The organism is Allobrachymonas sp., assembly GCF_041912815.1.
In the GTDB taxonomy this organism is placed as follows: Bacteria; Pseudomonadota; Gammaproteobacteria; order Burkholderiales; family Burkholderiaceae_C; genus Brachymonas.
In genome coordinates, this window is the sequence record NZ_JAYRLV010000004.1 from 1 (window position 1) to 113277 (window position 113277).

A 113277-nucleotide genomic window follows, 5' to 3' on the forward strand; every position below is an offset into this window, starting at 1 on the left:
TGGCGGTGTCGGAGTCGGCGTCGGAGTCGGAGTCGGAGTCGGAGTCGGAGTCGGAGTCGGAGTCGGAGTCGGAGTCGGAGTCGGAGTCGGAGTCGGAGTCGGAGTCGGAGTCGGAGCGAGCAGTACCTTCAACAGGGCATCGAGGCCCTCGGTAGCCTCCGGCATGGGGATGACGGGCGGCTTGGCAGGCGCAACCGGCGATGCGGGGGGCCGAGGCACCTCTGCTGCAGCCGGTGCGATCGAAGGCGCTGGCTCCATGACCGGCTCGTCTGTGGGAGCAGGGCGGTCGGTCGCAGGGAGAGGCGCAGCGGTGAGCACCGGCGTCCGTTCTGCCGCGGCGGCTGCAGCTGGCGTGGCATGCACGTCCGGCAGCGCTGTTTTCAGGGCTTCAGGCGCTGCGTCGATGGCGGGGGCAGGAGCGGGAACTGCTTCGACAGTGTGTGTGAGCTGCGCTGGCGGCGGCGGAGCTGTCTGTGCCGAAGGGGAGGGCACCGTGGTCGGGGCCGGACTTTCTCCTTCGTCCGCGTCGTCCGGGAGGGCATGCAGGGTGGTGTAGGCCATGTACACATGGCTGCACTTGCCGCATCTCACCCAGCCGTTGGCGATGTGCAGCTGGTCCGGGACAATCCGGAAGGAAGTACCGCAGTGGGGGCAGTGGGAGACAAATCGCATCGTGTTGCCGATTGTAGGTCAGCAGCGTGTCTGCCCGGGCCGCTGGATGCGGGGCTCAGGCGCGGGTGGGCTTGGGCGCGGTAGCCGTCATGAGGATCCAGCCGTCTTCGCGGTCTGTCACCTGCAGGGACACGTAGGGCGCGTAGGCCTGCTGGAGCTCCTCGGCCTGGCGTTCCAGAATGCCGGCCAGCACCAGGTGGCCACCGGCCTGCAGGTGGCTGCACAGCAGGGGAGCGAGCACCTTGAGCGGGGTGGCCAGAATGTTGGCGATCACGGTCTGGTAGGCCGCAGCCGGCGGATCCACCAGGTCGGGCAGCCCGGCACGCAGGGTCACATGGTTGGCCGCAGCATTGGCCAGGGTGGATTCGACGGCAGCAGGGTCGATGTCCACCGCATCGATGGGATGGGCGCCGAAGAGGGCCGCCCCGATGGCCAGAATGCCGGAGCCGCAGCCATAGTCCAGCACATGGCCGAGCTCGGCGGCATGGTGGGCGATCCAGCGCAGGCACATGCGCGTGGTGGGATGGGTGCCGGTGCCGAAGGCGAGTCCGGGATCGAGCCGCATGATCTGGCGGGCTTCGGCCGGAGCTTCATGCCAGCTCGGCACGATCCAGAAGGTGGGCGTGATGTCGACCGGAGCAAACTGCGATTGCGTCAGCCGCACCCAGTCCTGATCGGGCACGGCACGCACGTCGACCACCTGGCTGCCGGCAAAGAAGTCCTGCAGCTGCAGCAGCCGGGCCGCCTCGCGGGCCGCCTCTTCCTGGCGGAACAGGGCCACCAGGACGGAGCGGTCCCAGCTCTCCCGGGGTGCGGGCATGCCAGGCTCCCCGAACAGGGGCTGCTCGGACTCGGTCTGGGCGTCGGCATCTTCCACCGACACGCTCAGGGCGTCCAGGGCATCCAGGGCATCGCAGAGCGTCTCGACTTGGGCTTCGGGGCTGAGCAGGCGGAGTTCAAACATGGCAGAAACGTGCAGAACCTCCCGGGGGAGGCAGGGGCAGAAAGGAAAAGACCCTGGCGCGTCGCCGGACACCTGCCCAGGGGGGGCAGCGTCCTGCAGCCGCGCAGGGTCACGGAGCATCAGCGGTCGCGGTGCTGCAGCCACTCTTCGAGATAGTGGATGTTGGTGCCGCCTTCCAGGAAGCGCGCATCCACCATCAGCTCGCGGTGCAGGGGGATGTTGGTGTTGATGCCCTCGATCACGGTCTCGCTCAGGGCCGTGCGCATGCGTGCAATGGCCTGTTCGCGGGTGTCGCCATGGGCAATGATCTTGCCGATCATGGAGTCGTAGTTGGAGGGGACGAAATAATTGTTGTAGACATGGCTGTCGACCCGGATGCCGGGGCCGCCCGGGGCATGCCACTGCGTGATCCGCCCGGGAGAGGGCAGGCACTTGTAGGGGTCCTCGGCGTTGATGCGGCATTCGATGGCATGGCCGCGCAGCTGGATGTGCCGCTGGGCAAAGGGCAGCTTCTCGCCGGCCGCCACCAGGATCTGGGTGCGTACGATGTCGATGCCGGTGATTTTCTCGGTCACGGGATGTTCCACCTGCACGCGGGTGTTCATCTCGATGAAGTAGAACTCGCCGTTCTCGTACAGGAATTCGAAGGTACCCGCTCCCCGGTAGCCGATCTTCTTGCAGGCTGCGACGCAGCGTTCGCCAATGCGCTCGATGAGGCGGCGGGGAATGCCGTGTGCCGGTGCTTCCTCGATCACCTTCTGGTGGCGGCGCTGCATCGAGCAGTCGCGCTCGCCGAGGTAGACCGCGTTGCGGTGCGTGTCGGCCATCACCTGGATCTCGATGTGACGGGGGTTCTGGAGGAACTTCTCCATGTAGACCGAGGGGTTGCCGAAGGCCGTGCCGGCCTCTGCCTTGGTCATGGCCACCGCGTTGACCAGGGCTGCTTCGGTGTGCACCACGCGCATGCCGCGTCCACCGCCGCCGCCCGATGCCTTGATGATGACGGGATAGCCGATCTGGCGGGCAATGCGCTTGATGGCGGCCGGATCATCGGGCAATTCGCCGTCGGAGCCCGGCACGCAAGGCACACCGGCCTTGATCATGGCCTGCTTGGCAGACACCTTGTCGCCCATCAGACGGATGGATTCGGCAGTGGGGCCGATGAAGGTGAAGCCGCTTTTCTCGACCCGCTCGGCAAAGTCGGCGTTCTCGCTCAGGAAGCCGTAGCCGGGGTGAATGGCCTCGGCGTCCGTGACTTCGGCCGCAGAGATCAGGGCAGGCATGTTCAGGTAGCTCTGCGAGGACGGCGCCGGGCCGATGCAGATGGCTTCATCGGCCAGCTTGATGTACTTGGCGTCGCGATCGGCCTCGGAATAGACCATGACGGCCTTGATGCCCATTTCCTTGCAGGCGCGCTGGACGCGCAGGGCGATTTCGCCGCGATTGGCGATCAGGATTTTCTTGAACATAGGGAGGATTTCCTCGGAACGAGTCCTTCGGGGGCGTCCGGCATGGAATGCCGGAATACCGGGAAAACGGCACCAGGCAGAGGGTGGGGGCGCTGTATGTCTGCTGCGGTCCGCGAAATGTCCCGGCAGACCCTGGCCCCGAGCCTGGCGCTCTTTTCTCGCGGCACGTCCGAAGGCAGGAGTGTCGCGCATGTCGACCGCGAGGCCCGATCACAGACCGGCAGGCGGAGAGGGAGCGAACGGGGCGGGCGCATGGAGAATGCCTGCCGGAAGGACGGTGGGCCCGTCTTATTCGATGATGAACAGGGTCTGGCCGAATTCCACCGTGTCCCCGTTCTCGCACAGGATCTGCTTGACCACACCGGACTTGTCGGCTTCGATCTCGTTGAGGATCTTCATGGCCTCGACGATGCACAGCGGGTCGCCTTCCTTCACCGTGCTGCCCACTTCCACGAACGGGTCGGAGCCGGGGCTGCTGGCACGGTAGAACGTACCCACCATCGGAGACTTGACCTGATGGCCACTGGGCTGTTCGGGCTCAGCGGCGGCTGGAGCCGCTGCGGGGGCCGCAGCAGGAGCTGCAGCGGCCGGAAGAGCTGCCGGCACCGGCATCATGGCCGGCATGACGGCCTGTACGGCACCGCCGCCCTTGACGATGCGGACCTTGCCTTCGGCTTCGGTGATTTCGAGTTCGGAGACGTTGGATTCAGACACCAGGTCGATGAGTGTCTTGAGTTTGCGTAGATCCATGATGAGGATGTTCCAGACAAAAGAGGAGGGTGAACCAATGGGGTGAATGTAACGCAAATCAGGAAATTTGCGTCTTTTGTGGGCTACTTTCCCTTATTTTTCATCTATCTTCCATCGTGCATGGCCGGGGTGGAGAGGGTGATGGACAGGAATCTTGCGTGGAGTTCGCGCCTTTTGGAGCGGATTTGGTGCCTTGAATCGCGTGATTTCAGGATTTTTCGGTGGTGACCCAGTGATTGAGCTGCTTTGGGTGGAGCTGCCCCAGATGGCGGTCCGCCATGGCACCGCTCGCGTCGAAAAGCACGCTGAAGGGCAGGGAGCCCTGGGCATCTCCCAGAGCGCGCGCCAGGTCCAGCCCTTCGTTGCCCGCCAGTGCGATGGGGAACGGCATGGGGTGGCGCGCCAGAAAACGCCGGACGGCATCGGGCCGATCCACGGCCAGTCCCAGAACTTGCCAGCCGTTGGCCTGATGATGCCGGTAGAACTCGGCAAGCAGGGGCATTTCCTGTACGCAGGGCGGGCACCAGCTGGCCCAGAAGTTGAGCAGCAGGGGGCGACCCTTGAAGGTGCGCACAGCCAGGGGCGTGCCGTCGGGGGTGGGGAATGAGCGCTCCCACCAGTCGGCCTTGGGAATCGGAGCCAGGCCTGCGGCAGGAGAGGGCGGATCACGTCGGAGCCATGCCACAGAGCCTGCGGCGGCGAGGGCCGCCACGGCCACGCCGGCACCCAGCATCGTTCGCCGTGAAGGGCGGGGGAGAGGGCGTTCGTCTGTCATGCAGCATCCTCCTGCAGTCGGGCTGCCAGCTGGGCGGCTGTGCCGCGGGGTTTGCGGCGGGCCTGGTCGGGCTGGAGGGCGCCGCGCTGCGCTCTGCCGTCGTTGACCAGCAGGTGCACGCCCACATCTTCCCCGAGTTCGGGGCACCAGGCGTGCAGGCTCAGTGCATCCACGTCCGTCCCGTGCAGACCGGTGACGCGGGTCACCTCGTAGTCCATATTCTGGTTGATGAGGGTGAGTTCGACGGCCTTGGGGTCGTCCGAGAAGAGCTGGAGATAGATGTCGTTGAGCCGCGTGGCGGTGCCGTGCCAGATGGCGCCGCCGATGAGGGGGGCGTATTCGGCGAGCCGTTCCATCCACTGCAGTGCCAGGTGCCTCAGGGCTGCCAGCTCGGTGGGCTGCGTATCGGCGCAGAAGACGGCCAGATACTCGCGGACAGCGGCTTCGAGGAGCAGGTTGTCCGGCAGCGGGGTGCGGGGCGACAGCTTGAGCTGCCGAATCGCGCGCTGCTTGGCGGCGCCGTAATCGAGCCCTTCCTCGACCACCAGTCGGGCTGCGGTGGCGGTCAGGGTGTCCAGGGAGATGTCATGCATGATGCAGGCCTCCCGTGACGGGGAAATGGGCACAGGGAGCCTGCTGGGGCACCTGTGCCGGGAGGAGATCAGCCCGCGAGTCGGGCCAGCAGTTTGTCATGGATGCCTCCGAAGCCTCCATTGCTCATGCAGAGGATGTGGTCTCCCGGACGGGCGGCGGCGGCCACCTGCTCGACCAGTGCGGCAATGTCGCCGGCTACCTGGGCACGGGAACCCATGGGGGCCAGCGCTTCGGCAGCGTCCCAGTCGAGCCCGCCTGCGTGGCAGAACGCCAGGTCTGCCTCTTCCAGGCTCCAGGGCAGTTGCGACTTCATGGTGCCGAGCTTCATGGTGTTGCTGCGAGGCTCGAAGACGGCCAGGATGCGGTCCTGGCGACGGCCTTCGGCGTCGAGGCGGCGGCGCAGACCATCGACCGTGGTGCGGATGGCCGTGGGATGGTGGGCGAAGTCGTCGTAGACGGTGATGGTGCCGCCGGCGCGTGCCACGGTGCCGCGCACTTCCATGCGGCGGCGGGCATTGGCGAACTGCCCCAGGGCGGCTGCGGCCGTGTGCGGATCGACCCCCACGTGGGCAGCGGCAGCGATGGCGGCGAGCGCATTGCGCTGGTTGTGCATGCCGGTCATGCCCCATTGCACATGGCCGACGATCTGTCCCCGGTGGAGCACGTCGAAGTCGTGGGGTTCGCCCTGGGCGGTGTAGTCGCTGTCGGGTGCGCCGAAGCGGCTCACTTCGCTCCAGCAGCCCATGTCGAGCACGCGGGCCAGGGAGGCTTCGAGGCCATTGACCACGACGCGGCCGGTAGAGGGGACGGTGCGCACAAGGTGGTGAAACTGGCGCTCGATGGCAGCCAGATCGTCGAAGATGTCGGCGTGGTCGAATTCCAGGTTGTTGAGCACGGCGGTGCGCGGCCGGTAGTGCACGAACTTGCTGCGCTTGTCGAAGAAGGCGGTGTCGTACTCGTCGGCCTCGATGACGAAGTAGCTGCGGGCATGTCCCGGGGCCAGATGTCCGAGGCGGGCGGAGAGCCCGAAGTTGAGAGGGACGCCGCCGACGAGGAAGCCGGGGGTGAGGCCGGCCGATTCCAGAATCCAGGCCAGCATGGAGGTGGTGGTGGTCTTGCCGTGCGTGCCTGCCACGGCCAGCACATGGCGGCCTTGCAGGACGTTTTCGGCCAGCCACTGCGGGCCGCTGGTGTAGGGCAGGCCCTGATCGAGGATGGCTTCCATGAGCGGAAACCTGGGGCTGCCGTCGGCATGGTGCACGCGGCTCACGACGTTGCCGATCACGTAGATGTCGGGCTGCAGGGCGGTCTGGCTGGCGTCGAACCCTTCGATGAGGTCGATGCCGAGCGCCCGCAGCTGGTCGCTCATGGGGGGATAGACACCGGCATCGCAGCCGGTGACCGTGTGTCCGGCCTCACGGGCCAGCGCCGCGACACCTCCCATGAAGGTGCCGCAAATGCCAAGAATGTGGATATGCATGGTTGGGCATTGTAGGCGCTGGCCGTGCCGGACGCGGGATGACGGCGGCGGTCTTCCCGCGGTCGGTGTGCGCTCAGCGCGGACCGAAGGCCGCTTCGAAGATGCCGACGATTTCGGTGTGTCCAGCCTGTACCGGGTTGGTCAGGCCACAGACGTCCTTGAGCGCATTGGCGGCCAGCGTGTCGAAGTCGTCGCGCTTGACGCCGAGTTCTTCCAGCGACTTGGGAATGCCGACGATGTCAGCCAGTTTCTTGATGGCAGGGATGGTGTCGAGTCCGGCCAGGTCGGGATTGTTGTCCTGCAGCAGGGTGCCGATTTCTCCGAGCTTGCCACCGGCAGCCTGAAGGTTGAAGGCCTGCACATGGGGCAGCAGCAGGGCGTTGCACACGCCGTGGGGCAGGTTGTAGAAGCCGCCGAGCTGGTGGGCCATGGCATGCACATAGCCGAGGGAGGCATTGTTGAAGGCCATGCCGGCGAGGAACTGGGCGTAGGCCATCTGTTCGCGGGCTTCCTTGTTGTGGGGTTCCTTGACGGCCACGGGCAGGTAGCGGGCAATCAGCGCCACGGCCTTGACGGCGCAGGCATCGGTGATGGGCGATGCGGCGGTGGAGACGTAGGCTTCGACGGCGTGGGTGAGGGCGTCCATGCCCGTGGCGGCGGTCAGGCCTGCGGGCATGCCTTCCATGAGCTCGGGGTCGTTGACCGACATGAAGGGCGTGACGTGCTTGTCGACGATGGCCATCTTCACGTGGCGGCTCTCGTCGGTGATGATGGTGAAGCGGGTCATCTCGGACGCGGTGCCGGCCGTGGTGTTGATGGCCAGCAGCGGCAGCTGCGGCTTGGCAGACTTGTCGAGCCCTTCGTAATCGGCGATGGCACCGCCGTTGCTGGCGACCAGGGCCACGCCCTTGGCGCAGTCATGGGCGGAACCGCCACCCAGGGAGATCACCAGGTCGCACTGGGCTTCGTGCAGCATGGCGAGGCCGGCATTGACGTTGCCGATGGTGGGGTTGGGCTGCACGCCGTCGAAGACGGTGCTGGCAATGCCCTTGGCGGTCAGCTTGTCGGCCAGGGCCTGGGCCAGGCCCATGCGGGCGAGCGCGGCATCGGTGACGATGAGCGCCTTGCGGAAGCCGCTTTCACCCAGCTGGCGGACGGCCTCGTCGAGGGCGCCTGCGCCGAGCAGGTTGTTGGAGGGCATGAAGAATTGCGACAGTGCCATGTTCAGTTCCTGTAGGGGTAAGTAGGAAGGAAAGAGGAAGGACACTTCGGAGGCATGGCTGACGCCGCACCGGCGCGGAAGCGCGAGGGATCACCTCGGTTCCGCGGCATGCGGCAGGATCGCTGAACTGCGCCAACCCTGGGTCCGGAGCGCCCGGGTCCACCCCTGTGCACCGGGTGGCGGGCAGGAGGGACGGAGGCCGCACGGAGCATATCGCCGCGCGGCACGGGAGCACCTGACGGAGATCAGGCGATCAGAAGAAGCCCAGCTTGTTTTCGCTGTAGCTCACCAGCAGGTTCTTGGTCTGCTGATAGTGGTCGAGCATCATCTTGTGGGTTTCGCGGCCCAGGCCCGATTCCTTGTAGCCACCGAACGCAGCGTGGGCGGGGTAGGCGTGGTAGCAGTTGGTCCACACGCGGCCGGCCTTGATGGAGCGGCCCATGCGGTAGGCCAGATTTCCGTTGCGGGTCCACACGCCGGCGCCCAGGCCATACTGGGTGTCGTTGGCGATCGACAGGGCTTCGGCCTCGTCGCGGAAGGTGGTCACGGCGAGCACGGGGCCGAAGATTTCCTCCTGGAAGATGCGCATCTTGTTGTGCCCCTTGAACAGGGTCGGCTGGATGTAGTAGCCGCCGGCCAGGTCACCGGGCAGCTGCGCCGGGGCGCCACCGCACAGGACCTGGGCGCCTTCTTCCTTGCCGAGCTCCAGGTAGGAGGAAATCTTGTCGAGCTGCATCTGGCTGGCCTGGGCACCGATCATGGTCTCGGTGTCGAGCGGGTTGCCCTGCTTGATGGCAGCCACGCGCGGCAGGCAGCGTTCCATGAATCGGTCGTAGATCGATTCCTGAATCAGGGCACGGGACGGGCAGGTGCACACTTCGCCCTGGTTGAAGGCGAACAGCACCAGTCCTTCGATGGCCTTGTCGAGGTAGGCGTCGTCGCGCGCCATGATGTCCTCGAAGAAGATGTTGGGCGACTTGCCTCCCAGTTCCAGCGTGGCAGGGATCAGGTTGCCGGCAGCGGCCTGTGCGATCACGCGGCCCGTGGCGGTGGAGCCGGTGAAGGCGATCTTGGCAATGCGCTTGCTGGTGGCCAGCGGCATGCCGGCTTCGCGCCCGAAGCCATTGACCACGTTGAGCACGCCCGGGGGCAGCAGGTCGGCGATGAGTTCGACCAGCACCAGGATGGAGGTGGGGGTCGATTCGGCGGGCTTGAGCACCACGCAGTTGCCGGCCCCAATGGCGGGGGCCAGTTTCCAGGCGGCCATCAGCAGCGGGAAGTTCCAGGGAATGATCTGGCCGACCACGCCCAGAGGTTCATGGTAGTGGTAGGCCACCGTGTTCTCGTCGATGTCCGACATGTTGCCTTCCTGTGCGCGCAGGCAGCCGGCAAAGTAGCGGAAATGGTCGGCAGAGAGGGGAACGTCGGCGTTGAGCGTTTCGCGGATCGGCTTGCCGTTGTCCACCGTTTCGGCGTAGGCCAGCTTCTCCAGGTTCTGTTCGATGCGGTCCGCAATCTTGAGCAGGATGTTGCTGCGGTCGGCGGCAGGGGTCTTGCCCCACTGGTCGGCAGCGGCATGGGCGGCATCCAGGGCCAGCTCGACGTCCTCGGCGGTGGAGCGTGCGGCCTGGCAGTAGACCTGTCCTGTCACCGGGGTGATGTTGTCGAAGTATTCGCCCTTGACCGGAGGTGTCCACTTGCCGCCGATGAAGTTGTCGTACTTGGCCTTGAACTGGACGGGCGCGCCGGGCTGGCCGGGGTAGGAATAGATCATGGATGTCTCCTGTTTGAGGTTGTGCTTGTCGCCGTCGGCGGACTGCGGGAGTCCGCTGCGGCTGCGGCCCATCGAGCAACAGGCGTGCCAGTTCGAGCAATCCAAGGGAAATTCCGGACACTCCTCTATAAGACTTGGTTTTCACATGGAGAATCTGGTTTTCACATCGACTTCGATGAACACCATTCTGTGCCATGAATGTCTTGAATGAGGACAGGTGTGTCATAAGTGAACATGACACGCCTGTGTCATGCACGGGCTGCGGCGCAGACAGTCCCATGGCGGGGGTTTACCCGTTTGGATGCGGCGCGGGCACATGCTAGGATGCCGCCGAAACGGCGCCCGACAGGGCGGACGAGGACCCTACCATGCCCATCATGACCTCCCGAGACGAAGCGAGCCTGCAGCAGGCCCGCCGGATGCTGCAGCAACGCGGGGCGCTGCCTGAGGGGGTGTTGCCCGACACCCTGGGATATGTGTCGCGTTCATGGAACCGCAGCGCTGCAGCGGGCCTGCACGCGGGGCTGGACCCCCAGCGTGGACTGCCCGTGAGCCGCTTCGAGCTGGCCCAGGCCACCGAGCGCCAGCACGAGCTCTTGGCGCATGCACGGCCGGTCATGGAATATCTGCACGGCCAGATGCGTGACAGCAGCAGCATGGTCATCCTTGCAGACGAGGCCGGACTCCTGCTGCATGCCCTGGGCGATGCCCGGTTTCTCGACCGTGCCCAGCGCGTGGCGCTGATGCCTGGCGCATCCTGGCATGAGACCCACCGCGGCACCAATGCCATCGGCACGGCGCTGGCCGAAGGGGTGCCCATCGCGGTCCATGGAGCCGAGCATTTTCTGGAGTGCAATGGCTTTCTCACCTGCGCGGCGGCGCCGGTCACCGGGCCTGATGGCCGCATTCTGGGGGTGCTCGACATTTCCGGCGAGCGCAGCAACCGCCATCCACATACCTTCAGCATGGTGCGGGCGGCAACCCAGATGATCGAGAACCGCCTGTTCGAGGCGCGTCACGGCAGCCATGTGCGGCTGCATTTCCATCCTCTGCCCGAAGGCATCGGCACCATCGCAGAAGGGGTCATTGCGCTCGATGAAACGCACCACATCGTGGGGGCCAACCAGGCGGCCCTGGCGTTTCTGGGACTCGATACCCACAAGCTGGGGCGGGTGTCGCTCGAACAGGTGTTCGACACCACGACCGAGCAGATGCTGGCCCGGGAGCGCCGGCAGCCTCAGGTGGTGTTTGCCCTGCATCTGCGGGGGCGGCAGCCCGCGGTACAGATTCTGCATGCGCGGGTGATGCTTCCAGCCCAGGGGGGGCTGCGTGGAGAGGTCGTGATCGACCAGTCCGTGCCGTCGTCTGCACCCCAGGATGAACTCGCCCGGCTCGACACCGGCGATGCAGACTGGCATGTGCTGATCGGCAAGGCCCGCAAGATGCTCGGGCAGCCCATACCGCTGCTTCTGCACGGCGAATCCGGCACCGGCAAGGAAGTGCTGGCCAAGGCACTGCACCGCAGCGGTCCTCGCAGTGCGCAGACCCTGGTGGCGGTGAACTGTGCAGCCCTGCCCGAGCACCTCATCGAAGCCGAACTCTTTGGCTATGCTCCCGGCGCCTATACGGGAGCCCGGCGCGAAGGAGCTCCCGGACGCATCCGGGAGGCCCATCGCGGCACGCTTTTCCTCGACGAGATTGGCGACATGCCGCTGTCGCTGCAGACACGGTTGCTGCGCGTGCTGCAGGACCGGCAGGTCGTCCCTCTGGGCGGTGGACAGCCCATCGCCGTCGACTTTGCCCTCATCTGCGCCACCCATCGCGATCTCAAGCAAGAGGTGGCCGCCGGGCGCTTCCGGGCCGACCTGTACTGGCGGCTCAACGGGCTGACCCTGCATCTGCCGCCCTTGCGCGTACGCAAGGATCTGTCGACCCTCATGGCGCGCATGCTGGCCGACATGGCTCCACGGCGCGACATCGCGCTCGCACCAGAGCTGCAGCAGGCCTTCGAGGCCTATGGCTGGCCAGGCAACCTGCGCCAGCTCGACAACGTGCTGCGCACGGCCGTGGCCCTGCTCGGGGATGCCTCCTGCATCGAACGCGAGCACCTGCCCGATGACCTGCTGCCCGAACTTGACGCTGCGCGGTTCCCGGAAGAGCGAGAGGGCAGCCCCTCCGCGTCCCTGCACGCAGCAGAGTGCCCCGAGGTGCTCGACGATGCAGCGGTGTCGGGACTGGCGTCTTCGCATGTGGAGCCGATCACCCTCGCTGCCCTGACCCTGGCTGCGGTGGAACAGGCCCTGCAGGCTGCAGACGGCAATGTGTCACTCGCCGCGCGCCGGCTCGGCGTCAGCCGCAACACCCTCTATCGCCGCCTGCGCCAGCGCGATGCCACAGAACAGCCTCCCGCCTGATTTCCTCCATTGGAGAGGGGGCACAGAGGAAGACAGCAGGGCTGGGTTCGTGTGCCATCCGCGCGCTGCAGCGACGACTAGGAATGCGGCGCCGTGCGCGTGCCGGGGATGGCATGAGCCGGCGGACAGAAAGTGACCGAGGCCATGGTGGCGTCGATCAGGATCACCTCCTGATCGAGTGCCGCGTGGGCAGCGCTGGCAAAGGCGCGGGCCCACTCGGGATCGGCAAAACCCTGCCTGCCTGCCGCCTGGGCCACGCACACCACCTTGTCCGCATTGAGCACCTTGCCCGAACGGCGCAAGGGCTCGCAGGCATACCGAATGAATTCGCGGTCGAGCCATGCGCGCGCAGCCCTGGGATCCATGGGCTGCGCCTGATCGAGCGGAAAGGTGAAGGCGTGCTGCGCATCGAAGCGCACGGACAGTTCACTGTGCATCGTGAAACTCCTCACAGGAATGCTCCACTGGGCGGAGCGAGGCATCGAAAAGGCCGACAGGCCCTCAGACCAGCTTAGCAGCGCCCTGATCCTCTCTTGCTCTCCGCGGGCTCGGGAATTACCCTTGGGAGCCAAGCCTTCCAGCAGACCGCAGGCACGCGATACGCGAGCCGGTCTGCTGCGGAAGTCCTAGGCCTTCAGCCTTTCTTGTGGGCCTTGCGGCGAGCCTCCACGGCATTGGAAAGCACCTGCAGCGCCTGGATGGAGTCATCCCAGCCGATGCAGGCATCGGTGATGCTCTTGCCGTATTCGAGCTGGGCAGGATCGTCCTTGCCGGGGGTGAACTTCTGGGCTCCCTCGTGGATGTTGCTCTCGATCATCACTCCGAAGACCTGCGTGGACCCCGCAGCCATCTGGCGAGCGATCTCGCGCACCACTTCGAGCTGCTTCTCGTGCTTCTTGCTGCTGTTGGCATGGCTGCAGTCCACCATGACGGTCGGGCGCAGGTGCGCTGCTTCCAGATCTCTGCAGGCCGCCTGCACGCTGGCTTCGTCATAGTTGGGTGCCTTGCCGCCGCGCAGAATGACGTGGCAATCCTCGTTGCCCGATGTGTGCACGATGGCCACCTGACCGTTCTTGTGTACCGACAGGAAGTGGTGCCCGCGCGAGGCCGCCTGGATGGCATCGGTGGCGATCTTGAGATTGCCGTCCGTGCCGTTCTTGAAGCCGATCGGAGCCGACAGCCCGCTGGCCAGCTCGCGGTGCACCTGGCTCTCTGTGGTGCGAGCACCGATGGCGCCCCAGCTGATGAGGTCGCCGATGTACTGGGGAGAAATCACGTCCAGGAATTCGCTTGCGGCCGGAAGACCCAGCCGGTTGATCTCGATGAGCAGCTGGCGGGCGATGCGCAGCCCCTCGTCGATGCGGCAGCTCTCATCGAGGTAGGGGTCGTTGATGAGGCCCTTCCAGCCCACGGTGGTGCGGGGTTTCTCGAAGTACACCCGCATCACCACTTCCAGAGTGTCGCTGTAGGTTTCGCGCAGCTTCTGCAGGCGGCGGGCATAGTCGAGCGCGGCGGGCACGTCATGGATGGAGCACGGGCCGATGATCACCAGCAGGCGGTCATCCTTGCCCCGCATGATGTCGTGAATGGTGCGGCGGGTGTTCTCCACCAGCTTCTCCACCGGCGAGCCATGAATGGGAAAGAAACGGATCAGGTGGTCGGGAGGAGGCAGCACGGTCAGGCTCTTGAGGCGGGTGTTGTCGGTCTGGCTGGTCTTGTCGGCAGGCTGGGAAAACCAGGCTGTGTCGTTCGTCTTGCTGGCGGACATGAGGGCAACTCCTTGCACAAAGCGGTGGGAAGAACAGGGGATGAAACCGGCAAAAAAAAACCGCCGGAGATCCGGCGGTTTTGAGAAGTGTGCTTTTGCAGTTGAGCTCAAGCCTCTCGTCCGCCTGGGACCGAGAACCAAAAGCCAAAATAAAAAGCACGTGAAACTTGCATGGCTGCAATATAGCACGATTTCCCGGGCTGCTGTCAATAGGCTGACGCGTCAGCCGGATGTTCGGGGAATATCGCCGGGCAGGCCGGGCCTGTGTTCAGGCTGTGCCGCCCACCGTGAGGCCATTGATGCGCATGGTGGGCTGTCCCACACCGACGGGCACGCTCTGTCCGTCCTTGCCGCAGGTGCCCACGCCGCTGTCGAGCTGCAGGTCGCTGCCGATCATGCTCACGCGGGTCAGCGCATCCGGGCCGTTGCCGATGATGGTGGCCCCCTTGACGGGGTACTGGAGCTTGCCGTCTTCCACCCACCAGGCCTGGCTGGCGGAGAACACGAACTTGCCGCTTGTGATGTCGACCTGTCCGCCGCCGAAGTTGGTGGCGTACAGCCCCTTCTTGAGGCTCGACACCACGGTCTGCGGATCTTCGCTGCTGCCGAGCATATAGGTGTTGGTCATGCGGGGCATCGGCGTATGGGCATAGCTTTCGCGGCGCCCGTTGCCGGTGGAGCGCGTGCCTGTGAGACGCGCATTGAGGCGGTCCTGCAGATAGCCGCGCAGAATGCCGTCCTCGATCAGCACGTTGCGCTGGGTGGGATGCCCTTCGTCATCGACATTCAGGCTGCCCCGGCGATCCGGCAGGGTGCCGTCGTCAAGCACGGTCACGCCCTTGGCCGCCACCCGCTGCCCCAGGCGGCCACTGAAGGCGCTGCTGCCCTTGCGGTTGAAGTCGCCTTCGAGCCCGTGCCCGACCGCCTCGTGCAGCAGCACACCGGGCCAGCCCGATCCGAGCACCACATCCATCACGCCGGCAGGGGCAGGGCGGGCTTCCAGGTTGGTCAAGGCTGCCTGCACGGCTTCGTCCACATACTGCTGGATCAGGGTGTCGTCAAAGTAATCCAGGCCGAACCGGCCGCCGCCCCCGCTGGATCCGACCTCACGGCGCACCTCGCCTCCCTGGGTCTGCTCTGCAATCACGGTCACGCTCAGGCGCACCAGGGGACGCACATCTGCGGCCACCTTGCCATCGAGCCGCACCACCAGAACCACATCATTTTCTGCGGCCAGTCCTGCCATCACCTGTCGGATGCGAGGGTCGCTGGCGCGGGCCCGCTTTTCCACCTTTTCCAGCAGGGCCACCTTGCTCGTGCTGTCGAGTGTGCCGATCGGGTCCAGCGGAGCGTACAGGGCCCGGCTGCGCGCCTTGCGCGTGTCGGCGCGCCCCACGCGCTGGCGTCCCTGCTGGCCTGCCGCTCCGATGGTGCGCACGTTGCGCACCGCATCCATCAGCGCCTCGCGCGAAATGTCGTCGGAATAGGCAAAGGCCGTCTTTTCGCCGGAAACAGCACGCACGCCCACGCCCTGATCGATGCTGAAGCTGCCGGTCTTGACGATGCCTTCTTCCAGGCTCCAGCCTTCGCTGCAGGTGTACTGAAAGTACAGATCCGCATCGTCCACCTGATGCGTGTGCATGGCAGCAAGTGCCTTGTGCAGGCGAGGCAGCGTGAGATCGAAGGGCGTCAGCAGCAGGCGCTCGGCCAAGGCAAGCCGCTCGCGGGTGTGGCGCTTGCGCGGACGATCGGAAAGGGCGGAAAAATCGGGAAGATTCAGGGTCATGTCCGCATTGTAGGGGGACTCGCCGCGACGCGGGGCAGGCTCTCTCCCGGCCCCCGCCGGGGCCATGGGCGATGCATGGCGCATGGCCTCGGGAGGGGCCGGGAACTCAGGAGTGGAAGGTGCGCTTGTCCCTTGCAATGGCAAACATCATGCCCAGCGCCAGTCCCAGAGTGACCATGGCCGTTCCTCCGTAGCTGATGAAGGGCAGTGGTACCCCCACCACCGGCAAAATGCCGCTCACCATGCCCATGTTCACGAAGGCATAGGTGAAGAAGATCACCCCGATGCTGCCTCCGAGCAGGCGTCCAAACTGCGAGCTGGCGTGGGCTGCCAGATAGAAAATGCGGTAGATCAGAAACAGGTAGGCCAGTAGCAGGGCCAGATTGCCCACCAGCCCGAACTCTTCGCTGAAAGAGGCGAAGATGAAGTCCGTGGTGTGCTCGGGAATGAATTCCAGATGCGTCTGGGTGCCCTTCATGAACCCCTTGCCCCAGATGCCGCCGGAGCCGATGGCGATCATTCCCTGCAGGATGTGGAAGCCCTTGCCCAGCGGGTCGCGGGTGGGGTCGAGCAGCGTGCAGATGCGCTGCTGCTGGTAGTCGTGCAGCACAGGCCAGCGCACTCCGTCGGCACACAGCCGGGGCTCGAACCAGACCAGCAGCCCAATGCCGATGGCGCCCAGCACCACAGGGGGAATCACGAGCTTCCAGCTCAGTCCGGCAAAGAAGATGATGGACATGCCGGCAATCAGCACCAGCAGGGCCGTCCCCAGATCGGGCTGCTTCATGATGAGCCCTACCGGGATGACCAGCAGCAGCCCGGCAGCGGCATAGTCCACCGGGCGCAGCTGCCCCTCCCGCTTCTGGAACCACCAGGCCAGCATGAGCGGCATGGCGATCTTGAGCAGCTCGCTTGGCTGGATCACCACGCCGATGTTGATCCAGCGTCGAGCCCCCTTCTTGGTGATGCCGAAGAGCGCCACGGCCACCAGCAGCGCCACGCCTATCGTGTAGAGCGGCACCGCAAAGGACACCAGCCGTTGCGGCGGAATCTGGGCCGCCACGAACATCATGAATCCCGCCAGCAGCATGTTGCGGCCATGGTCGGCAAAGCGCGATCCCATGTCGTGCCCGGACGAATACATGGCCGTCAGGCCGATGCACATCAGGATGAACACGGCAAAGGCCAGGGGACCATCGAAGCCCCTGAACACCGAGAAGACATATTTCCACCAGGGTGGCCGGTTCAGCACTGCAGACATGGCGGGCATTATCCCAGTTCTGCCGCGCCGGTGACATGGTGCTCGGGTATAGTGGGCGGTGATGGACGGCTTCGCCCGTCCAAGGAGCAGGCGCCCAGCGCGCCGATCTGCAGCCGGCCCTCGGGCCGGTGTGTGCATGTGCAACAAACACTTTCCTTCAGGAGCTCACTCATGGCTTATGAATGCATCCAGACCCGTATCGAAGGCGAAAAGGTGGGGGTCATCACCCTGTATCGTCCCCAGGCCCTCAACGCCCTCAATGACCAGCTGATGACCGAACTCGGCCAGGCGCTGCAGGCCTTCGAGGCAGACGACAAGATCGGCTGCATGGTCATCACCGGCAGCGAAAAGGCCTTTGCCGCAGGCGCAGACATCACGGCCATGGCAGGCTACAGCTTTGCCGATGCCTTCGGCGGCGACTACATCACCCGCAACTGGGAGGCCATTCGCCACATCCGCAAGCCCGTGATCGCCGCTGTGTCCGGCTATGCGCTGGGTGGCGGGTGCGAACTCTCCATGATGTGCGACTTCATCATCGCTGCCGACAATGCCAAGTTCGGCCAGCCCGAGATCAAGCTCGGCATCATCCCCGGTGCTGGCGGTACACAGCGTCTGCCGCGCGCCGTGGGCAAGGCCAAGGCCATGGACATGGCCCTGACCGCCCGCATGATGGATGCCACCGAAGCCGAGCGTGCCGGGCTGGTGAGCCGCGTCGTGCCGCTCGACAAGCTCATGGAAGAGGCCCTCGGCACCGCACTGGTGATCGCCAGCATGCCGCGTCTGGCCGTGTTCGCGGCCAAGGAATCGGTCAACCGCGCCTTCGAAAGCGGCCTCTCCGACGGCGTCATGTACGAACGTCGCCTGTTCCACAGCCTGTTCTCCACCCATGACCAGAAGGAAGGCATGGCCGCCTTCGTCGAAAAGCGCAAGCCTGCCTTCACCAACAGCTGATCCACCGGCGTGATGCGAAGCGCAGCAACTTTTGAACTCGGCATTCCCAGAGTTTTCAAAAGCCATGCTATACTTCGTCTCCTACGGCGCTTTAGCTCAGTCGGTTAGAGCGATGGAATCATAATCCACAGGTCCGCGGTTCGAGTCCGTGAAGCGCCACCAATAAAAACCCCTGCCTTTTTGCGAAGGCAGGGGTTTTCTCATTGCAGCTGTGAGTATGGGGAGCGCAGGCGTCCTCTTGCCTCATGGGTATCCACAAAGTCGCCAGCCACAGAGCGAGGTGTGGCTGGCCGCTCTCTGTGTTCCGTTCTTGTCAGTAGCTGGTGTCGTAGGCGTCGGAGTTGTCGCGGATCCAGCGCCGCAGTTCTTCCACCTGGGTGCTCTTGAAGATGGTTTCTCCCGTGATGGCATTGGAGACGCTGTAGATGGCGGTGCCGGGGATTTCATCCCCCTGGATGTCGATTTTGGCGACCTTGGTCAGCTTGATGGGAATGTTGTTGGCCAGGAATTTGGGTACATTCATCCTGAGGTGGCCGTAGCTCAGTTCTTCGGGTGCAGCGCTCATGTCAATCCCCTGAAATAGCGGGTGAGGTAAAATCGCTGGCCGCCCGTGCTGCACTGCTCCAGGAGAGTGCGGGCTCCGCGTCTTGCCGTTCCATTATGCAGGGTGTTCGCATCCGCAGCGAAAAGGCCGGCCGCAAGTTTTACAAATCCCGATTCGGGATGATACGGATAGGACAGCAGTGTTCCCGCTCCGGGCGCGCATGCCGTTCTTCGGTCCTCATTCCTTTCAGCCTCTGGATCTACACCATGAACCGCTGCATGTCCCGTCTGGCGCTGTGTGCGCATGTGCTTGCCTTGTGGGGTGCGGCAGGGAGTGCCCTTGCCGATACCGGCTTTCCGGTGGCAACGGACAGCACGTCTTCCTCCCAGCCCTACATGCGGCACCGCAGTTTCCCAGACAAGGCAGAGCGGGGCATGATCGAGTTCGTGGAGCCGCCGGCCATCCGGGTCGATGGCCACGACGAGCGGCTTTCGCCGGGGTCGCATGTGCGCGGGCCGCGCAATCGCCAGCTGTCGGCACGACAGCTCGGCGGTACGGGCATTCTCTATGACGCTCTGTATGTGCGCGATGCCAGCGGGCGCATCGGCGACATTTGGCTGCTGGATCGCGAAGAGGCGCAGCAGCTCTCGCCCCGTCAGAAGCGCGACCAGGCCCTGCGCATGATGGGGGTGGATCCCACGCGCAGGGTTCGGCGGGACACTCCCTTCGATCAGCTGCCTACCTTCGACGGGACGCAGTGACGGTATTTCCCGGGCGTGCAGCGTTTCAGGTGCCAGGCAGGAGGCGCTCCGCCCCGTGGAAGCGATTCCATCGCCGGGCCGCTCGGCCGCAGTGACGGTGACGCGCATGGTCATGCCATCTGCGGTGGCAGGGGCTGTGGCCTCCGCTTCCTGAATTTGAATTCTTCATCCTTCCATTGAATGGCTGCATGCGCATGGCGTGCGGCAGGAGTTTCCCTCATGTCCAATTCCACTCCCCGCAAGGTTTACATCAAGACATTCGGCTGCCAGATGAACGAGTACGACTCGGACAAGATGGCCGATGTGCTCGGTGCAGCGCAGGGCTACCAGAAAACCGACGACGTGGAGGAGGCCGATCTCATCCTCTTCAACACCTGCTCCGTGCGTGAAAAGGCGCAGGAAAAGGTCTTCAGCGATCTGGGGCGCATCCGGCACCTCAAGGCACGTGGCGTGAAGATCGGGGTGGGGGGCTGCGTGGCGAGTCAGGAGGGGGCCGAGATCATCCGGCGTGCGCCCTTTGTGGACGTGGTGTTCGGTCCCCAGACACTGCACCGGCTGCCTGAGCTGCTGCAGGAGAGCGAGGCGCAGCATGCGCCACAGGTGGACATCAGCTTTCCCGAGATCGAGAAGTTCGATCACCTGCCGCCTGCCCGGGTGGAGGGGGCATCGGCCTTCGTGTCCATCATGGAAGGCTGCAGCAAGTACTGCAGCTACTGTGTGGTGCCCTACACGCGCGGCGAGGAGTTCAGCAGACCGCTGGAGGAAGTGCTGATCGAGGTGGCGGGGCTGGCCGACCAGGGCGTGAAAGAGGTGACCCTGCTGGGGCAGAATGTGAATGCCTACCGAGGAAAGATGGGAGATGGCGGCGAGATCGCCGATTTTGCGCTGCTGATCGAGTATGTGGCCGATATTCCAGGGATCGAGCGCATCCGCTACACCACGAGCCATCCCAACGAGTTCACCCAGCGGCTCATCGACGTCTATGCCCGCGTGCCCCAGCTGGTGAGCCACCTGCATCTGCCGGTGCAGCATGGCAGCGACCGCATTCTCATGGCCATGAAGCGTGGCTACACCGCCATGGAGTACAAGAGCATCATCCGCAAGCTGCGTGCCGTGCGGCCGGACATCAGTCTGTCGAGCGATTTCATCGTGGGGTTCCCCGGCGAGACGGACGACGACTTCGCTCGTCTGCTCCGTCTGATCGAGGATGTGGGCTATGACTCCAGTTTCAGCTTCATCTTCAGTCCGCGTCCCGGTACCCCGGCTGCGAATCTGGCCGACGATACGCCGCACGAGGTGAAGCTGCGCCGGCTCCAGCAGGTCCAGGCCTTGCTGGAGGAAAACGTGCGGCGCATCAGCGCCAGCCGGGTAGGCACGGTGCAGCGCATTCTGGTCGAAGGCCCCTCGCGCAAGAACCCCGAAGAGCTCATGGGGCGCACAGCCTGCAACCGCATCGTGAACTTTGCCGCAGGGGCGGGGCGTGATCACCTCGTGGGGCACATGCTGGACGTGCGCATCACCGAGGCGCTGCCGCATTCCCTGCGGGGCGAGGTGCTGACTGCCTGAATGGGGCAGATGACTTCAGGGTGGAAGGGGCCCGACAAGGGGGCCGTGCAGGTCTCGGGCGCAGGCCTTAGAATCCTTGGCATGTCCATGTCCCCTGCCGTTTCCGGGGCCCCGGTGACCACGTCGATGGCTTCCGGGGCCGAGCCGTCCTCTGCCGTGCCTGCACTGGTGGAGTTGCGGCATGTGCATTTCAGCTATGGCGAGGGGCCGGAGATTCTCCGAGATGTTTCCCTGACGGTGCCCCGTGGCAAGGTCACGGCCATCATGGGGGCTTCAGGCGGAGGCAAGACCACGGTGCTGCGGCTCATCGGTGGGCAGCAGCGTGCGCGCAGCGGCGAGGTGCTCCTGGGCGGCGAGGATGTGGGGCGTCTGGACCATGCCGCCCTGTATGCCGCACGGAGGCGCATGGGCATGCTGTTCCAGTTCGGTGCCCTGTTCACCGACATGACAGTCTTCGACAACGTGGCGTTTCCCCTGCGCGAGCACACGCAGCTGCCCGAGTCGATGATCCGCGACATCGTGCTCATGAAGCTCAATGCCGTGGGACTGCGGGGCGCGCGCGATCTGATGCCGAGCGAGGTGTCGGGAGGCATGTCGCGGCGGGTGGCATTGGCGCGGGCCATTGCGCTCGATCCTGAATTCGTCATGTACGACGAGCCATTTGCCGGGCTCGACCCCATTTCCCTGGGCACCATTGCCCAGCTCGTGCGCCAGCTCAACGATGCCATGGGGCTCACCAGCATTCTGGTGTCGCACGATCTGGATCAAACCTTCCGCATCGCCGACCATGTGGTCATTCTGGCCAATGGCATCATCGCGGCGCAGGGCACACCCGATGACATCCGGCGCAACGAGGACCCTCTGGTGCGCCAGTTCGTGCAGGCTTCGCCGGATGGCCCGGTGCGCTTCCACTACCCGGGCCCCAGTCTGGCGCAGGACCTGGGGCTGCGCGATCTGCAAGGGCAGGCACAAAAGCCATGAACTATCTCAATCCCTCCGATCTCGGCTATGCCCTGCGCCGTCAGGTGGTGCGGCTGGGCATGGGTGCACGCCTCTTCGGCCGCCTCATCACCTCCGTGGGCAGCTGGCGCCGACCGGGACTCATCCGGGATCAGGTGCATTTTCTGGGCAACTATTCCCTGTCCATCATCGCCATTTCGGGGCTTTTCGTCGGGTTTGTGCTCGGCCTCCAGGGCTACTACACCCTCAAGAGCTTCGGCTCCTCGGAATCGGTGGGGCTGCTGGTGGCACTGAGTCTGCTGCGCGAGCTGGGGCCGGTGGTGACAGGGCTGCTCTTTGCCGGCCGTGCGGGCACTTCGCTCACGGCGGAAATCGGCCTCATGAAGGCGGGCGAACAGCTCGACGCCATGGAGATGATGGCCGTCAATCCGGTGGATCGCATCCTGGCACCGCGCTTCTGGGGCGGGGTGGTGGCCATGCCGGTCCTGGCTGCCATCTTCAGCGCTGTCGGCATTCTGGGGGGCTGGCTGGTGGCGGTCAAGCTCATCGGGCTCGACGACGGCTCCTTCTGGAGTCAGATGCAGGGGGGAGTCGATGTCTGGAAGGATGTGGCCAATGGGGTCATCAAGAGCGTGGTGTTCGGCATTGCCGTGACCTTCGTCGCCCTGTTGGAGGGATATTCGGCACGGCCCACGCCAGAAGGGGTGTCCCGTGCCACCACCCGCACCGTCGTGGTGGCTTCGCTGACCGTGCTGGCACTCGATTTCCTGCTCACGGCCATGATGTTCAGCATCTGAGCAGCGCACAAGAACAACGGAAGGATTCTTCGATCATGCAACGTTCCAAAGTCGATATCTGGGTAGGACTGTTTGTGCTGCTGGGAGGCGTCGCACTGCTTTTCCTGGCGCTCAAGGCCGGCAATCTGCTGTCGCTGGGCAGCAGCAAGGGCTATGAGGTCCAGGCAGTGTTCCAGGACATCGGGGGGCTCAAGCCCAAATCCGCCGTCAAGAGCGCGGGGGTGCTGGTGGGGCGCGTCAAGAGCATTCACTTCGACGACAAGACCTATCAGGCCATGGTCACCATCGATCTCGACAGCCAGTATCATTTTCCTTCCGACAGCTCCCTCAAGATCCTGACCAGCGGGCTGCTGGGGGATCAGTACATCGGCATCGAGGCCGGGTACAGCGACGCCAGCTGGAAGCAGGGTGACAAAGTCACCAATACACAGTCCGCCGTGGTGCTGGAGAACCTCATCGGCCAGTTCATCAACAGCAAGGCCGAACAGGCCGGCAGCAGCGATGGTTCGGCCTCCGACGGCAGCGATGCAGGCAAGGCGGCCGCACCTGCTCCCGCTCCCGCCAAAAGCAGCAAGCAAGGAGCCAGCCAGTGAAACACGTGTCCCTGTCCTCTTCTTCCGTCCGCGTACCCCGTCGCTGGCTGTGGGCGCTTGGAGCCTCGGTTGTGCTGGCCGGCTGTGCGACGGGCCCCACGGCCAACCCCGCCGATCCGCTCGAACCCTGGAATCGCGGCGTCTACAGCTTCAACGATGCCTTTGACCGGGCCGTGTTCAGACCCGTCACCGTGGCCTACACCAAGGTGACACCGGGGTTCGTGCAGACGGGCGTGCGCAATGTGTTCAGCAATCTGGGTGATGCCTGGTCGGCCGTGAACAGCGTCCTGCAGTTCAAGGGCCAGGAGGCCATGAACAATTTCTGGCGCTTTGCGATCAACACCAGCTTTGGTCTGGGCGGCATCTTCGATGTGGCCTCCGAGGCACGCATCCCCCAGAAGCGCGAGGATTTCGGCCTGACGCTGGCCCATTGGGGCATGGGGCCGGGACCCTACCTGGTGCTGCCCATTCTGGGCCCTTCCACGCTGCGTGATACGGCAGCTCTGCCGATGGACTGGTACATGAATCCTGTGGGGGCCATTCACAACGTGGATGCCCGCAACGGCGTCATTGTGCTTTCTGCCGTCAATACCCGCGCGGGCCTGCTCGACACCACCGATCTGCTCGACCAGGCTGCCCTGGATCCCTACAGCTTCATGCGGGATGCCTATCTGCAGAATCGCCAGTATCAGGTGGCAGCGCAGAACGCGGATGGAAGTGTCGCCACGCCGGTCACTCCGGCTTCAGGGGCAGCATCGGCGACCGATGGCTATGCGCCGCCGCCCGATGGCACAGACGGCTACGAGCCACCGCCCGAGGGACAGGATACCGCCACGGCACCTGAACCGGCTGCATCGGCCGCGGAGACTGCCACCGGGGCTGCATCAGCGCCGGCGGCCGCTGCCTCTGCGGAGGTGGGGGCAACGGGAGGAATGGTTGCCCCCAAAACAGCCGAATCGGTGGGGCAGCAGAGCCGTCAGATCATGCCGGCTGCACCGCAGCTGCTCAACCGCCTCAACAACAACTGGGGCGGCACGTTCTGGAAACGATGAATCGCCGTGGTCCCCACGCTGCAGTGAAGTTGTAACAAGAACGACCGATTCGCTGCACGGTGCGTGCCGGATGCCGCATGCGTTGCATTCGGTTGCATCTCGGCCCGGTGTGGGCTCAAAGCGCTGCCAAGATGGCGGCACGGGATTGGCTGGATGCCGGTCGGCATTGGCGGCCCAGTTTCGAATATTCCATCCATGGATTGCACAGAAGGAGAAAAACACCATGCTACGTCGTACTTTCACCGCTTCCCTCGGTTCCGTGGCCACTGCCGCTGCTCTGCTGGCCGGGTCTGCCCTGCCTGCAGCGGCATGGGCAGCTGACCTCAGCCCCGAAGCCATGGTGCAGAAGGTGTCGGGTGACACGCTGGCATCCATCAAGGCCGACAAGGCCATGCAGGCTGGGGACGTGAACCGCATCATCCACCTCGTCGACAGCAAGGTGATGCCCCATGTCGACTTTGCACGCATGACGGCCTCGACTGTCGGTCCCGCATGGCGCACTGCCACCCCTGCCCAGAAGGCCCGTCTGGAGCAGGAGTTCAAGACGCTGCTGGTGCGCACCTATGCCGGCGCCTTCAAGATGGCTGGTGACAAGCAGGTCAAGGTCTATCCGGTTCGCGGCGGTGCGGCATCCGACGTGCTGGTGCACAGCCAGCTCATCGGTGGTTCCGGTCAGCCGGTCACTCTCGACTACCGTCTCGAAAAGACGCCTGGGCACGGATATGGCTGGAAGGCCTACAACCTCAATGTGGGCGGTGTGTGGATGATCGACACCTACAAGCAGCAGTTCGCGCAGGAAGTCAACACCAAGGGGGTAGACAGCCTCATCGCTTCGCTGGCCGCCAAGAACCGCGCCAATGCCGGCCGGTGAGTGGGGCAGGGCGAATCATTGAATCCCTTTGAGAAAGCGTGACCATGTTGAGCCTGCCTTCCGAAATCACGGTCCATACGGCGCCGGCAGTCGAGCGCAGTCTGCGCGAGCAGCTCCTGCGTGAGTTGGGCGATGCGGTTCCCTCTGTCGATGCGGGGGCGCTCAGCAAGTTCGATTCGTCCGCGCTGGCGGTGCTGCTGGCTCTGCAGAGAGCCTGCGAGAAAGAGGGGCATGCGCTCAGCATTTCCCATGCGCCGTCTCATTTGCGCACCCTGGCACAGCTTTATGGCGTCGGCCAGCTCCTGTGGAATGACGACGTGACCGGAACAGCCTGACCAGACTGACCGCACGTTACCCGCCTGTGATGTCTGCGGCGGCTTGCCATGATGCGATGGGCATGGGGAAACTCCATGCCCTGTGAGGCGCCTTCGGCTGAAGGCGCTTTTCTTTTTGTCCTGAGCTCGCAGAAAACGCAAGCGAGCTCTGGGGAACAGCAAGAAAGCCGTTATTTCTTGCTGTCTTTGCTGCTGCTCTTGCGCGAAGCGGGAGCCGGGGAGCCTTCTGGCCGGGGCGCGTCGTTCTGTGGGACTGGGGCGTCTTCGTGCAGGTCGGCGACATGCCGGGAAATGTCGAACAGGCGCGATTTGCCGGCGTAATGGCGATCCAGCCGCCATTCCTGCAGGATGGCAAGAGCCAGATTGAAATTGTCGTAGTCCAGCAGGTAGATATCCGAAATCGGAAAGTCGGCTTCGGATTCGAGCGCCAGCACCAGTCGTGACAGGGTTTTGGCGCTGTCACTTCCGGGATTCTTCTCGATGAACTTCCGTGCTTCCTTGATCGCACGCATGATGGGGGTCCTTTCAGGGACTGAGGGATTGGAAACGGGCTTGCTTGCTGCAGGACCGCGACTTGGAGAACCTGAGCCTGCAGACAGGAAATGCACCAAAAAAAGGCATTTCAGCCGCTTGCGAAGATTGTAGGGAGTACCTCGATGCGCGAGAAGGGGGCGTCATCCAATGTTCACGAAACCGTCGCACAGGGGGGAGGAGGGCGGAGGAGGGCAGACAGGGCACAAGGCCTCGTACAGGCTACCGACAGTCTCCTCTGCCTCCGGAAGACGCAATGGGAAACGGGCACAATAGGCCAGCCACGCCCCCGCTCCTCAGGCAAATGCCGACGCCAAGGAGCTGGATGCGTGTTCTCAAACCTGTACCAGGAGACATGTCCATGAAACGTTATGCCCTGAATGCTGCCGGGAAGGCAGCCATTGCCGCCTTTGTGGAACGGTTCGGTAGCCCCGAGCGCACGGCCGAGAGCTATTGGCCCGATGCCGAGACGTCTGCTCCTGACCTCGACAAGGGGCTGGATGCCGTGGTCGAGATGCCGCGCGAATTCAGCAGTGATGGGCTGCAGCACGATCTCGTGCTCAAGGCCGAACATTTCGATGTGAGCCAGAATTAGGCTGGTGTGCATCGGGGGCTGTCGGGGTTCACTCCGTGAATCCCAGCAGCTCGTGGCTGCGCTGGGCGGCCACCCACTCTTCGTTGGTGGGTTCCACCGCGATGGTGAAGCCACTCTCTGGGGCAGAGATGACGCTGGCATGGCGGGCATTGGCCTCGGGGTCGAGTCGAGCTCCCAGCCATTCCAGCTCGGCGCAGACGCGTTCCCGGATCGTGGCGTTGTGTTCCCCCACGCCGGCGGTGAAAACGAGCAGATCGATGCCTCCCAGTGTGGTTGCCATGGTGGCGATCTGTTTGGCGATGCTGCGCACATAGACCGCGAGGGCGAGGCGGGCGCGGGGATTGTCGTGCTCGACAGGAAGCAGGTCCATGGTGTCGGCCGAGAGCCCGGAAATGCCCAGCAGGCCGGATCGGTGATAGAGCATGTGTCCCACCTCTTCCAGAGAGAGTTTCTGGATTTCCATGAGGTAGATGACGGCGCCGGGATCGAGAGCGCCGCAGCGCGTGCCCATCATCACGCCATCGAGCGACGAAAAGCCCATGGTGGTGCCTACGCTCTGCAGGTGGTGCATGGCGCACAGGCTTGCTCCGCTGCCGATGTGGGCGACCAGGGTACGGCCGCGAGCCAGATCGCCGTGGCGTTCGGGCAGCGCAATGCTCATGTAGTCGTAGGACAGTCCATGGAAGCCGTAGCGGCGCAACCCGCCTTCCCAGGCCTCCCAGTCGATGGGGAGCATCTTCTCGACATCGGGCAGGGTGTGGTGGAAGGCCGTGTCGAAGCACGCGATCTGGGGCAGGCGGGGATATTCCTCCAGCAGGGCGGCAATGGCTTCGAGAGCGAAGGGCTGGTGCAGGGGCGCCAGTGGGATGTAGCTGCGCAGGTCATCGAGTACGGCTGCATCCACGCGCACAGGGGCAAAGTACTTGGTACCACCATGCACCACGCGGTGGGCCACGGCGGCAATGCGGCGTTCGCCCTGGTAGTCCACGACCAGATCCCGGATGTGTTCCAGTGCCGCATGGTAGGGGCGCTCCGGGTCGAGATGGAGGTCGACCGAGGGTGCAGCGGTGGTGTCGCAGGTGGGGTGGGTGCCCCCAATGCCGTTGACCTTGCCGCCCCAGATGCGCTGGCGCGGCACCTTGCCAGCAGAGGTTTCGAACAGGGCGAATTTGATGCTGGAGGAACCGCAGTTCAGGACGAGGATGAGTTTGCTCATGAGTGGAAGGGAAAAGGAACGGACTGGAGAGCGAAGAGAGTGCTGTGTTGTGCAGAGCACACGCCGCTTGCGGCATGAGAAAGCAGGACGCAGACTGGGGCAACGTCCCGGCTTGCGCCATGCGGGCCGAGTCATTCTGACGGCAGCGCTGTCATGACGTTTCCTGTGTAGCGTTGTGGCCGCAGAGGAAGTGGACAGCAAGGACGGAAGGCCCGGCGAGGGTGCTGGAGAAGAAAGGAAGAGGGGGAAGAAAGGGATGTGCACCATGGGCGAGCTCCCCTTGTCGTCTTCTGACGGCAAGGGGATGCCGCAAGGTGCCTCAGGGCGGCGTGACGCGGTAGTGGTGGGCCAGCACCACGGCCAGCGCGCAGGATGCGATGCGCGATTCTTCTTCGTCCGCGCGGCTGGTGAGAATGATGGGCAGCTTGGCTCCGAGCACGATGCCTGCCATGTGGGCACCGCCCAGGTATTCGAGCTGCTTGGCCATCATGTTGCCGCTTTCGAGGTCGGGGACGACCAGGATGTCGGCCTCGCCGGCTACTTCGGACTGGATGCCCTTGATGGCCGCCGCATGGGCAGAGACGGCATTGTCGAGCGCCAGGGGGCCATCGAGCACGCCACCGGTGATCTGGCCGCGATCGGCCATCTTGCACAGGGCAGCGGCATCGAGCGTGGCGGGCATGGCCGGATTCACCGTTTCCACGGCAGCCAGGATGGCCACCTTGGGCCTGGCCACACCGATGGCATGGGCGAGATCGATGGCGTTGCGGATGATGTCGGCCTTGACCTCCAGCGTGGGGAGGATGTTGATGGCCGCGTCGGTGATGATGAAGGGGCGCGGGTAGGCGGGCGACTGCAGCAGGAAGCAGTGGGTGATGCGCCGCTTGGTGCGCAGACCGGAATCCTTGGCCACGATGGCGCGCATGAGCTCGTCGGTGTGCAGGCTGCCCTTCATGATGGCCTCGACCGTGCCGGCACGGGCCATCTCGGCAGCACGCTCGGCGGCGGCATCGCTGTGGGGGACGTCCTCGATGGCGATGCCGCTCAGGTCATATCCACACTGCTCTGCGAGGGCTTCGAGTCTGGACTTGGGGGCAATGAGCACCGGCTCGATCAGGCCCCGGGCGGCAGCCTTGAGGGCGGAGTCCAGCGTGAGGGCATTGCAGGGGTGGACGATGGCCGTGCGGATGCGACCCAGGGTGAGGGCATAGTCGACCAGGCGGCGGGCGCCATCCTGCGCCGGAATGAGGCGGACTTCCGGGATGCCGTGGGGCACCCATTCGACATGTTCGCGCGGAGGAATGACCGTGGCGTCGCCCGAAATGACGGTCTTGCCGTGCTGGTTGGTGCACTCGCAGCTGAAGGTGATGTGGCGCTTGACCTCGTCGCGGGCGCTGACCGTGAGGGTGGTGGTAATGGTGTCGCCCACCAGCACGGGTGCACGGAAGTGCAGGGTCTGGCCCAGATAGATGGTGCCTGGCCCGGGAAAGCGCATGCCGAGCACGGCGGAAATCTGTCCGGCGCCCCACATGCCGTGCGCGATCACGGTCTTGAAGATGCTGTTGGCAGCGTATGCGTCATCGATGTGCTGGGGATTGAGATCGCCGGTGGCCAGGGCGAACAGGGTCACGTCCTCGCGGGTGAGGGTATGGGTGATGCTGGCACTGTCGCCCATCTGCAGTTCGTCGAAGGTGCGGTTGTGCAGGGCCATGGGCTCGCCGTTTTCCTTGACGGAAAGGTCGGGGCTCACGGTGACGAAATGGCTGCTGGGAGTATTCAGGATGTTCGGGATATCGGGCATGGCGGATCGTGCGTGAAAGGTGAACGGGTAAAGGAATGGTTTCAGCGTTGCAGGACGTAATGTCCAGGAGCGTCGCACAGGACGGGGCAGCCGCCGTCAGGGGCACCCATGGTCGGCGGAGCGATGGGAGCACCGGAGTGCGCATCGAGCCAGCGGTTCCAGGATTCCCACCACGAGCCCTCGAAGCTCGGTGCGGTGGCGGCCCATTCCTCCTGCGAAAGGTAATGCCCGCCTGCCTTGCGGGTCATCTGGCGGTAATGGCGGTGGGGGTGCCCGGGTTCAGAGACGATGCCGGCGTTGTGTCCGCCACTGGTGAGCACGAAGGTGATCTCGGCATCGCTGAGCAGGTGGATCTTGTAGACCGAACACCAGGGAGCGACGTGGTCGCTCTCGGTGCCCACGGCAAAGACGGGTTGCCTGATCTCGGATACCGCCACAGGACGGCCGCCGACCTCGTACTTGCCGCGGGCAAGGTCGTTGTGCAGGAACAGCTTGCTCAGGTATTCGGTGTGCATGCGCGCGGGCATGCGGGTGGCGTCCGCGTTCCAGGCCATGAGGTCGATGCTGTGTCCGCGGTCGCCAAGCAGATATTCCTGCACCATGCGCGACCAGACCAGGTCGTAGGAGCGCAGCCAGGTGAAGGCGGCGGCCATCTGGGTCGAGTCGAGGTAGCCACGCTCGGCCATCTGCGCCTCGAGCAGGTTGAGCTGGCTCTCGTCGATGAAGAGCGCGAGCTCCCCGGGTTCGGAGAAATCGGTCTGTGCAGCCAGGAGCGTGACGGAAGCGAGACGCTTGTCGTCATCGCGCCCCATGGCAGCCGCGCCGATGGACAGCAGCGTGCCACCCAGGCAGTAGCCGCAGGCGTGAATGCCCTGATCGGGCACGATGCGGCCAATGGCGTCGATGGCGGCATAGAGGCCTTCGCGCAAATAGTCTTCCATGCCCAGGTTGTGCTCGTGCAGCCCGGGGTTCTTCCAGGAGATGGCGAACACCGTATGCCCCTGTGCCACCAGATAGCGGATCATGGAGTTGTGCGGGGACAGGTCGAGGATGTAGTACTTCATGATCCACGCCGGAACGATGAGCACGGGCTCGGGGCGCACCTTGTCGGTGGTGGGGCTGTACTGGATGAGTTCCATCAGTTCGGTGCGCAGCACGACCTTGCCTGGAGTGGCTGCCAGATCCTTGCCCACCACAAAGTCTTCGGTGATCGCTGCAGGTGCGTTGTTGAGCTTGCGCTGCATGTCGTCGAAGAAATTCTTGAGACCACGCGCCAGGTTGGCGCCATGTTCTTCCTTGGTGCGATGCAGCACCATCGGATTGGTGAGTGCGAAATTGGCTGGCGAGTACATGCTGATCCACTGGTGGGCGCAGAAAGACACCCAGTCGGCATGGTGGGGGTCGACTCCAGGCACGTTCTGCGTGGCGGCGCGCCACCAGCGTTCCTGCATCAGATAGCCCTGCTGCAGCAGACTGAAGGGCCAGTCCTGCCAGGCCGGATCGGCAAAACGGTGGTCTTCCACGGGGTAGCGCACGGGGTCTGCAGCGCGCAGACCGACCAGCGGAGCGAGCTTTTCCTGCAGGGTGTGATTGCGGCTCTCCACGGCAAAGCGATGCAGTTCCGTGAGCATTTGGGTGGCGAGCTGCCAGAGCTCCAGCTGCTTGCCGGGGGAGGCCATCAGGTGGACCATCCAGTCGTAGAACGCCATGGTGTTGAGCGCAGGGGACTGCGAACCCGTGGCCTGGGCAATCAGTGCCTGGAACTTCTGGTCCAGCACCCGGGAAGGGGTACGGGATGCCAGAGAGGAGGAATCATCCGAAGGAGTGCGGGTGGTGGGACTACGCATGGGGTCGATCCAAGAAAAGGGAGCGGAACAGAATCACCTGACTCATCCGGCTTTCCCCACCGTCGGCACCGAAGCAAAACGGCAGCAGGGAGAGCATGACAAGCCTAGGGGAATCTCATTCCTTTTACAAGTTGTGCAAGTCAGCTGCATGACAAGCATAGCGCCAATGCAGGCCGAAAAAGTGCACGGCCTGCTCCGGACAAGCCCCCGGATGGCACCCGACACCCGAGAGCCTGTCACAGGGTGTCGACAGGCAATCGTGGGATGCAGAAAGGCGGTGGGCCACGTGGTGGAACAAGCCCTGTCCCTCTGTCAGATTGGGGGCATACTTGGGCGCATGCCTCGGTTCGCTGCCAATATTTCCCTGCTCTATCCCGAATACCCCTTCGAGGACCGGTTTGCCGCTGCGGCACGTTCCGGCTTCAGTGCGGTGGAGTGCCAGTTTCCCTATGCGCTGCCTGCCCGACGTTGCCGTGATCTGCTCGATCGTCATGGCCTGCGGCTGGTGCTGCACAACCTGCCAGCGGGGGACTGGGCCACCGGCGAGCGGGGCATCGCCTGTCTGGCGGATCGACAGGTGGAATTTCGAGAGGGAGTGGAGCAGGCACTGGCGCATGCGCGCATCACCGGGGTGCGGCAGCTCAACTGTCTGGCAGGGCTGCTGCCGGAAGGGGCAGATCCGGCAGAGGCGCGGAGCGTGATGGGGGCGAACTTGCGGTATGCGCAGGCGCGCCTGTCGCCGCACGGCATCGGGCTGGTGGTGGAGGCCATCAATACCTGGGATATGCCCCGATTCCTTCTGCCCACTGTGCAGGAGGTGCTGCATCTGCTTGATCGGCAACAGGTGCCTGGGGTCAAGGTGCAGCTGGATTTCTACCATGTAGCCCGCATGGGGCAGGAGGCGCTGCCTCTGCTGGCCCGGTACTTGCCGCGCATCGGGCATCTCCAGCTGGCCGATGCCCCCGGACGCCATGAGCCGGGGACTGGCCGGATTCCCTTTCGCACCTGGTTGCGCTGGCTCGATGCCGCAGGGTATGGGGGCTATGTCGGCTGTGAGTATGTGCCAGCCCGCGGGGGAGTGGGTGGGACGGATGCGGGCTTGGCCTGGATGGCACGCCTGGGCTACGCACCGGGTTCTTCAGGTCCTTCGGCCTGACGGGGCAGGGGTTCTCGACGCCGCAGTGGCGCGGCCGGGCATGCCCTTCTACAATCCCTGCGCATGAGCAGCCCTTCCACTCCTGTTCCGGTGTCCTCCGGGGCACCCGATGCATCCCCTTCCGTGATCTGGCGCCGAGCAGATGGCTCGGTCGTGTCGTGCTTCGAGAAGGTCAAGGTGCTCAACGAGAACTATGCCGAGCTGCGCGAGCTCCTGCAGGATGCGCTTGACGATGCCCTGCTGCTGGGATGCAGCGAAGCGCAGGTGCGTGCCGCCTTTCGCGCACTGGTCGACGGAGTGGAAGCCACTGTGTCCGAGGATGCGCGCGCCAGCTGAGGGTGTGCGCGTCGGCGGAGGGTGTGCGCGCCGGCTGAGGGTGCGCGCCACGTGGTGTATACCCTGGTCACATTTTTGTGTCGATGCGTCAGCACACGGAAACCATTCGACTGCACAATGCAGAATTCAAGGCTGTGCAGCCATTGGGACATAATCTCCACATGAATCAGCTCGACGCTCTCCGACAATACACCAAGGTCGTGGCCGACACTGGCGATTTTCGCCAGATCGCCCAGTTCCAGCCGCGCGATGCGACGACCAATCCCTCCCTTATTCTCAAGGCCGTCCAGAAGCCCGACTATGCACCGCTGCTGCTGGACATCGTGCGCAGCAGGGGGGTGTCCAATCTCGCAGACACCATGGACCACCTGCTGGTTCGGTTCGGCTGCGAAATCCTCACGCTCATTCCTGGCCGGGTCTCGACCGAAGTGGATGCACGACTGAGTTTCGATACCGAAGCCACGGTGGCGCGCGCGGAGCACCTTGTCGAACTCTACGAGGGACAGGGCGTGCATATCGACCGCGTGCTCATCAAGATCGCATCGACCTGGGAGGGCATCCAGGCGGCACGCATTCTGGAAGAGCGCGGCATCCATACCAATCTGACGCTGCTGTTCTCCTTCTGTCAGGCCGTGGCCTGTGGCCATGCGGGAGTACAGCTCATTTCGCCTTTCGTGGGCCGCATCTACGACTGGTACCGGAAGCAGGCCGGCGCTGCATGGGATGATGCAGCCATGAGCGGTCCGAACGATCCCGGCGTGCAGTCCGTGCGGCGCATCTACGACTACTACAAGCAGCATGGGGTGGCTACCGAGATCATGGGGGCCAGCTTCCGCAACGTGGGCCAGATCATGGCCCTGTCCGGGTGTGATCTGCTCACCATCAGCCCCGAGCTGCTGGCACAGTTGGCCACGACTCCCGTGCAGCCGGATTTCGCACCCTCTCTCACGGTGGCACAGGCACGGGAAAGTGCACTTCCTGCCGTGCAGTTCGACGAGGCCTCGTTCCGCTATGCCCTCAATGAGGACGCCATGGCCACCGAAAAACTCGCCGAGGGCATCCGTGCGTTTGCGGCCGATGCGGTCAAGCTTGAGGCCCTGATGCACGCAGCCGCCTGATCCCGGGGCAGACCGCACCTGTCTCTGTCGGGACTGGTATGCCATCTGCCGTCAGGCTGCGCAATTAGTTCGTTTTCTCCAGGTTCCGTTCATGAATGTATTTTCGCCCGAGCGTTGTGAGGCACAGGCCGCATCGTCGTCTGCCGTGGTCTGTACGCCTCCCGGCGCCGCCAGCCGGCAGCCAGAATGGCGTCTCCTGAAGGAGGCAGCAGCGCGTTTTCCGGTCAACCGGGTGCAGCCAGGGGGTGTGCCGCTGCCATCCTCGGCAGAGCGAGCCGCTCTCTTCGATCTTCGAACTGCCTTTGCGCGGGATGCCGGGCGTACGGCACGCCTGAGCCGCACTTTTGTCCACGGGGACAGATGGCTGGCACACGTCGATTTCTCGAAGACGCACATCGACGACGACGTGCTGACCCTTCTGCACCGGCTGGCCTGTGCCCAGGGAGTGGAAGCCCGCCGTCAGGCCATGTTTGCCGGTGAGCGCATCAACCATACGGAGGGGCGTCGGGTCATGCACTGGCTGCTGCGCGAGCCTGTGGAAGCAGGTGTGGCGGAGCCCTTGCAGCCTCTGTGGCGCGAGATGGATGCCGTGCGCACCGCCTTTCTCGACTATGCGGAACGGGTGCGGGACGATGCGTCCATCACGGATATCGTCAACATAGGCATCGGGGGGTCCGATCTGGGGCCGCGCATGGCGATCGAGGCGCTGGCTCCCTATGGGCACACAGGCAAGCGGTTCCATTTCGTGAGCAATGTCGACGGGGATGCCCTGCATGATGTGCTGGCCCGGGTGGAGCCTGCACATACCCTGTTCATCGTGGCGAGCAAGACCTTCACGACGCTCGAAACCATGACCAATGCGGCCACTGCCATGGCCTGGTTCCGCGCGGCAGAGGATGGCCGCCATGCCGATCGCCTGGGCGAGCATTTCGTGGGCATCACGACACGGGTCGAATCGGCCCATGCGCTCGGCATGCGGCAGGCATTTCCGATGTGGGACTGGGTGGGCGGGCGGTATTCGGTCTGGTCGGCTGTGGGGCTGTCGCTGGCGGTGGCAATCGGTGCCACCCGCTTCCGGGAATTCCTGGCAGGAGCGCATGCCATGGACCGGCATTTCGTGGAAGCCCCGGCGCAGGACAGTCTGCCGATGCAGCTGGGTCTGCTGGATGTGTGGCGCAGCAGTTTCCTTGGGCATGCATCCCGGTGCATGGCACCCTATGCCCAGATGCTGCAGCGGTTTCCGGCCTATCTGCAGCAGCTTGAGATGGAAAGCAATGGCAAGCGCTCCAGTGCATGCGGAGAGCTGCTGGACTATGCCACCTGTCCCACCGTGTGGGGAGAACCGGGAACGAACGGGCAGCATGCTTTCTTCGAGATGCTGCATCAGGGCCCCCAGGTGCTGCCTGTCGAGTTCATCGCCGTGTGTCGGCCCCAGCATCCATGGGCGCTGCACCATGAGCTGCTGCTGGCCAATGCGCTGGCGCAGGCGCAGGCGCTGATGCTGGGACGGGACGACCCTGATCCGCAGCGCTGCTGCCCGGGAAACCGGCCGAGCACCTTCATTCTCCTGCCGGAGCTCACCCCCTTCACGCTGGGGACGTTGATCGCGCTCTACGAGCACCGTGTCTTCGTGAGCGGTGCCGTGTGGGGGCTCAACAGTTTCGATCAGTTCGGCGTGGAGCTGGGCAAGCAGCTCGCGAGCGGACTGGCACCACGGTTCTCGAGCGGGGATGTGCAGGGGCTCGATGCTTCCACGGCCGATCTCCTGACCCGCATGCGCGCTGCGATGTGACGCTTCTGCCGGAGCAGCAGAAAACCCGCCGGCCCGTGAGGGAGGCGGTTTTTCTTTATGTGGCGGTGACGGATGATGCGGCGCAGTGGACGTAACCGTCCCTTGATCTGCGCCGCAGGAAAAGCCCGACCGGCCTTACTTACTCGATCCGGATGCGCTGCGGGACGTTGACGGCTTTCTTGGGCAGGGTGAGCACGAGCACGCCATTTTCGTATCGGGCCTTGGCAGCGGATTCATCGATCTCTGCAGGCAGCTGGAAGCTGCGGGCCACCTCGCCCTGGTAGCGCTCGGTGCGCAGGACCTTGTCGCCTTCGCGGTGGCTGTCCTGCTGCTTGACCTCGGCGCGTATGGTCACCACATTGCCTTCGACTCCCACCTGGATGTCTTCCTTGGGGACGCCGGGAAGATCGGCATGCACGGTGAAGTCCTGACCGGATTCCTTGACGTCGATCCGGAGCTGCGAGGGCGGCGGCAGAGGCTCGCCATGCAGCGGCTTGATGAAAAAGCCGGGAGCGACATCCTTGAAGAAGTCATCGAGCAGGGGATTGCGGTTGATCAGGGTATTCATGCGTTTCTCCATCAGGTTGAAGGTGAAAATTCAAGTTCACGGCAACGTTGCATGTCTCCTAAGTAAGCGCCATCAAAGGATTTTCAAGGGATTGGAAGGGGCGTTCTGTATCGGGATGTGGGGGATGGAGAAGACCGCAGGGTGGGGTGTTCGGCACGCTGCCTGCGCATGAAAAAACCCTCCCGCCCCGAAGGACGAGAGGGTTGGTGCGGTGGGCCGGATGCAGGGATCAGCGGCTTGCGGGAACCGCGCCCGCTTGCCCTGCAGCCGGAGACCGGCGGAGATGAATTACATCATCCCGCCCATGCCTCCCATGCCGCCCATGTCACCCATGCCGGCGGCAGGAGCGTCTTCCTTGGGGGCTTCGGCCACCATGCACTCGGTGGTCAGCATCAGGCTGGCCACGGAGGCGGCGTTCTGCAGCGCAGTGCGGGTCACCTTGGTCGGGTCCAGGATACCCATTTCGATCATGTCGCCATACACGTGGTTGGCAGCGTTGTAGCCGAAGTTGCCGGCGCCTTCCAGCACCTTGTTGACCACCACGCTGGGCTCGTCACCGGCGTTGGCGACGATCTCGCGCAGGGGGGCTTCGATGGCCTTGAACACCAGCTTGATGCCGGCGTTCTGGTCGGCGTTGGCGCTGGTGAGCTCACCCACGCTGGCGCGGGCACGCAGTAGGGCCACGCCACCACCGGCGACGATGCCTTCCTCGACGGCTGCACGGGTGGCGTGCAGGGCGTCTTCGACACGGGCCTTCTTTTCCTTCATTTCGACTTCGGTGGCAGCGCCGACCTTGATCACGGCCACGCCACCGGCGAGCTTGGCCACACGTTCCTGCAGCTTTTCGCGGTCGTAGTCGGAGGTGGCTTCCTCGATCTGGACACGGATCTGCTTGACACGTGCCTCGATGTCGGCAGCAGCGCCTGCGCCGTCGATGATCGTGGTGTTTTCCTTGGCCACTTCGATGGTCTTGGCCTGGCCCAGATCGGCCAGGGTCACCTTCTCGAGCGTCAGGCCGACTTCTTCGGCGATGACCTTGCCGCCGGTCAGGATGGCGATGTCTTCGAGCATGGCCTTGCGACGGTCGCCGAAGCCCGGAGCCTTGACGGCCACGACCTTCAGGATGCCGCGGATGGTGTTGACCACCAGGGTGGCGAGGGCTTCGCCGTCCACGTCTTCGGCAATGATCAGCAGCGGGCGGCTGGCCTTGGCCACTTGCTCGAGCACGGGCAGCAGGTCACGGATGTTGCTGATCTTCTTGTCGAACAGCAGCACGAAGGGGTTTTCGAGAACAGCGACCTGCTTTTCGGGGTTGTTGATGAAGTAGGGAGACAGGTAGCCACGGTCGAACTGCATGCCTTCCACGACGTCGAGTTCGTTGCTCAGGCTCTTGCCGTCTTCGACGGTGATCACGCCTTCCTTGCCGACCTTGTCCATGGCGTCAGCGATGATCTGGCCGATGGATTCGTCGGAGTTGGCGGAAATGGAGCCAACCTGTGCGATTTCCTTGGAGGTGGTGGTGGGCTTGGAAGCGGCCTTGAGCTGCTCGACCAGTGCGGCGACAGCCTTGTCGATGCCGCGCTTGAGGTCCATGGGGTTCATGCCGGCGGCCACGTACTTCATGCCTTCGCGCACGATGGCCTGGGCCAGCACGGTGGCGGTGGTGGTGCCGTCGCCCGCGTTGTCGGAGGTCTTGGAAGCGACTTCCTTGACCATCTGGGCGCCCATGTTCATGAGCTTGTCCTTGAGCTCGATTTCCTTGGCCACGGACACACCGTCCTTGGTCACGGTGGGAGCGCCGAAGGAGCGCTCGAGCACCACGTTGCGGCCCTTGGGGCCCAGGGTGGTCTTGACCGCGTTGGCCAGGATGTTCACGCCTTCGACCATGCGGGCGCGGGCGTCAGCGCCGAAAACTACGTCTTTAGCTGCCATTTGCAAATTCTCCAGTGATTCAGTGGTGCAGGATGCCTGTGCCATGCGGCCACGCATCCGTGCGGGATGGGGTGGGTATTACTTCTCGACGACGGCGAAGATGTCGTCTTCCTTCATCACCAGCAGTTCCTCGCCGTCGACCTTGACGGACTGGCCGCTGTACTTGCCGAACAGCACACGGTCACCGACCTTGACGTTCAGGGGCTTGACTTCGCCCTTGTCGTTGATGCGGCCGGGGCCGATGGCCAGCACTTCACCCTGGTCGGGCTTCTCGGTGGCGTTGTCGGGGATGACGATGCCGGAAGCGGTTTTGGTTTCGTTTTCCAGACGCTTGACGATCACGCGATCGTGCAGGGGACGCAGGTTCATGGACTCTCCTTGAAAGTAAGTCGTGATGAGACAAACAGTTGAAACAGGGGATGTTCCCTGCCTGCACGGAAACGCGTCCGTGCAGGACGGGGAAAGCATCGGCCGGCAGAGGCGGCTGGCCATCCCGGCACACATGCGTGGATGGCTTTAGCACTCTACCCTGGCGAGTGCTAATGATAAGGGCGATCCAGGGGGATTCAAGAGGCGGATGGGCAAAACTTGCGCATGGCACCGGGTGCCATGCCGGGTGGCTCACCCGCGGAATACCGTGCGTGCACCGTTGAAGCGGGAGGCAAAGTAGGGGCTGTAGAGGCTGGCGGTGCGCACGATGCCCCCCGAAGAAGGGGCATGGATGAATTCGCGGCGGCCGATATAGATGCCCATGTGCGAGAAGGGGCTGCCGGAGGTATCGAAAAACACCAGGTCACCCCGCTGCAGCTGGTTCACGGCAAGGGGGCGACTCGACTGGGCCCACTGCAGGGTGCTGCGAGGCAAGGCACGGGGAGCAATGCCGCTGAAGACGTATTGCACGAGGCCACTGCAGTCGAAGCCTCCTTCCAGCGTATTGCCGCCGTAGGTGTAGGGTGTGTTGATGGCGAGCATGGCCCGGGCAATGGCGGCTTCGCGCAGGTCGCCGGAAAACTGCAGCGGATGCAGCAGGGCGATGGAGGGGTAGTCGGTCCGGAGCGTGCCCAGGGAGGTGCCGGAAGAGCGCCGACGGGCTGTGTGGGCAGGGCTGGCGCAGCCCGCGAGCAGGAGGGCTGCGCAGCCTCCCCCGGCCAGGAGCAGCAGGTGGCGGCGCGAGGCGAGGTCTTGAGTCGAAGAATCAGACCCCCCCTCCCGCCGAAGGGCGGGGGGCAGCGCGGGCATGGAAAGAGAGGAGGTGGGGGGCGGCAGGGGGCGCATCGGGAAAGCTCCGGAAGATGCCATGCGCACGTTGTACCACCTGGGGTGCCGTTTGCGAATCCCCCGGCCTGTCTGTCGCCCTGTCTGCAGCAGGGGGCGGCAGGGAGGCGCGCAGGGGGGGGATCAGAAGTGGGGTTCACTCCGGGAATCGTGAGATTCGCGATGCTCCTGGGGCCGGTTGTTGGGGCGCTGCTGCTGTGGCTGCTGGATAGCTCGGGGATCGCGCTGGAACGTGCGGGCACGTTCCACACGCTGTGCCTGGGGAGCCATGCGGCGCTGCTCGGCCGCCGGAGAGTTCGGCAAGGTGCGCGGGCGCTGTGACATCCAGGCAGGACGTGGGACAGCGGCTGGAGCAGGAGTGCCGGGCTGGGCCGCCGGGGAAACTGCAGGCGCTGTACGGCCCTGCGTGGCATGCATCCAGCCCGTGGGGTTGCCAGCCGGCGCTGTGGGGGCGTGAGGGGCGGTGGCTCCCCACGGACGTCCGTTGACGGGGGCCTGAACCGCATGCAGGGGGGTAGAGGGGCCGGGCGGCACGAAGCGGTGGCCAGGCGCAGTCCAGTGACCATTGACGAACACGACGCCATTGCCACGATGGGCATAGTAGGGATGCATCCAGGTATAGCCCGGACGCGGGGCACTGGCCCAGTGGCCGCGCGCCCAGACCCACTGGTTCTGCCAGGTCCAGTAGCCGCCGATCCAGATGGCGCCGATGAAGGGCATGGGGGGCGGGGTTTCGACCAGAACCGGCGGCGGGTCGTAGGGAATGAGCAGCGGGTCGGGCTGGACGACCCCGACATCGCTCCAGACACCGCTGTCGATCGTGGCGTAGGGCAGGGGCGCAACGCAGGCAAGAGGTCAGCAGGGTGAGACCGGTGAGCAGCAGGGCGGCGGGCCCGCGGAGGGCGCGCGCAGGGGCAGCGGAAGGACGGATCGGGAGGATGGCAGTCATGGGATGTTCGTCGGAAGATGGAAATGAGTGTGTAAGGGCAGATCACATGGCGGCTGCAAAGTTCAGCGGCAGGTGTGACAGCGTGTATGGGGGCGCCGGCGCCCGGCTTGGGGCAAGGTGGACGGCGCCAGGCGGTTCAGGGAAGCTTAAGAGGCATGCGGCAAGGTGAACATGGATACGGGAACTTCGGGGTCGGGATGCACTCTATCTGTGCGTGAGGACCACGGAGTCCGGAACTTTTTTGCGAGGACAGAATGAAGAATATCAAGATGGGGTGGTGGCTGGTGCTGCTGGTGCCTGCGGGATTGTGGTTCATGGCCGATACGCTGTGGGTGCAGCCGTTCAGGTATTTCCCGTTCAGGGAGGTCTTTATCCAGTTCACCGGCGTGGTGGCCATGGCGGTGATGAGCGTGGGCATGGTGCTGGCGACCCGTCCGCGGTGGCTGGAGGCCCGGCTCAATGGGCTTGACAAGATGTACCGCCTGCACAAATGGCTGGGGATCACGGCGCTGGTGGTGTCGGTGGTGCACTGGTGGATGTCCAAGGGGACGAAGTGGATGGTGGACTGGGGCTGGCTGGAGCGCCCCGCACGCCGTGGCCCCCGAGGCGGCGGAGAAGGGGCGGCACAGGCGGTTGTGACGCTGGAGCAGTGGCTCAACACGCAGCGCCATCTGGCCGAATCGATGGGAGAGTGGGCCTTCTATGGGGCTGTGGTGCTGATGGTTCTGGCGCTCGTGAAGTGGTTCCCCTACCGGCTGTTTGCCAAGACACACCGCTTGCTGGCCGTGGCCTATCTGGTGCTGGCCTTTCATACGGTGGTGCTGCTCAAGTATGCCTACTGGTCCCAGCCGGTGGGATGGCTGATGGCCGTCCTGACTGCGGCCGGAGTGGTGGCTGCCCTGATGGTGCTGCTGGGGCGCGTGGGGGCCGGGCGCAAGGTGTCTGGCGAGATCCTGGAGGTGCATCGCCTGCCTGCATTGCGCGTGGTGCGCACCACACTGCGGCTTGCTTCCGGATGGCCGGGGCATGAAGCAGGGCAGTTTGCCTTTGTGACCACGCATCGTGCGGAAGGGGCGCATCCGTACACGATCGCGTCGCAGTGGGATCCCGCCACGCGGGAAATCACGTTCATCACCAAGGCGCTGGGCGATTACACCGCCACTCTGCCGCAGGCGCTGCAGCCCGGCATGCCGGCCACGGTGGAAGGGCCGTATGGGTGCTTTACCTTCAATGACGATGCTCCCCGCCAGATCTGGGTGGGAGGGGGCATCGGCATCACGCCCTTTGTGGCGCGGCTCAAGGAAATGGCGCAGGAGCGGGCTCAGGGTGCCCATGCGCCCGAGGTGGATCTGTTCCACACCACAACGGAACTCGACCCCGAGGCGCTCGCGCTGCTGGAGGCCGATGCGGCTGCAGCAGGGGTGCACCTGCATGTGCTGGTCGATGCGCGTGATGGACGCCTGACGGGCGAACGCCTGCGTGCGGCCGTGCCGGAATGGCGCACGGCCAGTGTCTGGTTCTGCGGCCCGGCAGGATTCGGCACGGCGCTGCGGACCGATCTGCTGGCGCAGGGATTGCCGGCAGGGCGCTTCCATCAGGAGCTGTTTGCCATGCGCTGAAAGGGGCGGCGTTGCGGCCCATGGGAGGGCTGGGCGCTTCCGGCCCTCCCCTACAATGGGGCGCCATGTCTGCTTCTTCCGATGAATCCCTGCGGGGCGATGTTCTCCCTGTCCCCGCGCCTGCCGGTTCGGCTGCGCCGTCTGCCGCGCATGCCTGGTGGCTGGCGGCCCGGCCCTACACCCTGACCGTGACCCTTTCGCCGGTAGTGGCAGGGTGCATGCTGGCCTGGCTGCAGACAGGACGTCTGCACGGGCTGCTGGCGTTGGTGACGCTGCTGGCGGCCATGTGCATCCAGATCGGCACCAATCTGCTCAACGATGTGGGCGACTACGAGAAGGGGGCCGACCAGCCCGATCGACTGGGGCCTCCGCGGGCGGTGGCCAGTGGCTGGCTGCCAGCTGCCGCCGTGAGGCGTGCGGGATTTCTGGCGATGGGGGGCGCATTCCTGCTTGGCATCGTGCTGGCAGGAGTGGGGGGCTGGCCCATCGTGGCGACAGGGTTGCTGGCACTGGTGTGTGGCTGGGCCTATACCTCGGGGCCGCGTCCGATTGCCTATGGACCGTGGGGGGAAGTGTTCGTCTGGTGCTTCTTTGGCCTGGCGGCAGTGGGGGGTACCTTCTGGCTGCAGGCCGGCGTGCCCACAGCCCGTGTCTGGTGGATGGGGCATGCGATGGGAGCCTTTGCGGCGGCAGTCATGCTGGTCAACAACACCCGCGACCGTGCGACCGATGTGCGGGCGGGCAAGCGCACGCTGGCGGTGCGGCTGGGTCTGCCGGCCAGCCGACTTCTGTATGCAGGGGCGATGCTGTTTCCGTTTGTGATTCTGCCGCTGATCGGGCCGGCAGCGAATTCGCCCTGGATGGCTCTGCCGCTGGTGATGCTCGTGCCTGCGCTCAGGCAGGTGACCGATGTTGTGCGCCACGCGCCAGGCAAGGGCTACAACCGGGTTCTGACGCGCACCGGGATGGTGCAGCTGGGATTTGTGCTGACCTGGGCCGCAGCGCAGGGGCTTGCCGGCGCGGCAGCCTGAGTGGTGCATCTGCCCCCAGGGGGGTGCCGATGGCCGTGCATGGAGCAGGGGGGAGCCAGCTAGGCACGGCCCTGCAGCCCCAGGGGGTGCAGCTGGCATGTGTATTGCTTGACTGACCAGACAGGGCCCCGTTTTCCTCATGGCGCCGGCCTTCCATGCCTCGGCGCCCATGAGGAAGACAGGCCCCTTTCGTGATGCACGATTCGCAGGGAAGCCTTCCGTTCGCACGAGAATGAGCGGAACTTCCATTTCCAGGACCGTGTCTCCCCTGTTCGGGAGCGCGGGCCGATGATCCAGCAGGGCACAGCCATGTCGATACACGCCGCACTTCACCACGTCACCCACTACCGGTACGACCGCCTGGTGCAGCTCGGACCGCAGGTGGTGCGCCTGCGGCCAGCCCCCCACAGCCGCAGTCGCATCCTTTCCTACAGCCTCAAGGTCGAGCCGGCCCAGCATTTCATCAACTGGCAGCAGGATCCGTTCGCCAACTACCAGGCGCGCCTGATGTTCCCGGAGCCCACGCAGGAGTTCAAGGTCACGGTGGATCTGGTGGCGGAAATGGCGGTGTTCAATCCGTTCGATTTCTTCCTGGAGCCCGAGGCCGAGCAGATTCCGTTTGCCTATGGCGAGCTGGAGCAGCAGGAGCTGGCGCCCTATCTGGCGGCAGACCCGCTCACGCCGCTGCTGGAGAAGTATCTGGCAGGCGTGGACCGCAGCGCCACGCCGACGGTGGACTTTCTGGTGGCGCTCAACCAGCGGGTGCATCAGGATGTGCGCTATCTCATCCGCATGGAACCCGGCGTGCAGACGCCGGAGGAGACCCTGGGCAAGGCCAGCGGGTCCTGCCGCGACTCGGCATGGCTGCTGGTGCAGCTGCTGCGCCATCTGGGGCTGGCGGCGCGCTTCGTGTCCGGCTACCTGATCCAGCTCAAGCCCGATGTGAAGTCGCTCGACGGCCCCAGCGGCACCGACCATGACTTCACCGACCTGCACGCCTGGTGCGAGGTCTACCTGCCGGGGGCCGGCTGGGTGGGGCTCGATGCCACCTCGGGACTGTTTGCGGGCGAAGGGCACATTCCGCTGGCCTGCACGCCCCAGCCCGGGGGGGCCGCGCCCATCGAGGGACTGGTCGATCCCTGCGAGGTGACCTTCAGCCACGAGATGTCGGTGTCCCGCATTCTGGAAACCCCCCGCGTCACGCTGCCGTATTCGGATGCGCAGTGGGAGCGCGTGCTCGCCCTGGGTGATGCCGTGGATGCTTCCTTGCAGGAGGGGGATGTACGCCTCACCATGGGGGGTGAGCCGACTTTCGTGTCCATCGACGACCGCGACGCGCCAGAGTGGAACACCACAGCGCTCGGGCCGCGCAAGCGGGAACGGGCCATCGAGCTGCTGCACCGTCTGCGCGACCAGTATGGTCAAGGGGGCTTCCTGCACTGTGGGCAGGGCAAGTGGTATCCGGGCGAGCAGCTGCCGCGGTGGGCCCTCTCGGCCCTGTGGCGCACCGACGGCGAGCCCGTGTGGCACAACCCGGCCCGTCTGGCCGATGAGCGCACGCCCCAGCACTACACCCAGGAAGATGCCGACCGCTTCATCCGCCAGCTGGCCGAGGAGCTGGGCATCACCGACAGCCACGTCATGCCAGCGCTGGAGGACACCTGGTATCACCTGTGGCGCGAGCAGCGTCTGCCCAGCAACGTCACGCCGCAGGATGCGCGGCTCGACGACAGTCTGGAGCGTGCCCGGCTGGGCCGCGTGTTCGGACAGGGCCTCGCACGGCCTGTGGGCTACGTGCTGCCTCTGCAGGCAGTCTCCGAAGTGGGCACCTACGCCGAGCTGACGGCCGAGCATGCCCCCCGCTGGGCCACCAGCCCCTGGCATCTGCGCGAAGGGCAGCTCTATCTGCTTCCGGGCGACTCCCCGGTGGGGCTGCGTCTGCCGCTCGACCGGCTGCCCTGGGTGGCCGCCGATGACCGCGCGGTGCCCGTGCCGGTCGATCCCTTCGAGCCGCGCGAGGAGCTCGACAGCACCGGTGCCGACCAGCCCGCACAGGACCGCCCGGGCGCGCAGGCACGCGCTGCCGCAGGCAGGGACGCGGCCGCCTGCCAGAAGGAGGGGGCCGCTGCAAGGCACCACCGTCGCGAAAGCGAGAATCTCGCCGGTGGCGGCATGGTGGGCATGCACGAGGACGCGGATGACGACGGCATGGCCAGCGGGCAGCTGCGCGAGCGCAAGCCGCGGCTGTACGAATCGGCACCGTGGATCGTGCGCACCGCCCTGTGCGTGGAGGCGCGCGACACGCGGCGCACCACGGGCATCGTCGATCCCAAGGATCCCTCCAAGGGCTATCAGGCGCTGTATGTGTTCATGCCCCCGGTCGTGCGGCTGGAGGATTACCTCGACCTGGTGGCCGCCATCGAGCGCACCGCCGAGGCGCTCGATGTGGCCGTGGTGCTCGAAGGCTATCTGCCGCCCCGCGATCCCCGTCTGACCATGCTGCAGGTCACGCCCGACCCCGGAGTGATCGAGGTCAACATCCAGCCTGCCCGCACCTGGCGCGAGATCGTGTCGCGTACCGAGTTCCTGTACGACGCGGCCTTCCACTGCCGGCTCTCCGCCGAGAAGTTCATGACGGACGGACGGCATACCGGCACGGGCGGTGGCAATCACTTCGTGATGGGCGGCGCCACGCCTGACGAGAGCCCCTTCCTGCGCCGGCCCGACGTGCTGGCCAGCCTGCTGTCCTATTGGCACAACCACCCCAGTCTTTCCTATCTGTTCAGCGGGCTCTTCATTGGCCCGACCAGTCAGGCCCCCCGGGTGGACGAGGCACGCAACGACCAGCTCTACGAGCTCGAAATCGCCCTGGCCGAAATCCACGGGGCACAGGCCAAGTACGGCGAACAGATGCAGCCCTGGCTGGTCGACCGCAGCCTGCGCAACATCCTGATCGACGTCACGGGCAACACCCATCGCAGCGAGTTCTGCATCGACAAGCTCTACTCGCCCGATTCCAGCACCGGCCGTCTGGGGCTGCTGGAGCTGCGTGCCTTCGAGATGCCGCCCCATGCCCGCATGAGCGTGGTGCAGCAGCTGCTGATGCGTGCGCTCATTGCCCGGTTCTGGCGTGAGCCCTACCGCGCTCCCCTGACGCGCTGGGGCACCGAGCTGCACGACCGCTTCATGCTGCCCACCTTTGTGCAGGCCGACTTTGCCGATGTCATGTCCGAGCTGCGTGCCGCTGGATTCGCGTTCGAGGATGCGTGGTTCGCTCCGCATTTCGAGTTCCGTTTCCCTCACATCGGGGACATGGAGGCCGACGGCGTCACGCTTACCCTGCGCAGCGCGCTGGAGCCCTGGCACGTCATGGGCGAAGAAAGCGGCGGGGGGGGCACCGTGCGCTATGTGGATTCTTCGCTGGAACGGCTGGAGGTCGAGGTGCGGGGCTTCAACCCGGCCCGCCACACCATCACCTGCAACGGCGTGCCGGTGCCCCTGCAGCCCACCGGCAAGGCCGGGGTGCTGGTGGCCGGGGTGCGCTACAAGGCCTGGAATCCGCCGTCCGCCCTGCACCCCAGCATTGGGGTGCATGCTCCCCTGACCTTCGATGTGGTCGACACCTGGATGGGGCGCTCGCTCGGCGGCTGTTCCTACCATGTGGCCCATCCGGGTGGACGCAACTACGCGACGCTGCCCGTCAACGCCTACGAGGCGGAAAGCCGCCGGCTGGCGCGCTTTTTCCGGCTCGGCCATACGCCTGGCACCTTGGATCTGGCCCGCAACGCGCTGCCCACCAGCAATTCCATGCTGGCAGACCGTGAATTTCCGTTCACTCTGGATCTGCGCCGCCATCCTGCGGCTTCCAGATACTGAGCCGGAAGCGGACAATCCGGGACGTGTCCTTCGTGCTTTCTTCCTCCTCTCCGCCCGGCCTGGTGCCGGCGTCTCCCCCTGTCTGCGCTCCCGGCAGCGTGCTGCGCTTCAGCGAGCTGCTGGGGCAGGCGCGCTGCGAGGGGGGGCGGCTGGATCTGCCCGGCCTGCGGCAGGAGGATCTGGCGCCGGCGTGGCGCGACTTCTGGCGCCATACGCGGCCCGATCCCGCCGCGCTCGACGCACGCCTGCAGGGGCTGCGTCGCCAGATCCGCGAGGACGATGTCAGCTACAACGTCTACGCCGGTGACGGCGATGTGCAGCGCCCGTGGGCCGTCGACCTGTTTCCGCTGCTCATCGGCGCGGCCGATTGGGCCCACATCCGCCAGGGCGTGCTGCAGCAGGTGCGGGTGCTCGAGCACATCCTGGCCGATGTCTATGGCCCCCAGCATCTGCTGCGCGAGGGGCTGCTGCCGCCTGCGCTGGTGCAGGGGCACCCCGACTACCTGCCCTGCATGCACGGTGTCACGCCGGTGGGCGGGCGGAGGCTGCACATTGCCGCCTTCGATCTGGCACGGGGGCCGGAGGGCGGCTGGTGGATCGTTTCCCAGCGGCTGCAGGCCCCTTCGGGGCTGGGGTATCTGCTGGAGAACCGCCACGCCGTCTCGCACCAGTTCCCGCAGGCCTTCGACGGCATGCACGTGCGGCGGCTTGCAGGGGCCTATCGCAGCCTCATGGCCAGCCTGCGGCAGGCGAGCCCTGCCGGCGAGGATGCGCACATTGCCCTGCTCACCCCCGGGCCCTACAACGAAACCTATTTCGAGCATGCCTATCTGGCGCGCTATCTGGGCATCTCGCTCGTGGAGGGCAGCGACCTCACGGTGCGCGACCGCCGGCTCTACCTCAAGACCCTGCAGGGCCTCGAACGGGTCGATGTGCTCATCAAGCGCATGGACGACCAGTTCCTCGACCCTCTGGAGCTGCGCCCCGATTCGCAGCTGGGCGTGCCCGGTCTGCTGGAGGCGCTCCGTGCCGGCCATGTGCTCATGGCCAATGCGCCGGGGGCCGGGTTTCTGGAGTCCGGGGCGCTGCTCGGCTTCCTGCCCGCGCTGGCCCGTCGCCTCATCGGTGAGGAGCTGGCGCTGCCTGCCCTGCCGACCTGGTGGTGCGGCGAGGCAGCCGCACGCGAACAGGCCCTGGGGCTCATCGACGGCTGCGTCATCAAGCCGACCTATCCGGCGCCGTATCCGGGCGCACCGGCACGCCAGCACTTCGACACGGCACTCACGCGCTGGCTTACTACGGCCCAGCGTGCGGAGTGGGTGAACCGCATCCGTGCCCAGGCCGATGAGTGCACCGTGCAGCGCTATCTGCCCGCTTCGGGCGTACCCATCTGGCGCCCTGCAGCCGGGGCACAGGCGGGGGCAGGCGAGCTGCTGGAGCGCCCCGCCATCGTGCGCGTGTTTGCCCTCTCCAACGGGGCGGACAGCTGGCGGGTGCTGCCCGGAGGCATGGCCCGGCTCGCCAGCGAGGGCGGGGAGCTGTCCTCGATGCGCTGGGGCGGCTCCAGCGCGGATGTGTGGGTGCTCTCCAGCCAGCAGCAGGAGATGCAGGGCATGGCGCCCCGCCCGGTCGTCCGGACCCTGGCTGCGCGCGGTGCGCCGGTGCGCAACGTCACCAGTCGGGCGGCAGACAACCTGTTCTGGATGGGGCGCTACACCGAGCGCATCGAGAACAATGCCCGCCTCATCCAGCTCATTCTCAATACCCTGACCGGCGAGGAGCAGGCTTCGCACCCGCTGCGGGGCTGGCTCGATGCGCTCGCCCGCGCACAAGGGCTGGTGCCACCGGGCACGCCCGGGCTGGTGGAGGATCGACAGGCCTTTGTCCATGCCCTCATCACCGGCATGGCCGGGCAGGACGGCCTGTGCTCGCTGGCCTTCAACCTGCAGTCGCTGCGGCATGCGGCCTCGCAGGTGCGCGACCGGCTTGCGCTGGAGCACTGGGCCGAAATCCGCTCGCTGCAGGAAACCTTTGCCCTCGAAAGCCGTGCCCTGGCCGCCCAGCCTGTGCCCTCGTGGGCCGATGCGCAGGAGCTGCTGCGCGACCTCATGCGGCGGCTCTCCGGCATCATCGGCGCCCAGCTCGACCGCATGATGCGCGACAACGGCTGGCGGCTGCTCTCGATCGGCCGCTTCATCGAGCGGGCCGGCTTTCTGTGCGAGGCCTTTGATCTGGCCTTTTCCACCCGCGCCGTGGAGGATGATGACGGCTTCGAGGCCCTGCTGGTTCTGTGCGACAGCACCATCTCGTTCCATGCGCGCTACCAGCAGAGCCATGATCTGGCCGCGCTGCTGGAGCTGCTGGTGCACAGCCGCGAGAACCCGCGTGCCCTGGGGTGGGTCATGCAGTCGCTCTCGGGGCGGCTGGCCCGCCTGCAGGAAGGCAATCCGCCCGATCTGGAGGATCTGGCTCTGCACCTGCCCGAGCCGGGGAATGTCGATCCCGCCATGCTCGCCCAGGCCGATGCCCAGGGGCACCGGGCAGCCCTGCATGCGCTGCTGCAGGAGGTGCGCCGTGCCATGGGGGAACTCTCGCAGGCGCTCACGGTGCGGCACTTCACCCATACGCGCCAGGTGCGGCTCAGTCTGGGGGCATGATCCATGAAGCTGCGCATCACCCATGACACCCGCTATCTCTACGAGCACATGGTCGATGGCGCACTGCATCAGGCGCATCTGCGGCCCGTGGCCACTCCGCTGCAGACGACGCTCCTGCACGCGCTCGACGTCGATCCCGCGCCTGCCTGGATCGAGCATCGGCAGGATCTTTTCGGCAATGGGGTGGACTGGTTCGCCATCGACCATCCCCATGACCATCTGGGTGTGCGCTCTGTCAGCGACGTGTGCACCACGGCACCGCCACCCGCCTTCAGCACCGTGGCCTGGGAGGCTGTGCGCGAGCGCTTCGTGTACCGACAGGGAGCCCCCTACGATCCGGCCAGCCAGTACGTGTACCCTTCGGTGCATGTGCGCACCCGTCCCGAATTCATCGACTATGCCAGTCCCTCGTTCACGCCGGGGCGTGCGCTGGTGGAGGCAGCCTGCCACCTCACGGCCCGCATTCACCATGAGTTCAGCTATCGCGCCGGCAGCACCGAGATCGGCACACCGGCCGAAACCACGCTGATCCGGCGCGCCGGCGTCTGCCAGGACTTTGCCCATGTGCTGCTGTGCTGCCTGCGCTCGCTCGGGCTGGCCGCCCGCTACGTCAGTGGCTACCTGCTCACCATGCCGCCGCCCGGTCAGCCGCGGCTGCGCGGAGCCGATGCCTCGCACGCCTGGGTGTCGGTCTATGTGCCCGATCTGCCGGCTTGGCTGCCGGTGATCGGCGGGGCTGTCCCGGCGGGGGAGGACTCCGCTCCCCAGGGAGGCTGGTTCGATCTCGATCCCACCAACAACCGCGTGGGCTGGATGGCGCCGGGCGAAGACTATGTGTGTCTGGCCGTTGGCCGCGACTTTGCCGATGTCTCTCCCATACGGGGAGTGCTGTATGGCCACGCAGACCACACGCTGTCGGTGGGAGTCACGGTCGAACCCATCGCGTGATGGCGCGCCCCTGCGGGACAGGCACTTGCCGCCTCGGGGGCAGCGTGCCGGGACTCAGCGCGGCAGCGGCACCAGGCGCCAGCCGGCCAGGGCCTTGCGCTGCTGCAGCAGCAGATCGATGTTGGGATGGGCTCCGGGATGGGCCTCGGCGTCGGCCACGTGTTCGCCAAACCACTGCAGCCCCTGTTCCACGGCGGCGGCATCCAGCAGCCCCCCGAAGCGGTCTGCCAGTGCGGCATACAGCCGCAGTGAGCCGGTCTTGCCCGGCGCATGGGGAATGTGGTGCATCACCTCGCCCCGTTCATTCACGATGTCGAGTCCGCGCAGATGGTCGATGGAGGGCAGGGTGGCCAGGGTGTCGGCAAAGGTCATGGCAAAAAAAGTGCAGGCACAGAAAAAAGAAGGGAACGGGAGATGCCCGGCTGCGGCGGACATGCAGGTCTGCATGCCACCCGCGTCCGGGCGGGGGATCAGTGTGGCGCCTGTGAGGCCTTGCTGGCGGCGGCCCGCTTGGCGAACTCGGCGCGCAGGGCCTTGAGCTTCTCGCGCGGGTCTTCCTTGACGGTGGCGGCGTCGAGCGCCATTTCCTTGATGAAGCGGCTGGGCTGCGCGCTGACGAGGTCGCGGCCCTTCTTGCGCTTCTTGGGCCAGCTCACGGCCAGGCTGCGCTGGGCGCGGGTGATGCCCACGTACATGAGCCGCCGCTCCTCCTGGATGCGCTGGGCCAGGCCCTCGCTTTCCGTATTGCCCTCGGCATCTTCCACCTTGAAGGGCAGCATGCCCTCGGTCACGCCGACAAGCATGACGTGCGGCCATTCCAGCCCCTTGGCTGCATGCAGCGTGGAGAGCGTGACCACGTTCTGGTCCTGCTGGCGCTCCGAGATGGTGGAGAGCAGGGCCACGTTCTGCGCGATTTCGAGCACCGTCCTGGTGGTGCTCTGCATGGTCACGCCCGCCGTGTCGTCCACGAAGCCACCGCAGCGGTTGGCCATCCAGTCGCAGAATTCCAGCACGTTGTTCCAGCGGCCGGCGGCCACCTTCTCGCTGTCCTCGCTGTCGTAGAGGTACTTCTCGAAGCCGATGTCGCGCAGCCATTCCTGCAGGAAGGCCTTGGCCGCCTCGGCGCCGCTTGTTGCGCGGGCGCGGTATTCGAGATCGTTGAGATAGCGGCCGAACTCGTGCAGGCCATCCACGGCACGCTTGGACAGCGCCGTGCCCAGCGAGTGGCTGAACAGGGCCTCGAACATGCTGATGCGGTAGCGGTTGGCGAACTCCCCGAGCTGCGCCAGGGTGGTGTGCCCGATGCCGCGCTTGGGGCAGGTGATGGCGCGCAGGAAGGCCGGATCGTCGTCGTTGTTGGCCAGCAGCCGGAACCAGGCGCACAGGTCCTTGATTTCGGCTCGGTCGAAAAAGCTGGTGCCCCCCGAGACCTTGTAGGGAATCTGCGCCTTGCGCAGCGCAGTCTCGATCAGCCGGCTCTGGTGGTTGGCGCGGTAGAGCACGGCAAAATCCCGCCATTCCTTGTGCGGCGAGGTGGCGCGCTGGCTCTGGATGCGGGCCACCACGCGCTCGGCCTCGTGTTCCTCGTTGTCGGCATCCACCACCCGCACCGGCTCGCCTTCGCCCAGCGCGCTCCACAGCGTCTTGGGAAACAGCTTGGGATTCGGGCCGATCACATTGTTGGCGGCCTGCAGGATCGCGCCGGTCGAGCGGTAGTTCTGTTCGAGCTTGATGACCTTGAGCCCCGGGAAGTCCACCGGCAGCTTGCGCAGATTGTCGAGCGTGGCACCCCGCCAGCCATAGATGCTCTGGTCGTCGTCACCCACTGCGGTAAAACGCGCATCGGGCCGGTCTGGCCAGCCCACAAGCAGCTTGAGCAGCTCGTACTGGGTGGCGTTGGTGTCCTGGTATTCGTCCACCAGCACGTAGCCCAGCGCCTGCTGCCACTTGGCTCGCACCTCGGGGTGCTCCTGCAGCAGCTTGAGCGGCAGGCCGATCAGATCGTCGAAATCCACGCTCTGGTAGGCCGCCAGGCGCTCCTGGTAGCGGGCCATGACCATGGCCGCGCTGCGGTGTTCGTCATGGCCCACCGTGCAGGCGGCCAGCGCCTGTTCGGCCGTCAGCCCCTGGTTCTTCCACAGGCTGATCGTCCACTGCCACTGGCGCGCCACGGCTGCGTCGGTGGTGCCCCCGCAGTCCTTGAGCAGGCTGAGCACATCCGAGGCGTCCAGGATGCTGAACTGCTCCTTGAGCCCCAGCGCCTGCCCGTCCTCGCGCAGCATGCGCACTCCCAGGGCGTGGAACGTGCAGATGATCACCTTGCCCGCTGCCTTGCCAATCAGGCCCTTGGCGCGTTCGCGCATCTCTGCGGCGGCCTTGTTCGTGAAGGTGATGGCCGCAATGCGCTCGGGGGCGCAGCCTGCCTGGATGAGGCGGCCGATCTTGTGCGTGATCACGCGCGTCTTGCCCGATCCCGCCCCCGCGAGCACCAGGCAGGGGCCCTGCAGGTAATTGACAGCTTCTTGCTGGGAGACGTTCAGACCATCCGACATGAGGGTAAGGGGCAACTGCTGAAAAGAGGAAAGGGCGTCATCATACTGCCGCCGGATTGGCCCTGCCTACCCATGCCAGGGACCGGCGCCAGAGCTCCTACACGCTTTCCGAGCACACAAAAAAGCCCGCCGGAGGGCGGGCTGGTCACATGCTGGGACAGGCAAGGCTGCCGCTGCGTGAGCGCACAGAGCGGCAGGCCGGTCACGTGGATGTGCTCACTTCGCGGCAGGAGCCGGCTGCATGGGAGCAGGAGCTGGCTTGCCCTTCATCGGAGCCGGGGCCGGGGCCTTCTTGGGCAGGGGCTTCTTGGCCATGGGCTTGTGGGGCACAGCATGCTTCATGGGCTTGGCAGCCTTGGCCGGCTTGCCCATGGGCGCATGTTCGGCAGCCACCTTCGGGGGCAGGTCCAGCTTGGAGCCCAGCGGAGCCGTGGTCTTGCTCTCGAACAGGATGCCGCCGCCCTGCACACTGCCTTCCTTGCTGCCCGCACCGTCCTTCACGCGGGCCATGCAGGCTTCCTTGTAGCCTTCAGGCAGAGGGGCGCAGCGGGCTTCGGCATTGGCGGTGTATTGGGCTTCCGGCAGGGCTGTCAGCGTGGCGCTGTGCGCCTTGGCCGCAGCGGCTTCCTTGGAGTGCGGAACAGCAGCGCTGGCACCAAAGGCAGCGGTAAGGGCGGCAGCCACGAGGGCGGTACGCATGGCAAAACGAGTGGTCATCTGAAAATCCTCCAAAAATGAAACATGGATGGGTCAGAGGCATGGATTGGCTTCGACTGGCCCTGCTACAACAACCGAGTGCGTAGACTCTGGGGAAAAGTGTAACCATCGCGTCAGCCTTCGGACAACCTGCAGTGACAGGAGCGCCGGCCATATTGTCACAACTTGTAGAGCATTCCGGTCTGTCTCGCACCGACTGTCCGCGCAGGGGTAGCGGTCCGAATCTGCCGCTCATGCGCCCACTTGCCGTAGGCTCCTGAGAGATTGCCTGAGCGCGCCCCCGGGCGTAGAAGGGCTGGGAGCAGAGGCAGCCTGATACAACTGCCGCGGCCAGTGGGGCGGTGGGCCGCGTGAGGGGCTCAGTCCTCCTTGCCGCACAGTCGGTCGGTTGCCCGCACCAGCTGGTCGAGAATGCCGGGCTCGCTGTAGGCGTGTCCGGCATTGCCCACCCAGTGCAGCTCCACCTCGGGGTGAATGGCCACCATGGCCTGGTACAGGTCCCAGGCTGTGGTGGCGGGGGTGCACAGGTCGTAGCGTCCCTGCACGATCACCGTTGGAATGCCCCGGAGACGATCCACATGGGCGATGAGTTGCCCTTCTTCCATGAAGCCGTGGTGTGTGAAGTAGTGGTTCTCGATGCGGGCGAAGGCCAGCGCGAAATGCGCATCGCCATAGTGGTCGGCATCAGGCGGAGGCAGCAGCGAGATGGTGCGGCCTTCCCAGCGGGCCCAGGCCTGTGCGGCTTCGAGCTGGGCGGCGGCATTGTCGCCCACGAGGCGGCGGCGGTAGGCGGCCACCATGTCGTCGCGTTCGGCTTCCGGGATGGGGGCCAGGTATTCCTCCCACAGGTCGGGATAGAGGTAGGAGGCGCCTGCCTGGTAGAACCAGTCCAGCTCATGCTGGCGCAGCGTGAAAATGCCGCGCAGCACGAGGGCGCTGACGTGCTCGGGGCATTCCTCGGCATAGGCCAGCGCCAGCGTGCTGCCCCACGAACCGCCAAAGACCAGCCAGCGCTCGGTGCCCAGCATGCTGCGCAGCCGCTCGATGTCGGAGACGAGATCCCAGGTCGTGTTGCGTTCGAGGCTGGCATGCGGGCGCGAGCGGCCGCAGCCCCGCTGATCGAACAGCAGCACGCAGTAGCGCTCGGGGTCGAACAGGCGGCGGTGGTCGGCGCTGCATCCTGCCCCCGGCCCACCGTGCAGGAAGATGGCCGGCTGCCCCGCCGGATTGCCCACCAGCTCCCAGTAGATCTCGTGCCCGTCGCCTGTGTCGAGCATGCCGGTGCGGAACGGCTCGATGGGTGGATACAGCATGCGCTTGGGGGCGTGGATGTCGGCGTGTGTGGTGTGGTGCTGAAAAATGGACATGGATGGGCAGGCAAAGAGCAGAAAAGGAAGGTCGATGACCGGAAGCGCACAGCCCGCATGGCCCCCTGCAGGAACGGCAGGGCAGGGATTCGGCAGGCGAAGGCGATGAAGCCATTATGGAACGCCTGCCGAGTGGGGCTGAGGGGGAAAGACAGTGCGGCAGCCAAAAAAACGCCCCTCGGCAGAGGGGCGGTAGGGGAGGGGCAGAAGCAGAAGGCCGGTGGATCAGGCGTATTCGGCCAGGGCCTTCTTCATCTTCTTCATGGCGGCGGTCTCGATCTGGCGGATGCGCTCGGCACTCACGCCGTATTCCGAGGCCAGCTCGTGCAGCGTCATGCCGCCGCTGCCGTCGTCGTTGACCTTGAGCCAGCGCTCTTCGACGATGCGGCGGCTGCGCGGGTCGAGGGTGTCGAGTGCGGCGGCAATGCCGTCGGTGGCCATCACGTCGCGCTGGCGGGCTTCGATCATGGCGGTGGGCTCGTGGTTCGCGTCGCTCAGGTAGGCGATGGGGCCGAACGCATGCTCGCCGTCATCCGTGGGCGTGGGGTCGAGCAGCACGTCGCCGCCGGTCATGCGGGTTTCCATCTCGATGACTTCCTCGCGCTTGACGTGGAGGTCCCGGGCGATGATGTCGATTTCCTGCTCGGTCAGGGTGTCGCGATGGGCGAGGGCGTCGTCCATGTCGGCGCTGGCCTTGAAGCCCTGCTTCTTGCTGCGCAGGTTGAAGAACAGCTTGCGCTGCGCCTTGGTCGTGGCGACCTTGACCATGCGCCAGTTCTTGAGGATGTACTCGTGGATCTCGGCCTTGATCCAGTGCATGGCATAGCTCACGAGCCGCACGCCCTGCGTGGGATCGAAGCGGCGCACGGCCTTCATGAGGCCGATGTTGCCTTCCTGGATCAGGTCGCCCTGCGGCAGGCCATAGCCCAGGTACTGGCGCGAGATGGCCACCACCAGACGCAGATGCGACATGATGAGGCGACCTGCTGCGTCGAGGTCGTTGTGGTCCCGCAGCTTGCGGGCGTATTCGGATTCCTGCTCGGCGGTGAGCATGGGCATGCGGTTGACTGCCGTGATGTAGGCGTCGAGATTGCCGAGCGGCGGAAGGGTCGCCACTGCCGACCAGTTGGAGGCAAAGGCGAGGTCATGGGTAGCGGTGGAAGAAACAGCTTGTTTGGCCATAGGTCTTTCACTCCTTTCGAGAGATTGGATACCTCGGATCAGGAAAGGTTCCCCAAAAAGGCGGGAATTAAAGCAAATACCCCCTGCCTGTTTTGGGTTGTGAGTCATTTGCCAAGGAGGCGCAGGCATCGTGTACATCCATGATCGGGCATCGCATCGTGTTCAGGGATGGTAACACCCCCTCTCTGGCGCCATGGAAACGGCCTGCGGCAAGTTGTAAGGATCTGTCCGGGGGCAGCGCATGGCTCCCCCCGGAGCGTCCGCAATCAGCCCAGCAGGGCCTGTGCGAATTCGCGGGCGTTGAAGGTTTCGAGGTCTTCGAGCTTTTCGCCCACGCCGATGAAGTACACCGGAACCGGCTTCTCGCGGGCGATGGCACACAGCACACCGCCCTTGGCTGTGCCGTCGAGCTTGGTGACGATGAGGCCCGTGAGCTGCAGCGCATCGTCGAAGGCCTTGACCTGGGCCAGGGCGTTCTGGCCGGTGTTGCCGTCGATGACGAGCAGCACCTCGTGCGGGGCGCTGCCTTCGGCCTTCTGGATGGTGCGCCGGATCTTGCGGAGCTCCTCCATGAGGTGGAGCTGGGTGGGCAGACGGCCCGCGGTGTCCACCAGCACCACGTCCTTGCCGCGCGCGCGGCCTGCGGCCACGGCGTCGAAGGCCAGTGCAGCAGGATCTCCGCCGGCGCTGCTGACGATCTCGACGGTGTTGCGGTCGGCCCAGACAGCGAGTTGCTCGCGGGCGGCCGCACGGAAGGTGTCGCCCGCAGCCAGCAGCACGGCCTGTCCGTGGTGGCCGAGATGCTTGGTGAGCTTGCCGATGGAGGTGGTCTTGCCTGCGCCATTGACGCCCGCGACCATGATGACGGTGGGGGTGTGTTCTCCGATCACGAGCGGCTTTTCGAGTGGGTGCAGCAAGTCGGTGATGGCGTCGGCCAGCAGACCGCGCACCTGGGCCGGGTCGGTGGCCTTGGCGGCCTTGACGCGCCCCTTGAGATCGTCGAGCAGGTACTGGGTGGCATTGACGCCGGCATCGGCCATGAGGAGTGCGGCTTCGAGGTCTTCGTAGAGGGCGTCGTCGATGCGCGTGCCGGTAAAGACGGTGGTGATGCTGTTGCCGGTGCGGCGCAGGCCATTGCGGAGCCGGTCGAGCCAGCGGCTGCGCGCGGGAGCATCGGCCACAGCGTCGGTGGGCTGTGTCGGAGCAGGAGGGACGGGAGCCGGTACCTCGACCGCGTCGGCTGGCTCGGCGTCGAGCGCGGCCTGGGTGAGTTCGGCCTCGTCGATGGGGGAGGGTTCGACGGCCGGGCCAGCGCTCGACAGGGGGGCAGCCTGCAGGGCATTGGCCAGGGCCTGCTGGGCGAGCGGGAGGTCGTCGGGCAGGGCCGGAGAGGGAGGCTCGGGGGTCTGTGCCTCTGCGCCGAAACTGCGGCGGAGCTTGCCGAGCCATCCGCCCGCACCAGCCGGTGGCTCCGACGGGGCAGGGGAAGCGGCTGCGGGCTCGGGGCGGGACTCGGCAGGAGAGGGCGTGGGCACCACGGGGGTGTCGGTGGCGGCGGGAGGAGAAGGTTTTTTCTTGAAGAAGCTGAACATGGAGCGGGTGTGGGCGCAAAACGGCAGGCGCAGACGGCGCGGCATCCTCTGTCCGAACGAGAGGCGGGCATGGGGCGGAGGGCTTCCATTCCGCAGGTGTGTCCGGTCTGCACGAAGGCAAGGCCACTGATTGTAGTGGGGGCCGTTCCGGCAGCACAGGGGGCAACCGCTATCATGCATGCATGAGACGATCTTCAGCCTTGACCGGAGAGCGATCCGGTCGTGTTTCTGCTGGCGGGGAGCGCCCGCCTGTGTCCCACCGCCCGCGACTGGCTCCCGGGCAGGTGCGCATCATCGGAGGCCAGTGGCGGCGCCGCCTGCTGCCTGTGCCGAGCGGCAAGGGAATGCCCGAGGGGCTGCGTCCCACGCCCGACCGTGTGCGCGAGACACTGTTCAACTGGCTCGGGCAGGATCTGGGCGGCTGGAAGTGCCTGGATCTGTGTGCGGGCACCGGTGCACTCGGGTTCGAGGCTGCCTCGCGGGGGGCAGCGGAGGTGCGCATGGTGGAGCAGCATGCCGGACTGGTGCGACATCTGCAGGAACAGGCTCGCCTGCTGCAGGCCACTGCCGTCGCGGTGCGGCAGGGCGACGCGCGCGCGGTGCTGGCAGGTGGAGGGGAGCGCTACGATCTGCTGCTGCTCGATCCTCCCTACGCCAGCGACTGGTATGCCGACGCCCTGCGGCTGGCGCAGCAGGTGGTGGCCGACGAAGGCTATCTCTATCTGGAGTCCGGGCGCGAATGGACCGAGGCGGATCTGCTGCTTCTGGGCTGGCAGCGCGTGCGCCATCTCAAGGCGGGGCAGGTGCATGCGCATCTGCTGCGGCCGCTGCGAGAGCCGGCGGACTGACCTCCCCCGCTCACCGGGCCGCAGAGGCTGCTGCAGGGACCCCGCACGCCCTGTCATGGGTGTGCGATGGCTATGGTGTCCGGTGCCAGTACATGCCTGCTCCTGACACGTGGGAGCATAGGGGTGGAATTTGTTTTTCTGGAGGCGGGCGTGGTGGCGTCCGCAGGAGCAATCGAGACATGAAACCGATCACGGCCATTTATCCGGGCACTTTCGATCCGGTCACTCTGGGACACGAGGAGCTGGTCCGGCGTGCGTCGGAGCTGTTCGGCGAGCTGATTGTCGCGGTGGCGGCAGGACACCACAAGAAGCCGCTCTTCGAGCTGGAGGAGCGGCTCGCGATGATGCGCGAGGCCGTGGCCCGCTATCCGAACGTGACGGTCGAGCGCTATGACGGCCTGCTGCGGGATTTCGTGGTGGCCCGTGGTGCGCGCGCCATGGTGCGTGGGCTGCGTGCGGTGTCGGACTTCGATTACGAATTCCAGCTCGCGGGCATGAACCGCCGGCTCATGCCCGAGGTGGAGACGGTGTTCCTGACCCCGAGCGACCAGTACCAGTTTCTGAGCAGCACCTATGTGCGTGAGATCGCCTCGCTGGGGGGCGAGGTGGATGGACTGGTGTCGCCAGGGGTGCATCGTCGACTGATGGCGCGCATGGGGCGGCTGTGAGCAGCCGGCCGGTCCATCGCCCCGAGGGGAAAATGCACGGGGCAAAGCATGGGCAGTGAGCGCTGGCAGGGGCGGGTGGCCCGGTTCGACGATGCGCGCGGATTCGGCTTTGTGCGGCTGGATGATGTGCAGCGAGCCCGCAGGCTTCTGGGCCGAACCGAGATCTTTGTGCACTGGCGCGCCTTTCCAGACCGGCAGCATCGTCCGCAGCCGGGAGATCGCGTGAGCCTGGGGCTGGTGCGCGATCACCAGGGCGGCTGGCAGGGGCACAACGTGGAGTTCCTGGCTCCCCAACAAGAGATCGGGGCACCTCGACGGCAGGCCACCGGACCGGAGAGCGCCATTCGCGGGCGCCCTGCTGCCCCAGCGGGCGGAGCGGCAGGGAGGCGGCAGGCTGCACGGAGTGCGCCAGGCGAGCGGGGGATGCCACCGGGCCGGACAGGAGCCGGGCGCCGGACAGGGCGGCCGGTGCCTTCCCCCCTGCCGCTGTGGTTCTGGCCGATCGAGGCCGGTGCCTTGCTGCTGTGGGGCATGGTGCTCATGCAGCCCCGTCTCTCGAATGGGCTGGTGGTGGGGTTTGCAGGGCTGAGTGTGCTGACCTTTCTGGTCTATGCCATCGACAAGACCCGGGCGCAGCGCAGGCGCTGGCGCATTCCCGAAAAACAGCTGCATGTGCTGTCGCTGGCTGGCGGCTGGCCCGGGGCGCTGGCCGCGCAGCAGCTGCTGCGGCACAAGAACGCCAAGCCGGAATTCCAGTCGGTGTTCTGGGCCACGGTGGCCGGCCATGTGCTCGCCGTGCTGGGGCTGTGCTGGCATGCCGCCAGTCTGGGAGCCCCGTGACGGAGAGAGGGGGGCCTGGCCAGGGTGCTTTCGCCCGGCCGGGTGCTCAGTCGGCCATGCCTTCGACCACCAGCTGCACCGTCTGCTGGCCGCGCCATTCATTGACGTCGAGCCGGTAGGCCAGGGTGGCGCGTGCGGGCAGTGGCTTGCTGCGACCGAACCAGATGGCGTCCACCAGCTCGCCCTGATGGCGCAGCTGCAGCTTGAGGTGCCGCTCGCCCACGAGGCGCTGGTGCACCACTTCCAGCTCCTCGCTGAACACAGGGGCGGCAAAGCCCTGGCCCCAGACGGCCTCCTGCAGGCTGGCGGCCACGTCGATGCGGCGGAAGCTGGCCGGCAGCGGGCCGTCGGTGGCCAGCGTGCGCTCCAGGGTGGCCGCGTCCAGCCACTCATGGGCGACTTCGGTCAGGGCCTGCTCGAAGGTGGCGAAGTGGTCACGGGCAATGGTGCAGCCGGCTGCCATGGCGTGTCCCCCGAACTTGACGAGCACGCCGGGATGGCGCTTGGCCACGAGGTCCAGTGCATCACGCAGATGAAAGCCGGGAATGGAGCGGCCCGAGCCCTTGAGCAGATGCTGCTGTCCGGGGGCGCCGCTCACGGCGAACACGAAGGTGGGGCGGTGCAGGCGGTCCTTGAGGCGGGAGGCCACGATGCCGACCACGCCTTCATGAAAGTCCGCATCGAACACGCTCAGGGCCGCCGGCGGGGTATCGGCGTCGGTGAACAGGTCTTCGGCCAGGTGCATGGCCTGTTCGCGCATGCCTTCTTCCAGGCTGCGACGTTCCCGGTTGATGCTGTCGAGCATGCGCGCGAGCTCTGCGGCGCGGGCGGCATCGTCGGTGGTGAGGCATTCGATGCCCAGCGTCATGTCCGCCAGCCGGCCGGCCGCGTTGATGCGCGGGCCGAGCGCGAAGCCCATGTCGAAGGTGCTGGCGCGGCGCGCATCGCGGCCGGAGATGGCAAACAGCTCGCGCATGCCGGGGGGCATGGCACCGGCCCGGATGCGGCGCAGGCCCTGGGCGACGATGCGGCGGTTGTTGGCATCGAGCCGCACCACATCGGCCACGGTGCCGAGGGCCACGAGGGGCAGCAGGGTGTCGAGGCGGGGCTGGGGATCGGGCAGGGTGCCACGCCGCCGCAGCTCGGCCCGCAGCGCCAGCAGCACGTAGAACATGACGCCCACACCGGCCATGGATTTGCTCGGACAGGTGCAGCCCGGCTGGTTGGGGTTGACCATGGCGTCGGCCTCGGGCAGCTCGGCACCGGGCAGGTGGTGGTCGGTGACGATGACCTGCATGCCCAGCGCGCGTGCGGCGGCCACGCCGTCCACGCTGGCAATGCCGTTGTCCACGGTCACGAGCACGTCGGCGCCCGTGGCATGCACGCGTTGAGCGATGGTGGGAGTCAGTCCGTAGCCGTCATTGACGCGGTCAGGCACCAGAAAGTGCACCTGTCGCGATCCCAGCAGGCGCAGGCCGCGCAGGCCCACGGTGCAGGCAGTGGCGCCGTCGCAGTCGTAGTCGGCCACGATGCAGATGCGCAGGTTGTCCCGGATCGCATCGGCCAGCAGAGAGGCCGCCTCGGAGGCGCCCTTGAGCGTGTCGGGCGGGAGCAGGTGTGCGAGGGCATCGTCGAGCTCGGAGGCCTGGGTGACGCCCCGGGCAGCATAGAGCTGGGCCAGCAGGGGATGCAGGCCAGCCTGCTCCAGCGCCCAGCGCGCGCGGGGAGGCACATCGCGGGTTTGCAGGCGCATTACAGGGACTCCAGCACCCGGGCCATCTGCAGCGGACGCAGCTGACGGCCCAGGAGGCGCAGCAGGCCGGGGCGCTGGTCGTTGTGCCAGGTCGTGGCGCCCCGCTCGCTGCACAGGGTGATGCGCACACGCGGTGCCTGTCCGCCGCGCAGCTGCGCCAGCAGGGGGCCGAACACGGCTTCGTCGAGCCAGTGCCAGGCCTTTTCCCAGGCATCCCAGTCTTCGCGCAGCGCCGGCAGGGCGAGTTGCCTCAGCACATGGGGATGCAGCAGGGCCGGTGTGCCGGCTTCTGGCGCGGAGACCTCGGCAGAGGGCGGCGGCTCGGCAGGCAGGGAGCCGGCTCCCCACAGCCAGAATGAGTTCACGGGGAGTGCCCCCTGTTCGGCGCGGGCATCGTTGACCGGATGGGTATAGAGCAGCATCTGCATCTCGCTCTGCAGACGGCGCAGGGGTGCGGAGTGGGCTGCCGTGGGGCTGGTGCTGGCCTTGGCAGCGAGCGCCATCCAGCCTTCGACGTTGCGGCCGCATACCCGGTCGAGCGAGGCAGTGCGCAGTCCTTCCAGGCTCGGCCCGCAGGCCAGCCACTGGAGCACGCCGGTCTTGTCGACCGGGAGGGGCACCAGATGCAGGCCTTCCTCGGCGAACCAGGGGTGCATGGCGGCCAGCAGCGCGTCGCCTTCGGCGGCGGAGAGGTGCAGGTCGGCCGGATGCGCCATGGTGACGTGGTCGGCATGGATCTGCCAGTGGCAGAGCGTGACCACGCCCCAGGGCAGGGACGATGCGCCTTCGAGCCCGTGGCGCCGGGCCAGATGGGCCGCCCAGGGCATGCAGCCGTCCTGCCGCGAGGCTTCGGGCCAGCCCAGGGCGCGGGCCAGGACGTGTTCGTGCGGCGGGCTGTAGCTGTATTCGTCGCACTGGACGTCCTGCTCGCGCTGCAGGCGGCCCAGCAGCACCGGAAGATGGCGCAGGGTCAGCTGGTCAAGGCGGGCCTGACAGCGCGCAGAGGACGCTGCGGCAAAGGGCACGATCAGGTGATGGGCGGCGGAGGACATGGCCATCTGCTGGGGCTCGGAGACTTCGGTCATATAGCAACCCTCTATTGTCCCGTATCGCGCTTGCATTTGCATCCTTGGGGCATAAGGAAAAGGGTAACCGAACACTTTCTTCCGATGGCCAGACGCGGCGGGTGAGGCGGTGACGTGCCTGTTCAGGGGCGCTCCGCACAGGGAGCGCTGCCGCAGAATGCTGCAGGAAAGGGAGTACCGGGAGATTGAAGACAATTTGAAACAAATGTATCCAATGTTGTCGTGGAGCCTGTCCCCGCTGCGGTTCGTGTGGGGCATGCCACATGGCAGGCCCCGCAGCCAGCACCCGTTGGGCGTGTCGCCGATGAGCCGGGCACGCGTTCGCAACCTTTGCTTGCACGCTTTTCGGGGGGTGGCGGCGAGAGGCCGGGATGGCACTGCCACAATGCAGGGTGTGGCAGCGATTGAGCTGCCGGCTGCAGCAGACCGGGGCGGCGCTTCGTCCCGACACACCCATCCTCCATGGCCATTCCCTACGAACTTTCTCTTGGCTGGCGCTATACGCGCGCCGGTCGCTCCACCCGGCGCAACGGGTTCATCTCGTTCATCTCGGCGGCTTCCATCCTCGGCATCGCGCTGGGGGTGGCGGCGCTCATCATCGTGCTCAGCGTGATGAACGGCTTCCAGAAGGAGGTGCGTGACCGCATGCTGGGCGTGGTGTCGCACATCGAGATTCTCACACCGTCGGGTGGCGCCCTGCCTGATGTGCAGGGCGTGCTCCAGAAGGTGCGCGCGGTGCCCGAGGTGGTAGGGGCGGCTCCCTTTGTGGTCGGGCAGTCGCTGCTCGTGCGCGGAGAGGACATGCGCGGCGTGCTGGTGCGCGGCATCGAGCCTGCGCGCGAAGCCGAGGTGTCGAACGTGTCTGCCGGCAACGCCGAGGTGCTGCAGCAGCTCAAGCCGGACAGTTTCAATGTGGTGCTGGGCGAACAGCTGGCTCGCGCGCTGGGCGTGCAGCGCGGAGATACCGTGACGCTGGTGGCCCCGAGCGGCACCATGACGCCTGCGGGGGTGATGCCGCGGCTCAAGCAGGTGACGGTGGTGGGAACTTTCAATTCCGGCCATTACGAATACGACTCCACCCTGGTGCTTCTCAATGTGAGCGATGCGGCGCGCATCTTCCATGTGGACGGACCCACGGGTGTGCGTCTCAAGCTCAAGGACCTGAACCAGGCGCCGCTGGTGGCCGAGAAGATCAGCGCCCTGTTCGACCATGAATACCGCGTGAGCGACTGGACGCAGCAGAACCGCAGCTGGTTTGCCGCCGTGCAGGTCGAGAAGCGCATGATGTTCATCATCCTGACGCTCATCGTGGCGGTGGCGGCCTTCAACCTGGTGAGCACGCTGGTGATGAGCGTGCAGGACAAGCGCGCCGACATTGCCATCCTGCGCACGCTGGGCGCCACGCCGCGCAGCATCATGTCGATCTTCATGGTGCAGGGGGCTGCAGCCGGCATCATCGGAACGCTGGCCGGCCTGCTGCTGGGGCTGCTGGTGGCCTGCAACATCGACGTGATCGTGCCCTTCATCGAGCACCTGCTGCACACGCACTTCCTGCCGCAGGACGTGTACCTCATCAGCAAGATGCCGAGCGACCCCGAGGCCGGCGACATCGTGCCCATCGTCATCGTGTCGCTGCTGCTGTCGTTCGTGGCCACGGTCTATCCGAGCTGGCGTGCCAGCCGCGTCAATCCTGCGGAGGCATTGCGCTATGAATGAGATGTCCCTTTCTCCCGATGCCGCATTTCGTACCCCGGGCCGCACCGTGCTGCAGGCCACCGGGCTGACCAAGCGCTTCCACGAAGGGCGTGACCTCGACCTGACCGTGCTGCGGGGCATCGACCTCGACATCCGCGCCGGGGAGACGGTGGCCATCGTGGGGGCTTCGGGTTCGGGCAAGAGCACGCTTCTGCACATGCTCGGCGGGCTCGATGCTCCCACCAGTGGCAGCGTGCAGCTCATGGGGCAGGCGTTCTCGGCACTCTCGCTCGCGGAGCAGGGGGCACTGCGCAACCGGCACCTGGGCTTTGTCTACCAGTTTCACCATCTGCTGGCCGAATTCACGGCAGCCGAAAACGTGGCCATGCCCCTGTGGATCCGGCGTTCCGACCGCGAGGAGGCCCACCGCGAAGCCCTGCGCATGCTCGAACAGGTGGGGCTGGCCGATCGCGCTGCCCACCGGCCGGGCGAGCTCTCCGGGGGCGAGCGCCAGCGGGTGGCCATTGCCCGTGCCCTGGTCACGCAGCCGGCCTGCGTGCTGGCCGACGAACCCACCGGCAACCTCGACCGCGGCACGGCCGACCAGGTCTTCGGGCTCATGCTCGATCTGGCGCGCCGGAACCAGACCGCGTTTGTGCTCGTCACCCACGACGACCAGCTCGCCGCCCGCTGCAGCCGCCAGCTGCGCATGGTGCGTGGCCAGCTGGCCTGACAGAGCTGAGCGCGGGGCATCGGGAGCGGCACGCATGGCTTTCTGGATCGATACCCATTGCCATCTGGATGCCCTTGAATTCGCGGCCTGCGGAGGGCCGCAGCGGGTGCGGGAGGAGGCGCGAGCCGCCGGTGTGGGGCGAATCGTGATCCCGGCGGTGAATGTCGGCAACTTTGCCGCCGTGCGCGAGCTGGCCCACCGTACCGGCGATGGGTATGCGCTCGGCTTTCACCCCCTGTATCTGCCGCAAGGGGAGGTGGCCGAGGCGCTGGAGCGCCTCGATGGACACTTGCGCGAGTGGCAGGACGACCCACATCTGGTCGCCGTGGGCGAGATCGGCCTCGATGCCCACGACGGACGCTGGAACGACCCCGCCGTGCGGATACGGCAGGAGGCTCTGCTGCGGGGGCAGCTGCGACTTGCGCGTCGATATGGCCTGCCCGTGCTGCTGCATACACGGCGTGCCGTCGATGCCGTGCTGCGCCATCTGCGCGAGCTGCCGCCGCCGGGAGCCATTGCCCATGCCTTTGTCGGGAGCCTGCAGCAGGCCGAGGCGCTGTGCGCGGTCGGGGCTGTGCTGGGATTCGGCGGCGCCATGACGTTCGAGCGCGCCACCCGTCTGCGTGCGCAGGCAGCCACACTGCCGCTCGACAGCCTGGTGCTGGAAACCGATGCGCCCGACATTCCGCCGAGCTGGCTCTATGTGCCGCAGGAAGCGCGCAGTGCGGGACAAGTCGTGCCCCCGAACCGGCCGGCAGAAATCCCGCGCATGGGGGCCGTGCTGGCGGATCTGCGCGGCATGCCGGTGGAGGAGCTGTGCGCTGCCACCACGGCCAATGCCCTGCGCGTTCTGCCCCGGCTGGCCGTGCTGGGGCAGAACACAGAGCTGCCGGCAGCGTCGGCAGCCGATCTCAGCGCTGGGCAGCCGGCACCGTGATGGTGGTGGCGGCAGGCACCGGGTAGCCTGCCGTGCGGAACGTCTCGGCGATGATGCGGTTGGTGTCGAACAGCACCTGTCCGTAGTCCGCATTGGAGGTGTAGGGGCGCACGCACAGCGTCAGGCCGTCGGAAGAGGATTCCAGAATGCCGATGACCGGCGCGGGCGAGGCCGCCACGTGCGGCACCGTGGCCACGGCGGCACGCAGGCGTTCGATGGCCTCGTCGGGGTCGATGCCGTGGGCCAGCTTGGCGGTGCAGTCCACGCGGCGCACGGGCAGGGCGCTGTAGTTCTGGATGGTGTCCGAAAAGATCTTGTTGTTGCCGACAATCGTCGTCACGTTGTCCGCTGTGGTGATGGTCGTGGTGAACAGACCGAGAGCGGTGACAGTGCCCGTCACCCCAGCGGCCTGGATGGTGTCCCCCACCTTGTAGGGGCGCAGCACCTGCATGAACACGCCGGCCGCGAAGTGGGTGAGCAGACCTCCCCAGGCCGTGCCGATGGCCAGACCCGCGCCGGCGAGCAGGGCCGCGAACGAGGTGGTCTGCACCCCGAACAGGCTCAGAATGCCCAGCACCAGCATGATGGTGAGCAGGACGCTCGTGATCGACTTGAGATAATCGACCAGCGTCACGTCCAGCCGCCCGGAGCGGGAGAGCATCCTGCCCAGCAGGCGGGTGGCCAGCGCGATGAGCCAGCGGCCGATCATCCAGGCCGCGACGGCCCCCGCCACCTTGAGCGCCAGATCGGTGCCCTGCGTGGCAAGGTAAGCCAGCATGTTGTCCATTTGTCCATTGACGTTCATGTTCATGTCGTATCCGTGTATGCAGATTTCCGTAGGCCGGGCACCAGTGTCGCCTGGGCGCGTCGGTGCGCGATTCGGCCGGGCGGCCGGGCTGCGCGCCGAGGGGGCCGCGCATGGCTGAAGGTTATAGCACCGCACCGCTCACGGGCCTGGCACCACTTGCCAACTCCGACACACGTTTGCTGGTTCTCGGCAGTTTTCCGAGCGTGCGCTCGCTGGAGCTGCAGCAGTATTACGGCCATCCGCAGAACCACTTCTGGCGCATTCTGGGCACGCTCTGGGGGCTGCCCCTGCGCGAGTCGGACTATGCCGTGCGGCGTGCGGCGGCACTGGCGCACGGGGTCGGCATCTGGGATGTGTATGCCAGCTGCGAGCGCGAGGGCAGCCTCGACTCCGCCATACGCCACGCCGTGGTCAACGATCTGGCGGGCCTGCGCGCACGCTGCCCCGATCTGCGTGCCATAGCCCACAACGGCGGCGAAAGCTGGCGCCAGCATCGCCATACGGAGGGGCTGGGCGTGCCGGTGTACCGGCTGCCCTCCACCAGCCCGGCCAATGCCAGCTGGTCCTTCGAGCGCAAGCTGGCCGCCTGGCGCGAGGTTTTTCTGGCTGCGGGCATCGATGTGTCGGATGCCGGGTCAGCTGCGCCCTGAAACGGCTGCAGGGGGCTGAGCTGCGGGGACGGCAGCGGGTTTAATCCCTATCAATTCGCTGTCCCATTCCCGGCAGGGCTGCGGAAGGGGCAGGGGTCCCCTGCATAGAATGGGGCCAGCTTTGCACAGGGGTGCGAAGCGGCATGCAAAGGGACAGGAGGATGTGATGGGCTTCAAACGACTTCCCATGGCCATCGCGGTAGCGGTGGGCCTGCTGATCTGGTTCGTGATTCCCGTGCCGAAGGGGGTGACCCCCAACGCATGGCATCTGCTGGCCCTGTTCGCGGCCACCATCGTGGCCATCATTGGCAAGGCCATGCCGATCGGTGCGCTCTCCATCGTGGCCATCACGCTCGTGGCGCTCACGGGGGTCACCGGGCACTCGGTGCCTGCAGCGTCCGGCGGGGCACATCCGGCTTCCGCCGCCGTGGCGTCCGTGTCTGCATCCGCACCGGCGGTACAGGGGGCAGCACCGGCTGCCGCACGCAAGGCAGCCTCGTCCGCATCGGCCGCCAGGGCAGCAGCCTCGGCGCCTGCATCGGCCTCTGCTTCTGCCTCCAAGGGCGAGGCCAAGCCCGTCAAGCCCTCGACCGCAGCCGACTACATCAAGGATGCGCTCTCCAGCATGTCCAACTCGCTCATCTGGCTGATCGGCGTGTCCATCATGATCTCGCGCGGGCTCATCAAGACCGGGCTGGGATCGCGCATCGGGTACTGGTTCATCTCCGTCTTCGGGCGCAAGACGATCGGCATCGGCTACGCGCTGGCGTTTTCCGAGCTGGTGCTCGCTCCCGTGACGCCCAGCAACACCGCACGCGGCGGCGGCATCATGCACCCCATCATGCGGTCCATTGCCGACAGCTTCGATTCCCGCCCCGAAAATGGCACCCAGAACCGCATCGGCCGCTACCTCGCGCTGGTCAACTACCAGACCAACCCCATCACCTCGGCCATGTTCATCACCGCCACGGCCCCCAATCCGCTGGTCGTCGATCTCATTGCCAAGGCCACCCACAGCCAGATCCACATCTCCTGGGCCCAGTGGGCACTGGGCATGCTGGTGCCGGGCATCGTGGCCCTGCTGGTGATGCCGCTCGTGGTCTACTGGCTCAACAAGCCCGAGATCACCGACACCCCCAACGCCACCCAGTTTGCGCGTGGCAAGCTCGCGGAGCTCGGGCACATGCAGCGCGGCGAAAAGATCATGGTGGGCATCTTCGCGCTGCTGCTGCTGCTGTGGGCCGGTGTGCCGGCCATGTTCTTCGGCCGCAGCTATGAGGTCGACCCGACCACCACGGCCTTCGTGGGACTGTCGCTGCTGCTCCTTACCGGCGTGCTGAGCTGGGATGACGTGCTCAAGGAAAAGAGCGCCTGGGACACCATCATCTGGTTCGGGGCCCTCGTGATGATGGCCGACTTCCTCAACAAGCTCGGCCTCGTGGGCTGGTTCTCCGGCTCGCTCAAGGACGGCATCCAGTCCATGGGGCTGAACTGGCAGATGGCGGCCGCGCTCCTGCTGCTGGCCTACTTCTATGCCCACTACATGTTCGCCAGCACCACGGCCCACATCACCAGCATGTTCGGGGCGTTCTTCGCTGCCGGGCTGGCGCTGGGGGCTCCGCCCATGGCCTGGGCCTTCCTGATGGCGGCGGCGTCGAGTCTCATGATGACCCTCACGCATTACGCCACTGGCAGTGCGCCCGTCATCTTCGGGTCCAATTACGTGACCCTGGGCCAGTGGTGGCGCACCGGCTTCGTCATGAGCGTGGTCAACCTGCTGATCTGGCTCACGGTCGGTACTGCCTGGGGCAGGGTGCTCGGATACATCTGATGCGCTGAGGGCCCCGGCGGCCGCGTGCCGCCCCTGACCGGAGGCCGCTGCACGGCGGCCCCGGCGGGGGAGCGCGTCTCTCCCACTTCCTTCATCTTTCTCTTTTTCACTTCCGCGTGTCCATGCTGCGAGCTCTTGCCCTCGATCTTCTCTGTGCGTCTTCCCATGCGGCCAAGGTGCAGGGCGTCCTCGCCCTGGATCTCCAGGCCCCTCTCGATCCCGGACTGGTCCTGCAGCCCACTGCCCCCATTCCGGGGCGTGAGGCACGGCCCGAACTGGTGTCGCCAGCCCAGCTGCACAAGCGCTCGGTAGCCACCACCGAAGGCCGCGCAGCGCTGCTCCATGCCCTGGCCCACATCGAGTTCAACGCCATCGATCTGGCGCTCGACATCGTGTGGCGCTTTCCGGGCATGCCCGAAGCCTTCTATCGGGACTGGCTGGGCATCGCGCGCGAGGAAGCGCGGCATTTCAGCCTGCTGGCCGCCCACCTGGAGACGCTGGGGTATCGCTATGGCGACTTTCCGGCGCACAACGGGCTGTGGGAAATGGCCGAGAAAACGCGCGACGATCTGCTCGCTCGCCTTGCCCTGGTTCCCCGCACGCTGGAGGCGCGCGGCCTGGACGCCTCTCCCCCCATTCGAGACAAGCTGCGCCACGCAGGCGATCTGGAGGCCGCCGCCATTCTCGACATCATCCTGCACGACGAGATCGGTCATGTGGCCATCGGCAACCGCTGGTACCGCCATGTATGTACCGAGCGCGGACTCGACCCTGTGGCCGCCTATGCCGAGCTCGCGGAATGCCATGGCGCCCCGCGCCTGCGCGGCCCCTACAACCGCGAAGCCCGGCTGGCAGCCGGCTTTACCCCGGAAGAACTCGACGCCCTGCCAGCCTGAGCACAGGGCATTCGCCGTTGGCAGGGTCGCTTCAGGGCTTCTCCCGGCTGCCCTCGGCCGGGGCATGGCGTACACTGGCCGCACGTGTTTTTCGCCCCTCTTTTCCCTGCCAGGAGACGTCCATGCCCCTCTACCAGCTCGATGACAAGGTGCCCCAGATCGCGGACAGTGCCTGGGTCGCGGACAGCGCCCAGGTCATCGGAGACGTGCGTCTGGCGGAGGACGCGAGCATCTGGTTTCATGCCACGCTGCGGGGCGACAACGACCCCATCACCATCGGAGAGGGCACCAACATCCAGGACGGCAGCGTGCTGCACACCGATGCCGGAGTGCCGCTCACCATCGGTCGCCATGTCACGGTGGGGCACATGGTCATGCTCCATGGCTGCACCATCGGGGACGAAAGCCTCATCGGCATCGGCGCCGTGATTCTCAACGGCGCGCGCATCGGACGCCACTGCCTCGTGGGCGCAGGCTCCCTCGTGACCGAGGGCAAGGAGTTCCCCGACGGCAGCATGATCCTCGGCAGTCCGGCCAAGGTGGTGCGCATGCTCACTCCCGAGCAGATCGAGGGGCTGCGTGCCAGCGCGCGCCACTACGTCGACAACGCTCGCCGGTATGCCACACGGTTGAAGAAGCTCCCCTGATCCCCATCTGCACCTCCAGCATTCCCACGCTTCCCGTTCGCCTCTACCAATGACGCGCAGCTGGCAGTGATGCATCCGCCGCTCCTTTCTTTTTCCCCTTTCGCCGCTCCTGCCCGGGTGCCTCCTTCGGCTCGGGGGCGTGGCCTCTCTCCCATGTCACAACTGCAGAAATTCCTTTTCGATGGCATGCCCGTCCGGGGCGTGGCCGTCCGCCTCACCGATGCCTGGCAGGAGGTCGTGCAGCGCCGTGCCGCCAACAGCCACAGCGGCCCCTATGCCCCCGCCGTCACCGGACTGCTGGGCGAAATGACCGCCGCAGCCTGCCTGATGCAGGCCAACATCAAGTTCAACGGCGCACTCATCCTGCAGATGCAGGGGGACGGCCCCGTCAAGGTGGCAGTGGCTGAAGTGCTGCCCGACCTGGCCTTGCGCGCCACGGCCACCGTGCTCGGTTCCATTCCCGAGGACGCCACCCTGTCCACTCTGGTGAACCAGCACGGCAAGGGCCGTTGCGCCATCACCCTCGACCCACGCGACCGCCTGCCCGGCCAGCAGCCCTACCAGGGCATCGTTCCTCTGAGCGATGCCCAGGAGATGCCCCTGCCGGATGTGGCACAGGCTCTGCAGCACTACATGCGCCAGAGCGAACAGCTCGACACCACCCTCGTGCTGGCGGCGGATGACCACGTGGCAGCCGGCCTGCTCATCCAGCGCCTGCCCCTGGAAGGCGAAGCCAACCTCGCGGGCAGCACAGGCAATGCCGGAGACGAAGCCCAGGCAGAAGCTGCCGAACACTACCATCGCATCGTCACCCTGGCCCAGAGCCTCACGCGCGAGGAACTCCTGGGGCTGGACATCGACACCATCCTGCACCGCCTGTTCTGGGACGAAAAGCTGCTGCGCTTCGCCCCCGCCGACAGCGACCCCGTTCCCCATTTCGCCTGCACCTGCAGCACCGAGCGCGTCAGCGCCATGATCCGCAGCCTGGGCCGGGAAGAAGCCGACAGCATCCTCGCAGAGCAGGGCCGCATCGAAGTCGGCTGCGAATTTTGCGGCAAGCAATACCGCTTCGATCCCGTCGAAGCCGCCCGCATCTTCGTCCCCGCAGAAGCCCGCCCTCCGGCAAGCGATACCGTGCATTGAGTGGGGGTAGGCGAGGCGCCGCCTCGCAGAGCGGCGACCCTGAAGAGCGCAGGAAACCCCACTTTGAACGAAACGATCCGGCAAAAATAGCCTCGGATGCGGAGAAGGAGCATCGCATGCTGCCAGCGCTCTCAGGTGCATGTTCACCCCCTGCCATGACAAAGCCCGTGGTCCCTGAACGGGAGCACGGGCTTTGCAGGATGCGGAGCTGGGGCTTCAGCGTGCGATCTGGACGAAGACTTCGTTGGGCTTGACCATGCCCATTTCGTAGCGGGCCTTTTCCTCGACGGTGGACAGGCCTTCCTTGAGGTCCTGGATTTCCGACTGGGAGCGGGCGATCTGCTGTTCCAGCAGGGCGTTGGCGGCCTGCTGGCGCGCCAGATCCTGCTTCATTTTGGCCACCTGGCGCACATTGCCGCTGCCGTTCCAGATCTGGTACTGCAGCAGCACGAAGAGCAGCAGCAGGACCGCGATGACGGTGCGGTTGACGGGCGATGTGCGCATGGGGCGGTGGGAGCAGGGTCTGGGAGGGGGCGATCAGCGCAGATTGTAGAACGCCTTGCGGCCGGGGTAGACGGCGATTTCGCCGAGGTCTTCCTCGATGCGCAGCAGCTGGTTGTACTTGGCCATGCGGTCGGAGCGGCTCAGCGAACCGGTCTTGATCTGGCCGGCGTTGGTGCCCACGGCGATGTCGGCGATGGTGCTGTCCTCGGTCTCGCCGGAGCGGTGGCTGATGACGGCGGTGTAGCCGGCGCGCTTGGCCATTTCAATGGCTTCGAAGGTTTCGGTGAGGGTGCCGATCTGGTTGATCTTGATGAGGATGGAGTTGGCGACGCCCTTGTCGATGCCTTCGGACAGGATCTTGGTGTTGGTGACGAACAGGTCGTCGCCCACGAGCTGGACCTTGCTGCCGAGCTTTTCGGTGAGCAGCTTCCAGCCGTCCCAGTCGCCTTCGGCCATGCCGTCCTCGATGCTGATGATGGGGTACTTGTCGCACCAGGCGGCGAGCATGTTGGCCCATTCCTCGGCGTTGAGTGACAGGCCGCCTTCGCCGGCGAGCACGTACTTGCCGTCCTTGTAGAACTCGCTGCTGGCGCAGTCGAGGCCCAGGACGATGTCCTGACCGGCCACGTAGCCTGCGTCGGAGATGGCCTGCAGGATCAGCTCGATGGCGGCAGCGTGGTTTTCGACGCTGGGGGCAAAGCCGCCTTCGTCACCGACGGCGGTGCTCATGCCACGGGAGTGGATGATCTTCTTGAGGGCATGGAACACTTCGGCGCCATAGCGCAGGGCTTCGCGGAAGCTGGGAGCGCCCACGGGAATGATCATGAATTCCTGCAGGTCGAGGCTGTTGTTGGCGTGGGCACCGCCGTTGATGACGTTCATCATGGGCACGGGGAGCTGGTAGCCGCCCATGCCGCCGAAGTAGCGGTACAGCGGCAGACCGGATTCCTCGGCGGCGGCACGGGCCACGGCCATGGAGACGGCGAGCATGGCGTTGGCGCCCAGGCGGGACTTGTTGTCGGTGCCGTCGAGGTCGATCAGGGTGCGGTCCAGGAAGGCCTGTTCGGAGGCATCGAGGCCGAGCACGGCTTCGCTGATTTCGGTGTTGATGTGCTCGACGGCCTTGAGCACGCCCTTGCCGAGGTAGCGGCTCTTGTCGCCGTCACGGAGTTCGATGGCTTCGCGGCTGCCGGTGGAGGCGCCGGAGGGGACGGCTGCACGGCCCATCACGCCGCTTTCGAGCAGCACGTCGCATTCGACGGTGGGGTTGCCACGGCTGTCCAGGATTTCGCGGCCTACGATGTCTACGATTGCACTCATGGTCGGTTCTCTTTCTGTTAGCAAAGGGGAGGAGGGGCCAGACCTGCCGGACCGGCCCGGAGGGGCTCAGGCCCCGAAGTCGTTTTCGAGGTACCCGCGCCGCTTGGTGACGGCGTCGAGTTCCTTGAGGGATTCGAGCAGGGCGCGCATGTGGCGCAGGGGCACGGCGTTGGGGCCGTCCGACAGCGCATGGGCGGGGTCGGGATGGGTCTCCATGAAGACGCCGGCCACTCCTACGGCCACGGCCGCACGGGCCAGCACCGGAACCATCTCGCGCTGGCCGCCGCTGGAGGTGCCCTGTCCGCCGGGCAGCTGCACGCTGTGGGTGGCGTCGAAGACGACCGGTGCCGCGGTTTCCCGCATGATGGCGAGGCTGCGCATGTCGCTCACGAGGTTGTTGTAGCCGAAGCTCACCCCCCGTTCGCAGGCCATGAAGACGTCGGTGTCGAGTCCCTTTTCGGCGGCGGCGGCGCGGGCCTTGTCGATCACGTTCTTCATGTCGTGCGGCGCGAGGAACTGGCCCTTCTTGATGTTGACGGGGCGGCCCGATTGCGCCACGGCGCGGATGAAGTCGGTCTGGCGGCACAGGAAGGCTGGTGTCTGCAGCACGTCCACCACGGCAGCGGCGGCCGGGACTTCGGCTTCGGTGTGCACGTCGGTGAGCAGCGGGACTCCCAGTTCCTTGCGCACGGCCGCGAGGATGTCGAGTCCCCGCTCCATGCCCGGTCCCCGGAAGCTGGCGCCGCTGGAGCGGTTGGCCTTGTCGTAGCTGCTCTTGAAGATGAAGGGGATTTCCAGCTCGGCGGTCAGATCCCTGAGGGTGCCGGCGACGTCCATCTGGAGCTGCAGGCTCTCGACGACGCAGGGGCCGGCGATCAGGAAGAAGGGCCGGTCGGGCCCGATGTCGAATCCGCAGAGTTTCATGCCGTGGCCTTCTTCGGAGCGTCACCGTGCTGGTGCAGGGCTGCCTTGATGTAGGCGTTGAACAGCGGGTGCCCGGCCCACGGGGTGGACTTGAACTCGGGGTGGAACTGCACGCCCATGAACCAGGGGTGCACCTTCTGGGGCAACTCGATGATCTCGGTGAGATGTTCGCGCTGGGTAAGGGCGGAGATGACCAGTCCGGCCTCGCGCAGCTTGTCGAGGTAGCGGGTATTGGCCTCGTAGCGGTGGCGGTGGCGTTCGGTGACCACGTCGCCGTAGATGCTGTGGGCCAGGGTGCCGGGAAGCACGTCGGAGCTCTGGGCACCGAGGCGCATGGTGCCGCCCAGGTCGCCGCCTTCGTGGCGCTTCTGGATGCTGCCGTCGGCGTCCTGCCATTCGTCGATCAGGGCGATGACGGGGTAGGGGGTCTTGGGATCGAACTCGGTGCTGTTGGCGCCTTCGAGGCCGGCCATGTGGCGGGCGTATTCGATGGTGGCGACCTGCATGCCCAGGCAGATGCCCAGATACGGCACCTTGTGCTCGCGGGCATAGCGGGCGGCGGCGATCTTGCCTTCCACACCGCGCTTGCCGAAGCCGCCGGGCACGAGGATGGCGTCGAATCCGGCAAGCTTGCCGTCGACGTTCTCGGCGGTGAGGGTCTCGGAGTCGATGTAGGTGATCTTGACGCGGGCATGGTTCTTCATGCCGGCGTGGCGCAGGGCTTCGTTGAGCGACTTGTAGCTGTCGCTGAGATCGACGTACTTGCCGACCATGGCCACGGTGACGGTGTGCTGCGGGTGCTCGACTTCATACACCATGTTGTCCCAGCGCTGCAGGTTGGCGGGGCGGGTGTTGATGCGCAGCTTGTCGCAGATGAGGCCGTCGAGCCCCTGCTCGTGCAGCATGCGCGGAACCTTGTAGATGGTGTCCACGTCCCACATGCTGATGACGCCCCAGGGCTGCACGTTGGTGAAGAGGCTGATCTTCTCGCGTTCTTCGGTGGGAATGGCGCGGTCGGCACGGCACAGCAGTGCGTCGGGCTGGATGCCGATCTCGCGCAGCTTCTGCACGGTGTGCTGGGTGGGCTTGGTCTTGAGCTCGCCGGCCGCTGCGATCCACGGCAGGTAGGTGAGGTGGACGAAGGCGCTGTTGTTGGGGCCCAGCTTGAGGCTGAGCTGGCGCACGGCTTCGAGGAAGGGCAGGGATTCGATGTCGCCCACGGTGCCGCCGATCTCGACGATGGCCACGTCGACCATGTCGGGCGTGCCGATACCGGCGCCACGCTTGATGTATTCCTGGATTTCGTTGGTGACGTGCGGGATGACCTGCACGGTCTTGCCGAGGTAGTCGCCGCGGCGTTCCTTTTCGAGCACGCTCTGGTAGATGCGGCCGGTGGTGAAGTTGTTGCTCTGCTTCATCCGGGTCTCGATGAAGCGTTCGTAGTGCCCCAGGTCGAGATCGGTTTCGGCGCCGTCGTCGGTCACGAAGACTTCGCCGTGCTGGAAGGGCGACATCGTGCCGGGGTCGACGTTGATGTAGGGGTCGAGCTTGATGAGGGTGACTTTGAGGCCGCGCGACTCGAGGAGGGCAGCCAGGGACGCCGATGCGATGCCTTTGCCGAGGGAAGACACGACACCACCGGTGACGAAGACGAATTTGGTAGTCATGGCCAGAAGCGGGTGTGAATATCCCGCGTGGTGGAAATTCCGATTATATGTGCCGCGGCAAATCCTGTATCCCCCGGAGATGTACCGAGCCCCTGCCGGCGGACCGGACAGGGGCTCGGAGGAGGGGCGCAGGGCCGGGGTGAACGGGGTCAGGCGCGAGCGGCGGCCAGGCGTTCGAGGTGGCGTGCGAGCTGCTTCTGCACCTGGGCCGGCGCGGTGCCGCCCAGGGTGTTGCGGGCGTGGAGCGAGGCTTCGAGGGTGAGGGCCTTTTCGTACACGTCCTCGTTGATGTCGGGGTGGATCCGGCGCAGGGCGTCGATCGGGAGTTCGGAGAGGTCGATGCCCTGCTCCTGGGCGAGGCGCACGGCATGGGCCACGGTTTCGTGGGCATCCCGGAAGGGCAGGCCCTTCTTGACGAGGTAGTCGGCCAGATCGGTGGCGGTGGCGTAGCCGCGGCTGGCGGCGCGGCGCATGGCGTCGGGGTTGACGGTGATGCCGCCTTCCTTGGCGCCGGTGTCGGGGTTGACCTGCCCGCCGATCATGTCGCAGAAGATGCGCAGGGTGTCGCGCACGGTGTCGACGGTGTCGAACAGGGGTTCCTTGTCTTCCTGGTTGTCCTTGTTGTAGGCCAGGGGCTGGCCCTTCATGAGGGTGAGCAGGCCCATGAGATGGCCGAAGACGCGGCCGCTCTTGCCGCGCGCGAGCTCGGGCACGTCGGGATTCTTTTTCTGCGGCATGATCGAGCTGCCGGTGGTGAAGCGATCGGCGATGCGGATGAAGGCGAAGTTCTGGCTCATCCACAGCACCAGTTCCTCGCTGAGGCGGCTGATGTGGACCATGACCAGGCTGGCGGCGGCCGTGAATTCGATGGCAAAGTCGCGGTCGCTCACGGCGTCGAGACTGTTGTGGCAGACGCCTTCCATGCCCAGGGTGCGCGCGACACGTTCGCGGTCGAGCGGGTAGGTGGTGCCGGCCAGGGCGGCCGAGCCCAGCGGCAGGCGGTTGACGCGGTGGCGCACGTCGCCGAGGCGTTCTTCGTCGCGGGCGAACATTTCCACATAGGCCAGCAGGTGATGGGCGAAGCTCACCGGCTGAGCCACCTGCAGGTGGGTGAACCCGGGCAGGATGACGTCGACATGGCGGCTGGCCACGTCGAGCAGAGCGCCCTGCACGTCGCGCAGCAGGCCCACGAGCAGGTCGATCTCGTCGCGCAGCCACAGGCGGATGTCGGTGGCGACCTGGTCGTTGCGGCTGCGGCCGGTGTGCAGCCGCTTGCCGGCATCGCCCACGAGCTGGGTGAGGCGGGCTTCAAGGTTGAGGTGCACGTCTTCCAGTTCGAGCTTCCACTGGAAGGTGCCGGATTCGATCTCGGTGCGGATTTCGGCCATGCCGCGTTCGATGGCGGCCAGATCGGAGGGGCTGATGATGCCCTGAGCGGCGAGCATGTCAGCGTGGGCGAGGCTGCCCTGCATGTCGGCGCGCCACAGGCGCTTGTCGAAGAACACGCTGGCGGTGTAGCGCTGCACCAGCTCGCTCATGGGCTCGGAGAACAGGGCGGACCAGCCTTGGGACTTGGAATCGAGTTGGTTCTGGGAAGGTTCGGACATGGGGGGGAGAATCCATCAAAAGAGGCAAATCCGCCACGGTGCAGGCTCCGGGAGTCGGCGAGCCGCCACAATGGTGCGGATGGGATACGAAACGGAAATAGACACCGAAAGGAAGGGCACCCCAGAGGGGCGCGCAGCAGCGCCGGCCCCGTCTGGAACTCCCATGCGCATGCAGACACGAAGCAGAGCCCCATCCACGACGGCGGACCGGACGGTGGATGCCCAGATTGTAGCCAGCCGGGCGACTCCGGCGGGAGTCGTGGGGGGCGGCGCTCCCGCCCCCGGGCTGGAGGCCTGCCGTTCCGGCATGGTGCTGCGGGCGGTGGTGCTGGTGCATCTGGTGGTGCTGGCAGGCTTTCTGCTTTTTGGGGAACCGCGTGGAGCCGGCTGGGGTGGGTGGCTGCTGTCCCTGGGCATAGGAGCCGGCTGTGCGCTGCCGGCGACCCTGCTGTGGCTGATGGTGCTGTGCGCGCTGCGGCCGGTGCTGGCGGGGCGACCCGCCCGGGTGCAATGGCGGGTGGCGGTGCTGGCTGGGGGCGGATGCGGCTGGTTTGCCGCACTGCTCTACACGAGTGTCGTGGAAACCGCGCCGTGGCGCCCCTGGCTGGGGGGCGTGCTGGTGGGGACGGTGCTGTCCTGGCTGCTGGCGTCGCAGCAGCTTCTGCGCAGTCGCCTGCGCTCCCCCGAGGACGTGGCGGCGCAGCTGGCCGAGCTGCAGGCCCGCATCCGGCCGCATTTTCTGTTCAATGCGCTCAACAGTGCGATTGCGCTGGTACGGGTCGATCCGGCGCGGGCCGAGTCGGTGCTGGAGGATCTGGCCGACCTGTTCCGCGGCATGTTGCGGGGGGCGCGGCACCGCAGCACCCTGGCGGCAGAGCTGGAGCTGGCACAGCGCTACCTGCGCGTGGAGGAAGTGCGGTTCGGGGAGCGGCTGCGGGTGGACTGGGTGCTGGACCCCGCCGCAGGGCTGGCGGTGGTGCCGCCGCTGATTCTGCAGCCCCTGCTCGAAAATGCCATCCGGCATGGCGTGGAGCCCAGTGACACGGGAGCCGCCATCCGGGTGCGGACCCAGCTGCGGGGCAATCGGGTTCGCATCGTCCTTGCCAATACCTTCCCTGCCGGGCCGGGGGCGCCTGGAAACGGCATGGCCCTGGAGAACGTGCGCAACCGCCTCGCCCTCTGCCACGACATGGAGCTGCGCTTTTCCGCCAAGGTGGTGCGGGACCGCTTTGTGGTGCGCATCGAGGTGCCGATGCAGATCGCGGCAGAAGGGGGGTGCCCATGAGTGCGCATCCGGGATCGAGCACCGCACCGCTGCGGGTGCTGCTGGTCGATGACGAGCGGCTGGCCCGCCTGCGGCTCACCGGGTTGCTCGCTGAAATGGCGGAGCCTGTGCCCGAGGTCGTGGGCGAGGCTGGCACCGCAGCCGAGGCGCTGGCGCGCGTGGCGGACTGCCATCCCGATCTGGTGCTGCTGGACATCCAGATGCCAGGCATGGACGGCATGGAGCTGGCCCGCAGGCTGCGCACGCGGGCTCCGGACTGTGCGCTGGTGTTCGTGACGGCGCACGCCGAGCATGCGCTGGAAGCCTTTGAGGTGGCAGCGGTCGATTACCTCACCAAGCCTGTGCGTCGCGAGCGTCTGGCCGAGGCACTGGACAAGGCGCTTCGCCTGCGGGGAGCGGGGCCGTCCACGCCGGGATCGACTGCGCCAGTGGCACCCGATGTGCCGACGCTGCGCGTGGAGTCGCGTGGGCGCGAGCAGCGCCTGCCGGTTCCGGCAGTGCTGCTCGCGCGGGCCGAATGGAAATATGTCACCCTGCATACCGCGCAGGAACAGGGGCTGCTGTGGGACGGCACCCTCAACCAGCTGGAAGAGCGCTATGCCGACCACTTCCTGCGGGTGCACCGCAGCGCGCTGGTGGCCCGGGCGGCGGTGCGCGGCCTGCGTCGGGCGCCGCCTTCCATCGACGGAGACGATGAAGGCTGGCAGGTGCAGGTCGAGGGGGTGCCGGAATGGGTGCAGGTATCCCGGCGCCAGCTGCCTGCGGTGAGGCAGGTGCTCCGGCAGGAGGACTGACCGGGCAGTGCCGAGGTTCCTGCCCTGGATCAGCAAAAGCCCCCGCCAGGGACGGGGCACCGTGGATCGGCTGGGGGCCGTGCTAGCATCGCCGATGCAGAGGAAGGGGCAGCCGCTCCGGGCGGGGCCACACCGGGTGGCACCCGGGCTGGAGAGCTGTCCTCTTCCTGAATCCCGTCTCATGGGAGCCTTCCGCTCCGAAGCGCTCCTGCTACCGATGCATCTGGAATCACCATGTCGACCACCGCTGCAGCACAGGCTGCTCCCCTCGCACTCACCATCGCCACGCGCGAAAGCCGGCTTGCCCTGTGGCAGGCCGAACATGTGAAGGCCCTGCTCGAAAGCCGTGGACACCGCGTGACCCTGCTGGGCATGACCACCCGGGGCGACCAGATTCTGGATCGCACCCTCAGCAAGGTCGGCGGCAAGGGCCTGTTCGTCAAGGAGCTCGAAATCGCGCTCCAGGAAGGGCGAGCCGATCTGGCCGTGCATTCGCTCAAGGATGTGCCCATGGAGTTGCCCGAGGGCTTCGAGCTGGCCTGCATCATGGAACGCGAGGATCCGCGTGACGCATTCGTCTCGCCCCGCTACGCCTCCCTCGACGAGGTGCCTCAGGGCGGAGTGATCGGTACCTCCAGCCTGCGTCGCACCGTGCTGCTGCGTGCGGCGCGCCCCGATCTGCGCATCGAGCCCCTGCGTGGCAATCTGGACACCCGCCTGCGCAAGCTCGACGAAGGGGTCTATGACGGCATCGTGCTCGCAGCGGCAGGCCTCAAGCGGCTCGGGCTGGGGGAGCGCATCCGACACATCTTTGCGCCGGATGCCATGCTGCCGGCAGCCGGGCAGGGCGCACTGGGGATCGAGATTCGTGCGGGGCGCCCCGAGCTGGAAGCGGCCCTCGCCCCGCTGGTCGATCGGGCCACCTGGCTGCGCGTGGCCGCCGAGCGGGCCGTCAGCCGCGCCATGGGCGGAAGCTGCTCCATGCCGCTGGCCGCCCATGCCGTGCTGCGTGACGACGGTGTGCTGTCCATCGAGGCCGCCTGGGGCGATGCGGAGGCGCCTGCTCCGGTGCTGGTGCGTGCACGGGCAGAACAGGCCGTGCAGACGCTGGAGGACGCTGCCGCCCTGGGCCATGCAGTGGCCCAGCGCCTGATCGCGCAGGGTGCCGTTCCCGTGCGGGACTGACATGGTGCCCGATACGGTTTCCAGGGCATCGCAGGCCTTGCCGGTCTTCGTGACCCGGCCCGAGCCGCAGGCCTCGGCATGGTGCCGGGCATTGCAGGTGCAGCTCGATGCGCGCTTTGTGCCCGAGGCCCTGCCTCTCATCGACATTGGCCCTGTGACGCTCCCCGCGGCGCAGGCCCGCCTGCGGGAGGTGGGGCAAGACCTTGCCTCGTATGCGGCAGCCTTCTTCGTCAGCATCCCGGCCGTGCGGTATTTCATGGCAAGTCTGCCGGGCGGTGTCACGGCATGGAACGCGGCCGGCGTGCGCGCCTGGGCACCGGGCCGGGGCACCTGGCAGGCGCTGCATGAGCTGGGCGTGCGTCCCGATCTCATCGACAGCCCTTCGCCCGAGGCCGCGCAGTTCGATTCCGAGACCCTCTGGCCGCTCGTGCGCCCCCAGCTGGAAGCGGCGCGGCATCAGAGGCAGCGTGTGCTGCGCGTGAGGGGGGCCGATTCGCAGGCCGAGTGCGATCCGGCATGCGCCGGTGCAGGGCGCGACTGGCTGGGTGCTCGCGTGCGCGAGGAAGGCGTGGCGCTCGACACCGTGGTGGCCTATCTGCGCCAGCCGCCGGGGTGGGATCCGCTGCAGCGCGAGCGCATGGCCCTGCAGGTGCAGCAGCCCAGCCTCTGGGTCTGGAGCAGTTCACAGGCGCTGACCCATCTGCATGCGCTGCTGCCAGGGCAGAACTGGCAGCAGGCCGTGGCCATCGTGACCCATCCGCGCATCGGCGAGGCGGCCGGGCGCATGGGCTTCGGGAGGGTGGTGTCTTCCCGACCCACTGTGGAGGACGTGGTGCGGTCGATACAATCGGTCGCATGATTCCCCTTCCGGCACCGGATGCCCCGGCTTCTCCCCGTCCGGCCTCCCTGGGTGTCTCTGCCCCTCCCCACGTCAGGGAAGGAGCCGGCGCAGGAGGCCTCCAGAGCATGCCTGCCCTTGCGCGTGTGGCACTGACCTTGGCTGTGCTGCTGGCCGTGGCAGCCATGCTCGTGGCCATCTGGCTGTGGCAGACCGTGCAGCAGATGCAGCGCCAGGTCAGCACGCAGGTGGCCGATATGCGGCTGCAGACCCGGGAGACGGCTCTCCTGGCACGCCAGGCGCATCAGCAGAGCCAGGACGCGCAGAGCCGTTCCGGTGCCCTGCAGTCCGAGGTTCGGGACATCCAGGCGCAGCGGGCCCAGATCGACGCCATGCTCCAGGGGCTGGCACGGGCCAAGGATGAGAATCTGCTCGTCGACATCGATTCGGCCATTGAACTGGGACAGCAGCAGTCCCAGCTCACCGGCAGCGTCGATCCTCTGCTGGCCGCGCTCGTCAGCAGCGAACACCGTCTGGCCCGCAGCGCACAGCCCCGACTGCGCGCACTGCACCGAGCCGTGCAGAGTGACATCGACCGCCTCAAGAGCGCCAGCCTGACGGATGTGCCGGCCCTTGCGCACCGGCTCGACCAGCTGGTGGCCATGGTCGACACCCTTCCCTTGCGTCCCGGAACTTCTTCTGCCTCTGGCGTGGTGGCCCGGTCTGCTGCTTCCGCTCCTCCCCCCGACGCCTCGGTGTCCTGGTGGCGGCGGCTCTGGACTCCCGCGCGCGAGGCGCTGACCCGCTGGATGCGTGCACGCAGCGGCGGGGCCGGCACACCTGCCGAGGCCGTCTTTCTGCCGCCGGATCAGGGCGTCTATGTGCGCGAGCATTTCCGGTTGCGTTTGCTCAATGCCCGCATGGCGCTCCTGGCCCGCCAGCCCGATCTGCTGCGGGACGACCTGACCGACGCGGGGCAGATGCTGCGGACGTATTTCGACGGGGCCTCCCCGCTTGTGCAGACCGCACGCAGGGACATCCACGACATAGGCAGCGAAGTCCACGCGGTGGGCGTCCCTTCGATTTCCAGCACCCTCGACGCCCTGCACGCCGCTCGGGCAGCTGCTGCCGCCAGCTCGAGTCTGTTGCCTTCATCCTCCCGAGTCGGCGCACAACGTCCCTGACACGGAATCGGTCGATGCAGGATGCCGTGGGGTGCGTGGATCATCCAGCGATGACGAGGTGCCCACGTCCCGACCCTGGCAGGCATGACGAGGTTCTGTTCCCTCGATCTGGAGACCGTCCCGCGTTCTGGTAGTCCGCCATGGTGGACAGATTGCACACCCATCGCATGACACGGAAGTTGCCAGCGGCCTGCCATGGGGCAAGAGCGGATGGGATGTCACAGAAAAACGGAGGGCTGCATTCCGGTGCCCTCCGGGCACAGCAGCCCCGCATGAGACACAGGCGAGAAAAAGCCCATGGCCTGGGGCACATGGGCTTGGCACGATGCAGGGCACCGTGGAAGGGAAGGGCGGCTTCTCCAGGGGCTGCAGCCGCTTGGCGGTGACGCAGCCCTGGAGCGCGCCCCGTTGAGGGCGAGGGGGTCAGCCCTGTGCGGCCGCAGCACCCGAGGCACCGCCCACCACCTCAAAGGGCAACGGCATCGCCATCAGGTCCTTGCGGGTCTCGACCAGCACCAGCGGGCCTTCATCGGCCTCCACCATCGGAGGGCGTTCGCGCGGAATATGCACCGGGAGCGGTTCGGCAGCAATGGCGGCATGCACCACCGCCACCTTTTCGGGATCGGAATTGATCCACTGCAGGCCAGCCTCTTCGGCGATGCGATGCAGACGCTCTTCGGGCAGGCTGTAGGCCCGCACCGCTGGCAACCCAGAGGCAACTTCCGGTGCCAGGGGCACGTCTGTCACCACGGGAGCCGTTTCTGCAGGCGCCGCCGTGGCAGGAGCAGGCTGCGCAGCCGGTGCAGGCGGTACTTCGGGCGCAGCATGCATCACGGGAGCCGGTGCCGGAACCTCCGACGTGGCGGCTGCGACCTCGCTGGGGGCAGACGATTCCACCGGAGCGTCCGTCTCGGGAGCAGGCAGGGCACCCGCCACGGGGTCGAGCGTCAGACTGGGCACCGGCGTGTTGGCCTGGGCCGAAAAGTAGCTGCGGGGAGCTTCTTCTCCTGGGGCTTCCGTGCCAGCCGATGCGGAAGCCGACTCGCTGGCCTCATCCTGCGGCGCGCGTTCGGCGCGATCTCCCCGATTGCCCCGACGGTCGCGACCATAGCGGTCACGCGAGCGGCGTTCACGGCGTTCACGGCCTTCCGTGGGCTGTCCTCCCGTTTCGGGTGTGGCAGGAGCGCCCGTGTCGACCGGAGTCGTCGCGGCGGCATCCTGGGCCATCACGGGCAGGTTCGGCTGCGCATCGGCCTGCGGAGCGAATTCTCCACCGGGCTGACGATTGCCATTGCCGCTGCGGCGGTCATTGCGCTCCCCGCGTTCGGGGCGGTCGGCGCGTTCAGAACGCTCACTCCGCTCGCCGCGCGGAGCACGGGATCCGTTGCCGTTCTGTTCGCCGGCAGGGGTGCGTTCGCGGCGCGGACGTGCCGCACGGTCGCTGCGTCCCTCGAACTCAGAGGCAGCAGTGCCACGGTCTCCCGTGCGCAGCTCTTCGCTCGATGCGGAAGCACCGGTTTCCTGGCTGCGAGCGCGGCGTGCGCCTTCGACAGAGCGTTCGCCACGGTCGCTGCCATTGCCGCGCGGGCCACGGTTGCCATTGCCACGGCGATTGCCGCTGTTGCCTGTGCGACGGCTGTCCTCGCGGGCACCGGCAGCCGGGGTGGATGGGGGCGTCACCGGGGCGATGGCGACCGGGGCAGCCGATGGAGCCAGACCCAGCCACTGCTTGATGCGCAGCCACAGAGCTGCCAGGCCGGACGGGGCCGGAACCGGAGCAGGGGCCATGACAGGCGCGGGAGTCGCGGCTGCTGCGGGCACAGGGGCGGCCGGTTCGGGTTTCGGAGGAGCCACGGGAGCAGGGCCGTCCGGCAGCACGCCCTTGATCACGGGCGTCTGGCGGTTGGTGGGTTCCTGGCTGCGGCGCGTGACTGCCGTGGGATCCTCGATCTCCTCGGCGAGCTTGTAGCTGACCTCCAGGCTGTCGAGGCGGGGATCGTCGTGCTTGAGCCGTTCGAGCTTGTAGTGGGGGGTGTCCAGGCCCTTGTTGGGCACGAGCAGGACATGCACCCGCTGCTTGAGCTCGATCTTGGCGATCTCGGAGCGTTTTTCGTTGAGCAGGAAGGAGGCCACTTCCACCGGCACCTGCGCGTGCACGGCAGCGGTGCTGTCCTTCATGGCCTCTTCCTGGATGATGCGCAGGATCTGCAGCGCGCTCGACTCGGTGTCGCGGATGTGGCCGGAGCCGCCGCAGCGCGGGCAGGGGATGGATGCGCCTTCGGAGAGGGCCGGGCGCAGGCGCTGGCGGCTCATCTCCATGAGGCCGAACTTGCTGATGGTGCCGAACTGCACGCGGGCACGGTCCTGACGCAGCGCGTCGCGCAGGCGGTTCTCGACCTCACGGCGGTTCTTCTGCTCGTCCATGTCGATGAAGTCGATCACGATCAGGCCACCCAGGTCGCGCAGGCGCATCTGGCGGGCCACTTCATCGGCTGCTTCGAGGTTGGTGCGCGTGGCGGTTTCCTCGATGTCGGCGCCCTTGATGGCGCGGGCGGAGTTGACATCGATCGAAACCAGGGCCTCGGTATGGTCGATCACGATCGACCCTCCGCTCGGCAGGGTGACGATGCGGGCATAGGCCGACTCGATCTGGTGCTCGATCTGGAAGCGCGAGAACAGCGGAGCGTCGTCGCTGTAGCGCTTGACCTTGGCGGCATGCTCCGGCATCACGTGGTTCATGAACTGGAGCGCCTGCTCGTAGATGTCATCCGTGTCGATCAGAATGTCGCCGATCTCGGGGCTGAAGTAGTCGCGCAGGGCACGCACCACCAGGTTGGACTCCTGGTAGATCAGGAAGGCGCCCTTGGCAGACTGGGCCGCTCCCACGATGGCTTCCCACAGCTTGAGCAGGTAGTTCAGGTCCCATTGCAGCTCGGGAGCGGTGCGCCCGATGCCGGCCGTGCGCGCAATGATGCTCATGCCCTTGGGGTATTCGAGCTGGTCCATGGCCTCCTTGAGCTCGGCCCGGTCCTCACCCTCGATGCGGCGCGACACGCCGCCTCCGCGCGGGTTGTTGGGCATCAGCACCACATAGCGGCCGGCCAGGCTGATGAAGGTCGTCAGCGCAGCGCCCTTGTTGCCACGCTCTTCCTTCTCGACCTGCACGAGCAGTTCCTGCCCCTCGCGGATCACGTCCTGGATGCGCGCCTGGCTGACCGGCACGCCCTCGGCAAAGTACTGGCGGGAGATTTCCTTGAACGGCAGGAAGCCGTGGCGTTCCTCTCCATAGTCGACGAAGCAGGCCTCCAGGCTGGGCTCGACGCGCGTCACCACCGCCTTGTAGATGTTGCCCTTGCGCTGTTCGCGCCCTTCGATCTCGATTTCGTAGTCGAGCAGTTTCTGTCCGTCGACGATGGCCAGGCGGCGTTCTTCAGCCTGGGTGCCATTGATCAGCATCCGTTTCATGATGCGTTTCCTTTCCTGGGCATGGAAGCCCGATGCAATTCATCACAGGCGCCAACCGTGGCCGGTGCATGGGGTCTACAAGGCCCCGGAGCGCGGTTGGCGCGGCATGGTCATGCCGGGAAGACGCCGGAAACGAAGGGAATGGTCCGCCACGGACCGGTTGCCCGCGCATCGGCCACTGGGGGCGAGCGGGGGGCAGGGTGGCGGTTGGATCAGTGCTGCAGGCGCAGGAAACGTCCACCCGGGAGGGGGAGCGTCTCCGGTGCGCGCCATCCGCTGCCATCCACTGCCTGCCGGGCACCGAGTGGCCGTGACAAGGAGGGAAAGGCGTGGAAGTGCGCGGGATTTCTCGTCCTGGCCAGGCGCACGCGAGCAGATGCCCGCCGGACAGGGCGGGGCTGCAGCAGGTGCGAGGCGAGGGTCATGAGAAGCAGCAGCATGGTGCCTGCAGTGATCCGCCTGTCCGGCACGGCATGCGTGGTCTGACAGGCTGGGGGTATTCCGTATCGGGGTTTCTGGGGCGTCTGCCTCTGCTGGCGACATCGGAAAGGCCACCGTGCATCTCTTGCGTCATCGGCGGGCCTGCCCGTCAAAGACCAGCGGCATAGGCTCGTTACTGTGAGGCCAGCTCGGCAAAACTCCAGCTTGTGGCTTAAACTTATTGAAATCAAGCACTTGCAAGTACTGGCCAGACAGTGAAAAACATTATAGGGGCGAATGCCCGCCATTTGTCCACAGCCGCGCCCGTGGCTGCCAAATTTCTGACCGTGGATGGGGAGTCCGACGGGCAGCGCCTGGACAACTTTCTCATGCGGCATCTCAAGGGGGTTCCCAAGACCCATGTCTACCGCATCATCCGCAGCGGGGAGGTCCGCATCAACAAGGGGCGTGTGTCGGCCGACAGCCGTGTCCGAGCAGGGGACGTGGTGCGGGTGCCGCCGCTGCGCCTGCCCCAGCGACCGGCTGCCGACACGATGCCCGATGCGCCAGCGCGGGAGTTCCCCACCCTGATCGACGACGAAGCCCTTCTGGCGGTCAACAAGCCGGCCGGAGTGGCCGTGCATGGAGGAAGCGGCGTGAGCTTCGGCGTGATCGAGCAGCTGCGGCGTGCACGGCCGCAGGCCCGCTTCCTGGAGCTGGTGCATCGCCTGGACCGGGAAACCAGCGGCATCCTGCTGGTGGCCAAGAAGCGCTCGGCGCTCACGGCCCTGCAGGACCAGTTCCGGCACAGGGAAACCGGCAAGACCTATCTGGCACTGGTGCTCGGAGCCTGGCCCGACAGCCGCAAGGTCATCGATACGCCTTTGCGCAAGTTTCTGCTGCCGGCAGCAGGAGGACAGGACGGCGAGCGGCGGGTGTGCACGACGCGGCGCGATGACCCGGAGGGCATGAAGGCCGTGAGCCTGGTGCGCGTGGCACGCCGCATTCCCCATCCTCTCGGGGAGATGACTCTGCTGGAGGTCACGATCAAGACAGGGCGCACCCATCAGATCCGGGTGCATCTGGCGTCCGAGGGGCATCCCATTGCGGGCGACGAGAAGTACGGTGATTTCGAGCGCAACAAGGCACTCCAGAAGGCGGGCCTGCGCCGCATGTTTCTCCATGCCTGGCGGCTGCGTTTCACCCATCCGGTGACAGGAGAATCCGTATCGCTGGAGCAGCCTCCCGAGGAGGCGCTGCAGCGCTTTCTGGAGTCTTCTCGCGCGTCATGACCTCATGAATGAGATGGGGTCTGAAGGGGTGCAGGAGATTCCTGCACAATGGCCTCGGGGCGCTTCCGGAGTCGGAGCTTGCGCCGGGGGTATCTTCCTTCCCGCACAATTCAGGTACCCCAAAAAGCGCGGGGGTCTTCAGAGGATTTCTTCCATTCCCGGTTCATCCGGTTCCGTTTTTCAGCCTGCTGTCCATGTTCACTCTTCCTGATTCCATCCGGCTCATTGCATTCGACTGGGATGGCACCCTGTTCGATTCCACGGCGCTCATTGCGCTGTGCCTGCAGGAGGCCGTGGTGGATGTGAGGGGAGCGCGTCCCAGCGATGATCGGGCGCGGCACGTGATCGGTCTGGGGCTGCAGGAAGCGCTCCAGCAGGCAGCTCCCGACGTGCCCCCCGAGCGCTATCGCGTGCTCACCGAGCGCTATCGGTACCACTACGCCCGTCATATGGACGACATTCTGCTGTTCAAGGGAGTGCCCGAGCTGCTGCATGACCTGCACCGGGCGGGCTACCTGCTGGCGGTTGCCACCGGCAAGAGTCGCCGGGGGCTCGACGAAGCCCTGCGGGCCGTGCAGCTGCAGCACCTTTTCGATGCCATCCGCACTGCCGATGAAACCGCCAGCAAACCCGATCCCCTGATGCTGTTCGAGCTGATGGAGGAGCTGGATGTTTCTGCCGCACAGACCCTGATGGTGGGGGATACCAGCCACGATCTGCTCATGGCACGCCAGGCTGGTTGCCCGGGCGTGGCGGTCACCTATGGCGCGCATGATTCCGTCAGCCTGGCGCAGCTTGATCCGCTGTTTACCGCCGGCAGCGTGCCCGAGCTGCGGCGCTGGCTGCTGCCGGGTGCGATTCCCGCCGACCGCTCCCATGCCGGTCTGTGATGCTGTCTTCCGTTTCTCTGTGCCCTGCGCCTTCCGTTCATGACTGACTCTGTCCACTTTTCCCGCATCCTGCTCTGTTCTTCCGACGCCATCGAGGAAGGAGGTGAGGTCATGCCTTTCGATGTCGTGCACGATGGCGAGGAGTGCCGTGCATTCGCCGCACGTTTTGAGGGCAGGGTGTCCGCCTTTCTCAACCGATGCACCCATGTCGCCATGGAGCTGGACTTCCAGCCCAACCGCATCTTCGACGACAGCGGGCAGTGGCTGCTGTGTGCCAGCCATGGGGCGGTCTACCATCCGGAATCCGGGGAGTGCATGGGAGGCCCCTGCCACGGAGGACTGGTCCGGCTGCAGGTGGAAGAGGAGGACGGCCAGGTGTACTGGATTCCCGACGCCCACACCCAGCCGTCTGCCGACTGATCCCTTCGCCATCGCACTTCTCTACAATGACGGCTCCCGTCCTCTTTCCTTCCTCCTGGTCCTGACACCATGCCGAGTCCTTCCGACGACCCTTTGTCGTCCTCCAGTACCCCTGCCGAATGGGAGCGTCTCATGCTCGAAAAGGTGGCGCTGGCCTCCATTCGGGAGCAGCGCGCGGCGCGGCAGTGGAAGACCTTCGTGCGCATGGCCTGGCTCGCCTTTTTTGCCGTGCTGGCCTGGGTGCTGCTCCAGCGCTCTACCACGGATGCCCGTACCCTCACGGCTCCCCATACGGCACTGGTCGAAATCCGGGGCGAAATCGCCGATGGCACCGATGCCAGCGCCAGCAACATCCTGGCTGCAGCCAAGGCAGCCTTCGAGGATGGGGGCTCCACGGCCGTCATCCTGCTCATCAACTCGGGCGGCGGCAGCCCTGTGCAGGCCGGCATCATCAACGACGAGCTCGTCCGCATGAAGACCCGCTACAAGAAGCCCCTGTATGCCGTGGTCACCGACACCTGCGCTTCCGGCGCCTATTACATCGCCGTGGCTGCCGACCAGATCTACGTGGACAAGGCCAGCCTCATCGGCAGCGTGGGGGTGCTCATGGATGGGTTCGGCTTCACGGGCACCATGCAGAAGCTGGGTGTGGAGCGCCGGCTCATCACGGCGGGCGAGAACAAGGGCTTCCTTGATCCCTTCAGTCCGCTCAATCCTGGGCAGAAGGCCCATGCGCAGGCCATGCTCGGACAGATCCATCAGCAGTTCATCGGCGTCGTGCGCAAGGGGCGTGGTGCGCGCCTCAAGGAAACCCCCGGCATCTTCAGCGGGCTCGTCTGGACGGGCGAGCAGGCTGTCAGCATGGGGCTGGCCGACAAGTTCGGCAATGCCGACTCCGTGGCCCGTGACGTCGTCAAGCAGGAACGCATCGTCGACTACACCCGGCGCGACAACGTGGCCGAAAAACTGGCCAAGAAATTCGGAGCCGCAGTGGGCGCCGGCGCCATGCATGCCATGCAGGAATCCATGACGCTGCGCTGAGCGCACAGCAGGATCTGCCGTCGCGAGTATTTTTTCCAAGGATACGCAACATGTATTTTCTCGGACTCGGTCTGTTGCTGGTGGTGCTCAAGCTGCTGGAGTTCGGCGCAGTGGCCGAATGGAGCTGGTGGATCGTGCTGACGCCCTTCGCCCTGGCTGCCGCATGGTGGCAGTGGGCAGACTGGAGCGGCTACACCAAGCGCAAGGAAATGGAAAAAATGGACGACATCAAGCGCAAGCGCCTTCTGGCGCAGCGCGATGCCCTCAAGCGCCAGCCCGGCAATGAGCGCCGTCGCTGACGCTCGGGCGTGGCGGTGAGCGGCCGGGCTCTCCGCCATCGCCCGGTCTGCCTGCCACGCAGCAGAAGCATTCCATCCGGCCCCCTCTGTGCAAGGGGGGCTTGTCGTTCAGCGAAGGGCGCTGGCACTGCTGGTGCCGCTGTTACCATATGCGCCATGCTGATGTATCCCCATATCGATCCCGTGGCCGTGCACCTCGGTCCCCTGGCCGTGCACTGGTATGGCCTGACCTATCTGGCCGCCTTTGCCATGTTTCTGCTGCTCGGCACCCTGCGGCTGCGGCAGCCGCCGTTTGCCGGAATCCAGGGAGCCGGGGCCTGGACCCGCCGGGATGTGGAAGACATCCTCTTTCTCGGGGTCATGGGCGTGATTCTCGGGGGGCGGATCGGGTACTGCCTGTTCTACAAGCCCGGCTTCTACATCAGCCATCCGCTTGACATCTTCAAGGTCTGGCAGGGCGGCATGAGTTTCCACGGAGGGCTGTTGGGCGTCATCCTGGCCTTCAGCTGGTTCGCATGGTCGCGCCACAAACCGTGGCTTCAGGTGGCTGACTTCGTGGCCCCCTGCGTGCCGCCGGGACTGGCTGCCGGCCGCATCGGCAACTTCATCAACGGAGAGCTCTGGGGACGCTTCGCCGATCCCTCCCTGCCGTGGGCCATGGTCTTTCCGCAAAGCGGCAGTCTCATGCCGCGCCATCCCTCCCAGATCTACCAGTTCCTCATGGAGGGCGTCCTGCTCTTCATCCTTCTCTGGGTGTATGCGCGCAGACAGCACAAGCCCGGGCAGGTCGCTGCCATGTTCCTGCTGGGATATGGCGCGTTCCGCTTCATCGCCGAGTACTTCCGGGAACCGGACGATTTTCTCGGGCTGCTCGACTTCGGTCTGAGCATGGGGCAATGGCTGTGCATTCCGATGATCCTGGGGGGCATTGCCCTGTGGGTCTGGTCGGACCGGCACTTCGCCTCGGCTGCCCCTGCCGCCACGCCTCCGAATTCCGGAACCATCTCATGACTGCATCCATTTCCTGTCACTATGCCGGCACGTCCGGCGCCCGCCATGCCATTGTCCAGATTCGCCATGACGGCAAGCTCAATGCCATGTCGCGCGCCATGTGGCGCGAACTGCGCACCGTCTTCCTGCAGCTGCAGCAGGAAACCACTGTGCCGGATCCGCTGCGCTGCGTGATGGTGCAGGGCGTCGACGGGCATTTCTGTGCGGGCGGTGACATTTCCGAATACCAGTCCTTCCGGTTCGACCCCGACAGCCTGCGTCTGTTCCACGAAGAGGAGGTCTGGGGCGGGCTTTCGGCCATGCTGGCCTGCGATGCCCCGCTGATCGCTGCCATCGACGGCAACTGCATGGGCGCTGGGGTCGAGATATCGAGCTGCTGCGATATCCGCATCGCCACGGTCTCCAGTCGCTACGGAGCGCCCATCGCCAAGCTCGGCTTCCCCATGGCACCCCAGGAGGCGGTGCTGGTGGCTGGCACGCTGGGAGCCACCCTGGCGCGCTCCATGCTGCTCGAAGCCGGCATCTATCCGGCCGATGTCCTGCTCCAGCGCGGATTTCTTACCCGTACCGTGCCCGATGCCGCAGCATTGGAAAGCGAAGTGTCCCGCACCGTGGAACGCATCCTGCGTCTGTCCCCCTCCGCCGCACGCCTGCACAAGCAGATGATGCGGGAGTGGTCGGCCGTGCATCAGCCTGTGCTGGAGCGGCAGAGCGCCACAGCCTTCGACTACGCGGATCACCCCGAACACCGCGAGGGCATTCAGGCCTTTCTCGACAAGAGACCGGCACGATTCTGACGCTCCCTGCAGCGCAAGGGCAGCTCCCTGCCCCTGACCGCACAGGCGACAGGAGGGTGCAGGGTGCATGCAGAGGAGGCAATGTGTAAAAAAATGCCCTTGCCTCGGCGGCTTCCTTACAATCCGGCACACATACAGGAGTCCCTTCCCGGTTGCCGGTTGCAGGGGACATCGCAGTTCCAGGTTCCTTTTTCATGTCCACAGCCGCCACGTTTCCTGCCTCCGGCGCCATCGAGTTGCTGGATGACCCCGATGAATGGGAGGGGTTCAGCCATCGCCATGCCCTGCAGGAAGGCGTCTGGGAGTCGAACGTTGCCATCGAGGGCATGTACTGTGCTGCCTGTGCCCTCACCATCGAGGACGCCCTCAAGGGCGTTCCCGGAGTGCGCGATGCCCAGGTGAGCCCCGGCAGCCACCGGGCCCGCGTGGTGTGGCAGCCCGACATGGTGCGGCCGTCCCAGTGGATGCATGCGGTCGAGGTGGCCGGCTACCGCGCCGTGCCTGCAAGCAATGCATCGGCCATCGAGCGCCGCAAGAAGGAAGGGCGTGAGATCATCTGGCAGCTGACCGTAGCCGGCATCGCCATGATGCAGGTCATGATGTATGCGTTGCCCGAATACGTTTCGCACCACATCCGGCCCGACCTTCAGCATCTGCTGCGCTGGGGCTCATGGCTCATCGCGGTGCCCGTCATGCTGTTCTCGTGCCGGCCTTTCCTGCAGCGTGCCTGGCAGGACGTGCGGCATCGTCGCGTCAGCATGGACCTTCCGGTGGCCATCGGCATGGTGGTCACCTTCGTCGTGAGCACGCTGGGGACCTTTCAGCCCCAGGGCCTGTTCGGCAGGGAAGTCTATTTCGACTCCCTGACCATGTTCGTCTTCTTCCTCCTCACCGGACGGTGGCTGGAGGTGCGCCTGCGCGATCGCACGGCAGGCGCCCTCGAAGCCCTGATGAATCGCCTGCCCGACAGTGTGGAGCGGCTCAACCGCAAGACCCATGTCTTCGAACGGGTCACCCTGCGCAAGCTCAAGCCGGGGGACACCGTGCGCGTTCTGCCCGGCGAATCGTTCCCGGGCGACGGAGTGGTGCTGGAGGGGCGCACCATGGTGGATGAAGCCCTGCTCACGGGGGAATCGCGCCCCCTGTCACGGGACGTGGGTGCCGCAGTCATTGCGGGCAGCCACAACATCCAGTCCCCGGTCCAGGTGCGCATCGACAAGCTGGGGGGAGCCACGCGCTACGCCGCCATCGTGTCCATGATGGAACAGGCGTCCGTCGAAAAACCCCGGCTCGCCGCACTGGCTGACCGCTTTGCCAAGCCCTTCCTGCTCGTCGTGCTGCTGGCTGCGGCTGCGGCGTGCCTGTACTGGTGGCGCCTGAGCCCCGAACGCGCCGTCATGGTGGCCGTGTCGGTGCTCATCGTCACCTGCCCGTGTGCCCTGTCGCTGGCGACCCCCGCCGCCATGCTGGCAGCCGCTGGTGGACTGGCACGTCGCGGGGTACTCGTGCGCCACCTGCAGGCCCTTCAGACCCTTTCCGAGGTCGATACCGTCGTCTTCGACAAGACCGGTACGCTGACTTCCGATGCCATCTCCCTCGAACGCATTCTGCTGCGGCCCGGAGCGGACCGCCGGCAGGTCCTGGAACAGGCCGCGGCACTGGCACGCCATTCACTGCACCCCGTTTCCCGGGCACTCGTCGAAGCGGCGGGGCTTGAGGGCATGGCCCTGCTGCACCAGCCCTGGCTTGCGCGGGACGTGCGCGAACAGCCCGGAGGAGGGGTGGAAGGACAGGTCGTTGACGAGCACGGCACATCGGCCCAGGTCATGCGGCTGGGGTCGGACCGTTTCTGTCAGGTGGCCCCGCAGACCATCGAGGAGCTGCCGCCGGAAAGCCTGCACGCCAACCTCAGCGACGAGAACGGCTGGCTGGCCACCTTTGTACTCAAGGAAGAATTGCGCGCCGATGCGGAGGAAACCGTCCGTCGGCTGCAGGCACTCGGGGTGCGTGTGCAGGTGCTTTCGGGCGATCGACCCCAGGCGGTGCGGCGTGTGGCCGATCTGCTTGGCATCGAGCATGCGCAGGGAGGCTGCTCCGCATCGGATAAACTCGCCTGCCTGCGCGCAGAACAGGTGCAGGGGCACCATGTGGCCATGGTGGGAGACGGCATCAACGATGGGCCGGTGCTTGCCGGAGCCCATGTGTCCTTTGCACTGGGCAAGGCAGTTCCGCTGGCCCAGGCACAGTCCGACTTCGTGGTGCTGGGCAACAGCCTCATGGCCGTGTTCGGCTCCATCCGGCTCGCGCGCGCCACCATGCGTGTCGTGCGCGAGAACCTGGTCTGGGCAGCAGGGTACAACCTGATCTGCATTCCCCTGGCCGCCATGGGCATGGTGCCCGCCTGGCTGGCCGGACTGGGCATGGCCAGCAGTTCGCTGCTGGTGGTGCTCAATGCCCTGCGCCTCGTGCGCAGAACCGAGTGAACGGCCAGCGGCCTCCGGCAAGGGCTGCCCTTAATGGAAAGGAGCATGCATGGAAATTCTCTATCTGTTGATTCCCCTGTCGGTGGTGTTGGTCCTCGCCGTGCTTGCCGGGCTGTGGTGGGCCATCCACACCGGGCAGTTCGAGGATATCGAGGCCGAAGGGCAGCGAATCTTCAAACAGGATTGATGTGTATCAAGTTGTGATTTGCGTTTAACATTACGCTGATCGGGGTCTTTTTGAAAAAGAGGTGAAAATGAGTTTTCCAAACGCTCAGGCAACCACGTACAACGATAGGGTTGTACGTCAGTTTGCCATCATGACCGTCGTCTGGGGTGTGGTCGGGATGCTGGTCGGCGTGTTCATCGCCGCCGAGCTCACCTGGCCTGAGCTCAACTTCGGTATTCCGTGGCTGTCCTACGGCCGTCTGCGTCCCCTGCACACCAATGCCGTGATCTTCGCCTTTGGCGGATGCGGCCTGATCGGGACGTCCTACTACGTCGTTCAGCGGACCTGCCAGGTGCGCCTGTTCAGCGACAAGCTGGCTGCCTTCACCTTCTGGGGCTGGCAGGCCATCATCCTGGCCGTTGCCATCACGTATCCCCTGGGCTACACCTTCTCCAAGGAATACGCCGAAATGGAATGGCCGATCAAGCTGGCCATTGCCGTGGTGTGGGTGGTCTATGCCATCGTGTTCTTCGGTACCGTCGGAACCCGCAAGGTGCGTCACATCTATGTGGCCAACTGGTTCTATGGTGCCTTCATCATCACCATTGCCCTGCTGCACATCGTCAACAGCGCCTTCATTCCCGCCGGCTTCCTCAAGTCCTATTCCGCCTATGCAGGCGTGCAGGATGCCATGGTGCAGTGGTGGTACGGGCACAATGCCGTGGGCTTCTTCCTGACCGCAGGCTTCCTGGGCATGATGTACTACTTCGTGCCGAAGCAGGCTGGCCGTCCGGTGTATTCCTATCGCCTGTCGATCGTCCACTTCTGGGCCCTGATCTTCACCTACATGTGGGCCGGTCCTCACCACCTGCACTACACGGCCCTGCCGGACTGGACGCAATCCGTCGGCATGATCTTCTCCCTCATCCTGCTGGCTCCGAGCTGGGGCGGCATGATCAACGGCATCATGACCCTGTCCGGTGCATGGCACAAGCTGCGTGACGACCCCATCCTGCGCTTCCTGATCGTGTCCCTGTCCTTCTACGGCATGTCCACCTTCGAAGGCCCGATGATGTCCATCAAGACCGTCAACGCCCTGTCCCACTACACCGACTGGACCGTGGGCCACGTGCACTCCGGCGCCCTGGGCTGGGTGGGTCTGGTGACCATGGGCTCCATGTACCACCTGATTCCCAAGCTCTTCGGCAAGAAGGAAATGTACAGCGTCAAGGCCATCGAAGTGCACTTCTGGGTCGCCACCATCGGCATCGTGCTGTACATCGCTGCCATGTGGATTGCCGGTGTGATGCAGGGCCTGATGTGGCGTGCCATCAACCCCGACGGTACCCTGACCTACACCTTCGTGGAAAGCGTCAAGGCCACCTTCCCCTTCTACGTGATCCGTCTGACCGGTGGTGTCCTGTACCTGGGCGGCATGATCGTCATGCTCTGGAACACGCTGATGACTGCCTCCAAGGGCCGTTCCGTGACCATCCAGATTCCCGCCGTTGCCCCTGCACACGCCTAAGGAGTTGAACAACATGGCAAATCAACCTGCTGCGGGTGGTATCACCCACGAGAAAGTCGAGACCAGCAACTTCCTCATGATCGTGCTGACCCTGCTGGTGGTGGCAATCGGTGGACTGGTGGAAATCGTTCCCCTGTTCTTCCAGAAGTCGACCACCCAGCCGATCGAGGGGCTCAAGCCCTACACGGCGCTCCAGCTTGCTGGCCGTGACATCTATCAGCGCGAAGGCTGCTACAACTGCCACTCGCAGATGATCCGTCCGTTCCGTGCCGAGACGCTGCGCTATGGTCACTATTCCGTGGCTGGCGAGTCTGTCTACGATCACCCCTTCCAGTGGGGTTCCAAGCGGACCGGTCCCGATCTGGCCCGTGTGGGTGGACGCTACAGCGATGACTGGCACTCCCAGCATCTGCACAATCCTCGCGATGTGGTGCCCGAGTCCAACATGCCGGCCTATCCCTGGCTGGAAAAGAACACGGTCGACGACACCACCATTGCTGACCACATGCGTGCACTGCGTCGGGTAGGGGTTCCCTATACCGATGCCGATATTGCCGGAGCAGCTGCCGCTGTGAAGGGCAAGACCGAGCAGCAGGCCGTGATTGCCTACCTGCAGTCTCTGGGCACCGCCTTCGCTGCTGCCAGCGAGGGCAAGACAGCCGCTCCGGCTGCCGGCGCCTCCGCTCCGCAATAAAACCGCATTCCCAGGAGGAACCTTCTCATGGATATCAACGATTGGCGCAGTTTGGCCACGGTGGCGAGTTTTGTCATGTTCATCGTGATCATGCGCTGGGCCTATTCCCATCGCAACCGGCATCACTTCGATGAAGCGGCACAGCTCCCGTTCATGCACGAAGACCATCCTCCTGTGGCGCAAAAATCCGAGGAAACAAAATGAGTGACTTCATCAACTCTTTCTGGTCCGTGTACGTGATGGCGATCGTGGCGTTCGGCATCCTGTTCTGCGTGGCCATTCTGCTGATCGGTGCCACGGCGCGCGCGCACACGGCCGCCGACAACACCACCGGCCATGTATGGGATGGCGATCTGCGCGAAATCAACAACCCGCTGCCCAAGTGGTGGGTGGGTCTGTTCTGGATCACCATCTTCTTTGCCATCACCTATCTGGTGCTCTATCCGGGCTTCGGCACGTTCAAGGGCATTCTGGGCTGGACTTCCCATGGGCAGTACAACACCGAAATGGCCAAGGGTGATGCGCAGGTGGCACCTCTGTTCGCCAAGTACGCCAACATGCCCGTCGAGGAGATCGCCAAGGATCCCAAGGCAGTGGGCATGGGACAGCGTCTGTTCCTGAACAACTGTGCGCAGTGCCATGGTTCCAATGCCAAGGGCGGCAACGGCTTCCCGGATCTGTCCGACAATGACTGGCTGTGGGGCGGCAAGCCCGACACCATCATCCAGACGATCACCAACGGACGTCATGGCCAGATGCCTCCCATGATCGGAGCCATCGGTGGCAAGCCGGATGATGCCAAGGCAGTGGCCAACTACGTGCTGAGCCTGTCCGGTCAGCCGCACGATGCAGCTCTGGCTGCGGTGGGCAAGCCCAAGTTCGCGGCCTGCGCAGCCTGCCACGGTGCAGATGGCAAGGGCAACCAGGCCCTGGGCGCACCCAACCTCACGGACAACGTGTGGCTGATGGGCGTGCCGAGCGAGGAAGGCATCGTCAAGCAGATCACCAACGGCAAGGTCAACATCATGCCGGCCTGGGGCAAGCGCTTCTCGCCCGAGCAGATCCGCCTGCTGGCATCGTATGTCTGGAGCCTTTCCAACAACAAGTGATCTTCTGCGCCCTCGTGGCGCTCCAAGCTGATCTTCTTACCGCCATGAACTTGATGCAAGTCATGGCGGTTTTTCTTTTGTGAAACAATAGACGCTATCATATTCATGCAAGTGAAAGTCTGATTTGTAATAAAAGGTCACGCGTATGTCTCAAGAAACGCCCGAACACGACTCGGGCTCGCATTCCGAGCCCAAAGCGACTCCCAAGAAGGTCATTCCGATCGATGCAGCGCCCGCGACAACGTCGCTGTTCGCTGCGGCCAAGACCATCCATCCCCGCACGGTTTCCGGCATCTTCCAGACCTGGCGCTGGATCTTCGTCGGACTGACGCAGCTGGTGTTCTACGGACTGCCCTGGCTGGAATGGAGTGGCCGACAGGCGATACTCTTCGATCTGGAGGCACGCAAGTTCTATATCTTCGGATTGGTCCTGTATCCGCAGGATTTCATCTACCTCACCGGCATTCTGGTGATTTCGGCCCTGTCGCTGTTCCTCTTCACCGCCGTGGCGGGGCGTCTGTGGTGCGGGTATTCCTGTCCGCAGACCGTCTACACCGAGATCTTCCTCTGGGTGGAAGCCAAGATGGAAGGGGATCGCAGCGCGCGCATCCGCCTCGACAAGAGCCCCTGGAATCTCGAAAAAATCTGGCGGCGCGGCGGCAAGCATGTGATCTGGCTGCTCATCGCCCTGTGGACGGGGTTGACGCTCGTGGGGTATTTTTCGCCCATCCGTGATCTGGTGAGCAACTTTGCACAGTGGCATCTGGGCAACTGGGAGACCTTCTGGATCTTCTTCTATGGCTTTGCCACCTACGGCAACGCTGGCTACATGCGCGAGCAGGTGTGCAAGTACATGTGCCCGTATGCCCGCTTCCAGAGCGCGATGTTCGATGCCGACACGCTGATCGTGACCTACGACGACAAGCGCGGCGAGCCGCGCGGTCCGCGCTCCAAGAAGGTGGATCGTTCCGAAGTGGCGCTGGGCGACTGCATCGACTGCACCATGTGCGTGCAGGTCTGCCCGACTGGCATCGACATTCGCAATGGGCTGCAGTACGAATGCATCGGCTGTGGTGCCTGCGTGGATGCCTGCGATGAGGTCATGGACAAGATGAACTACCCGCACGGGCTCATCAAGTACTCGACAGAAAACGCCATGAAGAATGGCTGGACCAAGAGCGACATCATCCACCGCGTCATGCGGCCCCGGATTCTGGTGTACACCGGCATCCTGATGCTGATCGCCACGGCGCTCGTCGTGAGCCTCTCGATGCGTTCGCCCATGAAGGTCGACATCATTCGCGACCGGGGAGTCATGTCCCGTATCGTGGCTGGCAACAAGATCGAGAACACCTATCTGGTGCGCATCATGAACACGACCGAGAATGCGCAGACCTACAACATCTCTGTCGAGGGAGTGACGGGGGCGGAAGTGGTCGAGGGCTCGACCGTGACCATCGGTCCCGCTCAGGTGGAGCAGAAGGCCGTGAGCGTGCGGGTGCCCTACGGTACGCTGGAACCAGGATCGCATGCGATCAACTTCCAGATCGAGCAGGCTGGCACCGATGTCTCGGTGACCGAAAAGGGCGCTTTCTCTGTACCCAAGTAAGTTCGTGCGATATAGTGAGAGCCCTGCGGTTCGAGGGCTCTCGCCTTCGCAAAGGAGTTGTACGCATGGAAGCAAATACCACACTGCCGGGCCTGTCCAAGGCACATCCCGAGGACGGGCGTCCCTGGTGGAAATACCCCGTGGTCTGGATGGTCGTGGGGGGGCCGCTGTCGGTGGTACTGGCCTGTCTCGTGACCTGGTATTTCATCATGCAGGCCCCCGAGCAGGTTCTGACGCGATCGGAAGACGAGCCCAACACCGATCAGATGGTACGTGCAAAGGGGGTGAACTATGCTCCTGCCGAAAAGGCGCGCAACCATGCAGCCACTGGGGTTCCGGTGGATGACCACTGACGGGGCAGGGGTTTCCCTGTCTGCACCATGACAGCAGCCGGCCTTGAGCCGGCTGTCCTGTTTCTGGAGCAGGGATCTGCCAGGGGATCGGAGTGGCGAGAGTGTGCAGGCGCCGTCTGGTGCAGGGACGTTGCGCTCAGTCTTCTGTGTGCGTGTGCTGGTTGACCAGACGCTGCAGGGCCTCGATGTCGAGAATGCGGACGTGGCGCTGCCTGACCTCGACGATGCCTTCCTCTGCAAAGCGGGAGAACATGCGGCTCACGGTTTCGAGCTTGAGTCCCAGGTAGCTTCCGATCTCCTCGCGCGTCATGCGCAGGATGATCTCGGACTGGGAGAACCCCCGTGCATGCATGCGCTGCACCAGGTTGAGCAGGAAGGCTGCCAGACGTTCCTCGGCCCGCATGCTGCCGAGCAGCAGCATCACGCCATGGTCGCGCACGATTTCGCGGCTCATGATCTTGTGGAGATGGCTCTGCAGGGCCGGGACCTGGCGGGCCAGGGCTTCAAACCGCTCGAATGGCATGACACACACTTCGGCGTCTTCGAGGGCTATGGCATTGCAGGTATGGGCATCCTGCACGATGCCATCAAGGCCGATGATCTCGCCGGCCATCTGGAAGCCAGTGACCTGGTCGCGTCCATCCTGGGTGGTGATGGTCGTCTTGAACACGCCCGTGCGCACGGCAAAGAGGGCAGCAAAGGTTTCTCCGGCATTGAAGAGTGCCTGCCCCCGCTTGATCTTGCGCCGTGTGGCTACCACGTCGTCGATGTACTCCAGCTCGGAGGGCGTCAGTCCCATGGGCATGCACAGTTCACGCAGATTGCAGTTCGAGCAGGCTACCTTGTAGCCTTGGGCCAGCGAATGGGTGGGCATGGTGGAAAAGCGAGGGACAGAAGAAAGAACACTGCCCCGATGGGGATTGGGTTGCACACAGGTGAGAACCATTATCGCATGGGGCAACTTGCCGTTGATGCAAGTCAATGTGGTCCTGCGGGAGGATGGGCACATTAGAGAGATGAAAAGTCCTGCAGCCGAAAGGGGATGTATGTCCCTGAGGCCATGTCCATTTCTGCGGCCTGGAGCGGCAGGAGAAAGGGGCATGCACGCAGCAGAGGCCGGAATCCGCAGGGCATGGCCATGCGCCGTCATGGTCGCATGGGAGAGAACTGCCGGGAGCCGGGTCGACGATCTTACAATGCACGGAACATGAGCAGTCAGGCACTTTCCCACATCACCCCCGAATTGCTGGCACGGTATGACATTGCCGGTCCACGCTACACCTCCTACCCCACGGCCGACCGTTTTGTCGAAGCCTTTGGCGAGAACGACTATGTGGCAGCGCTCGAGCAGCGCAGCAATGGCCGTGCGGGGCAGGTGCTCCCGCTGTCGCTGTACGTGCATGTGCCGTTCTGTGAGTCGCTGTGTTACTACTGCGCCTGCAACAAGATCATCACCAAGCACCATGAGCGGGGTGCCGAGTATCTGCGCTATCTGCAGCGCGAGATCGATCTGCATGTGGGGCGGCTGGGACGCGGACAGACGGTGTCGCAGCTGCACTTTGGAGGCGGCACGCCCACTTTCCTGAACGACGCCGAGCTCACGGAGCTCATGGGCATGATCCGGGGCGCATTCACACTGGTGCCGGGCGGGGAGTATTCGATCGAGGTGGATCCTCGCACGGTCGACGAAACGCGCCTGCGCACGCTGGCTCGGCTCGGTTTCAACCGACTGAGCTTCGGGGTACAGGACTTCGACCCCGAGGTGCAGAAGGCGGTGCACCGCATTCAGCCGGCATCGCAGGTGTTCGCGCTCGTCGAGGCTGCCCGCCAGATCGGGTTTGAATCGGTGAACGTGGATTTGATCTATGGCTTGCCGCAGCAGACGGCAGCATCCTTTGCGCGCACGCTGGAGCAGGTGTGCACGCTGCGGCCCGACCGCATCGCACTCTATGCCTACGCGCATCTGCCGGAGCGCTTCAAGCCCCAGCGGCGCATCGACGCCTATACGCTGCCCAGTGGCGGCGAGAAGATCCAGATGCTGTCGCAGTCGCTGCAGGCCTTCAGCCAGGCGGGCTATGTGTATGTGGGCATGGATCACTTTGCCCTGCCGGATGACGCGCTTGCAGTGTCCAAGCGTCAGGGCAGCCTGCATCGCAATTTCCAGGGCTACAGCACGCAGCCTGACTGCGACCTCATCGGGCTGGGGGTGTCGGCCATCGGGCGCATCGGTTCGACCTACAGCCAGAATGCCAAGACACTGGAGGAGTACTACGACTGTCTGGATCGTGGGCATTTCCCCGTGGTGCGCGGGCTGGCGCTGACGCGCGACGACCTGATCCGCCGCACGGTGATCATGGCCATCATGTGTCAGGGAGAGGTGGAGTACGAAACCATCAATCTCGCATACATGATCGATTTCCGTCAGTATTTCGCCCGCGAGCTGGAAGATCTGAAACGGCTGCAGGGAGAAGGGATGGTCGAGGTGGATGCACAGCGTCTGCAGGTGACGGATCAGGGCTGGTATTTCGTTCGCGGGGTGGCCATGGTGTTCGACAAGTACCTGCAGGCCAATCTGTCGCGCACGCGGTTTTCCAAGATCATCTGACGGCGTGTCGATGCAGCTCTCGCTTGCCGCCACGGCATTTCTGATGGGGCTGGCCGGAGGGCCCCACTGCATTGCCATGTGCGGTGCGGCCTGCGCCGGGATCGGTCATGCGGCTGGGCCGGTTCGTGGACGCCAGACGCTGGCCATGGGCCTGTTCCAGGTGGGAAGGGTGATCGGCTATGGCGCGCTGGGCGCAGTCGCGGCCGCCTCGATGCAGGGGCTGGGATGGATGACCGTGCACAGTGCAGCCCTGCGTCCGTTCTGGAGCATGCTGCACGTGGCAGCCCTGCTGCTGGGGCTGGTTCTGCTGGTGCAGGGCAGACAACCGCTGTGGCTGGATCGCTCCGCACGCAGGGTGTGGGAGCGTCTCAAGCGGCTTCAGCAGCGTCGTGGGCTGGCAGGGCCCGTGCTGATCGGCATGATGTGGGCCCTGCTGCCCTGTGGCTTGCTGTATTCGGCGCTCATGGTGGCAGCCCTGACCGGCGAGGTCTGGCAGGGGGCTGCCGTGATGGTGCTGTTTGTGCTGGGAACCAGCGTGTCGCTGATGGCAGGGCCCTGGCTGCTGCTGCGGGTGCCTCACCTTGGTGGCACGCAGGGCCAGTGGGGCATCCGGCTGGCGGGGCTGGCGCTGGCAGTCACTGCGGGGGTCGCGCTGTGGATGGGGCTCATGCATCAGCAGGCCCCGTGGTGTGCCACTCCGGCACTCTAGTGGCGCAAACCGGATCTTCTGCATCGCGCCAGTCCGAGGCTGCGGGCGCGAGGGCATGGAGCGCCTCGGTGTAGAGCGCCACGTGCTGCGGTTCGGACGTCAGATCTGTATCCCGAGCGTGCGCAGCCCTTCGCGGGTCATGCTGGCCGCGAGCACGATGAGCAGGCAGGCAAAGATGCGCTTGAGGGCCTTGACGGGCAGCGCATGGGCCGTGCGTGCCCCCACCGGAGCCATGAGCACGCTGCAGCTGGCGACGGCCAGCACGGCCGGAATCCAGACATAACCCAGCGAGTAGGGGGGGCGCCCGGCCACCTGCCAGCCACTGACGATGTATCCCACCACGTTGAAGACTGCAATGGGAAAGCCGAGTGCAGCGCTGGTGGCTACTGCGTTGTGGATGGGCACGTTGCACCAGGTCATGAACGGCACGCTGATGAAGCCGCCACCAGCCCCGAGCAGGCCGGAGAGAAAACCGATCATGCCGCCCGCAGCAGCCTGGCCTCCGGGGCCAGGCATCTGGCGGGTGGGCTTTGGCTTGCGGTCGAGCAGCATCTGCAGGGCAGCGACGGTGACCAGCACGCCGAACATGAGGGAGAGCCAGGCGCCCTTGAGCAGCGAGAAGATGCCGATGCTGACGATGAGTGCACCGATCATGATGCCGGGCGCGATGCCCTTGACCAGATCCCAGCGCACCATGCCGCGGCGGTGATGGGCGCGCACGCTCGACATCGAGGTGAAGAAGATGGTGGCCATGGACGTGGCGATGGCCATCTTGACGGCCAGACCCTGCTCCACACCGTGGGCGACGATGATCCAGCTGATGAAGGGCACGAGCACCATGCCGCCGCCGATGCCCAGGAGCCCAGCCATGAAGCCTCCCATGAGGCCGAGACCGGCCAGTTCAACGATGGTGAGGGGTTCGAGAATCATGGCAAGAGGCGGCACACCGCCATGGCGCCGCAGAACGATGGGCGTAAAAAAACACCGCGAGCGGTGTGAGGAATGAGGTGTCTGCACGGGAACCGACCGCATCCTGAACCGAGGGTTCAGGGGGGCGAGGGCAGCACTGGCCATGGGTCCATCTACGCGAGATGGTCACGCTGGCCGGGCAATATACCAAGCCCGAGCTCAAAGAGCATTGGTTCAAGGAACTATAAAGCCGGAACCGGTGCAGACGCCCCCATTGTAGGGCAAGGTTGCGGCCTTGGAGACACGCGGAACATGTAATTTGTGTGCCAGCCATCGCTGGGGGCATGCAGGGGTCAGTCGGTGCCGGAGGAAGAAGGCAGTGCCTCGGCGGCGGGCTCTGTGGGAGGGGCGCCGAGCACGGTCTCCATTTCCCCGAGCAGGTGCTGCAGGCGTGGATGCGTGGCTGGGGCCTCGCTGGTGGGGACGCTATCAGAGAGAGTCGTGGACTCTGTTTCTTCGGCACTGGCTGCTGCGGCCTGTGCGGCTTCCCGGGCGGCGAGCTGTTCACGTTCGAGGAGGTCATAGGCGACGTTGAGCGCGGCCAGCACGGCAATGCGGTCACGGGCCCGAATCTTGCCGGCATCGCGGATGCGGCACATGGCGGTATCGACTTTCTGGACGGCTTCGAGCATCAGGCTCTCGGAGCCATCGGGGCAGCCCAGCATGTAGGCCAGTCCCATGATGTGCACTTCAAGCTGTTTCATCGGGGCGTTCCTTGGCGGACTCGGATGGGGCTGCCGAGTCGGTGGGGGAGGGGAGCGGCGCATCCACCGAGTCGGGGGTTCCCCAGGCCGTCGGCGGGAGGACGGGCGCGTGCATGGGGGAGGCATCCACAGGGATGCGGTCGAGGAGGGAGTCGATGCGCGCGCGTGCAGCTGCCAGCCGGGACTTGAGCGAATCGCGTTCCTGTCCAAGTTCGATGACCTGTTGCTGCAGGAGGTCGTGCGCCTGCTGCAGCGCATGATGGCGCGTGAGCAGCTGCTCGACACGGTCGGCAACCTGATCGAGAAGAGGGGATGTGTGCGGAGATGTCATGGCGGCGAAGAGGCAGCCTGCGCATGCCGCCGCAGGCTGAAGGAGAGGGCCTCTGAATGCCTGTCATTGTAGTCCATGCGCCCTGATCCGCAGGGGAGGGAGCAGGGGCCGTGATGGGCAGGCTAGAATGCCGATTTGCTGGTGCCCACAGGAATCTGGAGAGAAATGCATCTCCCCGGGCCGGCGCTCTGCCCGTAGAAGCATGCGCATCGCGCGCGTGGTGTCTGTCGCAGCAGACGATGTCGGCAGGCATTCCGAGAATCGGTCATGCAGACGGGTTCGTGGGTGAAACGGGAAGCAGGAGGAGAACGCCACCGAAGAGCGGGTGTGCGCGTTGTCCCGGCCTGCGCTGCCCCCGCAACGGTAAAACGGTGCGGATCGCATGCCTTCGGGAGCGCGATCTGCAGCCACGGCCACATGCCACTGGGAGAGCGCCCACTCGCCCGGGAAGGTGCCGTCGGCTCGCCGTCAGCCCGGAGACCGGCCAGCATGGGAGGACACCCAAGCCCCGGCAGGGAGGGTGTTCGTGCGCACGCGCCGGCGGGGTGGCTGGTGGCGTGGGAGGCGGCATGCCCATGTGCGATGGGTGTGGCTGCAGGATGGATATGTGCGAATCATGGCGAAATCCTCTGCGCAGGCGGGCACGGTGGCGTGTCCGGCCCTGCTGGTAGGTGCTGCGGCCTCGGGGCAGGGCAAGACCACGCTCGTGGCGGCGCTGGCACGCTGGTGGACGCGGCGTGGCCTGCGGGTACAGGTGTTCAAGTGCGGCCCTGATTTCATTGATCCGGGCTGGCATGCGCTCGCAAGCGGCCAGCCGGTGTATCAGCTCGATCTGTGGATGGTGGGCGAGGTGGCGTGCCGAAGCATGCTCCGCGAGGCGGCTGCCTGCAATGACCTGATTCTCATCGAGGGCGTCATGGGTCTCTACGATGGCGAGCCGAGCAGTGCGGATCTGGCGGTGCGGCTGGGCCTGCCGGTGCTGGCGGTGATCGATGCCCATGCCATGGCGGGCACGTTCGGGGCCCTGGCACATGGACTGGCGCATTACCGCGAAGGGGTGCGCTGGGCGGGTGTGGTGGCGAACCGGGTGGCAAGCAGTGGCCATGCCGACATGCTGCGCCGAGGGCTCCGGGAGCCACGCGATTGGATGGGCGCGATCATGCGCAACGCCGATTTTTCTCTGCCCGAGCGGCATCTGGGGCTGATGCTGGCTCCCGAGATGGCCGATGCCCTGGCACGGCTCGACCTGGCTGCCGATGCACTCGCGGACATGCCGCTGGTGGCCGATGAGGGGCAGTCTGTGCCGAGTCGCTGGATGACGGAGTTCCCGTCGGCGCTGGAGCCTGCGGAGCCAGAGGCCCTGGAGAGCCCAGTGGGCTTGCGCTGCACAGAAGAGGGCGCATCGCCTCTGGACGCCTGGCTGCACGCGGAGCTGCGCAGCCTGGAGGGCGTGCGCATCGCAGTGGCCCGGGATGCGGCGTTCTGCTTCCTGTACGAGGCCAATGTGCGTACCCTGCAGGCGCTGGGTGCCGAGCTGGTGTTTTTTTCTCCCCTGGAGGATGTGGCGCTGCCGGCGTGCGATGCGCTGTGGCTGCCGGGCGGTTATCCGGAGCTGCATCTGGAGGCGCTGCAGGCCCAGACCGGCATGCGCGAGAGCATTCGATGCCATGTGCAGTCGGGGCGGCCGGTGTGGGCCGAATGTGGCGGCATGATGGCGCTTGCCGAGGGTCTGGTTCCAGCGGGTGCGGAACCGGAAGCTGCCGTGCCACTGTGGGGTGTGCTGCCCGGGACGGTGCGCATGCATGGACGGCTTCAGGGGCTGGGGCCCCAGGCGCTGGCGGTGCCCGGGTGCGATGCGCCGCCGCTGCGGGGGCATACCTTTCACTATTCGACCCTGGACACGCCGGAGCCCGAAGCGGCCCGCACGGTCAGTCCGCGCGTGACGAGTCGCAGCAAGGCTGGCGAGGCGTTCTACCGGACAGGGCCGCAGGGCAATGTGCGGGCGAGTTATTTTCACCCCTGGTTTGCCAGCAGTCCGCAGGCGGCAGCAGCGCTGTTCCTGCCTGACCATGTGGAGACTGGGGCATGAATCCGGTGCACCACGAGCTGATTCTGGGAGGGCAGAAGTCCGGCAAGACGGCCCGGGCAGAAACCCTTGCGGCTGCCTGGCTGGCGCGTGGTCCGGGCCATCGCGCTCTGTATCTGGCCACCGCGATGCCCTGGGACGAGGAAATGCGCCGGCGCATTGCGCGGCATCAGCAGGATCGGGCCCGGCGGGTGCCGGGCATGGCGACGCTGCAGGCAGGCGAGGACGGGCGGCCGCTGGATGTCCCGGCCCTGCTGCGGACGCATGGTGCGGCCGATACGGCGATCGTGCTGGACTGCCTGACCCTGTGGCTCACCCAGCAGCTCAGCGAGGCACCGGATGCCGCACGCCTGCGTGGCGGCGAAGGGGGTGAGGAGACAGCACAGGACATGCGCGCGGCAGAGGACGATCTGGTGCGTGCGGTGGCCGCCTGCCCGGGGCCGGTCTATGTGGTGAGCAACGAGATCGGTCTCGGAGTGATTCCGCTGGGCGCGGAGGTACGTGCCTTCGTGGACGCACTGGGGCGGCTCAACCAGCGCGTGGCCGTTGCGTGCAGCCATGTGACCCTGATGGCGGCAGGATTGCCGCTGGTGCTCAAGGCGCCCACAGGGCCCTGAGCGCCACGGGACCCATGCAGAGACTGCGGGCGCGTGTCGGCACAGGCAGGCAGAGCCCGCGACATTTTTTGGATGTTTTTTGAGGAGTGCAGCACATGCAGATCGAGCAACCCCCCACCGAGAAGCCCTATGACAAGCCCGAGGGTGAACGGCGCGGCATCGTGATCGTCCATACCGGCGACGGCAAGGGCAAGAGCACGGCCGCCTTCGGGCTGGCGCTGCGGGCCACGGGACGCGGCAAGAAAGTCATCATTTACCAGTTCATGAAGGTGCCGAGTGCCCGCTTCGGGGAGCACCGCATGTTCGAGCAGCTCGGCGTGCCGGTCGAGGGGCTGGGGGATGGCTTCAGCTGGAAGAGCCAGGATCTGGAGAAGTCGGCACAGCTCGCGCGCGACGGCTGGCAACGGGCCAAGGCGGCGATTCTGGGAGGGGAGCATTTCCTGGTGGTGTGCGACGAGATCACCTATCCGCTGGTGTACGGCTGGCTCGATCTGCAGGATGTGCTGGAGACGCTGCGGACCCGTCCGCGCCATGTGCATGTGTGCCTGACGGGGCGTCGCTGCCCGGACGAGATCGTGGCGCTGGCCGATACGGTCACGGAAATGCGCCAGATCAAGCATGCCTTCGAGGCAGGCATTCCTGCCCAGCGCGGCATCGAGGACTGAGTCGTGGAACAAAGCCAATTCCGGCAAGGGGAAGCGCCAGACCAGTCTGGCGACGAGGTGCGCTACAGCCGGGCCGAGCGGGCGGGGCTGTACCGGGCGATCGTCGAGCGGCGCGACATGCGGCACTTTGTCTCCGGCGCCCAGGTGGCGCCCGAGGTGCTGGAGCGTCTGCTCAAGGCGGCGCACTGGGGGCCGAGCGTGGGGTTCATGCAGCCGTGGCGCTTCATGCGCATCACCGATGCGGCCCTGCGCGAGCGGCTTCATGCCTGTGTGGAGCGCGAGCGGCTTGCCACGGCGGCAGCGCTCGGTGAACGGCAGGCGGATTTCATGCGGCTGAAGGTCGAGGGGCTGCGGGAGGCAGCCGAGCTGCTGGCGGTGTGTCTCATGGACGGGCGCGAGCGGCACGTGTTTGGACGCCGGACCATGCCCTACATGGACATTGCCTCGGTCGGCTGTGCGCTGGAGAATCTGTGGCTGGCCGCGCGGGCCGAGGGGCTGGGCGTGGGCTGGGTGTCGATCTTCGACCCGGTCGACATGGCGGAGCTCCTGGGCTTGCCCGAAGGCGCTACGCCCCTGGCCCTGCTGTGCATCGGCCCGGTGCCCGCGTTCTACGAGGAGCCCATGCTGCAGCGTGAGCGTTGGGCGCGGCGCATGCCGCTGTCCGACGTGGTGTACGAGAATCGCTGGGGCGAGTCTGCGCTCTTCCTGGAAGGGCACGATACCCGCGGAGGACCAGAGGCAGACTGAGCCGGCAGCAGCCCGCATCAGGGATGCGCCGCAAGCCAGATGTCAGGTCTGGCCCGGCCAACTGGGGCACAATCCGGCCCTTGCCCGGCGCGCCACCTGCTGCAGCCGGAGCCGCAGGGAATGGGCGCCGCCGTGGTGCGGCGTCCCTTTGCAGCCGCTGCGATGATTTGATTTGTTTACGGGCTCCCCGGAGGGAGCCGCATTGAGAGAGAGTGATCCATGTCCGAATCCACGACCTTCAACCCCTCTGCATGCCATGGCGACGCAGAGCAGTCCATCCATTTCTGCGTTCCGAAGAAGGGCGCGGCCCAGCCCCAGAGCACGGGGCGCTGGCGCGTGGAGGACATTGAGGAGCTGTTCGAGCTGCCTTTCCCCGAGCTGATGTTCCGTGCCCAGCAGGTGCACCGCGAACATTTCGATCCCACCGAGGTGGAGCTGGCCACGCTGCTGTCGATCAAGACCGGCGGCTGCCCCGAGGACTGTGGCTACTGCCCCCAGTCGTCGCACTATGACACCGGCGTGGATGCCAGCAAGCTCATGGGCGAGGATGTGGTGCGCGAAGCGGCCGAGGCGGCCAAGGCCGCAGGGGCCACCCGCTTCTGCATGGGAGCGGCCTGGCGCTCGCCCAAGGACCGCGACATCGAGCAGGTGGTCACGCTCATCAGGACCGTCAAGGATGTGGGGCTGGAAGCCTGCTGCACTCTGGGCATGCTGACGCAGGATCACGCCGAGCGCCTGCGTGAGGCAGGTCTGGACTACTACAACCACAACCTCGACACCGCCCCCGAGAACTACGGCAACATCATCAGCACGCGCGACTACCAGGACCGGCTCGACACGCTGGAGAACGTGCGCAACGTGGGCGTGAGCGTGTGCAGCGGCGGCATCATCGGCATGGGCGAGAACCGTCGCCAGCGGGCCGAGCTGATCGGTCAGCTGGCCAACCTGCATCCGCGCTATCCCGAGAGCGTGCCGATCAACAATCTGGTCAAGGTCGAGGGCACGCCGCTGGCCGATGCCGAGGACATCGACCCGCTCGAATTCGTGCGCATGATCGCCGTGGCACGCATCACCATGCCCGAGGCACGGGTGCGCCTGTCGGCCGGTCGCCGCCAGATGCATGACACCACGCAGGCACTGTGCTTCATGGCCGGGGCCAATTCGATTTTCTATGGCGACAAGCTGCTCACCACCGGCAACCCCGACGTCGAGGCCGACCTGCAGCTCATCGAGCGGCTGGGCATGCAGCCCCGTCGACAGACCGAGCACGCCTGAGGCGTGGACGCGCGCCGTGAACAGGATCAGCCGCACCGCATGGGGTGACTGCAGGCGCGGAGCTGGCCTCGGGCGGCTTGCTGCACGGAGGCGGGCATGATGGGCCTGATCGGATGGTTCTGGAACGCCTCGGCTCCGGGCGTCCTGGCTCAGGGACTGGTGGCCCTGGTGGCGGCTGTGTGGCTGGCACTGGTCATCGATGCCTGGATCGGCGAGCCGCCACCCCGCTGGCATCCGGTGGTGTGGATGGGGCGCTATCTCACGCACGCAGGTGCCTGGCTGCAGGCGCAGGTGCGCCGGCCTGCCCCCGGCGCAGGAGGGGGAGCGGAGGCCGTCCCGCGCGATGGGCCGTCGCTGTGGCGCGGCAGCCTGGCCTGGTGGGCCGGAGCGCTGCTCGTGCTGGCCTGTGCCGGCCTGCTGCAGTGGGGACTGGCGCAGCTGCCTTGGGCATGGGGTGCCGTGCTGGCCGGTGTGCTGCTCAAGCCACTGCTGGCCTGTCGCATGCTGACGGACGAAGTCGGAGCGGTCGATGCGGCGCTGGCGCGGTCGCTGCCCGAGGGGCGGGCCCAGCTGGCACGCATCGTGAGCCGCGACGTGCAGGAGCTCGATGCCGCAGCGGTGCGCGAAAGCGCGATCGAGAGCCTGTCCGAGAATCTCAATGACTCGGTGGTGGCTCCTCTGTTCTGGTTTCTGGTGGCGGGTTTGCCCGGTGCGGCATTGTGGCGCTATGCGGACACGGCCGATTCCATGTGGGGCTATCGCGGGGTGCACCGAGGTCAGGTCTGGGAATGGGCCGGCAAGTGGGCGGCGCGCATCGACGATGTGCTGGCCTGGGTGCCTGCACGGCTGACGGCCCTGGTCTGGGTGCTGTCGGTGCCGGCCTGCTGGCACCGCGCGCTGGGAGCGCTGGTGCGGGAGGCCGGACGCACGCCCTCGCCCAACAGTGGCTGGCCCATGGCGGCTGCGGCCCTGGTGCTCGATGTGCATCTGCGCAAGCCGGGGGTCTACATCCTGCATCCGCAGGGCAGGGCACCTTTGCCGGGCGACATTGCCGTGGCCGTGCGGCTGGCACGGCATGTGGTGTATGGCGGCACTGCGGTGCTCAGCGTGATGGCACTCCTGACGGCGCTGGCC

Annotated in this window: 101 protein-coding genes, 1 tRNA gene and 1 riboswitch (1 of these 103 only partly in view); of the genes, 60 read left to right on the plus strand and 42 right to left on the minus strand. The window is 65.7% G+C overall.

The genetic code is table 11. The features are described 5' to 3' along the window. From ACE3P9_RS04845 to ACE3P9_RS04885, 9 genes are all read right to left on the minus strand, one after another. Positions 1–672 (minus strand): MJ0042-type zinc finger domain-containing protein (locus ACE3P9_RS04845; RefSeq protein ID WP_374492153.1); only part of this gene is annotated, 672 nt, incomplete at its 3' end. 55 nt (positions 673–727) lie between these two features. Next, positions 728–1636: a 50S ribosomal protein L11 methyltransferase gene (gene prmA, locus ACE3P9_RS04850; RefSeq protein WP_374492154.1), complete on the minus strand. Its 909-nt coding sequence runs from the start codon at positions 1634–1636 to the stop codon at positions 728–730. Between the two features lie 119 nt (positions 1637–1755). Further along, positions 1756–3105, minus strand: coding sequence for an acetyl-CoA carboxylase biotin carboxylase subunit (accC, locus tag ACE3P9_RS04855; protein ID WP_374492155.1), 1350 nt, complete (start codon positions 3103–3105; stop codon positions 1756–1758). A gap of 288 nt (positions 3106–3393) precedes the next feature. Then, positions 3394–3855, minus strand: coding sequence for an acetyl-CoA carboxylase biotin carboxyl carrier protein (accB, locus tag ACE3P9_RS04860; RefSeq protein WP_374492156.1), 462 nt, complete (start codon positions 3853–3855; stop codon positions 3394–3396). A 208-nt stretch (positions 3856–4063) separates the two neighbouring features. Beyond that, complete coding sequence (locus ACE3P9_RS04865) at positions 4064–4630, minus strand: TlpA disulfide reductase family protein (protein ID WP_374492157.1); 567 nt, start codon at positions 4628–4630, stop codon at positions 4064–4066. Next, positions 4627–5223 carry a hypothetical protein gene (locus ACE3P9_RS04870; RefSeq protein ID WP_374492158.1) on the minus strand — a complete coding sequence of 199 codons (597 nt, stop codon included), beginning with the start codon at positions 5221–5223 and terminating at the stop codon, positions 4627–4629. Before ACE3P9_RS04870 ends, ACE3P9_RS04865 begins: the two co-directional genes overlap by 4 nt. A gap of 68 nt (positions 5224–5291) precedes the next feature. After that, positions 5292–6704 (minus strand): UDP-N-acetylmuramate:L-alanyl-gamma-D-glutamyl-meso-diaminopimelate ligase, encoded by a 1413-nt coding sequence (gene mpl, locus ACE3P9_RS04875; RefSeq protein ID WP_374492159.1) that lies wholly within the window; start codon positions 6702–6704, stop codon positions 5292–5294. A 73-nt stretch (positions 6705–6777) separates the two neighbouring features. After that, positions 6778–7926 carry an iron-containing alcohol dehydrogenase gene (locus tag ACE3P9_RS04880; RefSeq protein ID WP_374492160.1) on the minus strand — a complete coding sequence of 383 codons (1149 nt, stop codon included), beginning with the start codon at positions 7924–7926 and terminating at the stop codon, positions 6778–6780. A gap of 253 nt (positions 7927–8179) precedes the next feature. Then, positions 8180–9700, minus strand: coding sequence for an aldehyde dehydrogenase family protein (locus ACE3P9_RS04885; protein WP_374492161.1), 1521 nt, complete (start codon positions 9698–9700; stop codon positions 8180–8182). A 377-nt stretch (positions 9701–10077) separates the two neighbouring features. Here ACE3P9_RS04885 and ACE3P9_RS04890 point away from each other — a divergent pair, with 377 nt between their 5' ends. Beyond that, positions 10078–12114 carry a sigma-54-dependent Fis family transcriptional regulator gene (locus tag ACE3P9_RS04890; RefSeq protein WP_374492162.1) on the plus strand — a complete coding sequence of 679 codons (2037 nt, stop codon included), beginning with the start codon at positions 10078–10080 and terminating at the stop codon, positions 12112–12114. A 77-nt stretch (positions 12115–12191) separates the two neighbouring features. On the opposite strand, the gene ACE3P9_RS04895 is transcribed toward ACE3P9_RS04890, so the two are convergent. From ACE3P9_RS04895 to rodA, 4 genes are all read right to left on the minus strand, one after another. Next, positions 12192–12551, minus strand: a complete 360-nt coding sequence (locus ACE3P9_RS04895; RefSeq protein ID WP_374492163.1) for a hypothetical protein — start codon at positions 12549–12551, stop codon at positions 12192–12194. Between the two features lie 197 nt (positions 12552–12748). Further along, positions 12749–13882 carry a 3-deoxy-7-phosphoheptulonate synthase gene (locus ACE3P9_RS04900; protein ID WP_374492164.1) on the minus strand — a complete coding sequence of 378 codons (1134 nt, stop codon included), beginning with the start codon at positions 13880–13882 and terminating at the stop codon, positions 12749–12751. Positions 13883–14150: 268 nt separating this feature from the next. After that, a complete protein-coding gene (gene tldD / locus ACE3P9_RS04905) occupies positions 14151–15668 on the minus strand; it encodes a metalloprotease TldD (RefSeq protein WP_374492165.1) in 1518 nt (505 codons plus the stop codon). A 106-nt stretch (positions 15669–15774) separates the two neighbouring features. Continuing rightward, on the minus strand, positions 15775–16929 hold the full coding sequence (gene rodA, locus ACE3P9_RS04910; RefSeq protein WP_374492166.1) for a rod shape-determining protein RodA: 1155 nt from the start codon (positions 16927–16929) through the stop codon (positions 15775–15777). Positions 16930–17100: 171 nt separating this feature from the next. Here rodA and ACE3P9_RS04915 point away from each other — a divergent pair, with 171 nt between their 5' ends. Next, positions 17101–17880 (plus strand): enoyl-CoA hydratase, encoded by a 780-nt coding sequence (locus ACE3P9_RS04915; protein WP_374492167.1) that lies wholly within the window; start codon positions 17101–17103, stop codon positions 17878–17880. 85 nt (positions 17881–17965) lie between these two features. Next, positions 17966–18042: transfer RNA gene (locus tag ACE3P9_RS04920), tRNA-Met, on the plus strand. Between the two features lie 151 nt (positions 18043–18193). On the opposite strand, the gene ACE3P9_RS04925 is transcribed toward ACE3P9_RS04920, so the two are convergent. Beyond that, positions 18194–18445, minus strand: coding sequence for a hypothetical protein (locus tag ACE3P9_RS04925; protein WP_374492168.1), 252 nt, complete (start codon positions 18443–18445; stop codon positions 18194–18196). Positions 18446–18690: 245 nt separating this feature from the next. Here ACE3P9_RS04925 and ACE3P9_RS04930 point away from each other — a divergent pair, with 245 nt between their 5' ends. The 8 genes from ACE3P9_RS04930 (at position 18691) to ACE3P9_RS04965 (ending at position 25359) form a co-directional block, all read left to right on the plus strand. Next, a complete protein-coding gene (locus tag ACE3P9_RS04930) occupies positions 18691–19185 on the plus strand; it encodes a hypothetical protein (protein WP_374492169.1) in 495 nt (164 codons plus the stop codon). A gap of 219 nt (positions 19186–19404) precedes the next feature. After that, positions 19405–20751, plus strand: a complete 1347-nt coding sequence (gene miaB, locus ACE3P9_RS04935; protein WP_374492170.1) for a tRNA (N6-isopentenyl adenosine(37)-C2)-methylthiotransferase MiaB — start codon at positions 19405–19407, stop codon at positions 20749–20751. 126 nt (positions 20752–20877) lie between these two features. Continuing rightward, positions 20878–21732, plus strand: a complete 855-nt coding sequence (locus ACE3P9_RS04940) for an ABC transporter ATP-binding protein (RefSeq protein WP_374492315.1) — start codon at positions 20878–20880, stop codon at positions 21730–21732. Then, a complete protein-coding gene (gene mlaE / locus ACE3P9_RS04945) occupies positions 21729–22508 on the plus strand; it encodes a lipid asymmetry maintenance ABC transporter permease subunit MlaE (protein WP_374492171.1) in 780 nt (259 codons plus the stop codon). Before ACE3P9_RS04940 ends, mlaE begins: the two co-directional genes overlap by 4 nt. Before the next feature lie 35 nt (positions 22509–22543). Beyond that, complete coding sequence (gene mlaD / locus ACE3P9_RS04950; protein WP_374492172.1) at positions 22544–23101, plus strand: outer membrane lipid asymmetry maintenance protein MlaD; 558 nt, start codon at positions 22544–22546, stop codon at positions 23099–23101. Then, positions 23098–24153, plus strand: coding sequence for a VacJ family lipoprotein (locus tag ACE3P9_RS04955; RefSeq protein ID WP_374492173.1), 1056 nt, complete (start codon positions 23098–23100; stop codon positions 24151–24153). The genes mlaD and ACE3P9_RS04955 overlap by 4 nt, the downstream gene beginning before the upstream one ends. Before the next feature lie 223 nt (positions 24154–24376). Beyond that, the gene (locus tag ACE3P9_RS04960) at positions 24377–25024 is read left to right on the plus strand and encodes a phospholipid-binding protein MlaC (RefSeq protein ID WP_374492175.1); all 648 of its coding nucleotides are present in this window, start codon (positions 24377–24379) and stop codon (positions 25022–25024) included. Positions 25025–25068: 44 nt separating this feature from the next. Beyond that, positions 25069–25359 (plus strand): lipid asymmetry maintenance protein MlaB, encoded by a 291-nt coding sequence (locus ACE3P9_RS04965; protein ID WP_374492316.1) that lies wholly within the window; start codon positions 25069–25071, stop codon positions 25357–25359. A 170-nt stretch (positions 25360–25529) separates the two neighbouring features. Here the strand turns inward: ACE3P9_RS04965 and ACE3P9_RS04970 are convergent, their stop codons facing one another. Beyond that, the gene (locus ACE3P9_RS04970; protein WP_374492176.1) at positions 25530–25871 is read right to left on the minus strand and encodes a hypothetical protein; all 342 of its coding nucleotides are present in this window, start codon (positions 25869–25871) and stop codon (positions 25530–25532) included. Between the two features lie 380 nt (positions 25872–26251). Between ACE3P9_RS04970 and ACE3P9_RS04975 the strand changes: the two genes are divergently transcribed. Then, positions 26252–26485, plus strand: a complete 234-nt coding sequence (locus ACE3P9_RS04975) for a hypothetical protein (protein WP_374492177.1) — start codon at positions 26252–26254, stop codon at positions 26483–26485. A gap of 28 nt (positions 26486–26513) precedes the next feature. Here the strand turns inward: ACE3P9_RS04975 and ACE3P9_RS04980 are convergent, their stop codons facing one another. The 3 genes from ACE3P9_RS04980 to ACE3P9_RS04990 form a co-directional block, all read right to left on the minus strand. Next, a complete protein-coding gene (locus ACE3P9_RS04980; protein WP_374492178.1) occupies positions 26514–27701 on the minus strand; it encodes an acetate/propionate family kinase in 1188 nt (395 codons plus the stop codon). 319 nt (positions 27702–28020) lie between these two features. Beyond that, positions 28021–29412, minus strand: a complete 1392-nt coding sequence (locus ACE3P9_RS04985) for a bifunctional enoyl-CoA hydratase/phosphate acetyltransferase (protein WP_374492318.1) — start codon at positions 29410–29412, stop codon at positions 28021–28023. 131 nt (positions 29413–29543) lie between these two features. Beyond that, on the minus strand, positions 29544–31349 hold the full coding sequence (locus ACE3P9_RS04990) for a PHA/PHB synthase family protein (protein WP_374492179.1): 1806 nt from the start codon (positions 31347–31349) through the stop codon (positions 29544–29546). Between the two features lie 337 nt (positions 31350–31686). Here ACE3P9_RS04990 and ACE3P9_RS04995 point away from each other — a divergent pair, with 337 nt between their 5' ends. The 4 genes from ACE3P9_RS04995 (at position 31687) to pgi (ending at position 35751) form a co-directional block, all read left to right on the plus strand. Next, positions 31687–32505, plus strand: a complete 819-nt coding sequence (locus ACE3P9_RS04995; protein WP_374492180.1) for a hydroxypyruvate isomerase family protein — start codon at positions 31687–31689, stop codon at positions 32503–32505. Between the two features lie 63 nt (positions 32506–32568). Continuing rightward, positions 32569–32841 (plus strand): hypothetical protein, encoded by a 273-nt coding sequence (locus ACE3P9_RS05000; protein WP_374492181.1) that lies wholly within the window; start codon positions 32569–32571, stop codon positions 32839–32841. Between the two features lie 161 nt (positions 32842–33002). Continuing rightward, positions 33003–33959 carry a transaldolase gene (gene tal, locus ACE3P9_RS05005; protein WP_374492182.1) on the plus strand — a complete coding sequence of 319 codons (957 nt, stop codon included), beginning with the start codon at positions 33003–33005 and terminating at the stop codon, positions 33957–33959. Positions 33960–34050: 91 nt separating this feature from the next. Beyond that, entirely contained in the window at positions 34051–35751 is a 1701-nt protein-coding gene (pgi, locus tag ACE3P9_RS05010; protein ID WP_374492183.1) for a glucose-6-phosphate isomerase, read from the plus strand. A 139-nt stretch (positions 35752–35890) separates the two neighbouring features. Here the strand turns inward: pgi and ACE3P9_RS05015 are convergent, their stop codons facing one another. The 5 genes from ACE3P9_RS05015 to ACE3P9_RS05035 form a co-directional block, all read right to left on the minus strand. After that, positions 35891–36319, minus strand: a complete 429-nt coding sequence (locus tag ACE3P9_RS05015; RefSeq protein WP_374492184.1) for an Hsp20/alpha crystallin family protein — start codon at positions 36317–36319, stop codon at positions 35891–35893. Between the two features lie 288 nt (positions 36320–36607). Next, positions 36608–38251 (minus strand): chaperonin GroEL, encoded by a 1644-nt coding sequence (gene groL, locus ACE3P9_RS05020; protein WP_374492186.1) that lies wholly within the window; start codon positions 38249–38251, stop codon positions 36608–36610. 78 nt (positions 38252–38329) lie between these two features. Beyond that, complete coding sequence (gene groES, locus ACE3P9_RS05025) at positions 38330–38620, minus strand: co-chaperone GroES (RefSeq protein WP_374492187.1); 291 nt, start codon at positions 38618–38620, stop codon at positions 38330–38332. Between the two features lie 252 nt (positions 38621–38872). Then, on the minus strand, positions 38873–39490 hold the full coding sequence (locus ACE3P9_RS05030) for a C40 family peptidase (RefSeq protein WP_374492188.1): 618 nt from the start codon (positions 39488–39490) through the stop codon (positions 38873–38875). 159 nt (positions 39491–39649) lie between these two features. After that, positions 39650–40246 (minus strand): hypothetical protein, encoded by a 597-nt coding sequence (locus tag ACE3P9_RS05035; protein ID WP_374492189.1) that lies wholly within the window; start codon positions 40244–40246, stop codon positions 39650–39652. Between the two features lie 483 nt (positions 40247–40729). Between ACE3P9_RS05035 and ACE3P9_RS05040 the strand changes: the two genes are divergently transcribed. From ACE3P9_RS05040 to ACE3P9_RS05060, 5 genes are all read left to right on the plus strand, one after another. Next, positions 40730–42094: a ferric reductase-like transmembrane domain-containing protein gene (locus ACE3P9_RS05040; RefSeq protein WP_374492190.1), complete on the plus strand. Its 1365-nt coding sequence runs from the start codon at positions 40730–40732 to the stop codon at positions 42092–42094. Between the two features lie 65 nt (positions 42095–42159). Further along, positions 42160–43125 carry a 1,4-dihydroxy-2-naphthoate octaprenyltransferase gene (gene menA, locus ACE3P9_RS05045; RefSeq protein WP_374492191.1) on the plus strand — a complete coding sequence of 322 codons (966 nt, stop codon included), beginning with the start codon at positions 42160–42162 and terminating at the stop codon, positions 43123–43125. A 309-nt stretch (positions 43126–43434) separates the two neighbouring features. Further along, positions 43435–47001, plus strand: a complete 3567-nt coding sequence (locus ACE3P9_RS05050; RefSeq protein WP_374492192.1) for a DUF2126 domain-containing protein — start codon at positions 43435–43437, stop codon at positions 46999–47001. 23 nt (positions 47002–47024) lie between these two features. Continuing rightward, positions 47025–49658 carry a circularly permuted type 2 ATP-grasp protein gene (locus tag ACE3P9_RS05055; RefSeq protein ID WP_374492193.1) on the plus strand — a complete coding sequence of 878 codons (2634 nt, stop codon included), beginning with the start codon at positions 47025–47027 and terminating at the stop codon, positions 49656–49658. Between the two features lie 3 nt (positions 49659–49661). Next, the gene (locus ACE3P9_RS05060) at positions 49662–50606 is read left to right on the plus strand and encodes a transglutaminase N-terminal domain-containing protein (RefSeq protein ID WP_374492195.1); all 945 of its coding nucleotides are present in this window, start codon (positions 49662–49664) and stop codon (positions 50604–50606) included. A gap of 54 nt (positions 50607–50660) precedes the next feature. Here ACE3P9_RS05060 and ACE3P9_RS05065 read toward each other — a convergent pair whose 3' ends face one another. The 6 genes from ACE3P9_RS05065 to ftsY form a co-directional block, all read right to left on the minus strand. Continuing rightward, the gene (locus tag ACE3P9_RS05065; protein ID WP_374492197.1) at positions 50661–50978 is read right to left on the minus strand and encodes a DUF2322 family protein; all 318 of its coding nucleotides are present in this window, start codon (positions 50976–50978) and stop codon (positions 50661–50663) included. Positions 50979–51076: 98 nt separating this feature from the next. Continuing rightward, on the minus strand, positions 51077–53158 hold the full coding sequence (locus tag ACE3P9_RS05070; protein WP_374492198.1) for an ATP-dependent helicase: 2082 nt from the start codon (positions 53156–53158) through the stop codon (positions 51077–51079). A 216-nt stretch (positions 53159–53374) separates the two neighbouring features. Then, entirely contained in the window at positions 53375–53875 is a 501-nt protein-coding gene (locus ACE3P9_RS05075; RefSeq protein ID WP_374492199.1) for a hypothetical protein, read from the minus strand. Positions 53876–54234: 359 nt separating this feature from the next. Next, complete coding sequence (gene pip / locus ACE3P9_RS05080; protein WP_374492200.1) at positions 54235–55242, minus strand: prolyl aminopeptidase; 1008 nt, start codon at positions 55240–55242, stop codon at positions 54235–54237. A gap of 225 nt (positions 55243–55467) precedes the next feature. Further along, positions 55468–56463: an RNA polymerase sigma factor RpoH gene (rpoH, locus tag ACE3P9_RS05085; protein ID WP_374492320.1), complete on the minus strand. Its 996-nt coding sequence runs from the start codon at positions 56461–56463 to the stop codon at positions 55468–55470. A gap of 227 nt (positions 56464–56690) precedes the next feature. Further along, positions 56691–58016: a signal recognition particle-docking protein FtsY gene (gene ftsY / locus ACE3P9_RS05090; RefSeq protein ID WP_374492201.1), complete on the minus strand. Its 1326-nt coding sequence runs from the start codon at positions 58014–58016 to the stop codon at positions 56691–56693. 182 nt (positions 58017–58198) lie between these two features. Between ftsY and rsmD the strand changes: the two genes are divergently transcribed. The 3 genes from rsmD (at position 58199) to ACE3P9_RS05105 (ending at position 60372) form a co-directional block, all read left to right on the plus strand. Continuing rightward, a complete protein-coding gene (gene rsmD / locus ACE3P9_RS05095) occupies positions 58199–58864 on the plus strand; it encodes a 16S rRNA (guanine(966)-N(2))-methyltransferase RsmD (RefSeq protein ID WP_374492202.1) in 666 nt (221 codons plus the stop codon). Between the two features lie 179 nt (positions 58865–59043). Next, a complete protein-coding gene (gene coaD, locus ACE3P9_RS05100) occupies positions 59044–59532 on the plus strand; it encodes a pantetheine-phosphate adenylyltransferase (protein ID WP_374492203.1) in 489 nt (162 codons plus the stop codon). A 48-nt stretch (positions 59533–59580) separates the two neighbouring features. After that, on the plus strand, positions 59581–60372 hold the full coding sequence (locus tag ACE3P9_RS05105) for a DUF1294 domain-containing protein (RefSeq protein WP_374492205.1): 792 nt from the start codon (positions 59581–59583) through the stop codon (positions 60370–60372). A 46-nt stretch (positions 60373–60418) separates the two neighbouring features. Here ACE3P9_RS05105 and recJ read toward each other — a convergent pair whose 3' ends face one another. Both recJ and ACE3P9_RS05115 read right to left on the minus strand, forming a co-directional pair. After that, positions 60419–62125 (minus strand): single-stranded-DNA-specific exonuclease RecJ, encoded by a 1707-nt coding sequence (recJ, locus tag ACE3P9_RS05110; protein WP_374492206.1) that lies wholly within the window; start codon positions 62123–62125, stop codon positions 60419–60421. Beyond that, positions 62125–63210, minus strand: coding sequence for a phosphoglycerate mutase (locus ACE3P9_RS05115; protein ID WP_374492207.1), 1086 nt, complete (start codon positions 63208–63210; stop codon positions 62125–62127). Before ACE3P9_RS05115 ends, recJ begins: the two co-directional genes overlap by 1 nt. 462 nt (positions 63211–63672) lie before the next feature. Here ACE3P9_RS05115 and ACE3P9_RS05120 point away from each other — a divergent pair, with 462 nt between their 5' ends. From ACE3P9_RS05120 to ACE3P9_RS05130, 3 genes are read left to right on the plus strand one after another with little or no spacing between them, the layout of a single operon-like run. Next, positions 63673–64926 carry a lipoprotein-releasing ABC transporter permease subunit gene (locus ACE3P9_RS05120; RefSeq protein WP_374492208.1) on the plus strand — a complete coding sequence of 418 codons (1254 nt, stop codon included), beginning with the start codon at positions 63673–63675 and terminating at the stop codon, positions 64924–64926. Continuing rightward, positions 64919–65638 carry a lipoprotein-releasing ABC transporter ATP-binding protein LolD gene (gene lolD, locus ACE3P9_RS05125; RefSeq protein WP_374492209.1) on the plus strand — a complete coding sequence of 240 codons (720 nt, stop codon included), beginning with the start codon at positions 64919–64921 and terminating at the stop codon, positions 65636–65638. The genes ACE3P9_RS05120 and lolD overlap by 8 nt, the downstream gene beginning before the upstream one ends. A 34-nt stretch (positions 65639–65672) precedes the next feature. Next, positions 65673–66575 (plus strand): TatD family hydrolase, encoded by a 903-nt coding sequence (locus ACE3P9_RS05130; protein WP_374492210.1) that lies wholly within the window; start codon positions 65673–65675, stop codon positions 66573–66575. Here ACE3P9_RS05130 and ACE3P9_RS05135 read toward each other — a convergent pair. Continuing rightward, a complete protein-coding gene (locus ACE3P9_RS05135; protein ID WP_374492211.1) occupies positions 66550–67386 on the minus strand; it encodes a mechanosensitive ion channel family protein in 837 nt (278 codons plus the stop codon). The two genes, ACE3P9_RS05130 and ACE3P9_RS05135, sit on opposite strands and share 26 nt — an antisense overlap. A 107-nt stretch (positions 67387–67493) precedes the next feature. On the opposite strand from ACE3P9_RS05135, the gene ACE3P9_RS05140 reads away from it, so the two are divergent. The 5 genes from ACE3P9_RS05140 to ACE3P9_RS05160 all read left to right on the plus strand — a co-directional run bounded on the left by ACE3P9_RS05140 (position 67494) and on the right by ACE3P9_RS05160 (position 72550). After that, complete coding sequence (locus tag ACE3P9_RS05140) at positions 67494–68033, plus strand: DNA-deoxyinosine glycosylase (RefSeq protein WP_374492212.1); 540 nt, start codon at positions 67494–67496, stop codon at positions 68031–68033. A 187-nt stretch (positions 68034–68220) separates the two neighbouring features. Continuing rightward, on the plus strand, positions 68221–69864 hold the full coding sequence (locus ACE3P9_RS05145) for a DASS family sodium-coupled anion symporter (RefSeq protein WP_374492213.1): 1644 nt from the start codon (positions 68221–68223) through the stop codon (positions 69862–69864). 122 nt (positions 69865–69986) lie between these two features. Next, positions 69987–70760 carry a ferritin-like domain-containing protein gene (locus ACE3P9_RS05150; protein WP_374492214.1) on the plus strand — a complete coding sequence of 258 codons (774 nt, stop codon included), beginning with the start codon at positions 69987–69989 and terminating at the stop codon, positions 70758–70760. A gap of 122 nt (positions 70761–70882) precedes the next feature. Further along, positions 70883–71407, plus strand: coding sequence for a gamma carbonic anhydrase family protein (locus ACE3P9_RS05155; RefSeq protein WP_374492215.1), 525 nt, complete (start codon positions 70883–70885; stop codon positions 71405–71407). A gap of 153 nt (positions 71408–71560) precedes the next feature. Next, the gene (locus ACE3P9_RS05160; protein WP_374492217.1) at positions 71561–72550 is read left to right on the plus strand and encodes an Hsp33 family molecular chaperone HslO; all 990 of its coding nucleotides are present in this window, start codon (positions 71561–71563) and stop codon (positions 72548–72550) included. A gap of 216 nt (positions 72551–72766) precedes the next feature. On the opposite strand, the gene ACE3P9_RS05165 is transcribed toward ACE3P9_RS05160, so the two are convergent. The 5 genes from ACE3P9_RS05165 to argH all read right to left on the minus strand — a co-directional run bounded on the left by ACE3P9_RS05165 (position 72767) and on the right by argH (position 78572). Further along, entirely contained in the window at positions 72767–73054 is a 288-nt protein-coding gene (locus ACE3P9_RS05165; RefSeq protein WP_374492218.1) for a septum formation initiator family protein, read from the minus strand. Positions 73055–73087: 33 nt separating this feature from the next. Then, the gene (gene eno, locus ACE3P9_RS05170) at positions 73088–74374 is read right to left on the minus strand and encodes a phosphopyruvate hydratase (protein ID WP_374492219.1); all 1287 of its coding nucleotides are present in this window, start codon (positions 74372–74374) and stop codon (positions 73088–73090) included. A 66-nt stretch (positions 74375–74440) separates the two neighbouring features. After that, on the minus strand, positions 74441–75298 hold the full coding sequence (gene kdsA, locus ACE3P9_RS05175; RefSeq protein WP_374492220.1) for a 3-deoxy-8-phosphooctulonate synthase: 858 nt from the start codon (positions 75296–75298) through the stop codon (positions 74441–74443). Further along, entirely contained in the window at positions 75295–76965 is a 1671-nt protein-coding gene (locus tag ACE3P9_RS05180) for a CTP synthase (RefSeq protein ID WP_374492221.1), read from the minus strand. Before ACE3P9_RS05180 ends, kdsA begins: the two co-directional genes overlap by 4 nt. Positions 76966–77114: 149 nt before the next feature. Next, entirely contained in the window at positions 77115–78572 is a 1458-nt protein-coding gene (gene argH / locus ACE3P9_RS05185) for an argininosuccinate lyase (protein ID WP_374492223.1), read from the minus strand. 214 nt (positions 78573–78786) lie between these two features. Between argH and ACE3P9_RS05190 the strand changes: the two genes are divergently transcribed. From ACE3P9_RS05190 to ACE3P9_RS05210, 5 genes are all read left to right on the plus strand, one after another. Beyond that, complete coding sequence (locus ACE3P9_RS05190; protein ID WP_374492224.1) at positions 78787–79857, plus strand: sensor histidine kinase; 1071 nt, start codon at positions 78787–78789, stop codon at positions 79855–79857. Continuing rightward, positions 79854–80651 carry a LytR/AlgR family response regulator transcription factor gene (locus ACE3P9_RS05195; protein WP_374492225.1) on the plus strand — a complete coding sequence of 266 codons (798 nt, stop codon included), beginning with the start codon at positions 79854–79856 and terminating at the stop codon, positions 80649–80651. Before ACE3P9_RS05190 ends, ACE3P9_RS05195 begins: the two co-directional genes overlap by 4 nt. A 234-nt stretch (positions 80652–80885) precedes the next feature. Further along, complete coding sequence (gene hemC, locus ACE3P9_RS05200; RefSeq protein ID WP_374492226.1) at positions 80886–81836, plus strand: hydroxymethylbilane synthase; 951 nt, start codon at positions 80886–80888, stop codon at positions 81834–81836. 1 nt (position 81837) lies between these two features. Further along, entirely contained in the window at positions 81838–82695 is an 858-nt protein-coding gene (locus ACE3P9_RS05205; RefSeq protein ID WP_374492227.1) for a uroporphyrinogen-III synthase, read from the plus strand. A gap of 107 nt (positions 82696–82802) precedes the next feature. Next, positions 82803–83858, plus strand: a complete 1056-nt coding sequence (locus tag ACE3P9_RS05210) for a uroporphyrinogen-III C-methyltransferase (RefSeq protein WP_374492228.1) — start codon at positions 82803–82805, stop codon at positions 83856–83858. A 423-nt stretch (positions 83859–84281) separates the two neighbouring features. Here ACE3P9_RS05210 and ACE3P9_RS05215 read toward each other — a convergent pair whose 3' ends face one another. Continuing rightward, positions 84282–87323: an Rne/Rng family ribonuclease gene (locus ACE3P9_RS05215; RefSeq protein WP_374492229.1), complete on the minus strand. Its 3042-nt coding sequence runs from the start codon at positions 87321–87323 to the stop codon at positions 84282–84284. A 695-nt stretch (positions 87324–88018) separates the two neighbouring features. Here ACE3P9_RS05215 and ACE3P9_RS05220 point away from each other — a divergent pair. From ACE3P9_RS05220 to ACE3P9_RS05290, 15 genes are all read left to right on the plus strand, one after another. Beyond that, positions 88019–89035, plus strand: coding sequence for an RluA family pseudouridine synthase (locus tag ACE3P9_RS05220; protein ID WP_374492230.1), 1017 nt, complete (start codon positions 88019–88021; stop codon positions 89033–89035). A gap of 194 nt (positions 89036–89229) precedes the next feature. Then, positions 89230–89925, plus strand: coding sequence for an HAD family hydrolase (locus ACE3P9_RS05225; RefSeq protein WP_374492231.1), 696 nt, complete (start codon positions 89230–89232; stop codon positions 89923–89925). 39 nt (positions 89926–89964) lie between these two features. Further along, a complete protein-coding gene (locus ACE3P9_RS05230; protein WP_374492232.1) occupies positions 89965–90345 on the plus strand; it encodes a Rieske (2Fe-2S) protein in 381 nt (126 codons plus the stop codon). Between the two features lie 69 nt (positions 90346–90414). Then, positions 90415–91386, plus strand: a complete 972-nt coding sequence (locus ACE3P9_RS05235) for a S49 family peptidase (RefSeq protein WP_374492233.1) — start codon at positions 90415–90417, stop codon at positions 91384–91386. A gap of 50 nt (positions 91387–91436) precedes the next feature. Next, entirely contained in the window at positions 91437–91685 is a 249-nt protein-coding gene (locus ACE3P9_RS05240; protein WP_374492234.1) for a TIGR04438 family Trp-rich protein, read from the plus strand. A 156-nt stretch (positions 91686–91841) separates the two neighbouring features. Then, on the plus strand, positions 91842–92696 hold the full coding sequence (gene lgt / locus ACE3P9_RS05245) for a prolipoprotein diacylglyceryl transferase (RefSeq protein ID WP_374492235.1): 855 nt from the start codon (positions 91842–91844) through the stop codon (positions 92694–92696). Beyond that, a complete protein-coding gene (locus tag ACE3P9_RS05250) occupies positions 92693–93493 on the plus strand; it encodes an enoyl-CoA hydratase/isomerase family protein (protein ID WP_374492236.1) in 801 nt (266 codons plus the stop codon). Before lgt ends, ACE3P9_RS05250 begins: the two co-directional genes overlap by 4 nt. A 194-nt stretch (positions 93494–93687) precedes the next feature. Further along, positions 93688–95976 carry a heavy metal translocating P-type ATPase gene (locus ACE3P9_RS05255; protein ID WP_374492237.1) on the plus strand — a complete coding sequence of 763 codons (2289 nt, stop codon included), beginning with the start codon at positions 93688–93690 and terminating at the stop codon, positions 95974–95976. 49 nt (positions 95977–96025) lie between these two features. Then, positions 96026–96163, plus strand: a complete 138-nt coding sequence (gene ccoS, locus ACE3P9_RS05260; protein WP_374492238.1) for a cbb3-type cytochrome oxidase assembly protein CcoS — start codon at positions 96026–96028, stop codon at positions 96161–96163. Positions 96164–96230: 67 nt separating this feature from the next. Next, positions 96231–97670 (plus strand): cytochrome-c oxidase, cbb3-type subunit I, encoded by a 1440-nt coding sequence (gene ccoN, locus ACE3P9_RS05265; RefSeq protein ID WP_374492239.1) that lies wholly within the window; start codon positions 96231–96233, stop codon positions 97668–97670. 13 nt (positions 97671–97683) lie between these two features. Beyond that, entirely contained in the window at positions 97684–98364 is a 681-nt protein-coding gene (gene ccoO, locus ACE3P9_RS05270) for a cytochrome-c oxidase, cbb3-type subunit II (RefSeq protein WP_374492241.1), read from the plus strand. Between the two features lie 27 nt (positions 98365–98391). Then, positions 98392–98568 carry a cbb3-type cytochrome oxidase subunit 3 gene (locus ACE3P9_RS05275; protein WP_374492242.1) on the plus strand — a complete coding sequence of 59 codons (177 nt, stop codon included), beginning with the start codon at positions 98392–98394 and terminating at the stop codon, positions 98566–98568. Continuing rightward, complete coding sequence (ccoP, locus tag ACE3P9_RS05280) at positions 98565–99473, plus strand: cytochrome-c oxidase, cbb3-type subunit III (protein WP_374492243.1); 909 nt, start codon at positions 98565–98567, stop codon at positions 99471–99473. The genes ACE3P9_RS05275 and ccoP overlap by 4 nt, the downstream gene beginning before the upstream one ends. A gap of 145 nt (positions 99474–99618) precedes the next feature. Beyond that, positions 99619–101082 carry a cytochrome c oxidase accessory protein CcoG gene (ccoG, locus tag ACE3P9_RS05285; RefSeq protein ID WP_374492244.1) on the plus strand — a complete coding sequence of 488 codons (1464 nt, stop codon included), beginning with the start codon at positions 99619–99621 and terminating at the stop codon, positions 101080–101082. Positions 101083–101147: 65 nt separating this feature from the next. Beyond that, on the plus strand, positions 101148–101435 hold the full coding sequence (locus tag ACE3P9_RS05290) for a nitrogen fixation protein FixH (RefSeq protein WP_374492245.1): 288 nt from the start codon (positions 101148–101150) through the stop codon (positions 101433–101435). A gap of 136 nt (positions 101436–101571) precedes the next feature. Here the strand turns inward: ACE3P9_RS05290 and fnr are convergent, their stop codons facing one another. Continuing rightward, entirely contained in the window at positions 101572–102309 is a 738-nt protein-coding gene (gene fnr / locus ACE3P9_RS05295; RefSeq protein ID WP_374492247.1) for a fumarate/nitrate reduction transcriptional regulator Fnr, read from the minus strand. A gap of 333 nt (positions 102310–102642) precedes the next feature. On the opposite strand from fnr, the gene hemN reads away from it, so the two are divergent. Next, on the plus strand, positions 102643–104040 hold the full coding sequence (gene hemN / locus ACE3P9_RS05300; protein WP_374492248.1) for an oxygen-independent coproporphyrinogen III oxidase: 1398 nt from the start codon (positions 102643–102645) through the stop codon (positions 104038–104040). Positions 104041–104050: 10 nt separating this feature from the next. Beyond that, positions 104051–104749 (plus strand): sulfite exporter TauE/SafE family protein, encoded by a 699-nt coding sequence (locus ACE3P9_RS05305; protein ID WP_374492322.1) that lies wholly within the window; start codon positions 104051–104053, stop codon positions 104747–104749. Positions 104750–104848: 99 nt separating this feature from the next. Here ACE3P9_RS05305 and ACE3P9_RS05310 read toward each other — a convergent pair whose 3' ends face one another. The 3 genes from ACE3P9_RS05310 to ACE3P9_RS05320 form a co-directional block, all read right to left on the minus strand. Then, positions 104849–105679, minus strand: a complete 831-nt coding sequence (locus tag ACE3P9_RS05310; protein ID WP_374492249.1) for a sulfite exporter TauE/SafE family protein — start codon at positions 105677–105679, stop codon at positions 104849–104851. A 332-nt stretch (positions 105680–106011) separates the two neighbouring features. Beyond that, positions 106012–106422, minus strand: a complete 411-nt coding sequence (locus ACE3P9_RS05315; protein WP_374492250.1) for a cell division protein ZapA — start codon at positions 106420–106422, stop codon at positions 106012–106014. Continuing rightward, positions 106409–106753 (minus strand): cell division protein ZapB, encoded by a 345-nt coding sequence (locus tag ACE3P9_RS05320; RefSeq protein WP_374492251.1) that lies wholly within the window; start codon positions 106751–106753, stop codon positions 106409–106411. The genes ACE3P9_RS05315 and ACE3P9_RS05320 overlap by 14 nt, the downstream gene beginning before the upstream one ends. A gap of 245 nt (positions 106754–106998) precedes the next feature. After that, positions 106999–107257: riboswitch (cobalamin riboswitch) on the plus strand. A gap of 112 nt (positions 107258–107369) precedes the next feature. On the opposite strand from ACE3P9_RS05320, the gene ACE3P9_RS05325 reads away from it, so the two are divergent. The 6 genes from ACE3P9_RS05325 to cbiB all read left to right on the plus strand — a co-directional run. Then, positions 107370–108842, plus strand: coding sequence for a cobyrinate a,c-diamide synthase (locus ACE3P9_RS05325; protein ID WP_374492252.1), 1473 nt, complete (start codon positions 107370–107372; stop codon positions 108840–108842). After that, the gene (locus ACE3P9_RS05330; RefSeq protein ID WP_374492253.1) at positions 108839–109456 is read left to right on the plus strand and encodes a bifunctional adenosylcobinamide kinase/adenosylcobinamide-phosphate guanylyltransferase; all 618 of its coding nucleotides are present in this window, start codon (positions 108839–108841) and stop codon (positions 109454–109456) included. The genes ACE3P9_RS05325 and ACE3P9_RS05330 overlap by 4 nt, the downstream gene beginning before the upstream one ends. Positions 109457–109551: 95 nt before the next feature. Further along, positions 109552–110121: a cob(I)yrinic acid a,c-diamide adenosyltransferase gene (cobO, locus tag ACE3P9_RS05335; protein WP_374492254.1), complete on the plus strand. Its 570-nt coding sequence runs from the start codon at positions 109552–109554 to the stop codon at positions 110119–110121. A 3-nt stretch (positions 110122–110124) separates the two neighbouring features. Continuing rightward, positions 110125–110868: a 5,6-dimethylbenzimidazole synthase gene (gene bluB / locus ACE3P9_RS05340; RefSeq protein ID WP_374492255.1), complete on the plus strand. Its 744-nt coding sequence runs from the start codon at positions 110125–110127 to the stop codon at positions 110866–110868. Positions 110869–111087: 219 nt separating this feature from the next. Further along, the gene (gene bioB, locus ACE3P9_RS05345) at positions 111088–112143 is read left to right on the plus strand and encodes a biotin synthase BioB (protein WP_374492256.1); all 1056 of its coding nucleotides are present in this window, start codon (positions 111088–111090) and stop codon (positions 112141–112143) included. 96 nt (positions 112144–112239) lie between these two features. Then, positions 112240–113277, plus strand: the 5' portion of a protein-coding gene (gene cbiB, locus ACE3P9_RS05350; protein WP_374492257.1) for an adenosylcobinamide-phosphate synthase CbiB. 24 nt of this gene lie beyond the right edge of the window; only the first 1038 of its 1062 coding nucleotides appear in the window; the start codon lies at positions 112240–112242; its stop codon lies beyond the right edge, outside the window.

Coding starts and splice junctions, on each gene's coding strand:
- prmA (WP_374492154.1), bottom strand. CDS start 1,636: ATGTTTGAACTCCGCCTGCTCAGCCCCGAAGCCCAAGTCGAGACGCTC.
- accC (WP_374492155.1), bottom strand. CDS start 3,105: ATGTTCAAGAAAATCCTGATCGCCAATCGCGGCGAAATCGCCCTGCGC.
- accB (WP_374492156.1), bottom strand. CDS start 3,855: ATGGATCTACGCAAACTCAAGACACTCATCGACCTGGTGTCTGAATCC.
- ACE3P9_RS04865 (WP_374492157.1), bottom strand. CDS start 4,630: ATGACAGACGAACGCCCTCTCCCCCGCCCTTCACGGCGAACGATGCTG.
- ACE3P9_RS04870 (WP_374492158.1), bottom strand. CDS start 5,223: ATGCATGACATCTCCCTGGACACCCTGACCGCCACCGCAGCCCGACTG.
- mpl (WP_374492159.1), bottom strand. CDS start 6,704: ATGCATATCCACATTCTTGGCATTTGCGGCACCTTCATGGGAGGTGTC.
- ACE3P9_RS04880 (WP_374492160.1), bottom strand. CDS start 7,926: ATGGCACTGTCGCAATTCTTCATGCCCTCCAACAACCTGCTCGGCGCA.
- ACE3P9_RS04885 (WP_374492161.1), bottom strand. CDS start 9,700: ATGATCTATTCCTACCCCGGCCAGCCCGGCGCGCCCGTCCAGTTCAAG.
- ACE3P9_RS04890 (WP_374492162.1), top strand. CDS start 10,078: ATGACCTCCCGAGACGAAGCGAGCCTGCAGCAGGCCCGCCGGATGCTG.
- ACE3P9_RS04895 (WP_374492163.1), bottom strand. CDS start 12,551: ATGCACAGTGAACTGTCCGTGCGCTTCGATGCGCAGCACGCCTTCACC.
- ACE3P9_RS04900 (WP_374492164.1), bottom strand. CDS start 13,882: ATGTCCGCCAGCAAGACGAACGACACAGCCTGGTTTTCCCAGCCTGCC.
- tldD (WP_374492165.1), bottom strand. CDS start 15,668: ATGACCCTGAATCTTCCCGATTTTTCCGCCCTTTCCGATCGTCCGCGC.
- rodA (WP_374492166.1), bottom strand. CDS start 16,929: ATGTCTGCAGTGCTGAACCGGCCACCCTGGTGGAAATATGTCTTCTCG.
- ACE3P9_RS04915 (WP_374492167.1), top strand. CDS start 17,101: ATGGCTTATGAATGCATCCAGACCCGTATCGAAGGCGAAAAGGTGGGG.
- ACE3P9_RS04925 (WP_374492168.1), bottom strand. CDS start 18,445: ATGAGCGCTGCACCCGAAGAACTGAGCTACGGCCACCTCAGGATGAAT.
- ACE3P9_RS04930 (WP_374492169.1), top strand. CDS start 18,691: ATGAACCGCTGCATGTCCCGTCTGGCGCTGTGTGCGCATGTGCTTGCC.
- miaB (WP_374492170.1), top strand. CDS start 19,405: ATGTCCAATTCCACTCCCCGCAAGGTTTACATCAAGACATTCGGCTGC.
- ACE3P9_RS04940 (WP_374492315.1), top strand. CDS start 20,878: ATGGCTTCCGGGGCCGAGCCGTCCTCTGCCGTGCCTGCACTGGTGGAG.
- mlaE (WP_374492171.1), top strand. CDS start 21,729: ATGAACTATCTCAATCCCTCCGATCTCGGCTATGCCCTGCGCCGTCAG.
- mlaD (WP_374492172.1), top strand. CDS start 22,544: ATGCAACGTTCCAAAGTCGATATCTGGGTAGGACTGTTTGTGCTGCTG.
- ACE3P9_RS04960 (WP_374492175.1), top strand. CDS start 24,377: ATGCTACGTCGTACTTTCACCGCTTCCCTCGGTTCCGTGGCCACTGCC.
- ACE3P9_RS04965 (WP_374492316.1), top strand. CDS start 25,069: ATGTTGAGCCTGCCTTCCGAAATCACGGTCCATACGGCGCCGGCAGTC.
- ACE3P9_RS04970 (WP_374492176.1), bottom strand. CDS start 25,871: ATGCGTGCGATCAAGGAAGCACGGAAGTTCATCGAGAAGAATCCCGGA.
- ACE3P9_RS04975 (WP_374492177.1), top strand. CDS start 26,252: ATGAAACGTTATGCCCTGAATGCTGCCGGGAAGGCAGCCATTGCCGCC.
- ACE3P9_RS04980 (WP_374492178.1), bottom strand. CDS start 27,701: ATGAGCAAACTCATCCTCGTCCTGAACTGCGGTTCCTCCAGCATCAAA.
- ACE3P9_RS04985 (WP_374492318.1), bottom strand. CDS start 29,412: ATGGCCCTGCACAACCGCACCTTCGACGAACTGCAGATGGGCGACAGT.
- ACE3P9_RS04990 (WP_374492179.1), bottom strand. CDS start 31,349: ATGCGTAGTCCCACCACCCGCACTCCTTCGGATGATTCCTCCTCTCTG.
- ACE3P9_RS04995 (WP_374492180.1), top strand. CDS start 31,687: ATGCCTCGGTTCGCTGCCAATATTTCCCTGCTCTATCCCGAATACCCC.
- ACE3P9_RS05000 (WP_374492181.1), top strand. CDS start 32,569: ATGAGCAGCCCTTCCACTCCTGTTCCGGTGTCCTCCGGGGCACCCGAT.
- tal (WP_374492182.1), top strand. CDS start 33,003: ATGAATCAGCTCGACGCTCTCCGACAATACACCAAGGTCGTGGCCGAC.
- pgi (WP_374492183.1), top strand. CDS start 34,051: ATGAATGTATTTTCGCCCGAGCGTTGTGAGGCACAGGCCGCATCGTCG.
- ACE3P9_RS05015 (WP_374492184.1), bottom strand. CDS start 36,319: ATGAATACCCTGATCAACCGCAATCCCCTGCTCGATGACTTCTTCAAG.
- groL (WP_374492186.1), bottom strand. CDS start 38,251: ATGGCAGCTAAAGACGTAGTTTTCGGCGCTGACGCCCGCGCCCGCATG.
- groES (WP_374492187.1), bottom strand. CDS start 38,620: ATGAACCTGCGTCCCCTGCACGATCGCGTGATCGTCAAGCGTCTGGAA.
- ACE3P9_RS05030 (WP_374492188.1), bottom strand. CDS start 39,490: ATGCCCGCGCTGCCCCCCGCCCTTCGGCGGGAGGGGGGGTCTGATTCT.
- ACE3P9_RS05035 (WP_374492189.1), bottom strand. CDS start 40,246: ATGCCCTTCATCGGCGCCATCTGGATCGGCGGCTACTGGACCTGGCAG.
- ACE3P9_RS05040 (WP_374492190.1), top strand. CDS start 40,730: ATGAAGAATATCAAGATGGGGTGGTGGCTGGTGCTGCTGGTGCCTGCG.
- menA (WP_374492191.1), top strand. CDS start 42,160: ATGTCTGCTTCTTCCGATGAATCCCTGCGGGGCGATGTTCTCCCTGTC.
- ACE3P9_RS05050 (WP_374492192.1), top strand. CDS start 43,435: ATGTCGATACACGCCGCACTTCACCACGTCACCCACTACCGGTACGAC.
- ACE3P9_RS05060 (WP_374492195.1), top strand. CDS start 49,662: ATGAAGCTGCGCATCACCCATGACACCCGCTATCTCTACGAGCACATG.
- ACE3P9_RS05065 (WP_374492197.1), bottom strand. CDS start 50,978: ATGACCTTTGCCGACACCCTGGCCACCCTGCCCTCCATCGACCATCTG.
- ACE3P9_RS05070 (WP_374492198.1), bottom strand. CDS start 53,158: ATGTCGGATGGTCTGAACGTCTCCCAGCAAGAAGCTGTCAATTACCTG.
- ACE3P9_RS05075 (WP_374492199.1), bottom strand. CDS start 53,875: ATGACCACTCGTTTTGCCATGCGTACCGCCCTCGTGGCTGCCGCCCTT.
- pip (WP_374492200.1), bottom strand. CDS start 55,242: ATGTCCATTTTTCAGCACCACACCACACACGCCGACATCCACGCCCCC.
- ftsY (WP_374492201.1), bottom strand. CDS start 58,016: ATGTTCAGCTTCTTCAAGAAAAAACCTTCTCCTCCCGCCGCCACCGAC.
- rsmD (WP_374492202.1), top strand. CDS start 58,199: ATGAGACGATCTTCAGCCTTGACCGGAGAGCGATCCGGTCGTGTTTCT.
- coaD (WP_374492203.1), top strand. CDS start 59,044: ATGAAACCGATCACGGCCATTTATCCGGGCACTTTCGATCCGGTCACT.
- ACE3P9_RS05105 (WP_374492205.1), top strand. CDS start 59,581: ATGGGCAGTGAGCGCTGGCAGGGGCGGGTGGCCCGGTTCGACGATGCG.
- recJ (WP_374492206.1), bottom strand. CDS start 62,125: ATGCGCCTGCAAACCCGCGATGTGCCTCCCCGCGCGCGCTGGGCGCTG.
- ACE3P9_RS05115 (WP_374492207.1), bottom strand. CDS start 63,210: ATGACCGAAGTCTCCGAGCCCCAGCAGATGGCCATGTCCTCCGCCGCC.
- ACE3P9_RS05120 (WP_374492208.1), top strand. CDS start 63,673: ATGGCCATTCCCTACGAACTTTCTCTTGGCTGGCGCTATACGCGCGCC.
- lolD (WP_374492209.1), top strand. CDS start 64,919: ATGAATGAGATGTCCCTTTCTCCCGATGCCGCATTTCGTACCCCGGGC.
- ACE3P9_RS05130 (WP_374492210.1), top strand. CDS start 65,673: ATGGCTTTCTGGATCGATACCCATTGCCATCTGGATGCCCTTGAATTC.
- ACE3P9_RS05135 (WP_374492211.1), bottom strand. CDS start 67,386: ATGAACATGAACGTCAATGGACAAATGGACAACATGCTGGCTTACCTT.
- ACE3P9_RS05140 (WP_374492212.1), top strand. CDS start 67,494: ATGGCTGAAGGTTATAGCACCGCACCGCTCACGGGCCTGGCACCACTT.
- ACE3P9_RS05145 (WP_374492213.1), top strand. CDS start 68,221: ATGGCCATCGCGGTAGCGGTGGGCCTGCTGATCTGGTTCGTGATTCCC.
- ACE3P9_RS05150 (WP_374492214.1), top strand. CDS start 69,987: ATGCTGCGAGCTCTTGCCCTCGATCTTCTCTGTGCGTCTTCCCATGCG.
- ACE3P9_RS05155 (WP_374492215.1), top strand. CDS start 70,883: ATGCCCCTCTACCAGCTCGATGACAAGGTGCCCCAGATCGCGGACAGT.
- ACE3P9_RS05160 (WP_374492217.1), top strand. CDS start 71,561: ATGTCACAACTGCAGAAATTCCTTTTCGATGGCATGCCCGTCCGGGGC.
- ACE3P9_RS05165 (WP_374492218.1), bottom strand. CDS start 73,054: ATGCGCACATCGCCCGTCAACCGCACCGTCATCGCGGTCCTGCTGCTG.
- eno (WP_374492219.1), bottom strand. CDS start 74,374: ATGAGTGCAATCGTAGACATCGTAGGCCGCGAAATCCTGGACAGCCGT.
- kdsA (WP_374492220.1), bottom strand. CDS start 75,298: ATGAAACTCTGCGGATTCGACATCGGGCCCGACCGGCCCTTCTTCCTG.
- ACE3P9_RS05180 (WP_374492221.1), bottom strand. CDS start 76,965: ATGACTACCAAATTCGTCTTCGTCACCGGTGGTGTCGTGTCTTCCCTC.
- argH (WP_374492223.1), bottom strand. CDS start 78,572: ATGTCCGAACCTTCCCAGAACCAACTCGATTCCAAGTCCCAAGGCTGG.
- ACE3P9_RS05195 (WP_374492225.1), top strand. CDS start 79,854: ATGAGTGCGCATCCGGGATCGAGCACCGCACCGCTGCGGGTGCTGCTG.
- hemC (WP_374492226.1), top strand. CDS start 80,886: ATGTCGACCACCGCTGCAGCACAGGCTGCTCCCCTCGCACTCACCATC.
- ACE3P9_RS05205 (WP_374492227.1), top strand. CDS start 81,838: ATGGTGCCCGATACGGTTTCCAGGGCATCGCAGGCCTTGCCGGTCTTC.
- ACE3P9_RS05210 (WP_374492228.1), top strand. CDS start 82,803: ATGCCTGCCCTTGCGCGTGTGGCACTGACCTTGGCTGTGCTGCTGGCC.
- ACE3P9_RS05215 (WP_374492229.1), bottom strand. CDS start 87,323: ATGAAACGGATGCTGATCAATGGCACCCAGGCTGAAGAACGCCGCCTG.
- ACE3P9_RS05225 (WP_374492231.1), top strand. CDS start 89,230: ATGTTCACTCTTCCTGATTCCATCCGGCTCATTGCATTCGACTGGGAT.
- ACE3P9_RS05230 (WP_374492232.1), top strand. CDS start 89,965: ATGACTGACTCTGTCCACTTTTCCCGCATCCTGCTCTGTTCTTCCGAC.
- ACE3P9_RS05235 (WP_374492233.1), top strand. CDS start 90,415: ATGCCGAGTCCTTCCGACGACCCTTTGTCGTCCTCCAGTACCCCTGCC.
- ACE3P9_RS05240 (WP_374492234.1), top strand. CDS start 91,437: ATGTATTTTCTCGGACTCGGTCTGTTGCTGGTGGTGCTCAAGCTGCTG.
- lgt (WP_374492235.1), top strand. CDS start 91,842: ATGCTGATGTATCCCCATATCGATCCCGTGGCCGTGCACCTCGGTCCC.
- ACE3P9_RS05250 (WP_374492236.1), top strand. CDS start 92,693: ATGACTGCATCCATTTCCTGTCACTATGCCGGCACGTCCGGCGCCCGC.
- ACE3P9_RS05255 (WP_374492237.1), top strand. CDS start 93,688: ATGTCCACAGCCGCCACGTTTCCTGCCTCCGGCGCCATCGAGTTGCTG.
- ccoS (WP_374492238.1), top strand. CDS start 96,026: ATGGAAATTCTCTATCTGTTGATTCCCCTGTCGGTGGTGTTGGTCCTC.
- ccoN (WP_374492239.1), top strand. CDS start 96,231: ATGAGTTTTCCAAACGCTCAGGCAACCACGTACAACGATAGGGTTGTA.
- ccoO (WP_374492241.1), top strand. CDS start 97,684: ATGGCAAATCAACCTGCTGCGGGTGGTATCACCCACGAGAAAGTCGAG.
- ACE3P9_RS05275 (WP_374492242.1), top strand. CDS start 98,392: ATGGATATCAACGATTGGCGCAGTTTGGCCACGGTGGCGAGTTTTGTC.
- ccoP (WP_374492243.1), top strand. CDS start 98,565: ATGAGTGACTTCATCAACTCTTTCTGGTCCGTGTACGTGATGGCGATC.
- ccoG (WP_374492244.1), top strand. CDS start 99,619: ATGTCTCAAGAAACGCCCGAACACGACTCGGGCTCGCATTCCGAGCCC.
- ACE3P9_RS05290 (WP_374492245.1), top strand. CDS start 101,148: ATGGAAGCAAATACCACACTGCCGGGCCTGTCCAAGGCACATCCCGAG.
- fnr (WP_374492247.1), bottom strand. CDS start 102,309: ATGCCCACCCATTCGCTGGCCCAAGGCTACAAGGTAGCCTGCTCGAAC.
- hemN (WP_374492248.1), top strand. CDS start 102,643: ATGAGCAGTCAGGCACTTTCCCACATCACCCCCGAATTGCTGGCACGG.
- ACE3P9_RS05305 (WP_374492322.1), top strand. CDS start 104,051: ATGCAGCTCTCGCTTGCCGCCACGGCATTTCTGATGGGGCTGGCCGGA.
- ACE3P9_RS05310 (WP_374492249.1), bottom strand. CDS start 105,679: ATGATTCTCGAACCCCTCACCATCGTTGAACTGGCCGGTCTCGGCCTC.
- ACE3P9_RS05315 (WP_374492250.1), bottom strand. CDS start 106,422: ATGAAACAGCTTGAAGTGCACATCATGGGACTGGCCTACATGCTGGGC.
- ACE3P9_RS05320 (WP_374492251.1), bottom strand. CDS start 106,753: ATGACATCTCCGCACACATCCCCTCTTCTCGATCAGGTTGCCGACCGT.
- ACE3P9_RS05325 (WP_374492252.1), top strand. CDS start 107,370: ATGGCGAAATCCTCTGCGCAGGCGGGCACGGTGGCGTGTCCGGCCCTG.
- ACE3P9_RS05330 (WP_374492253.1), top strand. CDS start 108,839: ATGAATCCGGTGCACCACGAGCTGATTCTGGGAGGGCAGAAGTCCGGC.
- cobO (WP_374492254.1), top strand. CDS start 109,552: ATGCAGATCGAGCAACCCCCCACCGAGAAGCCCTATGACAAGCCCGAG.
- bioB (WP_374492256.1), top strand. CDS start 111,088: ATGTCCGAATCCACGACCTTCAACCCCTCTGCATGCCATGGCGACGCA.